Annotated in this window: 94 protein-coding genes, 2 tRNA genes, 1 other RNA gene and 2 pseudogenes (1 of these 99 only partly in view); 68 read left to right on the forward strand and 31 right to left on the reverse strand. The window is 69.2% G+C overall.

Annotated elements, in window-relative coordinates; all coding sequences use genetic code 11:
- Window positions 1–74: the start of a hypothetical protein gene (locus QQG74_RS05200; protein ID WP_341721144.1), read on the reverse strand. Its footprint begins 1,078 nt before the window's first position; only the first 74 of its 1,152 coding nucleotides appear in the window; its start codon is at window positions 72–74; its stop codon lies beyond the left edge, outside the window.
- 302 nt (window positions 75–376) lie between these two features.
- Between QQG74_RS05200 and pruA the strand changes: the two genes are divergently transcribed.
- The 8 genes from pruA (at window position 377) to QQG74_RS05240 (ending at window position 8,114) form a co-directional block, all read left to right on the forward strand.
- Window positions 377–2,005: an L-glutamate gamma-semialdehyde dehydrogenase gene (pruA, locus tag QQG74_RS05205; RefSeq protein ID WP_341719148.1), complete on the forward strand. Its 1,629-nt coding sequence runs from the start codon at window positions 377–379 to the stop codon at window positions 2,003–2,005.
- Window positions 2,006–2,216: 211 nt separating this feature from the next.
- On the forward strand, window positions 2,217–2,732 hold the full coding sequence (locus QQG74_RS05210; RefSeq protein ID WP_341719149.1) for a PadR family transcriptional regulator: 516 nt from the start codon (window positions 2,217–2,219) through the stop codon (window positions 2,730–2,732).
- A 166-nt stretch (window positions 2,733–2,898) separates the two neighbouring features.
- On the forward strand, window positions 2,899–4,020 hold the full coding sequence (gene prfB, locus QQG74_RS05215; RefSeq protein WP_341719150.1) for a peptide chain release factor 2: 1,122 nt from the start codon (window positions 2,899–2,901) through the stop codon (window positions 4,018–4,020).
- A 118-nt stretch (window positions 4,021–4,138) separates the two neighbouring features.
- Window positions 4,139–4,819: a cell division ATP-binding protein FtsE gene (ftsE, locus tag QQG74_RS05220; protein ID WP_013731749.1), complete on the forward strand. Its 681-nt coding sequence runs from the start codon at window positions 4,139–4,141 to the stop codon at window positions 4,817–4,819.
- Window positions 4,820–4,887: 68 nt separating this feature from the next.
- On the forward strand, window positions 4,888–5,763 hold the full coding sequence (gene ftsX / locus QQG74_RS05225) for a permease-like cell division protein FtsX (RefSeq protein ID WP_341719151.1): 876 nt from the start codon (window positions 4,888–4,890) through the stop codon (window positions 5,761–5,763).
- A 193-nt stretch (window positions 5,764–5,956) separates the two neighbouring features.
- Window positions 5,957–6,436 (forward strand): SsrA-binding protein SmpB, encoded by a 480-nt coding sequence (smpB, locus tag QQG74_RS05230; protein ID WP_341719152.1) that lies wholly within the window; start codon window positions 5,957–5,959, stop codon window positions 6,434–6,436.
- A gap of 129 nt (window positions 6,437–6,565) precedes the next feature.
- Window positions 6,566–6,941: a transfer-messenger RNA gene (ssrA, locus tag QQG74_RS05235) on the forward strand.
- Between the two features lie 222 nt (window positions 6,942–7,163).
- The gene (locus QQG74_RS05240; protein WP_341719153.1) at window positions 7,164–8,114 is read left to right on the forward strand and encodes a hypothetical protein; all 951 of its coding nucleotides are present in this window, start codon (window positions 7,164–7,166) and stop codon (window positions 8,112–8,114) included.
- A gap of 184 nt (window positions 8,115–8,298) precedes the next feature.
- On the opposite strand, the gene mdlC is transcribed toward QQG74_RS05240, so the two are convergent.
- Entirely contained in the window at window positions 8,299–9,894 is a 1,596-nt protein-coding gene (gene mdlC, locus QQG74_RS05245) for a benzoylformate decarboxylase (RefSeq protein WP_341719154.1), read from the reverse strand.
- A 284-nt stretch (window positions 9,895–10,178) separates the two neighbouring features.
- On the opposite strand from mdlC, the gene QQG74_RS05250 reads away from it, so the two are divergent.
- A complete protein-coding gene (locus QQG74_RS05250; RefSeq protein WP_341721145.1) occupies window positions 10,179–10,769 on the forward strand; it encodes a YqgE/AlgH family protein in 591 nt (196 codons plus the stop codon).
- Between the two features lie 93 nt (window positions 10,770–10,862).
- Window positions 10,863–10,935 (forward strand) — tRNA-Ala (locus QQG74_RS05255).
- A 374-nt stretch (window positions 10,936–11,309) separates the two neighbouring features.
- Here QQG74_RS05255 and QQG74_RS05260 read toward each other — a convergent pair.
- From QQG74_RS05260 to QQG74_RS05275, 4 genes are read right to left on the reverse strand one after another with little or no spacing between them, the layout of a single operon-like run.
- Window positions 11,310–12,086 (reverse strand): ATP-binding cassette domain-containing protein, encoded by a 777-nt coding sequence (locus QQG74_RS05260; protein WP_341719155.1) that lies wholly within the window; start codon window positions 12,084–12,086, stop codon window positions 11,310–11,312.
- A gap of 3 nt (window positions 12,087–12,089) precedes the next feature.
- Window positions 12,090–14,054 (reverse strand): dipeptide/oligopeptide/nickel ABC transporter permease/ATP-binding protein, encoded by a 1,965-nt coding sequence (locus QQG74_RS05265; protein ID WP_341719156.1) that lies wholly within the window; start codon window positions 14,052–14,054, stop codon window positions 12,090–12,092.
- A complete protein-coding gene (locus QQG74_RS05270; protein WP_341719157.1) occupies window positions 14,051–15,103 on the reverse strand; it encodes an ABC transporter permease in 1,053 nt (350 codons plus the stop codon). The genes QQG74_RS05265 and QQG74_RS05270 overlap by 4 nt, the downstream gene beginning before the upstream one ends.
- Window positions 15,100–16,656 carry an ABC transporter substrate-binding protein gene (locus QQG74_RS05275; protein ID WP_341719158.1) on the reverse strand — a complete coding sequence of 519 codons (1,557 nt, stop codon included), beginning with the start codon at window positions 16,654–16,656 and terminating at the stop codon, window positions 15,100–15,102. The genes QQG74_RS05270 and QQG74_RS05275 overlap by 4 nt, the downstream gene beginning before the upstream one ends.
- Window positions 16,657–16,945: 289 nt before the next feature.
- On the opposite strand from QQG74_RS05275, the gene QQG74_RS05280 reads away from it, so the two are divergent.
- Window positions 16,946–18,199, forward strand: coding sequence for an MFS transporter (locus QQG74_RS05280; RefSeq protein ID WP_341719159.1), 1,254 nt, complete (start codon window positions 16,946–16,948; stop codon window positions 18,197–18,199).
- Between the two features lie 207 nt (window positions 18,200–18,406).
- Here the strand turns inward: QQG74_RS05280 and QQG74_RS05285 are convergent.
- Window positions 18,407–19,264 (reverse strand): annotated as a pseudogene (locus tag QQG74_RS05285) (pyridoxal-phosphate dependent enzyme); the annotation flags it as partial.
- 316 nt (window positions 19,265–19,580) lie between these two features.
- Between QQG74_RS05285 and QQG74_RS05290 the strand changes: the two are divergent.
- On the forward strand, window positions 19,581–20,804 hold the full coding sequence (locus tag QQG74_RS05290) for an ATP-grasp domain-containing protein (protein WP_341719160.1): 1,224 nt from the start codon (window positions 19,581–19,583) through the stop codon (window positions 20,802–20,804).
- Here the strand turns inward: QQG74_RS05290 and QQG74_RS05295 are convergent.
- Window positions 20,801–21,538 (reverse strand): methyltransferase domain-containing protein, encoded by a 738-nt coding sequence (locus QQG74_RS05295; protein WP_341719161.1) that lies wholly within the window; start codon window positions 21,536–21,538, stop codon window positions 20,801–20,803. The genes QQG74_RS05290 and QQG74_RS05295 overlap by 4 nt on opposite strands.
- Before the next feature lie 98 nt (window positions 21,539–21,636).
- Between QQG74_RS05295 and QQG74_RS05300 the strand changes: the two genes are divergently transcribed.
- The 4 genes from QQG74_RS05300 (at window position 21,637) to QQG74_RS05315 (ending at window position 25,769) form a co-directional block, all read left to right on the forward strand.
- Window positions 21,637–22,647: an enolase C-terminal domain-like protein gene (locus QQG74_RS05300; RefSeq protein ID WP_341719162.1), complete on the forward strand. Its 1,011-nt coding sequence runs from the start codon at window positions 21,637–21,639 to the stop codon at window positions 22,645–22,647.
- A gap of 67 nt (window positions 22,648–22,714) precedes the next feature.
- The gene (locus tag QQG74_RS05305) at window positions 22,715–23,437 is read left to right on the forward strand and encodes a methyltransferase domain-containing protein (protein ID WP_341719163.1); all 723 of its coding nucleotides are present in this window, start codon (window positions 22,715–22,717) and stop codon (window positions 23,435–23,437) included.
- Window positions 23,434–24,615 (forward strand): MFS transporter, encoded by a 1,182-nt coding sequence (locus tag QQG74_RS05310; protein ID WP_341719164.1) that lies wholly within the window; start codon window positions 23,434–23,436, stop codon window positions 24,613–24,615. Before QQG74_RS05305 ends, QQG74_RS05310 begins: the two co-directional genes overlap by 4 nt.
- Complete coding sequence (locus tag QQG74_RS05315; protein WP_341719165.1) at window positions 24,612–25,769, forward strand: acyl-CoA dehydrogenase family protein; 1,158 nt, start codon at window positions 24,612–24,614, stop codon at window positions 25,767–25,769. The genes QQG74_RS05310 and QQG74_RS05315 overlap by 4 nt, the downstream gene beginning before the upstream one ends.
- An 83-nt stretch (window positions 25,770–25,852) precedes the next feature.
- On the opposite strand, the gene QQG74_RS05320 is transcribed toward QQG74_RS05315, so the two are convergent.
- Both QQG74_RS05320 and QQG74_RS05325 read right to left on the reverse strand, forming a co-directional pair.
- Window positions 25,853–26,113 carry a superoxide dismutase gene (locus QQG74_RS05320; RefSeq protein WP_341719166.1) on the reverse strand — a complete coding sequence of 87 codons (261 nt, stop codon included), beginning with the start codon at window positions 26,111–26,113 and terminating at the stop codon, window positions 25,853–25,855.
- A 5-nt stretch (window positions 26,114–26,118) separates the two neighbouring features.
- The gene (locus tag QQG74_RS05325; RefSeq protein ID WP_341719167.1) at window positions 26,119–26,733 is read right to left on the reverse strand and encodes a superoxide dismutase; all 615 of its coding nucleotides are present in this window, start codon (window positions 26,731–26,733) and stop codon (window positions 26,119–26,121) included.
- 56 nt (window positions 26,734–26,789) lie between these two features.
- On the opposite strand from QQG74_RS05325, the pseudogene tsaD reads away from it, so the two are divergent.
- The 9 genes and pseudogenes from tsaD to QQG74_RS05370 all read left to right on the forward strand — a co-directional run.
- Window positions 26,790–27,791, forward strand: a pseudogene (gene tsaD, locus QQG74_RS05330) (tRNA (adenosine(37)-N6)-threonylcarbamoyltransferase complex transferase subunit TsaD); the annotation flags it as partial.
- 314 nt (window positions 27,792–28,105) lie between these two features.
- Window positions 28,106–28,678, forward strand: a complete 573-nt coding sequence (locus QQG74_RS05335; RefSeq protein ID WP_341719168.1) for a type IV toxin-antitoxin system AbiEi family antitoxin domain-containing protein — start codon at window positions 28,106–28,108, stop codon at window positions 28,676–28,678.
- Window positions 28,679–28,797: 119 nt separating this feature from the next.
- Window positions 28,798–29,637, forward strand: a complete 840-nt coding sequence (locus QQG74_RS05340) for a nucleotidyl transferase AbiEii/AbiGii toxin family protein (RefSeq protein WP_341719169.1) — start codon at window positions 28,798–28,800, stop codon at window positions 29,635–29,637.
- A 57-nt stretch (window positions 29,638–29,694) separates the two neighbouring features.
- Entirely contained in the window at window positions 29,695–31,152 is a 1,458-nt protein-coding gene (locus tag QQG74_RS05345; protein ID WP_341719170.1) for a DUF3375 domain-containing protein, read from the forward strand.
- Between the two features lie 58 nt (window positions 31,153–31,210).
- Window positions 31,211–31,765: a DUF4194 domain-containing protein gene (locus QQG74_RS05350; RefSeq protein WP_341719171.1), complete on the forward strand. Its 555-nt coding sequence runs from the start codon at window positions 31,211–31,213 to the stop codon at window positions 31,763–31,765.
- Window positions 31,762–35,148: an SbcC/MukB-like Walker B domain-containing protein gene (locus QQG74_RS05355; RefSeq protein WP_341719172.1), complete on the forward strand. Its 3,387-nt coding sequence runs from the start codon at window positions 31,762–31,764 to the stop codon at window positions 35,146–35,148. The genes QQG74_RS05350 and QQG74_RS05355 overlap by 4 nt, the downstream gene beginning before the upstream one ends.
- A 1-nt stretch (window position 35,149) precedes the next feature.
- Window positions 35,150–36,358 (forward strand): Wadjet anti-phage system protein JetD domain-containing protein, encoded by a 1,209-nt coding sequence (locus tag QQG74_RS05360; protein ID WP_341719173.1) that lies wholly within the window; start codon window positions 35,150–35,152, stop codon window positions 36,356–36,358.
- A gap of 232 nt (window positions 36,359–36,590) precedes the next feature.
- Window positions 36,591–36,719 (forward strand) — tRNA-Ala (locus QQG74_RS05365).
- 344 nt (window positions 36,720–37,063) lie between these two features.
- Window positions 37,064–37,855: a hypothetical protein gene (locus tag QQG74_RS05370; protein ID WP_341719174.1), complete on the forward strand. Its 792-nt coding sequence runs from the start codon at window positions 37,064–37,066 to the stop codon at window positions 37,853–37,855.
- Here QQG74_RS05370 and QQG74_RS05375 read toward each other — a convergent pair.
- The 3 genes from QQG74_RS05375 to QQG74_RS05385 form a co-directional block, all read right to left on the reverse strand.
- A complete protein-coding gene (locus QQG74_RS05375) occupies window positions 37,818–38,408 on the reverse strand; it encodes an adenine phosphoribosyltransferase (RefSeq protein ID WP_341719175.1) in 591 nt (196 codons plus the stop codon). The genes QQG74_RS05370 and QQG74_RS05375 overlap by 38 nt on opposite strands.
- 91 nt (window positions 38,409–38,499) lie before the next feature.
- Entirely contained in the window at window positions 38,500–39,348 is an 849-nt protein-coding gene (locus tag QQG74_RS05380; protein WP_341719176.1) for a cyclase family protein, read from the reverse strand.
- On the reverse strand, window positions 39,345–40,130 hold the full coding sequence (locus tag QQG74_RS05385) for a YmdB family metallophosphoesterase (RefSeq protein ID WP_341719177.1): 786 nt from the start codon (window positions 40,128–40,130) through the stop codon (window positions 39,345–39,347). The genes QQG74_RS05380 and QQG74_RS05385 overlap by 4 nt, the downstream gene beginning before the upstream one ends.
- 301 nt (window positions 40,131–40,431) lie before the next feature.
- Between QQG74_RS05385 and QQG74_RS05390 the strand changes: the two genes are divergently transcribed.
- The 3 genes from QQG74_RS05390 to ilvD all read left to right on the forward strand — a co-directional run bounded on the left by QQG74_RS05390 (window position 40,432) and on the right by ilvD (window position 44,524).
- A complete protein-coding gene (locus tag QQG74_RS05390; RefSeq protein ID WP_341719178.1) occupies window positions 40,432–41,295 on the forward strand; it encodes an adenosyl-fluoride synthase in 864 nt (287 codons plus the stop codon).
- A 76-nt stretch (window positions 41,296–41,371) separates the two neighbouring features.
- The gene (locus QQG74_RS05395; protein ID WP_341719179.1) at window positions 41,372–42,766 is read left to right on the forward strand and encodes a cation:proton antiporter; all 1,395 of its coding nucleotides are present in this window, start codon (window positions 41,372–41,374) and stop codon (window positions 42,764–42,766) included.
- Between the two features lie 57 nt (window positions 42,767–42,823).
- On the forward strand, window positions 42,824–44,524 hold the full coding sequence (gene ilvD, locus QQG74_RS05400) for a dihydroxy-acid dehydratase (protein WP_341719180.1): 1,701 nt from the start codon (window positions 42,824–42,826) through the stop codon (window positions 44,522–44,524).
- A gap of 106 nt (window positions 44,525–44,630) precedes the next feature.
- Here ilvD and QQG74_RS05405 read toward each other — a convergent pair whose 3' ends face one another.
- Window positions 44,631–45,614 (reverse strand): carbohydrate kinase family protein, encoded by a 984-nt coding sequence (locus QQG74_RS05405; protein WP_341719181.1) that lies wholly within the window; start codon window positions 45,612–45,614, stop codon window positions 44,631–44,633.
- Between the two features lie 16 nt (window positions 45,615–45,630).
- Window positions 45,631–46,824 (reverse strand): methionine adenosyltransferase, encoded by a 1,194-nt coding sequence (gene metK / locus QQG74_RS05410; RefSeq protein WP_341719182.1) that lies wholly within the window; start codon window positions 46,822–46,824, stop codon window positions 45,631–45,633.
- 334 nt (window positions 46,825–47,158) lie between these two features.
- Between metK and QQG74_RS05415 the strand changes: the two genes are divergently transcribed.
- Genes QQG74_RS05415 through QQG74_RS05430 form a run of 4 tightly spaced genes read left to right on the forward strand, consistent with a single transcriptional unit; the run spans window position 47,159 to window position 50,388 of the window.
- Window positions 47,159–48,181: a class I SAM-dependent methyltransferase gene (locus tag QQG74_RS05415; protein ID WP_341719183.1), complete on the forward strand. Its 1,023-nt coding sequence runs from the start codon at window positions 47,159–47,161 to the stop codon at window positions 48,179–48,181.
- The gene (locus QQG74_RS05420) at window positions 48,178–48,741 is read left to right on the forward strand and encodes a hypothetical protein (RefSeq protein ID WP_341719184.1); all 564 of its coding nucleotides are present in this window, start codon (window positions 48,178–48,180) and stop codon (window positions 48,739–48,741) included. The genes QQG74_RS05415 and QQG74_RS05420 overlap by 4 nt, the downstream gene beginning before the upstream one ends.
- The gene (locus tag QQG74_RS05425; protein ID WP_341719185.1) at window positions 48,738–49,586 is read left to right on the forward strand and encodes a fumarylacetoacetate hydrolase family protein; all 849 of its coding nucleotides are present in this window, start codon (window positions 48,738–48,740) and stop codon (window positions 49,584–49,586) included. The genes QQG74_RS05420 and QQG74_RS05425 overlap by 4 nt, the downstream gene beginning before the upstream one ends.
- Before the next feature lie 25 nt (window positions 49,587–49,611).
- Complete coding sequence (locus QQG74_RS05430) at window positions 49,612–50,388, forward strand: SDR family NAD(P)-dependent oxidoreductase (protein ID WP_341719186.1); 777 nt, start codon at window positions 49,612–49,614, stop codon at window positions 50,386–50,388.
- 55 nt (window positions 50,389–50,443) lie between these two features.
- Here QQG74_RS05430 and QQG74_RS05435 read toward each other — a convergent pair whose 3' ends face one another.
- On the reverse strand, window positions 50,444–51,313 hold the full coding sequence (locus QQG74_RS05435) for an aldolase/citrate lyase family protein (protein WP_341719187.1): 870 nt from the start codon (window positions 51,311–51,313) through the stop codon (window positions 50,444–50,446).
- A gap of 80 nt (window positions 51,314–51,393) precedes the next feature.
- On the reverse strand, window positions 51,394–52,833 hold the full coding sequence (gene ahcY / locus QQG74_RS05440; RefSeq protein WP_341719188.1) for an adenosylhomocysteinase: 1,440 nt from the start codon (window positions 52,831–52,833) through the stop codon (window positions 51,394–51,396).
- 246 nt (window positions 52,834–53,079) lie between these two features.
- Here ahcY and mtnP point away from each other — a divergent pair, with 246 nt between their 5' ends.
- The 7 genes from mtnP (at window position 53,080) to QQG74_RS05475 (ending at window position 61,746) form a co-directional block, all read left to right on the forward strand.
- Window positions 53,080–53,973, forward strand: coding sequence for an S-methyl-5'-thioadenosine phosphorylase (mtnP, locus tag QQG74_RS05445; protein ID WP_341719189.1), 894 nt, complete (start codon window positions 53,080–53,082; stop codon window positions 53,971–53,973).
- A 141-nt stretch (window positions 53,974–54,114) separates the two neighbouring features.
- Window positions 54,115–55,110 carry a DMT family transporter gene (locus tag QQG74_RS05450; protein ID WP_341719190.1) on the forward strand — a complete coding sequence of 332 codons (996 nt, stop codon included), beginning with the start codon at window positions 54,115–54,117 and terminating at the stop codon, window positions 55,108–55,110.
- Window positions 55,013–58,372: an isoleucine--tRNA ligase gene (gene ileS, locus QQG74_RS05455; protein ID WP_341719191.1), complete on the forward strand. Its 3,360-nt coding sequence runs from the start codon at window positions 55,013–55,015 to the stop codon at window positions 58,370–58,372. Before QQG74_RS05450 ends, ileS begins: the two co-directional genes overlap by 98 nt.
- Window positions 58,373–58,464: 92 nt before the next feature.
- A complete protein-coding gene (locus QQG74_RS05460; protein WP_341719192.1) occupies window positions 58,465–58,782 on the forward strand; it encodes a cupin domain-containing protein in 318 nt (105 codons plus the stop codon).
- Entirely contained in the window at window positions 58,779–59,744 is a 966-nt protein-coding gene (locus QQG74_RS05465) for a zinc-binding dehydrogenase (RefSeq protein ID WP_341719193.1), read from the forward strand. The genes QQG74_RS05460 and QQG74_RS05465 overlap by 4 nt, the downstream gene beginning before the upstream one ends.
- Entirely contained in the window at window positions 59,737–60,882 is a 1,146-nt protein-coding gene (locus QQG74_RS05470; protein ID WP_341719194.1) for an acyl-CoA dehydrogenase family protein, read from the forward strand. The genes QQG74_RS05465 and QQG74_RS05470 overlap by 8 nt, the downstream gene beginning before the upstream one ends.
- 42 nt (window positions 60,883–60,924) lie before the next feature.
- The gene (locus tag QQG74_RS05475) at window positions 60,925–61,746 is read left to right on the forward strand and encodes an AraC family transcriptional regulator (protein WP_341719195.1); all 822 of its coding nucleotides are present in this window, start codon (window positions 60,925–60,927) and stop codon (window positions 61,744–61,746) included.
- Window positions 61,747–61,849: 103 nt separating this feature from the next.
- On the opposite strand, the gene QQG74_RS05480 is transcribed toward QQG74_RS05475, so the two are convergent.
- Window positions 61,850–62,212 (reverse strand): thioesterase family protein, encoded by a 363-nt coding sequence (locus QQG74_RS05480; protein WP_341719196.1) that lies wholly within the window; start codon window positions 62,210–62,212, stop codon window positions 61,850–61,852.
- 174 nt (window positions 62,213–62,386) lie between these two features.
- On the opposite strand from QQG74_RS05480, the gene QQG74_RS05485 reads away from it, so the two are divergent.
- Window positions 62,387–62,992, forward strand: coding sequence for a TetR/AcrR family transcriptional regulator (locus tag QQG74_RS05485; RefSeq protein WP_341719197.1), 606 nt, complete (start codon window positions 62,387–62,389; stop codon window positions 62,990–62,992).
- 41 nt (window positions 62,993–63,033) lie between these two features.
- Here the strand turns inward: QQG74_RS05485 and QQG74_RS05490 are convergent, their stop codons facing one another.
- From QQG74_RS05490 to QQG74_RS05510, 5 genes are all read right to left on the reverse strand, one after another.
- The gene (locus QQG74_RS05490; RefSeq protein ID WP_341719198.1) at window positions 63,034–64,371 is read right to left on the reverse strand and encodes a M20/M25/M40 family metallo-hydrolase; all 1,338 of its coding nucleotides are present in this window, start codon (window positions 64,369–64,371) and stop codon (window positions 63,034–63,036) included.
- Between the two features lie 73 nt (window positions 64,372–64,444).
- On the reverse strand, window positions 64,445–65,482 hold the full coding sequence (locus tag QQG74_RS05495) for an ABC transporter substrate-binding protein (RefSeq protein WP_341719199.1): 1,038 nt from the start codon (window positions 65,480–65,482) through the stop codon (window positions 64,445–64,447).
- Between the two features lie 139 nt (window positions 65,483–65,621).
- Window positions 65,622–66,425, reverse strand: coding sequence for an ATP-binding cassette domain-containing protein (locus QQG74_RS05500; protein ID WP_341719200.1), 804 nt, complete (start codon window positions 66,423–66,425; stop codon window positions 65,622–65,624).
- Complete coding sequence (locus QQG74_RS05505; RefSeq protein ID WP_341719201.1) at window positions 66,409–67,368, reverse strand: hypothetical protein; 960 nt, start codon at window positions 67,366–67,368, stop codon at window positions 66,409–66,411. Before QQG74_RS05505 ends, QQG74_RS05500 begins: the two co-directional genes overlap by 17 nt.
- A 137-nt stretch (window positions 67,369–67,505) precedes the next feature.
- On the reverse strand, window positions 67,506–68,519 hold the full coding sequence (locus QQG74_RS05510) for a LysR family transcriptional regulator (protein ID WP_341719202.1): 1,014 nt from the start codon (window positions 68,517–68,519) through the stop codon (window positions 67,506–67,508).
- 110 nt (window positions 68,520–68,629) lie between these two features.
- On the opposite strand from QQG74_RS05510, the gene QQG74_RS05515 reads away from it, so the two are divergent.
- The 5 genes from QQG74_RS05515 to QQG74_RS05535 are packed head-to-tail and all read left to right on the forward strand — an operon-like array spanning window position 68,630 to window position 76,107.
- Window positions 68,630–72,208, forward strand: coding sequence for an amino acid adenylation domain-containing protein (locus tag QQG74_RS05515; protein ID WP_341719203.1), 3,579 nt, complete (start codon window positions 68,630–68,632; stop codon window positions 72,206–72,208).
- A gap of 41 nt (window positions 72,209–72,249) precedes the next feature.
- A complete protein-coding gene (locus tag QQG74_RS05520) occupies window positions 72,250–73,638 on the forward strand; it encodes a condensation domain-containing protein (RefSeq protein WP_341719204.1) in 1,389 nt (462 codons plus the stop codon).
- On the forward strand, window positions 73,635–75,116 hold the full coding sequence (locus QQG74_RS05525; RefSeq protein ID WP_341719205.1) for an MFS transporter: 1,482 nt from the start codon (window positions 73,635–73,637) through the stop codon (window positions 75,114–75,116). Before QQG74_RS05520 ends, QQG74_RS05525 begins: the two co-directional genes overlap by 4 nt.
- Window positions 75,113–75,298 (forward strand): MbtH family NRPS accessory protein, encoded by a 186-nt coding sequence (locus tag QQG74_RS05530; RefSeq protein ID WP_341719206.1) that lies wholly within the window; start codon window positions 75,113–75,115, stop codon window positions 75,296–75,298. The genes QQG74_RS05525 and QQG74_RS05530 overlap by 4 nt, the downstream gene beginning before the upstream one ends.
- Window positions 75,299–75,318: 20 nt before the next feature.
- Complete coding sequence (locus tag QQG74_RS05535) at window positions 75,319–76,107, forward strand: alpha/beta fold hydrolase (protein ID WP_341719207.1); 789 nt, start codon at window positions 75,319–75,321, stop codon at window positions 76,105–76,107.
- A gap of 69 nt (window positions 76,108–76,176) precedes the next feature.
- Here QQG74_RS05535 and QQG74_RS05540 read toward each other — a convergent pair whose 3' ends face one another.
- From QQG74_RS05540 to QQG74_RS05550, 3 genes are all read right to left on the reverse strand, one after another.
- Entirely contained in the window at window positions 76,177–76,524 is a 348-nt protein-coding gene (locus tag QQG74_RS05540; protein WP_341719208.1) for a nuclear transport factor 2 family protein, read from the reverse strand.
- A 60-nt stretch (window positions 76,525–76,584) separates the two neighbouring features.
- Window positions 76,585–77,292, reverse strand: coding sequence for a response regulator transcription factor (locus QQG74_RS05545; RefSeq protein WP_341719209.1), 708 nt, complete (start codon window positions 77,290–77,292; stop codon window positions 76,585–76,587).
- A 1,411-nt stretch (window positions 77,293–78,703) separates the two neighbouring features.
- Window positions 78,704–79,705 (reverse strand): 2-hydroxyacid dehydrogenase, encoded by a 1,002-nt coding sequence (locus QQG74_RS05550; protein WP_341719210.1) that lies wholly within the window; start codon window positions 79,703–79,705, stop codon window positions 78,704–78,706.
- 147 nt (window positions 79,706–79,852) lie between these two features.
- Between QQG74_RS05550 and QQG74_RS05555 the strand changes: the two genes are divergently transcribed.
- From QQG74_RS05555 to QQG74_RS05575, 5 genes are all read left to right on the forward strand, one after another.
- Window positions 79,853–80,812, forward strand: a complete 960-nt coding sequence (locus QQG74_RS05555) for a lytic polysaccharide monooxygenase (protein ID WP_341719211.1) — start codon at window positions 79,853–79,855, stop codon at window positions 80,810–80,812.
- A gap of 48 nt (window positions 80,813–80,860) precedes the next feature.
- Complete coding sequence (locus QQG74_RS05560; RefSeq protein WP_341719212.1) at window positions 80,861–81,829, forward strand: aldo/keto reductase; 969 nt, start codon at window positions 80,861–80,863, stop codon at window positions 81,827–81,829.
- Window positions 81,830–82,079: 250 nt separating this feature from the next.
- On the forward strand, window positions 82,080–82,250 hold the full coding sequence (gene fxsA / locus QQG74_RS05565; protein WP_341719213.1) for an FxSxx-COOH cyclophane-containing RiPP peptide: 171 nt from the start codon (window positions 82,080–82,082) through the stop codon (window positions 82,248–82,250).
- On the forward strand, window positions 82,232–83,419 hold the full coding sequence (locus QQG74_RS05570; protein ID WP_341719214.1) for an FxsB family cyclophane-forming radical SAM/SPASM peptide maturase: 1,188 nt from the start codon (window positions 82,232–82,234) through the stop codon (window positions 83,417–83,419). Before fxsA ends, QQG74_RS05570 begins: the two co-directional genes overlap by 19 nt.
- Window positions 83,416–85,473 (forward strand): HEXXH motif-containing putative peptide modification protein, encoded by a 2,058-nt coding sequence (locus QQG74_RS05575; protein ID WP_341719215.1) that lies wholly within the window; start codon window positions 83,416–83,418, stop codon window positions 85,471–85,473. Before QQG74_RS05570 ends, QQG74_RS05575 begins: the two co-directional genes overlap by 4 nt.
- Here the strand turns inward: QQG74_RS05575 and fxsT are convergent.
- Window positions 85,466–89,524, reverse strand: coding sequence for an FxSxx-COOH system tetratricopeptide repeat protein (fxsT, locus tag QQG74_RS05580; RefSeq protein WP_341719216.1), 4,059 nt, complete (start codon window positions 89,522–89,524; stop codon window positions 85,466–85,468). The two genes, QQG74_RS05575 and fxsT, sit on opposite strands and share 8 nt — an antisense overlap.
- Window positions 89,521–90,798: a TIR-like protein FxsC gene (locus QQG74_RS05585; protein ID WP_341719217.1), complete on the reverse strand. Its 1,278-nt coding sequence runs from the start codon at window positions 90,796–90,798 to the stop codon at window positions 89,521–89,523. Before QQG74_RS05585 ends, fxsT begins: the two co-directional genes overlap by 4 nt.
- Window positions 90,799–91,019: 221 nt before the next feature.
- On the opposite strand from QQG74_RS05585, the gene QQG74_RS05590 reads away from it, so the two are divergent.
- Both QQG74_RS05590 and QQG74_RS05595 read left to right on the forward strand, forming a co-directional pair.
- Window positions 91,020–92,261, forward strand: a complete 1,242-nt coding sequence (locus QQG74_RS05590; RefSeq protein WP_341719218.1) for a histidine kinase — start codon at window positions 91,020–91,022, stop codon at window positions 92,259–92,261.
- A complete protein-coding gene (locus tag QQG74_RS05595; RefSeq protein ID WP_341719219.1) occupies window positions 92,258–92,908 on the forward strand; it encodes a response regulator transcription factor in 651 nt (216 codons plus the stop codon). The genes QQG74_RS05590 and QQG74_RS05595 overlap by 4 nt, the downstream gene beginning before the upstream one ends.
- Before the next feature lie 221 nt (window positions 92,909–93,129).
- Here QQG74_RS05595 and QQG74_RS05600 read toward each other — a convergent pair whose 3' ends face one another.
- Window positions 93,130–93,585: a GNAT family N-acetyltransferase gene (locus tag QQG74_RS05600; protein WP_341719220.1), complete on the reverse strand. Its 456-nt coding sequence runs from the start codon at window positions 93,583–93,585 to the stop codon at window positions 93,130–93,132.
- 75 nt (window positions 93,586–93,660) lie between these two features.
- Here QQG74_RS05600 and QQG74_RS05605 point away from each other — a divergent pair, with 75 nt between their 5' ends.
- From QQG74_RS05605 to QQG74_RS05620, 4 genes are read left to right on the forward strand one after another with little or no spacing between them, the layout of a single operon-like run.
- Window positions 93,661–94,275, forward strand: a complete 615-nt coding sequence (locus tag QQG74_RS05605; protein ID WP_341719221.1) for a TetR/AcrR family transcriptional regulator — start codon at window positions 93,661–93,663, stop codon at window positions 94,273–94,275.
- Window positions 94,276–94,290: 15 nt separating this feature from the next.
- Window positions 94,291–95,715: a sigma 54-interacting transcriptional regulator gene (locus QQG74_RS05610; protein WP_341719222.1), complete on the forward strand. Its 1,425-nt coding sequence runs from the start codon at window positions 94,291–94,293 to the stop codon at window positions 95,713–95,715.
- A 2-nt stretch (window positions 95,716–95,717) separates the two neighbouring features.
- The gene (locus tag QQG74_RS05615; RefSeq protein WP_341719223.1) at window positions 95,718–97,670 is read left to right on the forward strand and encodes a VWA domain-containing protein; all 1,953 of its coding nucleotides are present in this window, start codon (window positions 95,718–95,720) and stop codon (window positions 97,668–97,670) included.
- Between the two features lie 9 nt (window positions 97,671–97,679).
- Complete coding sequence (locus QQG74_RS05620) at window positions 97,680–98,144, forward strand: hypothetical protein (RefSeq protein ID WP_341719224.1); 465 nt, start codon at window positions 97,680–97,682, stop codon at window positions 98,142–98,144.
- A gap of 65 nt (window positions 98,145–98,209) precedes the next feature.
- On the opposite strand, the gene QQG74_RS05625 is transcribed toward QQG74_RS05620, so the two are convergent.
- Window positions 98,210–99,184, reverse strand: a complete 975-nt coding sequence (locus tag QQG74_RS05625) for a DJ-1/PfpI family protein (protein WP_341719225.1) — start codon at window positions 99,182–99,184, stop codon at window positions 98,210–98,212.
- Between the two features lie 71 nt (window positions 99,185–99,255).
- Between QQG74_RS05625 and QQG74_RS05630 the strand changes: the two genes are divergently transcribed.
- Window positions 99,256–100,557: an MFS transporter gene (locus QQG74_RS05630; protein ID WP_341719226.1), complete on the forward strand. Its 1,302-nt coding sequence runs from the start codon at window positions 99,256–99,258 to the stop codon at window positions 100,555–100,557.
- A 73-nt stretch (window positions 100,558–100,630) separates the two neighbouring features.
- On the opposite strand, the gene QQG74_RS05635 is transcribed toward QQG74_RS05630, so the two are convergent.
- A complete protein-coding gene (locus QQG74_RS05635; protein ID WP_341719227.1) occupies window positions 100,631–101,326 on the reverse strand; it encodes an RICIN domain-containing protein in 696 nt (231 codons plus the stop codon).
- Window positions 101,327–101,453: 127 nt separating this feature from the next.
- Here QQG74_RS05635 and QQG74_RS05640 point away from each other — a divergent pair, with 127 nt between their 5' ends.
- The 11 genes from QQG74_RS05640 to QQG74_RS05690 all read left to right on the forward strand — a co-directional run bounded on the left by QQG74_RS05640 (window position 101,454) and on the right by QQG74_RS05690 (window position 115,242).
- Window positions 101,454–102,836, forward strand: a complete 1,383-nt coding sequence (locus QQG74_RS05640) for an FAD-binding oxidoreductase (protein WP_341719228.1) — start codon at window positions 101,454–101,456, stop codon at window positions 102,834–102,836.
- Window positions 102,833–104,173: a class I SAM-dependent methyltransferase gene (locus tag QQG74_RS05645; protein ID WP_341719229.1), complete on the forward strand. Its 1,341-nt coding sequence runs from the start codon at window positions 102,833–102,835 to the stop codon at window positions 104,171–104,173. Before QQG74_RS05640 ends, QQG74_RS05645 begins: the two co-directional genes overlap by 4 nt.
- Window positions 104,174–104,269: 96 nt before the next feature.
- A complete protein-coding gene (locus tag QQG74_RS05650) occupies window positions 104,270–104,827 on the forward strand; it encodes a helix-turn-helix domain-containing protein (protein WP_341719230.1) in 558 nt (185 codons plus the stop codon).
- Window positions 104,820–105,674, forward strand: a complete 855-nt coding sequence (locus QQG74_RS05655; RefSeq protein ID WP_341719231.1) for an SRPBCC family protein — start codon at window positions 104,820–104,822, stop codon at window positions 105,672–105,674. Before QQG74_RS05650 ends, QQG74_RS05655 begins: the two co-directional genes overlap by 8 nt.
- A gap of 388 nt (window positions 105,675–106,062) precedes the next feature.
- Window positions 106,063–107,436 carry an MFS transporter gene (locus tag QQG74_RS05660; protein ID WP_341719232.1) on the forward strand — a complete coding sequence of 458 codons (1,374 nt, stop codon included), beginning with the start codon at window positions 106,063–106,065 and terminating at the stop codon, window positions 107,434–107,436.
- Complete coding sequence (locus QQG74_RS05665) at window positions 107,433–108,566, forward strand: hypothetical protein (protein ID WP_341719233.1); 1,134 nt, start codon at window positions 107,433–107,435, stop codon at window positions 108,564–108,566. The genes QQG74_RS05660 and QQG74_RS05665 overlap by 4 nt, the downstream gene beginning before the upstream one ends.
- A 67-nt stretch (window positions 108,567–108,633) precedes the next feature.
- Window positions 108,634–110,151, forward strand: coding sequence for a hypothetical protein (locus QQG74_RS05670; RefSeq protein WP_341719234.1), 1,518 nt, complete (start codon window positions 108,634–108,636; stop codon window positions 110,149–110,151).
- Window positions 110,152–110,315: 164 nt separating this feature from the next.
- On the forward strand, window positions 110,316–112,643 hold the full coding sequence (locus QQG74_RS05675; protein ID WP_341719235.1) for an EAL domain-containing protein: 2,328 nt from the start codon (window positions 110,316–110,318) through the stop codon (window positions 112,641–112,643).
- Between the two features lie 38 nt (window positions 112,644–112,681).
- Window positions 112,682–113,440, forward strand: a complete 759-nt coding sequence (locus QQG74_RS05680) for a MerR family transcriptional regulator (RefSeq protein ID WP_341719236.1) — start codon at window positions 112,682–112,684, stop codon at window positions 113,438–113,440.
- A gap of 116 nt (window positions 113,441–113,556) precedes the next feature.
- Complete coding sequence (locus QQG74_RS05685; protein WP_341719237.1) at window positions 113,557–113,841, forward strand: antibiotic biosynthesis monooxygenase family protein; 285 nt, start codon at window positions 113,557–113,559, stop codon at window positions 113,839–113,841.
- A gap of 204 nt (window positions 113,842–114,045) precedes the next feature.
- On the forward strand, window positions 114,046–115,242 hold the full coding sequence (locus QQG74_RS05690) for a hypothetical protein (protein ID WP_341719238.1): 1,197 nt from the start codon (window positions 114,046–114,048) through the stop codon (window positions 115,240–115,242).
- The last annotated feature ends 101 nt before the right edge of the window (window positions 115,243–115,343 follow it).

Consider the following 115,343-nt stretch of genomic DNA (forward strand, 5'->3'; position numbering starts at 1 on the left):
CGATCGCCCGCCGGGTCGACGGGCTGCGGCCGGTCGGGCTGCGCGGCGGTCGGTCCGCCGGGCTGGTTGCTCATCGTCTGCCTTTCGCCGCCGGGCGCGACGGCCTGGCTCGGGTACCTCACCGGCAACCCAGCGTACGCGCTTCGCCTGGGTGGGGGTCCGATGCCCGTGCGGCGCGCGGTGGCCCTGCCTTTCTTCGGCGTTTGTCGCCTTCTCGGAGAAGAATCAACGATGACTTTGGCCGACAACTTCGTGATCGACGGTGACTGTGCGCCCGGGGTGGTGATCGACCACGCTTGGCGTGGGAGGATTGACCGGGTCCCGTCACCCGTGGGACCGGTTTCGCCACCGTCGTCGAGATCAGCCAGGAGCCCTGATGGACGCCGTGTTCTCCGTACCCGATCCGCGTAACGAGCCGGTACGCGCCTACGAGCCGGGCAGCGCCGACGCCGAACGGCTTCAGCGGCGGCTCGCCGAGTTGGCGGCCGAGCGGATCGACCTGCCGATGACCATCGCGGGCGAGCAGCGGATGGCCGGCGGCGAGCCGATTCGGGTGGTGCAGCCGCACCGGCACGCGCACGTGCTCGGGGTCACCGGGCACGCCACCCACGACGACGCACGCGCTGCGGTCAAGGCCGCCAAGGACGCCGCGCCGGGCTGGCGGGCCCTGCCCTTCGAGGAGCGGGCGGCGATCTTCCTGCGCGCCGCCGAGCTGCTCGCCGGCCCCTGGCGGGACACCCTCAACGCGGCCACCATGCTCGGCCAGTCGAAGACCGCCGTGCAGGCCGAGATCGACTCCGCCTGCGAGTTCATCGACTTCCTCCGGTTCAACGTGTACTTCGCCCGCAAGCTCCTCGCCGAGCAGCCGATGTCGTCGCCCGGGGTGTGGAACCGGTTCGACCACCGGCCACTGGAGGGCTTCGTCTACGCGATCACCCCGTTCAACTTCACCGCGATCGCCGGCAACCTGCCCTCGGCCCCGGCGCTGCTGGGCAACACCGTGGTCTGGAAGCCGGGCCCGACCCAGCAGTTCGCGGCGCACTTCACCATGCGGCTGTTCGAGGCGGCCGGCCTGCCGCCCGGCGTGATCAACATGGTCACCGGTCGGGGTGAGCAGGTCTCCGACGTGGTACTGGCCGACCCCGACCTGGCCGGCATCCACTTCACCGGCTCCACCAAGGTCTTCCAGCACCTGTGGCGCACGGTGGGGGAGAACATCGCCAGCTACCGGGGCTACCCCCGGCTGGTCGGCGAGACCGGCGGCAAGGACTTCGTGGTCGCCCACGCCAGCGCCGATGTCGACGCCCTGCACACCGCCCTGATCCGGGGTGCCTTCGAATACCAGGGCCAGAAGTGCTCGGCGGCGTCCCGGGCGTACGTTCCGCGGTCGATCTGGGACGGCGGCCTGCGCGACCGGCTGGCCGCCACCGCCGACGGGCTGACCTACGGCGACGTCACCGACTTCCGTAACTTCGGCGGCGCGGTCATCGACGACAAGGCGTTCTCCCGGCACACCGCGGCGCTGGAGCTGATCTCCGCCGACGACAGCTGCCGGATCATCGCCGGCGGCACCGCCGACGACTCGGTCGGCTGGTTCGTCCGGCCGACGATCTTCGAGTGCGGCGACCCGGCGCACGAGACCTTCACCACCGAGTACTTCGGTCCGATCCTCGGCGTATACGTCTTCGACGACGCCCGCTTCGACGAGGTGGTCGCCCAGGCCGAGTCGATCGCTCCGTACGCGCTGACCGGCTCGATCTTCGCCACCGACCGCCGGGTGGTCGACGCGGTGGCCGAGCAGATGCGGTACGCCGCCGGAAACTTCTACATCAACGACAAGCCCACCGGGGCGGTGGTCGGTCAGCAGCCGTTCGGCGGTGCCCGGGCCAGCGGCACCAACGACAAGGCGGGCTCCTGGCACAACCTGGTCCGCTGGATGTCGCCACGGACGATCAAGGAAACCTTCGTCCCGCCCACCGACCACACCTACCCCCACATGGGGTGAGAAGTAAGGAGGGGGCCCTTGTTAACGCCTCGTGTATAGGAAGGGCCCCTTGTTAACAACGCGCACCCGCCGGGGAGCCGGCGCGGTGGTTCGGTGGGCGCGGGCGCGGAGGCCGACCGTCGCGCGCCGACAGTGCACATAGGAAACCCCAATGGGTGGCGAAACCGTGAAATCCTGGACGCCAGCCCAGCAAAGTGGCAGCGTGAGGGGCATGGCGGAATCCGGAGTCAACCCCACCGCGGCGGCCCTGCTCGGGCTGCTGCACGAGGGCCCCATGACAGGTGGCCAGTTGATGGCCGCCGCCGAGCGCCGACTGGCGCCGTACTGGTCGATGACCCGCAGTCAGGTCTACCGGGAGTTGCCGGTGCTTGCCGAGCGTGGTTTCGTCCGGCTGGGTAAGCCCGGGCCGCGGATGAGTCAGCCGTACGCGATCACGGCCGCCGGGAAACGGACATTCTCCCGCTGGCTGGCCGAGGACCCGGGGCGCGACACCATCCGCAACCCGATCGCCCTGCGCTTCGCCTTCGGGCAGCTGCACTCCCCGAACCAGCTGAAGAACCTTCAGGCCGCAGCCAACGAGTACCACACCGAAGCCCTGGCCCGGGTCCGTGAGCAGGTCAAGAACGCCAAGAAGGAAGGCGACACGTACGACGCGAGCGCGCTGGAGTTCGCCGTGGCGTACCACAAGGCCGCCCTGTCCTGGCTGAAGAGCGCCCCGGTCGGCTGACCGCCGCCGGTGCTTCTCCGTCGCGCGGACCCGTGCCCGCGCGGCCCCGCCATGTCGGTTTCCGCCGTCGCCCGTACCGGGCTGAGGCGGCCGATCCCTGGCGTTTTCGCCGCCGAACGCGGGGCTGGCAAGCCCACTGCGCATCCGAGCAGTACGCTTGTCTGTCGTGACCGCTGCCGACTACGCCGAACAGCTCAAAGAACTCGACGCCACCCTGCGCAACATCGAGGCGGTGCTCGATGTTGACCGCCTGCGCGAGGAGAAGGCCCGGCTGGAGCAGGAGGCGTCCGCCCCGGATCTCTGGGACGACCAGGCCCGCGCCCAGCAGGTCACCTCGCAGCTGTCGTACGTCAATGGCGAGATCGACAAGCTCGGCAGCCTGCGCTCGCGGCTCGATGACGCGCATGTGCTGCTGGAACTGGCCGAGGCGGAGGCCGATTCCGGGGTGCTCACCGAGGTCGAGTCGGAGATCACCGGGCTGACCAAGGCCATCCAGGAGATGGAGGTCCGCACCCTGCTCTCCGGCGAGTACGACTCCCGGGAGGCGCTGGTGGCCATCCGGGCCGGCGCGGGTGGTGTGGACGCGGCCGACTTCGCGGAGATGCTGCTGCGGATGTACCTGCGCTGGGCCGAGCGGCACGGCTACCCGACCGAGGTCTACGAGACCTCGTACGCCGAGGAGGCGGGCCTGAAGTCGGCCACCTTCACGGTCAAGGTCCCGTACGCCTACGGCACGCTGAGCGTGGAGTCCGGCACCCACCGGCTGGTCCGGATCAGCCCCTTCGACAACCAGGGACGGCGGCAGACGAGCTTCGCCGGCGTCGAGGTGCTGCCGGTGGTGGAGCAGACCGATCACATCGACATCCCCGAGAACGAGATGCGGGTGGACGTCTACCGCTCCTCGGGGCCGGGCGGGCAGAGCGTCAACACCACCGACTCGGCGGTGCGGATCACGCACATTCCGACCGGCATCGTGGTGACCTGCCAGAACGAGAAGTCGCAGCTCCAGAACAAGGCCTCCGCGCTGCGCGTGCTCCAGGCCCGGCTGCTGGAGCGCAAGCGCCAGGAGGAACAGGCCAAGCTTCAGGGCCTCAAGACCGACGCGGCAGGCTCGTGGGGCGACCAGATGCGGTCGTACGTCCTCCATCCTTATCAGATGGTGAAGGATTTGCGTACGGAGCAGGAGACTGGTAATCCGACCTCGGTCTTCGACGGTGACCTGGACGCTTTCATCGAGGCGGGCATCCGCTGGCGTAAGCAGCAGCAACTCGCTGGCGACCGTGCGTGACCGATCGTGGGCGGAGTGCGTCATCGATCTCTACGTGACGTGCTGATTCGATGACTTGGCCCGCATCGGCGGGGCGTAGGACTTGGCACGGCAGTTACACGGCGTAGACTCTCCACCCGTGATTCAGCTTGAGCAAGTGACGAAGACGTACCCGAAGGCGTCGCGGCCTTCGCTCGACAACGTGTCCGTGTCGATCGACAAGGGCGAGTTCGTCTTCTTCATCGGTCCATCCGGCTCCGGCAAGTCCACGATCATCAAGATGCTGTTGCACGAGGTGACCCCGAACAAGGGTCGGGTCGTCGTGAACGGCAAGGACGTGACCTCGATGCGATCCTGGAAGCGCCCGCACTTCCGCCGGTCGATCGGCTGCGTCTTCCAGGACTTCCGGCTGCTGCCCAACCGCACCGCCTACGAGAACGTCGCCTTCGCTCTCGAGGTGATCGGCAAGACCAAGGCGGTGGCCCGCCGGGTCGTACCGGAGGTGCTGGAGCTGGTCGGTCTCGGTGGCAAGGAGCATCGCTACCCGCACGAGCTCTCCGGTGGTGAGCAGCAGCGAGTGGCGGTGGCCCGGGCGTTCGTGAACCGTCCGCTGATCCTGCTGGCCGACGAGCCGACCGGAAACCTGGACCCGGACACCTCCATCGAGATCATGCGCCTGCTGGACCGGATCAACCGCACCGGCACGACCGTCGTGATGGTCACGCACGACTCCAACATCGTGAACCAGATGCGGCGCCGGGTCATCGAGATCGAGAGCGGCCGCATCGTTCGCGACCAGGCCCGCGGCGTCTACGGGTGACGAGGGCGGACCACCCCACCCCGATCTGACGACAACACCTCACGCCGGAGAGCCGGAGGAAAATCCCGATGCGGATGAAATACGTCCTGTCCGAGGTACTGGTCGGACTGTGGCGCAACGTGACCATGACCATCGCGATGATCATCACGATGGGCGTCTCGCTGACCATGCTCGGTGCCAGCGGCCTGATCTACACCAAGGTCGCCGACATGAAGGAGCTGTACTTCGAGAACATCGAGGTATCGGTCTTCCTGACCACCGACGTCACCGAAGAGCAGCGCACCGACCTCGCCAACCGGCTGGAGGCCGACCCGCTCGTCTCGGAGGTCACCTACGTCAACAAGGAGGAGGCGTTCCAGCGCTTCCAGGAGATGTTCCGGGACTCGCCGGACCTGCTGAGCGCGGTCAAGGCCGACCAGCTGCCCGAGTCGTACCGGCTCAAGCTGGTGAACCCGGAGGAGTACAAGGTCATCTCCGACCAGTACGCCTCGGTCGCGGGGGTCGACCAGGTGGTCGACCAGAGTCAGGTACTCGACAAGATCTTCAACCTCTTCACCGCCGGCCAGAACGTCGCGCTTGCCGCTGCGGTCGCGATGGCCATCGCCGCACTGCTGCTGGTCGCCAACACGATCCAGGTCGCCGCGTACAGCAAGCGGCGTGAGGTCGCGGTCATGAAACTGGTCGGTGCGTCGAACTGGTTCATCCAGGCACCGTTCGTGCTGGAAGCGGTGGTCGCCGGCCTGATCGGTTCGGTACTCGGCCTCGGTGCCCTGGTCGCGCTGAAGAAGTTCCTCTTCGACGACGCGCTCAGTGCGCTACAGGGGCTGTTCGCCCCGGTGAGCTGGGGCGAGGTGTTCCTGACCTTCCCGGTGATGGCCGGCGTCGGTGGTCTGATCAGCGCGGTCACCGCCTGGGTCACGCTCCGTTTCTACCTGCGGGTCTAGCTTCGGTACCCGGCTGAGTCGTCGCTTGCGCTGCGGCAGGGCCCTTCCACGCCGGAATAATCGGCGCGGAAGGGCCCTTGTCGTTCGGGTAGCATGATCTCCGCTCTTCGGCCGGTCACCGCCGGTCGAGGGCGCTCACGTTCCGGCCGGTGGCTGCCGGTGCGGAGCATTGACGGAAGGGGGTGGCGCGGCGATGCCACGGGAAAAGGGGCGCAAGGTCGTCGCCTCCAACAAGAAGGCCCGTCACGACTACGCCATCCTCGACACGTACGAGGCTGGCATGGCGTTGACCGGCACCGAGGTGAAGTCGCTGCGGGCGGGACGGGCGTCGCTTGTCGATGCGTTCGCTCAGGAACGCAACGGTGAGCTGTACCTGCACGGCATGCACATCCCGGAGTACACCCAGGGCACCTGGACCAACCATGAGCCCCGGCGTACCCGCAAGCTGTTGCTCAAGCGGCTGGAGATCGATCGGCTGATCGGCAAGACCCGGGAGGGTGGGCTGACCCTGGTGCCGTTGCAGGTCTACTTCTCCGACGGCTGGGCCAAGGTGGAGCTCGGTCTGGCCAAGGGCAAGAAGGCGTACGACAAGCGCCAGGATCTTGCCAAACGGGACGCCGACCGGGAAATCGCCCGGGTGGTGGGCCGGCGCGGCAAGGGTATGCGCGAGTAATTCGCGCGTTTTGTCCGGTTGTTGGTCGGCGGTCGGGTCGCGGCTCGGGTACCGGCCCAGGCTCGGGATGAATCCGGTTGCGGCAGGCGTTAGGCTTGTCGGTGCCGTCGAGATCCGGCGGCCTGTCGAGGGGGTGACTGGTTTCGACTTCGTACGTTGCGGCAGGGGAAGCGAGCCGAGGAAGCCGACGTCGTCTCGAGAATCGTTCGTCGGAAACCAATAAGCGCCAAGCACAATCGCGCTGACTTCGCTCTCGCCGCCTGAGGCGAGTAGCAAGTCTGTCGGCCTGGGAGCGCCTTCGACCCAGTTAGCCGGCATCAGCTAGAAGGCTGGCCAATCGGACCCGGTCGCGGGGTCCGTGCGGCGAGATCAATCAGCGACTGGGCCCGTCACACCGACTCGCTCGCGTGATCGGAGGGGCCGAGTAGAGGCACAGCGAGCTGCGCTCGGAGAAGCCCTGACAAGGCGGCGAAGGACCCGGGTTCGATTCCCGGCACCTCCACCACCTGGACTGCGCGCCCCGGTCAACCCGACCGGGGCGCGCAGTCGTCTCTGCGACCGGCCCGGCCCCGGCTTCCCGTCCGGCGGGAACCCGATACGGAACGCCCCTACCCGTCCGGCCGAAACCCGATACGGAACGCCCCTACCCGTCCGGCCGGAACCCGTTGCGGAACGCCCCTTTCCGCCTGGCGGGAACCTGATGACCTGCCGGCCCGTCAGAATCAGCATGCGCCGTACCGCCCTGCTGGGCCTGTTCCTGATGATGGTCGTGGCTGGTTGCGCCCCGGCGGCCCCGGACCCGACCCCCGGCGCGCCGAGCGACGCACGCGAGGGTTTCGACCAGCGGGCGACCGCGGTGGCCGAGTCGTGGCGGCCCGGTCCAGAGTGGAGCAGCGGCTATCTGCCGTTGCAGGCGCCGACGGTGCTCATCGGCGAGGCCGACTTCACCCCGGCGGCCAAGACCGCATTTCTCGCCGGTTGGTACCGGGACCAGGTCGACCTGCCCACCGCTCGACCGGCGGACGGCACGATCCGCTTCCCGGACGGAGAGCTGCGCGTGCCGCTGATCAGCGCCGTCGAGGCGTACCGTCAATTGAGCCAGGGCAACCCGGCACCCCCGTGCCAGGTGGGGCCGAAGGTCCCCGCCACGCCGCCGCCGGCGGCCCCGGGCGGTGGTGGGCCGGACGAGCCGGTGATCGGCCGGCCACAGGGCGAGTGCGTCGTGCTCACCGTCACCGAGGTCGAACTGGGTACCGCGCCGGTACGCACCAGCCGAGGCGAGGCCCAGGTGCCGGCCTGGCTCTTCACCGTCGAGCAGATCGGCGCCGTGGTGGCCCAGGTCGCGGTCGCGCCGGGTGCGGTCGGCGACGTGCCCACACCGGTGGCGCCGTCCGGGCCCGTGCCCGACAACCTGGTCAGCGCCCAGGACATCGAGGCCGTCGATGGCACGAACCTGACCTACCGGCTCGGCGTGGGCAGCTGCGACACGGCTGTCACCGCGCTGGTGCAGGAGCATGACCACGTGGTGGTCGTCGGCGGCACGGTGATCCGGCCCACCGGCGTGTGCGACGAGGCGCTCAGACTCCAGCCGGTCGAGGTGACGCTGTCGGCGCCGCTGGGCGCCCGCCCGGTCCTCGACGCGCTCACCGGCGCGCCGCTACACCTCACCTCCGGCTGATCCGTCCCGCGCCGAGCCGGCGGGCGCATGCCGCAGCCGCGTCGGCGGGGCGCTGACCGGCGGGGCGTTGATCGGCGAGGCGCGTTGATCGGCGGGGCGCGTTGATCGGCGGGGCGCGTTGATCGGCGGGGCGTTAATAAGGGGCCCTTCCTATACACCAGGCGTTAACAGGGGGCCCTTCCTTTCACAGGATTGGGGGGATGTCGGGGCGGATGGGGACGGGGAGCACGGTGGGACGGTCGGCGTGCAGCGCGGCGGCGAGGGCCGCGCCGAGCTGGTCGGGCGTGTCGACGACGGTGGCGGCGCAGCCGTAGCCGCGGGCGATCGCGGTGATGTCGAGGCCGGGCAGGTCCAGGCCGGGTACGCCGGGCGTCTGCTTCAGCTCGGCGAACGCCTTGAGGATCGCGTACTGCCGGTTGACCGGGACCACGACGGGCAGCGGCAGTCGCAACTGGGCGGCGGTCCAGAGGGCCTGCACGGAGTAGTGGAAGGAGCCGTCGCCGATCACCGCCACCACCGGCCGATGCTGGCCGGTGTCGCGTTGGGCAAGTGCGACGCCGACGGCCGCCGGCAGGCCGTAGCCGAGCCCGCCGCTGGCCATGGTGAAGTACGACCCGGGCCGGGTGAATCGCAGGTGACGGCGGAGCGCGGAGAGGTTTGACGGTGACTCCTGCACCAGCACCCCGTCCTCGGGCCAGTGCCGGCCCAGCGCGGCGAAGAGCGCGTCGGCGCTGAGCGGGACGGAATCCTCCACGGGTGCCGGACCGGGGCGGGGCGGTGGTGGTGGCCGGTCCGCCGGTGGCACCAGGTCGGCCAGTGCGGCGAGGGCCAGTCCGGCGTCACCGAGCAGGCTGTCGCCGACCGGGGCGCGAGCCGCCTCGTCGGGGTCGTCGGTCACGTGCAGCAGCCGCGCGCCGTCGGGAAGGGTGTCGCCCGGCACGTGCGGGTAGTAGCGGAACACCGGGGCGCCGATCACCAGCACCGTGTCGTGTCCCCGCAGCCGTTCGGCAAGCGGGCCGCGTGCGAAGGGCAGTACGCCCTGGAAGTGTGGATGGTCCTCGGGGAAGGTGGTGCGTTCGGGCGCGGGTGCTGACCAGACCGGCGCGACGAGTCGTTCGGCCAGGGCGACCGCTGCCGCCCAGGCGCCGGCGCGGTCCACTGCGGCACCGAGCACCAGGACCGGTGCCCGGCTGGCCGCCAGCGTGGCGGCGAACTGGCGCAGCCGCTCCGGATCGGGCGCGAACCGGGTGGCCACCGTGCGGGCTGATGGTGGCGGATCGGCGGGCTGCGCCCAGTCGTCCAGGGGCAGGGAGAGGAAGACCGGCCCGGCCGGTGGTTGCACCGCGGTGGCGTACGCCCGCATCAGCGCCGCCGGGACGTCCTGCGCCCGGACCGGTTCGTACGCCCACTTGACGTACGGCTGGGGCAGTTCGGTGGGCTGGCGGGCGGTGAGCCGGGGTTCCAGCAGCAGCATCTCGCGGGTCTGCTGGCCGGCGGTGACGATCAGCGGGGTGCGGTTGTGCCAGGCGGTGACGATGTTGCCCATGGCGTTGCCGGTGCCCGGCGCGGTGTGCAGGTTGACATGTGCGGGCCGCCCGGTGGCCTGGGCGTACCCGTCGGCGATGCCGACCGCCGATGCCTCGTGCAGCGCGAGCACATACGAGAAATCGTCGGGGAACGCATGCAGGAACGGCTCCTCGGTCGAACCGGGGTTGCCGAACACGGTGGTCATGCCCAGGGAGCGGAGCAGGTCGTAGGTAATGTCGCGGACCGTTGCCATCGCCCCTGAATCTAACCGGGCGAGTCGGGTCTATAGGGCTTTTCAGCTTTGCTCGCTTTCCCGGCTCGCGGAATCGCTCCCACCGCCCGCATCCGCCTGGTCGCCGGGTGACCTGCGCCTCCGGCCGCGGCTGCCGATCACCGGTGGTCAGGCCATCGCCAGGGCCGTGGACGCAGGCTATGGTGCCAGACATGGCAATGACAGCGCGGATGGCACCGGCGCGGCGGGCCGTCCCGGGGCGTGGCCGGTTCCGCCTTCCGGTGCATGACTGACGGGCGCGCGTGATGCAGGGAGAGGGGCAGGCGATCGGCGGGCGGGCAACCGAGTCGATGACCGGGAAGTTGTTGGTGGCGACACCGGCGCTGAAAGACCCGAACTTCGACCGTACGGTCGTGCTGTTGGTCGCGCACGAACCGGGTGGCGCGCTCGGCGTGGTGCTCAACCGGGCCACCGAGGTACCGGTAGCGGACGTGCTGCGCGACTGGGGCGATCTGGCCCGGCACCCGGCGGTGCTCTTCGAGGGCGGCCCGGTGCAGCCCGACTCGGCGATCTGCCTGGCCCGGATGCGTCAGCCGGTCCGCCGCCTCAAGGGTTTCCACCAGGTCTCCGGCGCGGTCGGCACGCTGGACCTGTCCGTCGATCCGCACCGGCTGCGCGAGAACGTCCAGAGCATCCGGGTCTTCGCCGGGTACGCGGGCTGGGGAGCGGGGCAGTTGGAGCAGGAGATCGAGGACGGCTCCTGGTTCGTGCTGGACGCGCTGCCCGGTGACGCCTTCGTCGACCGGCCCGACGACCTGTGGCCGATGGTGCTGCGTCGGCAGGGCGGCATGATGGCCGCGGTGGCGCACTTTCCGCCGGACGTGGCGCTGAACTGACCCGGCCGCGCCGGGCGGGGACCCGCGAGATGACCATGCCGGCGGGCGTGTGTATAGTTCTCCCAGTGCCCGGGCGACCGGGTGCGACAGCAAGGGGCCGTGGCGCAGCTGGTAGCGCACCACACTGGCAGTGTGGGGGTCAGGGGTTCGAGTCCCCTCGGCTCCACCTTGTGTTTGTGCAGGTCAATCGACGTCAGTTATCAACTGACGTCGATTGCTTGTGATCTTGTGGTCACCGCCGTGGTCACACAGCGCCCCACACTTCGCCTCGGCGACCAGTGTTGAAACTCCCGAAGAAGTCGCCTCTGACCAGGGATTATTACGGGGCCCCGGCTGTTCACGCATACCTGGCCGAAATGTGGGGCGCAAAACCGTGTAGTACGGCGGTGCCGGCCCGTGTCGCTACGTTCAATTTCGTGTTTCCGATCGACGGGGGTTCCGTGCCAAACGGCGCTCGGCGCTCGCCTGCGAGGATTCAGCCGCCGGGCCGCGGTCGAGCGGCTCCGGAAGGACTGAGGCCGTGTCCGTCCAGTCGCAGCCTCAGGGGACTTGGAGATCGATCGTGGGGGTCGCTGCGAGTAGGGCCTGCGTGTATGGGTGGCAAGGGATGGTGGTGATCTCCAGGGTCGGGCCCTGCTCGATGATTCGGCCGTCGCGCATGACCGCGATCCGGTCGGCGAGTTGTCGGACGACGGCGAGGTCGTGGGAGATGAACAAGCAGGCCAGGCCGAGCTGGTCTCGTAGATCGAGTAGTAGGTTGAGGATCTTCGCCTGGACTGACACATCGAGTGCGGTGACTGGTTCGTCGCAGACGAGCAGTCGTGGTCCGAGAGCCAGGGCGCGGGCTATCGCGACGCGCTGCTGTTGTCCGCCGGACAACTGGCGGGGCCGGCGCGTGCCGACCTGACGGTCGAGGCCGACGAGGTCGAGCAGTTCGTCGATCCGCGTGGACTGTGCTCGAGAGTCGCCGATCCGGTGGATGCGCAGCGGCTCGACGAGGGCTTGTCGTACCGTCTGGCGCGGGCTGAGGGTGAGGTACGGGTCCTGGAACACCATCTGGACGTGCCGCCGGTGTGCCCGCAGTGCTCGGCCGCGCAGGCTGTGGACGTCGACGCCGGAGAATCGGACCACGCCGGTGCTGGGCCGGTGGAGTCCGGTGACAACGCGGGCGAGGGTGGTCTTGCCGCAGCCGGACTCGCCGACGAGCCCGACGATCTCGCCCGGCTCGACGCGCAGGGTGACGTTCTCGATCACGTTCGCCCGGCCGCGGTCGTGGTGGTGGGGGTAGCCGGCGGTGACCTGCGCGATGTCCAGCACCGGTCAGGCCCTGTCCCGCTCGAGGGTAGCCCCGCCCACCAGAGTGTCCTCGCCGGACTGCTGGGGGCAGGTCGCATGGTGTGCCGGGCCGAGCGTCAGCAGCGCCGGCTGGTCATGGGTGCACGCGGTGACGGCGATGGGGCAGCGGGGGGCGAACGCGCAACCGTCGGTTTCGTCCGGGCCGGCGCCGGAGTGTCCGGGCATGGTGCGGAACCGCGTGCCGGGTGGCGCGCCGGGATGCGGTACGGCGTCGAGCAGGCCGCGGGTGTAGGGGTGGGCCGGGTTCGCGAGCACGGTGGCGAGCGGTCCGGATTCTACGATCCGGCCGGCGTACATGACGGCGACCGTGTCCGCGAGCCGGGTGACCACTGCCAGGTCGTGGCTGACGATGATCATGGCCATGCCCAGTTCGTCGCGGAGCCGGGCCAGCAGGTCGAGCAGTTGCGCCTGGACGGTGACGTCGAGGGCGGAGGTCGGTTCGTCGGCGACCAGCAGTTCCGGCTTGCCGGCGAGGGCGATGGCGATCTGTACCCGCTGCCGCATCCCGCCGGAGATCTGGTGGGGGAACTTGCCGGCGATACCGGCCGGGTCGGGCAGCTCGACAAGGTGTAGCAGCTCTTCGGTGGCCCGGCGGGTGGCGGCGCGCCGGCCGCCGCGTCCGGTGTTGCGGACGGCCTCGTCGACGTGCGCGCCGATGGTCCGCAACGGGTTGAGCGTGGCGAGGCTGTCCTGGAAGACTACGCCCACACGGCGGCCATTGATCTGGCGTCGCTCCCGCTGTGGAAGGTCGACGAGTTGGCGTGCCTGGGTGCCGGCTGCCAGGGTTGCCGACCCGGTGACGACCGCGCTGGGGTCGAGTAGCCCGAACGGCGCCATCGCGGAGGTGGTCTTGCCGCTGCCGGTCTCGCCGACGATGGCCAGGACGTGTCCCCGGGGTACCTGGTAGGCGACGTCGGCGACGACCTGGCGGCGCCGGCCGTCGTGCGGATAGCTGACCGAGAGGTCCCGTACCCGCAGCAGGGTGCCGTTCTCGTCGGACATGGCCGGGGCGACGGTCGGAAGGGCCGCTGCCAGTGGCACGGTGGTGGCCCGGCGGGCGGACGGGGCGCGAAGACGCGTCGGGAGTACCCAGCGCAGGATCGAGGGCCGTTCGTCGCCTGTGGCGAGACGCTCGCCGAGGAGGTTGCTGGCGAACACGACGGCGGTGATCGCGATGCCGGGCGGGTAGGCAAGCCACCAGGCGGAGGCGAGGTGGGGGCGGCCCTCGATGAGCATCTGGCCCCACTCGGCGTGCGGTGGGGGGATGCCGAGGCCGAGGAAGCTGAGCGTGGCGACGCCGAGCACGATCGCGCCGACGTCGGTGCTGGCGTAGACCAGGCACGGGGCGAGGGCCGGTGGGAGCAGGTGCCGGCCGACGATGCGGGCGGGTCCGGCGCCGAGCAGCCGTAGGGCGTCCAGGTGCGGACTGCCGCGCAGGCCGGCGACGCGGGCGCGGGCGATGCGGGCGTACGGGGCCCAGGCCCACAGCGACATCGCGAGGATGAGGTTCTCCGCACCGGGACCGCGTACGCCGATGACGGCCAGGGCGACGAGCATGCCGGGTAGGGAGACGGCCATGTCGATGATCCGGGAGATGATCCGGTCGACCGGGCCGCCGAGGTAGCCGGCGACGGTGCCGGTGACGCCGCCGACGGTCAGCGAGATCGTCAGGACCGCTGCCGTGACCGCGAGGGAGATCTGGGCGCCGTGCAGGATTCGGCTGAGCTGGTCGCGGCCGAGTTGGTCGGTGCCGAGGGGGTGTTCCGCCGACGGCGGCAGCAGGCTGGCCGCCAGGTCGGTGGCGGTCGGGTCGGCCGGGGCGAGCAGCGGCGCCAGCAGCCCCACGATCGCGAACGCGAGCAGCGGCAGGGCGACCAGCGTGGTGCGCACGGACGGTGGGATGGCTCGGCGGCGGTGTCGGACGTTCATGTCGTCTCCGTCCGAGGGCGTGCCGTGGTCTCGCCGGTGCCACTGCGCACCGGTTGGCGCCATCGCTGGCGGGGCGGGCGGTGGTGTGTTTCGGCGTCGCGGCGGGATCGGGGGTCGATGAGGGCCTGTGCGACGTCGGCGAGGCGGTTGGCGAGGATGAATCCGCCGCCGAGGACGAGCGCGCTGGCCTGTAGCGCTGGCACGTCCCGGGCTGCGGCGGCCTTGACGAAGTAGGCGCCGAGGCCGGGCCAGCCGAAGATCTGCTCCACGACGATGGTTCCCACCAGCAGGGTGCCGACGGTGAATCCGGCGACGGACAGGATCGGCCCGGCGGCGTTGGGCAGGCCGTCGCGGAGCACGATCGACGTCGGTCGGCTGCCACGGGCCAGGGCGGCGAGCACGTACGGCCGGTCGAGCGCCTCGCGCAGCGTCACGGCCACCACCCGGCTCAGCGCACCGGCAGCCGGCAGCCCGAGCACCGCCAACGGCATCACCCAGGTCGTGGACCCCGCCATCCCCGAGGTCGGCACCAGTCTCAGCCGCAACGCCAGCACCAGCACCAGCAGATAGCTCAGCCAGAACGCCGGCACCGACGTGGCCAGCAGCGCTGCGGTGCGCAGGGCTCCGCGCGCCAGGCCGCGTTCGAACACCGCCCCGGCGACGCCGACTGCCACGCCGACCACGAGGGCCAGCACGGCGGAGCCGGCGACCAGCCCCAGCGTCACGCCCATCCGGTCGGCGATCTCCGGGCCGATGGGTGTGTTCGTCCGCAGCGACACCCCGAAATCGCCGGTTACCGCGTCGGCGAACCACCGCAGGTACCGCAGCGGGGCGGGGGCGTCCAGACCGAGTTCGGCGCGGACGGCCTCGACCTGCTCGGGCGTGGCGGGCCGGCCGGCCCGGGTCGCGGCCAGCATCGCCGCCGGATCACCGCGCGCGAGCAGCACGAGCGCGAAGGTGCCGGCGGACAACGCCACGAGTACGCCGACGGTGTCGACGAGCCACCGCGCGAGGTAGCGTCCGGCGGACCGCAGCCGTCGTGTCCTCACCCGACGGTGACCGCGGTCAGTTTGAGGTCGACGTCGCTGGGCGAGACCGCGAAGCCGTTCACCCCGTCACGGACCGCCCACATTCGGGGCCGGTAGACCAACGGCACGAACCCGGCGTCGGCGGCGACGGCGTCGTAGAGATTCTGGTAGGCCACCGTCCGGGCGGTCGGGTCGGCGGCGAACAGCGCCTTGTCGACGAGACCCTCGATGGCCGGCGTCGCCCACAGCGGCGCCCGCGCCTCGTCGGTGAACAGGGAAACGATCGAGCTGGACGGGTCGTACGGCGCGCCGAGGGTTTCGAAGAACGTGATGTCGTATCTGCCCTCGGCGCGCTCGTCGTAGTAGACGGCGGCGTCGACCGGGACGATCTCGACCCCGATACCCACCTCCTTCAGCGCAGCGGCGATCGCCGAGGCCGTGGTGCGCGGGTCGAGTTGTCCCTCCGCCGGGGTCGCCGGAATCAGCAGCCGCAGCGAGAGTCGCTTTCCGTCCTTGACCCGGGTGTCGCCGTCGCGCACGTAGCCGGCCGCGTCCAGCACGCTGCCGGCGGCGGCCTTGTCGAAGCCGACCGGCAAATCGGCGCCGGAGTCCGGCACTCCCGGCGGGAACACTCGCCGGGCCGGTTCGGCGTAGTCCAGGAACAGCGCCTTCGCCATTGCGGCGGTGTCGATCGCTTTGCCGACAGCCTGACGTACGGCCTTGTCGCCGGCCGGGCCGTCGGGGTTGAACCCGAGCATGATCGAGACGTCCGGGGCGCCGGTGAGCAGCTTGACGTCGTCGCGGCCGTCCAGGGACTTCGCCTCGACCGGGGTTATCGGGGCCAGGTAGGGGCCGCCGATCAGGTCGATCTCGCCATTGGTGAGGGCGTCGACGCGGGCCTGGGAGTCCGGGATGACCTTGAATTCGAGACGTTCCAGGCGCGGTTTCTCCCCCCAGTAGTCGCCGTTGCGTTCCAGGGTGGCGCCGGTCGCCGTGTTGGAGACCAGCTTCCACGCGCCGGTGCCGACCGGGTTCTGAAACGTCCCGTCAGCGGCGGCCGACTTCGGGCTGAGTAGCCGGACCGGGCGCACGATCGACAACTCCTGCAGCAACGGTTCGTACGGCTCGGACAGGGTGAGCCGGACAGTGTCTGGATCCGGGGCCTCGACGGCGGAGATGACCTGCGACGCCCGGAAGAACGAGAAGCGTTTGTTGCCGACCCACCGGTCGAAGTTCCACTTGACGGCGGCAGCGTCCAGCGGTGTCCCGTCGGTGAAGCGTACGCCGTCGCGCAGGTCGAGGGTCACCTGTTTGCCGCCCTCGGCGACGGTCCACGACTCGGCGAGGCCCGGCTCCAGCCGCCCGTCCTCGCCGTAGCTGACCAGCGGCTCGTAGATCGCGTCGAGCAGCAGGAAGTTGCCGGTGAACGCGTGCGGGTCCAGCGGACCCGACTCCGCGCTCATCCCGATGCGCAGGACGGTGGTTGAGCCGGCATCACCGGAGTCGGAGCTACACGCGCTGACGAGCGCGACCGACACGGCGAGGGCGGTGACGAGGGAACGTGATCGCGGCACGGACTCTCCTGGTGGGGTTGGCAGGTCAGGGCACGGCGGATGGCCGGGGGACGTTCCCGCATCAGTAGTCGGCTTCATCACGCGGCTGGTTCCCGAAAACTTGCCGTGACAGACGGTCCGTTCCGAAGACGGGTAGGGTCCGGCCTGGTCGCCAACACGACGACAGCAGGCAGATCGGGCGGTCTCGGGTGCGGGATCGGGCCGGGAGGTCACGGGTGAGCTGGTACGCGGCACGGAGCCGTCGTTTCGGCGAAGCGTCCCTGGCTGCGGCGCGGGCGCCGGTCGGCTGATGGCGGCCCCGACATCGTCCCGGACCGGGTCGGTCGCGCGTAACCGTCTGCTGTCGTTGCGGGATCACCCCTTCACGGGCGCCCAAATCGCGTTGCTGCTGGGTGGTCTCCTGGTCAACGTCGGCTCGTTCTCGGTCTATCCGTACCTGGCGGTTCTGCTGCGCGACCGGACGGGGCTCGGGATGGCGCAGGTCGGGGTCGTGCTCGGGGCCGCCACGCTGGTGCAGTTCGCCAGCGCCCCGCTCAGCGCGGCGCTGGCCGAGCGGATCGGGCTGCAGCGCTCGCTGCGCGGTGCCATGGTCCTCTACAGCCTCGGCGGCGGCGCCTTCCTTCTCGGAGCGACAGGCCCGGTGTCCACCGTCGTGGGACTGTTCCTCATTTCCAGCGGAGGTTCGCTGTATTCACCGGCGTACCGCAGCTACCTGGTACACGGAGCCGACCCGCAGCAGCGGCCCCGGCTGGTCTCTGCCGGCAACGCCGCCAGCAACCTGGGCGTCGCCCTCGGGCCGGTGCTGGGCGCCCTGCTCATCCAGCGTCCGAGCAGCATGTTCGCGGTCGTCACGGTGGTCTACGCCATTCTCGGGGTCTGGCACTTCTTCCTGCCCAGGGAGCGGATGGTCCCCGACGCCCCGCCGGTCGAGCCGTATCACCGGATGTTGCACGGCATCGTGGTGCTGCCCTTCGTCGTCACCGCCCTGTCGGTCTACCTCTACATGCAGTTCTACCAGTACCTCTCCAGCTACGCGGAGGGCCGAGTAGCCGCGCTGTTCTACGGCGTGGCGATGATGGGTTACTCCCTCGGGCTGGTCCTCGTGCAGCCCCTCGTGGCGCACCGGGTCGAGCGGATGAGCCATCCGTCGGCGATGGCGATCGGTTTCGGCTTCCTGGCGACGGGGATGGTCGCGTTCGCCGGTGGAAACATGTTCACGATCGGGGCCGGAGTCGCGGCGATCAGCGTCGGCAACGCGGTGCTCTTCCTCAAGAACGACCTTATGGCGTTGGCGGGCTCGAAGCGGTCAGCGACGGCCGTCTTCGGTCAGCAGCGGCTGGCCGTAGGGGTCGGTTCCTTCCTCAGCGGTGTCGTCGGCGGCAGCGTGTACGGACTCTTCGAGCGGGCGGGTCAGCTGTCGGGGTTCTGGCTGGTCGTGGCCGCCCAGTGCATCCTGCTTCCGCCGCTGGTGGTGGCGGTGGTTCGGCGCCTGCGTCGGCTCGTCCCCAGAACCGAGGAGGTTCGGAGCGCCCGATCGGGTTGATAGGCGGCGCCGGTGCCCGATGTGTTCCTGGACGGGGGGATAGGGCCGCTGATCCCAGTCCATCGTCGACCACGGCGGTGTCAGATCTCTGAGGGTATCGATCTCGGTGGGCTTCAGCGCGGCTCGGTCCAGCGCATCCCGGTGCCGGGTAAAGACCTTGTCCACGTACCGGTGCCCCGTGTCCGCGCCGATGACGAGATGCTCGCGTCCGGGGTGACGCTGTGCCTCCCACGCCGCTACCAGGAAGGCCGCTCCGGTGGACAGGCCGGCGAAGACGGCGTGCGTACGCATCAGGTCGATCGTGCCGGCCATGGCGTAGTGGAAGGTCAGCCAGTGCACTTGGTCGTAGAGGTCGGGGCGGACGTTGTCGAAGGGGATGGCGCTGCCGATACCGGCGATGATTGCCTCGGGGTCCTGGAAGCGTTCGCTGCCGAAGCTGACGCTGCCGAACGGCTGGACCCCGACCAGTCTGGCCGCCGGATCGTGCCGGCGTAGCGGCTGGATCAGGCCGGCGCTCGACGCGCCGGTGCCGACGCTGGCCACCACAGTCAGGGGCCTGTCGGGCAGCGCGACGTGCACCAGGCCGGCCAGCTCGGCGTACCCGAGGTAGTGGATGGGGTCGTGGTACTGACGCATCCAGTGCATGCCGGGGTTGGCGCGCAGCAGCTGACGGATCCGCGCGACCCTGCGGTCCTGATCGAGGCGCAGGTCGGACTCGGCCGGCATCTGGTCCACCGTCGCGCCGAGGATCTCCAGCTGTGACCGGATCGTCGGTGTCACGGTGGTCGAGGCGACGATGTGGCAGCGGAGATCGTAGCGGTGACAGACCATGGCCAGAGCCAGTGCGTAGATGCCGCTCGAACTGTCGATGACGGTGTCTCCGGGCCGTACGGTGCCGTCGGCGAGCAGTGCCCGGACGGCGCCGAGAGCGGCGTAGATCTTTAGCGTCTCGAACCGGACGAGCACCATGTTCTCCGACAGGCGGATGAGGCTGGGCGCTCTGACGGCATCGGTGACATGACCGTGGACGGTCGCGGAGACATCGGGCGGGACCATGAACGGCATGGGCGGTCGTCCCTCGTGTCGTGCCGCCGGGGCAGGGCGGCAGGGCGGCAAGTGTGCGAGACCAGTTATCTCCGTCGATTTTCTGGTCCCCCCGGGTAGGTCGCGCGCACGACTGCGTTAGTTCCGGCGCCGGGGGTCGTCGCCGAGGACGAATCAACCGAATGTTGCGGGAACCAGGCGCGGTATGCGGCCGACCAGCTCAGCGGGCGAAGGTGCCCGGCGTGCTCCGCGACCTGCGGACTGGATCACGGTGACTTGCCCACAATGGACGGCAGTCGATCGGAACTCTTTGGTCTGCCCGCCCGACATATTCAACGTGACCATTGCGTGCCTCGAGATGCTCTCCTTCGGCCTTGCCCATCTCGCCAGGGCCGCCCACTCTTCGGGCGAACGGCTGGCGCTGCTGACCGGTGTCGAGTCGCTCTACCTCCACGAGCTGGCCACGCTGCCGCCCGGCACGATCGACGTCGTACCGGTCGACACGCACGACCGCCAGGCGGTCACCGAATCCCTGCACGCGATCGGTGACCTGCGGGGCCTGATCAGCTCGACGGACACCTGGGGAGTGATCGGCGCCGAGCTCGCCGCCGAGTTCGGCCTGCCCGGCATCGATCCGGCGGTGATCCGGCTGGTGCGCGACAAGGCCCGCGTCCGCGATCTGCTGAACCAGAAGAGCCTGAGCCCGGTGGCGCCCTTCGGGGTGGACGATCCGGCCACGGTGAGCCTCGACCGGCTCGCGTCGGCCGTCGGGCTGCCCGCCGTCGTCAAGGACACGGCCGGCACGAGCAGCGCGAACGTGTGGCTTGTCCGGGACGCCGACGACCTCGCCCGGCTCCGCCGCGAGGCCGCGGACGCAGCGCTGTTCGGGAGCCTGTTCGCCGAGCCGTTCCTGGCCGGGCCCGTCTACAGCGCCGAGACCCTGACCTGGGCCGGGCAGACCCGGCTGCTGGGGCTGTCGAGCCGCCTCATGTCGGCCCAGCCCTGGTTCCGGGAGGACGTGACGGCATTCCCCGTGGCGCTGCCACCCGCCGAACTCCGCGAAATCGAGGTGTGGCTCGGGGAGGTGCTGGCGGTCCTCGGGTACACCGACCGGTTCGCCCACATCGAAATCGCCATGACCACCCACGGACCCCAGCTGATCGAGGTGAACCCCCGCATCGGCGGTGCGCTTGTCGGCGAGTCGATGTGCCGCGCACTCGGGGTCAACGTCTACGCCGCCCTCGTCGACCTCGCGCTCGGCCACCGCCCCCGCCTGCTCGACGCGGCCCTGCCCGGCGGCCCGGCGGTGGCGTTCGTCCTGGCCTACCCGGATCAGGCCGGTGAACTCGTTGCCGTGAACGGAATCGACGACCTCGACCGCTATCCGGGGCAGCCGCGATGGTATCCGACCAAGGCGATCGGCACACAGGTCGCGCACGTCACCGACGGGCGCGGCTACGCGGGCATCGTGCTCGCCGAGGGCCCGACCGCAGAGATCGCCACGCACCGTGCCGTCGCCGCGGCGGGCGCCGTCCACGTCCGCACCCGGCCGTCGTGCTAGACACGTCGGCCGCGCACAATCAGCCGCCGGGCATGGTTGTCGAACGGCTCCGCATCGAAGCCGCCGAAGCAGTCGACCTCGGCGAAACCCGCCGCGCGAAGCATCGCCTTGAGCTCAGCGGCGCTGTAGAGGGCATGCTCGACGACGGCCGTACGCGTCTGGCCCTCCCGGACCAGGAGGAAGTCGTCCCGGAACCGGGTCCAGTCGTCCAGGACCGTGCCGCGCACGAGCAGCGTTCCGCCGTCGACGTCGATGATCTTCGGTTCGTGGCCGTCGCGGGCCGCGATCTCCTTGCCGTACATGTCGACGAGCATCCGACCGCCAGGCTTGAGACTGGCCAGCACATTGCGCAGAACACGCATGTTCTGCGCGTGGTCGGCGAACAACCCGAACGACGTGTACATGCTGATCGCGAGGTCATACCGGTCCGGCTCGACGAACTCACGCATGTCCGCCCGGACGAGCCGGACGTCGACACCGGAGGCGGACGCGGCCGTCGCGGCCCGGTCGAGCAGCGCCGCGCTGAGGTCCACGCCGGTGACCGTGGCGCCCCGGCGGGCCAGCGGAATCGTGTACGTCCCCGGCCCGCACCCCAGATCCAATACGGCGGCCCCGGCCGGCAGGCGCAGCAACGGAGACGCGGCCACCCGCGCCTCGGCTTCGGCGGCACGCTCGGCGGAGAACATCACCTCGGTGAACCCGGTCCACAGCGCCTCATCCTCGAACCACTCCATTCACTGCTCCATCCGCCGCCGTTGATGTCCGTCGTGTCTAACAGTCGCGGCCGGGCCCGGTCTGGTTCCGGCAGGCCGCACATCGGGAGGATCCGCCCATGGAACTGTCCGTCCGTCGCGAGACGCTGCGGCTCGTCGAGGTGGTGCGAAGCTCGCGTGGCGAAATCGACTCCGTCGCAACCTGCATGGTCACCCTGACGCACGACGGGATCACCGCCTACGGCGAAGGCACACCGACCGGGTACGACGGCGTCACCGCGGACGACGTCGTGGCGGCGATCGACGTCGGAGGAGCGGCGGCGCTCGGACGGGATCTGCGGGACCCGGCGGCCGTCCTCGACCGGATCAGTCGGTGGGACGCACCGGCGGGCGCCCGGATGGCACTCGACGGCGCCGTGCACGACTGGATCGGCAAGGCCGCCGGGCAGCCGACCTGGAAGCTGTCCGGGGCGGCCCGGACGCTCGGGCCGACCGTCTACACGATCTCGATGGCCGGACCTGAGGAGGCGGCGAGCGCGGTCCGGAACGCACCGGGAGTGGGCGCCTTCAAGGTGAAGGTCGGCGGCCCCGGCGACATCGAGACCCTCGAAGCGATCCGGGCGGTGACCACGCTGCCGGTCCGGATCGACGCCAACGAGGCGTGGGACCTTGCGACCGCCCGCGCACTCACTCCTCGGCTACGGCGGCTCGGCATCCAGTTGATCGAGCAGCCGTTCCCGGTGACCGCGATCGACGACTACCACCGCTACCGGGAGGTGCCCGACCGGCTGCCGGTCTTCCTCGACGAGGGCTGCACCGACGAGGCGAGCGTGCTGGCCGCCCGGTCGTACGCCGACGGCTTCGTCGTGAAGCTGTGCAAGGCCGGCGGGATCCGCAGCGCACGGCGGGTCATGGAGGCCGGTCGACGGGCCGGCCTCGGAACCATGATCAGCTGTATGTGCGAATCGGAACTCGCCATCAGCCAGGCCGCGCAGCTCGCACCGCTGGCCGACCACATCGACCTCGACGGCCACCTGTACCTGCGGGAGCCGCCGTTCCAGGGCCTCGGTCTCCAGGACGGCCGGATCGTCCTCGGCGACGCACCCGGTCTGGGCGTCGTGCCGTCCTGAGGAACTTTCCCGGTCATCGATGCGACATGTTGACAGGACGCGGGACACCGCAGGACGGGAGGTCACGGTGAGCTGGTACGAGGATCTGTCCCTGTGGTCCGGCTTCTCGGACGTGCTCTTCTCCGCCGAGCGGGCGCGACAGGCCGCCGACCTGGTGGCCACCTCGCCGCTGCTGGCATTCCCGCCGAGAAGCCGCGTACTCGACCAGTGCTGCGGTGTCGGCTTCTTCTCGGCACCGCTGGCCCGCCAGGGCTACCGAGTGACCGGCGTCGACATCCATCGTGAGCTATTCGAACGAGCCGAGGCCGAGGCCGAGGCGTCGTTCGTGCGCGCGGACGTGCGTGAGTACGTGTCACCGGACGCGTTCGACGTCGTGGTGAACATGTACACGTCGTTCGGGTATTTCGACGAGCACGACGACAACGTCCAGGTCTTGCGCAACGCGTACCGCTCCCTGGTGTCCGGTGGGGTGTTGATCGTGGATCTGTTGAGCAAGGAGATCTACGCCTCCTGGGTCGGGCCACCGAAGATCGTCGACGTGCCCGGCGGCATGGTGGTCATGCGCGACACGATCCTCGACGACTGGACCCGCTATCGCACCGACTGGACGCTGGTCCGCGGGAACAACGCCGAGCACACCTCGCTCACCTGCTGGGTCTACAGCGCCGCCGAACTGAAAGACATGTTCATCCAGGCCGGGTTCGAGAAGGTCCAGTGCTTCGGCAACTTCGACGGCGGACCGTACGACGGCGCAGCCACCCGACTGATCGTCCGGGGAACCAAGGCGTGACAGGCATTCGCTGGTTCACCCGGGTGCAACTCGCGCTGCTCGGAAGCGGGTTTTTCGTCAACCTGATCAACTTTTCGGTGTACCCGTACCTGGCGGTTCTGCTCCGCGACCGGATGAGTCTGGGCATGGACCAGGTGGGTCTCATCCTGGGGCTCGCGACGTTCCTTCAGTTCGCCGGCGGGCTGCCGGGCGCGGCCCTCGCCGAGCGACTCGGCCTGCAACGGTGCCTGCTGGTCGCGATGGTGCTGCAAACACTCGGCTCGCTGGGCTTTCTCGTCGGCGGCGCCTGGCCAGCGCTGACGATCGCCGCGCTGTTCCTGCGATCGGCGGCCTCGGCGGTCTACTCGCCCAGCGTTCGAGGCTATACGGTGCTCGGCGCGACCCCGGACGAGCGGCCACGGCTGGTGTCGGCGAGCTACGCCACGGGCAACGTCGGCATCGCGCTCGGGCCGGTGGCGGGCGCGCTGTTCATCCACGACCCGGCCGCGATGTTCGCCGTCGCCACCGCGCTGCACGTGGCAATGACGATCGGGCACGCCTACCTGCCCACGGAGCGGGGCGACAAGCAGGAGGCGGTCGAGCCGCTGCGCCGAGCGTTGAACGGCACGGCGGTGCTGCCGTTCGCCGTGACCGCCCTGACCCTCTACCTGCACATGCACTTCTACCAGTACCTGTCGTCGTACGCGCAGGGCCGGGTGCCGGCCGTGTTCTACGGGTCGGCCATGATGGCCTATTCGCTGATCCTGGCCGTGATCCAGCCGCTGATCTCCACATGGGTCGAGCGGATGCGATACCCGCACGCGATGGCCCTCGGCTTCGGCGGCCAGGCCGTCGGCATGCTCGCCTTCACCGTCGGGAACGAGATCGCGATCGCCGCCGGAATCCTCGCTATCGGCGCGGGCAACTCGGTGATCTTCCTCAAGAACGTCCTTGAAGCGCTCGCCCGTACGCAGCGATCTCCCACGGTCGTCTTCGGCCAGCAGCGGCTCGCCGAAGGCGCCGGCGCGTTCCTCAGCGGTCTCGCGGGCGGTGGCCTCTACCACCTGTTCGAGTCCATTGGAAACCTTCCCGGATTCTGGCTGGCCATCGCCGCGCAATGCCTGCTCCTGCCGCCGATCGTGCTCCTCGCAGACCGCATGCTCCGTCGCCCCACACTCGAACCGGCAGGTGTGTCATGAACCCGGCAGACGCGATCACCACCGCCCATGCTATCGCCGAGAGGCTCCGCGCGGACGCCGTGGAGCGGGACCACGCCAACCGACCGCCGCAGGCCGAGATCGAGCTGCTCCGCGACAGCGGCCTGCTCGCCCTCGACCCCGACGACCACCCGACCACCCACGCCGTCACCCGGATCGTGGCGGCGACCGACGCCTCGATCGGTCACCTCCTCGGCTATCACTACCTCCATCTGTGGCGAGCCTCGCTCTACGACAACGCCGAGCTGGCGACCTCGCTGCGCCAGGAGGCCGCCACCGGCCGGGTATTCGTGGCCGCCGTCAGCAACCAGCGCGACACCATCACGGCCGCCCTGACCGGCGACGCGGTCACCGTGTCCGGTCGGGGCGCGTTCGCCACCGGCTGCGCGGTCGCGGACCGCCTGCTCGTCAGCGCGATCCGCGACGACCACACGGCACGCCTGGTCGTCGTCACGCCTGGTACCGGCGGCGGAATCTCGCACCCACCAGACTGGGACAACCTGGGCCAACGCTCGACGGCGAGCGGAAGCATCGCCTTCGACAACGTCCGGGTCACCCGAGGCGACGTGCTGGGCACGTTCCCGGCCGACGAAGAGGCATCCAACCCGGGCCGCCTACGCCTGTCCCTCGTATCGCTGGCCTTCCAGGCGGTACTCACGCAGGTCCTCGTCGGCGTCGCGAACGGCGCGCTCGACGAGGCCGCCAGGTACACGCGGACGCATTCGCGCCCCTGGCCCGCGAGCGGGCTGGAGCGGGCCGTCGACGACCCGCACGTGCTCGCAGGTTACGGGGAACTCGCCGCGACACTGGACGCGGCCCGCCTTCTGGCCGACGACGCGACCCGCGCCCTCGCCGAGGCCGACACCCGGGGTCTCGCCCTGACCCCGACCGAACGTGGCCGGGCGGCGCTGACCGTCTCTGCCGCGAAGGTCGTGTCCAGCCGGCTGGCGACCGAGGCGACCAGCCGGATCTTCGAGTTCACCGGCGCCCGTGCAACGGCCCGTACGACCGGCCTCGACCGGTTCTGGCGCGACGCCCGCACGCTCACCCTGCACGACCCCGTCGCATACAAGGCCCGGGAACTCGGCACCTTCCTCCTCACCGGCCGGTACCCACCCATGACGGCATACAGCTGACTGGGGTCTGGGGGCTCGTGTTCCGGTCGGTGCCGCCGGCATGTCTGCTGGTGCCGACGGCACCGACCGGATGACCACCGCCGTCAGCTGTCGGGCGGTGTGGCGGTGGCGGCGACGAGTAGGGACAGTTCCCGTACGAGGTCGTCCATGGACTGGCCGCTCTGCGCGCGGAGCAGTCCGAGGCTCAGGTCGGCCAGGAGGTAGAAGCCGAGGGTCTTGGCCTGTTCGGAGCCGAACGCGGCGAGGAGTTCCTCGGCGCCGCAGAGGTCACCGCGATGCTTGGCCGCGATGACCCCGGCGGCGCGTTGGACCAGTTCCGCCCCTGCCGGGGTGGGTCCGGTCACGCCGATCAGATCTTTGGCGTGGCGGCGCGGGCGGCGTCGAAGCGGCCGATCACGTCCGACCAGTTGACCAGGTTCCACAGCTTGTCGACGTAGTCCGGCCGGACGTTCTTGTACTGCAGGTAGTAGGCGTGCTCCCAGGCGTCGAAGACCAGCAGCGGGGTGGAGCCCTGCCCCACGTTGCCGTGGTGGTCGTACACCTGCTCCACGATCAGCCGCTGCCCCAGCGGCTCCCAGGCCAGCACGCCCCAGCCGGAGCCCTGCACGCCCTTGGTCGCGGCGGAGAGTTGCCCGGCGAACGCGTCGAACGAGCCGAAGTGCTCGTCGATCGCGGCGGCCAGCTCGCCATCGGGACGGTCACCACCGTCCGGGGATAGGTTGCCCCAGAAGATCGTGTGCAGCACGTGACCGGAGAGGTTGAACGCGTACGTCTTCTCCAGGCCGACCAGGGTCGAGAAATCACCCTTGGCGCGGGCCTCGGCGAGCTGCTCCAGACCATCGTTGGCGCCCTTGACGTACGCGGCGTGGTGCTTGCTGTGATGCAACTCCAGAATCTGGCCGGACATCACCGGCTCCAGAGCGCCGTAGTCGTAGGGCATGTCGGGCAGGGTGTAGACCGCCATCAGAACTCCTCAGGGTGTTGCTGCCATGTTGATGCTCTTGCCACTATCTTGCAACAGAAACTGTCGACGGCATCGTCGCCGACGGTGTCCTGCTCGGCGACGCCCTCGCCACCAGCATGGACGAACACGCCCGCTTCGGCGGCGTCGTCCCCGAGATCGCGGCCCGCGCCCACCTACACGCCATCACCCCCATGGTCCGCCACGCCCTCGACCGCGCCGGAATCGGCTTCGCCGACATCGAGGCCGTCGCCACCACCGCCGGGCCCGGCCTCGCCACCGCAGTCCAGGTCGGCCTCGCCGCCGGCAAGGCCTACGCCCTCAGCCTCGGCGTACCCCTCTACGGCGTGCACCACCTCGCCGGCCACGCCGCCGTCAACACCCTCGAACACGGCCCACTCCCTGACCGCTGCGTCGCCCTCATCGTCTCCGGCGGACACACCTCACTCCTCCTCATCGGCGACCTCGCCCGAGACCCCGTCGTCCACCTCGGCGACACCGTCGACGACGCCGCCGGAGAAGCCTTCGACAAAGTCGCCCGCCTCCTCGGCCTGCCCTACCCCGGCGGACCCGCGATCGACCACATCGCCGGTGACGGCAACCCCACCGCCATCGCCTTTCCTCGACCGATGACCGGCCCCCACGACCCGCCCTACCAGTCCTCCTTCTCCGGCCTCAAAACCGCCGTCGCCCGCTGGATCGAGAAACACGGAGACCAGGCCGTGTCGGTGGCCGATGTTGCCGCGTCGTTCCAGGAGGCGGTGGCGGACACCGTCACCCGCAAGGCGCTGGCGGCGTGCCGCGACCACCAGGCCGACACCCTGCTGCTCGTCGGCGGCGTCGCCGCAAACAGCCGGGTACGGCACCTCGCCGAACGTCGCTGTGCCGCCGCCGGAGTGCGGCTGCGCGTACCGTCACCACACCTCTGCACCGACAACGGCGCCATGATCGCCGCCACCGGCGACCTCCTCATCCGCGCCGACATCACACCCGACCGACTCGACCTCGGCGCCGACCCCTCCGCCGTTCTGCACGGCGCGTTGCTGCACGGCCCACGCTGACGCCCAGATGGGTGAGGATCTCGGCGGTGGCCGATTCGGATCAGACATCCCATAGCGGGACGAAGCGCTACGCGTCCGCGGAATTGGCTGGTCTGCTGCTGTCGGGCCCAGTCTCAGGAGCGCCATGGGCTCCATCGCGGGCTAGGTGTGGCGGGACTGGTTCTACTCGACGTGATCGCTCAGAGCGCTGCGGGTGGGCCGGTGTCCGGTCGCGTCGCTCTGTGCACAGAAGCGTGCCTCATGGGTACGATTCTGCGCATGAACATGACCAGAGCCTGTGCGCACTAGCGTACCGCTGCGGTACGCTAGTGCGCATGACTCGCTCGCTGCTGGAAGAGCTCGTCGACGTGGCTGTCGATCAGCATGGTTACGTGCGCACACGGGACGCCACCGCGCGGGGCATCGATGGCGCCAACCTGCGCAAGATGGCCGCCCGGGGGCGCTTGGAGAAAGTTGGCCGAGGGTTGTACCGCGTCCCGTTCCTTCCTCGGGACGAGCATGACGAGTACGCCGAAGCGGTCCTGTGGGCCGAGGGGCGCGGGATCATTTCGCATGGCTCCGCGCTGGCTCTGCATCAGCTGTGTGATATCAACCCATCGCGGCTGCACCTCACTGTTCCCCCGACGTACACGCCCCGGCGAACCGGTGGCGAGTTGTACCGAGTGTGGCGACGTAAGCTCGATCCGGGCGAGGTGACCGCGGTTGACGGCATTCCCGTCGTCACTGCCGAGCGGGCCGTTGGTGACGGCATTGCCTCCGGGATCGATCCTCAGATGCTGACCCAGGCAATCGCCACCGCACGCCGAGAAGGGCTGCTTACTGTGGCGCAGGCAAGGCAGCTTCGACGCCAGTTGGCCGCAAAGCTGCACCGAGGAAACGGCCGGTGAAAAGTCATACCCCTGTTGGCAGCCCGGTCCCCGCAGCTCGTCGTGCCGCATCACCACCGACCAACCTGCGCTCCCTGCAAGACCGACTACGCAACTTTGCCCGGAGTCAGGGAACGCTTGTGGGGCGGGTTCAGCGACAGCTCAGCGCCCTGGTTGTCACCGAAATGCTCTCTCGGGTCGAGCAGCCGATCAGCGGCCCACCACTGCTGGTCAAAGGTGGAACTGCGCTCGAGTTTCGTCTCGGGCTGTCCGCGTCGCGTACCTCCAAGGATCTTGATGCAGTCGTGCGCGGTGACCTCGATGACTTCATGTCCCTCGCGGACGAGGCCGTCAAGATCCCATGGGCTGGCTTCACCGGTCGTGTCACCCGCCGTGCCGAGGTGGACATCCCCGGCCTGACCGTCAAGCCCCGCCGTTTCGAGGTCAAGCTCAGCTTCCGCGGCAAAGCATTCGCCACCGTCCCCGTCGAAATCAGCGCCGCTGAAGCAGGCGCGGCGGCCGAGTACGAAGAAGTTAGTGCGCCGCCGCTTGACGGCCTCGGGTTCGAGCCCGCCGCACCGGTTCCCTGCCTGTCAATCCGCTTCCAGATCGCCCAGAAGATCCACGCTTGCACCGATCCGTTAACACCCGGTGTGGTAAACACGCGCGCCCGTGACCTGGTGGATCTACTGCTGATGGAACCACTCGTCGACGATGAACAACTCCCCGCAGTAAGGGAAGCGTGCGCGCAGATATTCGCGGCACGCGCACGTCATTCGTGGCCGCCGGTGCTGCAGGTGCCCGCGGTCTGGGTGGAGCTATACCCGGCGGCAGCCGAGGGCCTCGAAGACTACGTACCAGCCGATGTGCACCGGGCCGCCGCGGCGGTCCAGCTGCTCATCAACCGCATCGCGCAGCACAGTCCTGACGACGGCCAACCGGAGATCGATCTGGCGTGGTCGGTGGATAGCACTCGGTAACAGAATTCCGTAACATCTGGGCGGTCACTGGGCGCGGAGTGGGCAGGGGCGGGCAGAGTGGATTTCGACGGCCTTGACTGGCTTCGTCGAAACAGTCCCGCTTGGCGCCTGCTCCGGGCAGACCACGCCGCCCTGGTGTTGTCGTTCCTGGGGCGGGTTTTCGTCGAGGAGAACATCCGCTCGATCTCCGCATTCGAGTTGGCCGGGCGGTTGGAGGACGAGCTCTTCGCGCTCAACGAGCGGTTCGGGGAGGGTACGTATCCGCGTACGGCAAAGGCGTACCTGGACGAGTGGGCACAGCCCGACGTGGGCTGGCTGCGCAAGTACTACCCGCCCGGATCGGACCAGGTGCACTTCGACGCTACGCCAGCGGTGGAGCGCGCGCTTGCTTGGGTGCAGTCGCTGCGCGCTCGCTCCTTCGTAGGCACCGAATCGCGGCTGAACATCGCGCTGGAGTTGCTGCGGCAGATGGCGTTCGGTGCCGAGACCGATCCGGAGGTCCGGCTGGCGGAGCTGCGGCAACGACGCGCGGAGTTGGACGCCGAGATCGCCCGGGTCTCCGCTGGCGAGGTCGACCTGCTCGATCCGTCGGCGCAACGCGACCGGTACCAGCAGTTCGTGGCGACCGCCCGAGGGCTGCTTGGCGACTTCCGGGAGGTGGAGGCGAACTTTCGCACCCTCGATCGGGAACTGCGGGAGCGGATCGCCACCTGGGACGGGTCGAAGGGTGAGCTCCTGGACGAGGTGGTGGGGAACCGTAACGACATCGCGGAGTCCGACCAGGGCCGAAGTTTCCACGCCTTCTACGATTTCCTCCTGTCACCCCGGCGTCAGCAGGAGTTCAGCGACCTGTTGGCTCGGGTGCAGTCGTTGGCGGCGATCGGTGAACCGGACCCGCGGATGCGGGGCATCCACTACGACTGGCTGGACGCGGCGGAGCGTACCCAGGCCACCGTCCGGCTGCTCTCCGAACAGCTACGACGGTTTCTCGACGACCAGGTCTGGCTGGAGAACCGACGGGTGATGGACATCCTGCGTAGCGTGGAGATTCATGCCCTTGCGCTGCGCGACCACACGACGGGTGACCTGCGGTACGAGATCGACGGCGTGGCTCCCCATGTCGTCCTGCCGATGGAGCGACCGCTGTACCAGATCAGGGCGAAGCAGGTGCTGGACAGCGGTTCCGACGCCGACGCGGCCCCGCCGGAGGTCGATGTCTCGGCCCTTTTCGAGCAGGTACACGTCGATCCAACGCGGCTGCGGGAGGCCGTCCGGGCAGCGCTCAGCGGCGGCACGCAGGTTTCGTTGCCCGAGCTGCTGGCCGAGCATCCCCTGGAGCAGGGGCTGGCGGAACTTGTCACCTATCTGTCGCTGGACAAGGACCTGACGTTCGAGTTGGTCTTCGATGAGCGGCGGCAGGAGCACGTACGCTGGCACGACGCAGACGGCCGGCAGCGGGAAGCGATCCTGCCTGCGGTGGCTTTCGTGCGCAGATCCCTCCCCGGAGGCGAATAAAGTGTCTCGAACGTCCCGGCCTGCCGAGCCCAACCTCTCGATCGCCGTCACGCACCTGATGAAGGGCGTTGTCTACCGGGACGCCCACCCGGTTCCGTGGCTGCACCTGACGCAGCTGCAGACACAGGTACGCGACTACGTCGCGGTGATGGGGCTGACCGTGGCGATCGATGAGGCTGAGGGATATGCCTTTTTGCGCTCTCGACCGGACGATTCCGACCTGGACGGGCCCGCCGTGCCCCGGCTGATCCCGCGTCGGTCGCTGTCGTTCCACGTCAGCCTGCTGCTGGCGCTCCTGCGCAAGAAACTCGCCGAGTTCGACGCGAACAACAGTGACACCCGGCTGGTGCTTACCCGCCAGCAGGTGATCGACCTGCTCACGACCTTCATGCCGACGACGATCGGCGAAGCCCGGCTGGTCGACCAGATCGACACCCATCTCCACAAGGTGGTCGAGCTGGGGTTCCTCCGCCGGCTCGACGACGGGGAAGCGAGCTACGAGGTGCGGCGGATCATCAAGGCCTTCGTCGACGGGCAATGGTTGGCTGACTTGGACACCCGGCTCGCCGAGTATGCAGCCGAGCTGTCCGGAACCACGGCGGGGCCACAGTGACCGATCATGGCCAGACCGGTGCCGTCGCGACAGCGCCGGGATTCCGGCTGCTGCGGCTGGAACTTCGCAACTGGGGTACCTTCGACGGCCGGGTCTGGACCTTTCGGCTGGACGGCGCCACCGCGCTACTGACCGGCGACATAGGTTCCGGAAAGTCGACAGTGGTTGATGCCATCACCACGCTGCTGCTCCCAGCCCACAAAATCTCTTACAACCGGGCTGCCGGTGCCGAAACTCGGGAACGGTCGCTGCGCTCATACGTGCTGGGTTACTACAAGTCGGAGCGGAACGAGGCGACCGGGACGTCCAGGCCGGTCGGGTTGCGTGGCGGCAGCAGCTACTCGGTGCTGCTCGGGGTTTTCGGCAACGCGGCGACCGGCGCCACCGTCACGCTCGGACAGGTCTTTTGGACCCGGGACGGCAACTCCGGGCAGCCGGAGCGGTTCTTCGTGACCGCCGGCGAGGAGCTCACGGTCGGCACCGACTTCGTCGATTTCGGCAGTGAGGTCGCCCAGCTCAGGAAGCGGCTGAGACAGTCCGGTGCCAAGATCTACGACCACTTCCCGGAGTACGGCAAGGACTTCCGGCGGCGTCTCGGTATCGCCTCGGACCAGGCGATGGACCTGTTCCACCAGACGGTGTCGATAAAGGCGGTCGGCGATCTCAACGACTTCGTCCGTAACCACATGCTGGAGCCGTTCGACGCTGCGGACTGGATTCGCCGGCTGGTCGCGCACTTCGACGACCTGACCCGTGCACACGAGGCTGTGGTGAAGGCCCGCGAGCAGCTCGCTGAGCTGCAACCCCTCCTGGATGCGTGCGACGCGTACGACGGCCATGCGGCCCAGATCGCGTCCTTGGACGCCCAGCGCTCGGCTTTGCCGTACTTCTGCGCGCGGGGTAAGGCGGAACTGTTTCGGGCCGAGGTCACCACACACAGCTCGGCGTTGGCGGCAGAGCAGGCCGCGTTGGCGGGCGTGAAAGGGCGGATTGCTGAGCTGGGGCAGCGACGGGACCGGCTGACATTGGAGCGCGCGGGGCATGGCGGTGACCGGGTCGCCGAGTTGGAGCGACAGGTCAGCGAGACCGAGACAGCGCGGGAGGAGCGGCGGCGGCGTTTTGATCGGTACGCTGGGTTGCTCGCCGAGGCGGGACTGGCACCCGTCGAGGCGCTGCCGCAGTTCACCGACCGCCGGGGGGAAGTCGCCGACGAGCTGGCCCGATGCGGCCAGGACCGCGCCGACCGGCAGAACGAGCTGACCGAGGCCGCAGTCGCGGTGCGGGAGCTCGCGGGTCAGGAGCAGGAGATCAATGCCGAGCTGCGCAGCCTGCGGGAACGGCGGAGCAACATCCCCCGTCGCAGTCTCGAACTCCGGGCCCGGATCTGCGCCGAGCTGAACCTGCCCGAGGTCACGCTGCCGTTCGCCGGTGAGTTGATCCAGGTACGTCCCGAGGAATCTGACTGGGAGGGAGCCGCCGAACGGGTACTGCGTGGATTTGCGCTGTCCCTGCTGGTGCCAGACGCGCACTACTCGGCCGTCGCGGACTGGGTGGACCGGCGGCACCTCGGCGGACGGCTGGTCTACTACCGGGTGCCCGCGACCCTGCCCCGCCAGCCCGAACCCAGCTACGACGAGCGACAGACCCTCTTCGCCAAACTGGAGCTGCATCCTGAGTCACCGCTGCGGCCCTGGCTGGAACGGGAATTACGCCGACGTGCCCGCTACCAGTGCGTAGACTCGCTCGCCGAATTCCGCCGGGTCGACCGGGCGCTGACCCGGACTGGCCAGGTCAAGGATGTCGGTGGCCGGCACGAGAAAGATGACCGGTCCCGCATCGACGACCGCAGCGGCTACGTGCTCGGCTGGAGCGTCGAACAGAAGATCGACGCTCTGCTGGCAAAGGCACAGCTACTTGCCGAACGGCAGATTCGGGCCACCGCTGACCGGGATGGGCTCATCAAACAGCTGAATCGGCTGACCGGACGCCACGGCACGCTGAGCAAACTTGTCGAGTTCACCGACTTCACCGAGCTGGACTGGGCAGCGGCAGTGCAACGCATCGAACGGCTGCGCTCGGAGAAGCGGCAGCTGGAGGCGTCCTCGGGGGAACTCGCCCGGCTCACCGCCGAGCTGGAACGGGTCACTGTGGAGCTCACTGAACTCGGCGACGAGCGGGACACCAGGCAGAGCCGGATCGGCCAGGTGCGGGGACAGGTCGACCGGGCCGAGCAGGGGTTGCGGGACACGCGGCGGCTGCTGGACGAGCCTGGGTACGGCGCGGCGCTGGAGTGTTTTGACACGTTGGGCAAGCGCGCAGGTGACACGGTGCCTGCGGAGCCGGCCGGCTACGACCGGCTCCGCGACGAGATCGAGGCCCAACTCCGGTTGGAGCGGGACGAGGCTGCCCGCCGGCAGGCCGCGGCGAGTAACCGAGCGGTCGGCCGGATGGCGGACTTTCGGCGCCGTTACCCGTTGGAGGCCGCCGAGCTGGACAACTCCATCCAGTCCGCGGGGGAGTACCGGGTGATGCGGGACCGACTGATCCGCGATGACCTGCCCCGGTTCGAGGCGGAGTTCAAGAACTACCTGAACACGAACACGATCCGGGACATCGCGAGCTTCCACTCGCAGCTGAACAAGCAGACGGCGCTGATCCGAGAGCGGATCGCGACGATCAACCAGTCGCTGGTCGGCATCGACTACAACCCGGGCCGGTACATTCGGCTGGACGGCAATCCGTCGCCGAACGTGGAGATTCGAGACTTCATCGGCGACCTACGGGCCTGCACCGACAACTCACTCGGCGGCGACGATTCGGACCAGTACTCGGAACAGAAGTTTCTCCAGGTCAAGCGGATCATCGAGCGGTTCCAGGGCCGGGAAGGCTTCACCGACGTCGACCGGACCTGGGCACGGCGGGTCACCGACGTGCGTAACTGGTTCGTCTTCTCCGCTTCCGAGCGGTGGCGGGAGGACGACGCCGAACACGAGACGTACACCGACTCGGGCGGCAAGTCCGGCGGGCAGAAAGAGAAGCTGGCCTACACCATCCTGGCCGCGTCACTGGCCTACCAGTTCAAGCTCGACTCTCTGGCCAGTGACGCGAACACGTTCCGGTTCGTGGTGATCGACGAGGCGTTCGGGCGCGGCTCCGAGACGTCGACCCGATTCGCGCTCGCCCTGTTCCAGCGCATCGGCCTGCAACTGCTGATCGTGACCCCGCTGCAGAAGATCCACGTCATCGAGCCGTACGTGGCGGCAGTCGGATTCGTGGACAACCCGAACGGCAACTACTCGCGGCTGCAGAGCCTGACCATCGAGGAGTACCACGAGCGGCGGCAGGCACACGAATCGAACGCGTCGCCCGCGTCGGAGGTCTGACATGGGCACTGCCGGGCGGATTCCACGGTGGACCGGGCCCGACGATCTGGTCGAGCGGCTGCGTCGTCGGTGGGAGGCGGGGGAGTTTCTCACCGCGCTGGGACGGGGCACGCCGTGGGAGCCGATCGTGGTGCCGCTGCGCGCTCCGACCGCAGCCGAAATCGCGGGCCAGTTCGGTCCGGCTCAGGACTGGATCGGGCAATGGAAAGAGGCCAACGGGGATCTCGTACGGCTTGAGTACCGTACGGTCGGCGGCCGAGTGATCGGGACCAACCGTGTGCCCGCCCGAGCGGTGATCGACACTGCACCGCAACTCTGGGCACTGCTGCGCGTCGGTGCACAGGTGGCGACGTATGAACGACTGCTGGAGGTCACTCAGGCGAGCGCACCGGCATTACTGAACTGGGTGGTGGCCCATCCCATGCAGGTGCTCGGGCAGGCGGAGCGCTGGAGCAGGCTGGTCGACACAGTGCTCTGGATCTACCGCCACGGGCAGCCGGAGACGTATCTGCGTCACATCGATGTGCCGGGCGTCGACACCAAGTTCATCGAGCAGCACCGTGGAGTGCTCGCCGGACTGCTCGACTGTCAGCTTGAGCCGAGCCGGATCGACCAGGCACACACGCCGAGCCGGTTCGCGCAGCGATACCGCTTCCGAACGAAGCCGATGTACGTCCGGCTGCGGGCGCTGGGACGAAGGCCGCCGACGCCCGGGCCGTACCGGGAGGTGACGGTACGGGTGGAGGAGCTGGCGGCGACTCCGGCCGAGGCGTCGCGGGTCATCGTGGTGGAAAATGAGATCACCTATCTGGCGCTGCCACAGGTGGACGATGCCGTCGCGGTCCTTGGCGGCGGGTACGCGCTGTCCGGGCTAGCGCCGCTGAACTGGCTAAAATCCCGTGAGCTTATCTACTGGGGCGACATGGACACGCACGGCTTCGCCATCCTGGACCGGCTCCGCCAGAACTTTCCGCACGCCCGGTCGATCCTGATGGACCGGGCGACGCTGCTCGCCCATCGCGACCACTGGGGCCGGGAGCCGAGTCCGATCCGGGCTGAGCTGCCCCATCTACACCCGGACGAGGCCGATCTCTACGCCGACCTGCTTACCGGACGGTACGCCCCGGCGCTACGTCTGGAGCAGGAACGCATCCGGTTCGGCATGGTCGAGCGGGCACTCCGTCGAGGAGATTGCCAGGTCGATAGTTGAACTTAGTTCTGCGGCGGTCACGCCGGTCCTGCTGAGCCAGCTGGTCGGATCGCCGTAACTGGCGAGCGCGGTGAACTGCTCGCTGCCGTTGGCAATCGCGAAGCCGGTCTATTGCCAACGGCCGTTCGGCAACGGCCTGGATGGGGCAGCACGGAGCCTCCCACACTGATCGTGGTCACATCGGTGGTCACCGTCCAAGATTAAATGACCATCATCGCCATATCCAGCGGCAGGAGACGTCAGTTACCTGGGAGGGGTATTTCCTGCTCAAGGCACCTGTCGGCATCCTGCGGCATGGCGTGACGGAATTGTTACCATACTGGCAGTGTGGGGGTCAGGGGTTCGAGTCCCCTCGGCTCCACTTGCGTTTCTGCAAGTAAGCCCACACCAGTCGTAGACTGGTGTGGGCTTACTGTCATTGCCCATCCGGCGCGGGTGCCAGCAGTTGCTCCACCCGGCGGTGACCTCGCCCGAACCTGGCACGGCGCTCGGCGAGCCCGGCGAGCGCGTCGGTCACGCGGGGGCGGGCAGCTCCGGTGGAGGACGCCGGTTTCCGCGATGATATTTCTCGTTGGCTGGGTGGCGATTCTTTATCTGAAATCGTCGTTTGCCTATTTTCTAACCGTGGTGGACACCTCACTGGGGGCGACATACAGTGGGTGAAGAGGCGAAGTGTCGACCCGCAGCATGAATTGAGGTGCTACTATGGCCGGCACCGTTTACCATGTTCCGGTACTGATGCGCGGAAGTAATATCCATCCGGCCAAGGGTGGATGTCTTGTCGAACTCTCCACCACTCTGCCCGGCGGCATGTGGACGGCCTATCCGGCACACGTGGATCAGGCCCTGGTCGCCCTGGCCCGGATGGTCAACGACGCGACCAGCGACGAGCGCCGGCTGAATCTGATCGGGCTCGTGCCGTGGCTGGTCGGACTGCGACTCGAAAACTGCGATCGAACCGGTCCGCTCATTGCGATTCTCGCCGCGCGGGAAAGCTTGCGGCATGCGGATCGTGCCACCGGCGAGCGCCTCAAGAATGCTGTGGCCACGATCTCTGAGATCGGCGACGGCGACGTCGGTCGTTGGCGAAGGTTGCGGCAGACGCATCTTGTCCACCGCACCATCAGGCTGGCTGTCGCCGCCTGCACCGGATCTCCGGAGTCGGACGAAACACTACGGGGCCTGTTGGTCGACGCGATCAATCTCGTTCGAGACTTGGACGGGCTGCCCGATCTGACCGACGTGCCGGTGGTCGCCGCCGGTTATCCGCTGACCCTCCCGGTCCACGTCACGCTGCACGTGGCCGGGGAGGACACCCACTACCGGTGCGTCGCGCTGCGGGGCGAGTGGCCCGAGCCGCTCAACGAGGCTTGGCAGGCGCGGATGCGCGAGCTCTCTCGACGCCGGGTGGCTGGGCACGGCAACCAGGTCGGAGACGCCGCGCGCCCGGCAACGCAGGTCAGGCGTCGACGGCCGGAGCCACCGTCCCCAAGGTGAGGCCGCTCACCAGGCGTTTCGGCGCCAGTCGTGACCGTCCGCCGAGCATCGCCAGTTCGAGCACGACCGCAAAGCCAGCGACCTGGGCACCGACGTGCTCCACCAGGGAGGCCGCCGCGGTCAGGGTGCCCCCGGTGGCCAGGACGTCGTCGACGATCAGGATGCGCTGACCTCGCGCGAGCGCGCCACGCTGGATCTGCAACGTGGCGAGGCCGTACTCCAGCTGATAGTCGGCCTCGTGGGTCGGACCCGGTAGCTTCCCCGCCTTGCGTGCCAGCAGCAGGGGACGGTCGGCGGCCAGCGCCACCGCGGTTCCCACGACAAAACCGCGGGCCTCGACCGCGAGAATCGCGTCAACCTCCCCGGCGAAGGCCCCGGCCAAAGCTGCGCCGGTGGCCCGCATCAGCTGTGGGTCGGCGTACACCCCGGCGAGATCCTGAAACAGCACGCCGGCACTGGGAAAGTCGGGAAATACCCGGATCACCCCCGCCAACTGCTCAGCGAGTGAGGTACCGGGGACCTCCGACGACTCGACCTGCGCGTGTGATGTCATGACAACCTCCGATGTCGGACGCGGTGATTCAGTGGACAGATGGCGGTCCGAGCGGGCGACGGACCTGGTGCCGGCGGGCCGATGACGCGGGTCAGTTCGCTGGTGGCAGGAAACCCACCGCCCGCCCGGGGGCACCGGTGCCGCCCTCGATGTTCAGCGGCAGGAAACAGAACCAGGCACCGCGGGCCGGCAACTTCGACAGGCCGGTGAGGCACTCCACGAACACCGCACCGGTACGCAAGGCGGCCACGTGGGTCGGTCGTCCGTCGTGGGCCGGACCCATCGACGGGGCGTCGGTGCCGACGCAGCGGATACCCCGCTCCAGGAGCAGCTCAATTGCGGCGACCGAGGGCGCTGGCCAGCCCGGCTGCCGGCCGGTGACGACCACGTCGTGCACATAGCGCTTTCCCTCTTCGCCGCGGACGTAGTGCCGGTCCCAGCCGGTGTGCAGCAGGACGATCTCCCCGGGGCGTAACCGGCCGTGCCGGCCCTCCCACTCCTCGATCACCTCGGGCATGATCAGAGGACTCGTACCCGCCCGGGTGCCGTCCGTTTCCGACGCGGTTACCCCGGCCTCGATCACCGCACATCCGCCCATGAGCTGACGTAGCGCGACTTGTTCGACAGAGATCGATCCCGCCGGACCGGCGTCGGGCAACCCTGATCCCTCAGGCGGGATGAAGTGGCACGGTGCGTCCAGGTGGGTGCCGGTGTGTTCGTCGATGGCCATCCAGCGGGTCGCGTACGGTCCGTTTCGCGACAGCGCCGTCGCGGCCGGATGCCGGTGGTCGGTGAACCAGTTCCAGGTCTTCACCTGGAACGGTTGATGGGTCGCCCAGTGGCACGGCAGATCCTCGGCGATCGGCAGGGTCAGATCCACGACGGCCCAGTTCTGTAGGCCGATCGGTGCGAGTGGGGCCCGCTGCGGCAGCGTGCTCACGACAGCCTTGCCAGCTTGCGGGTGCGGCCATTCTCGATCTCCAGCACCACGCCAGCCAACGCGATCGGCTGACCGGACAGCGGCGACGGCAGGGGCAGTGCCATCGGGTTCCCGGCGGTCTTGAGCCCGGTCACGAAGCTGTCATAGGCGAAGCCCTGAACGCCGCCCTCCGGTCCGTTCATGCCGACGTCGGTGACGAGCGCGGTGCCGCCGGGCAGGATGTGCAGGGGCAGGGTCGGCTCGTGCGTGTGGGTGCCCAGTACCGCGGCGGCTTCGCCGTCGACGGCGCGAGCGAAGATTTTCTTCTCGATCACGTGGTCGCCGTGATAGTCCACGATGACCGTTCCGATCCGTGGCGCCTTCAGCCAACCCCCGTGGTACGCGGGCTCGAACTGGCCGGCAGTGGCGGCCACCGATCGCATGGCGCAATGGTCGGCGAGGTTGAGCACGGTCACCTCCTCGCCGGCCACCTTCAGATGGATGACCCCCCGGCCGGGCACCGCGGTGCCGACGTTGAAGGGGCGGATGACCCTCGGGTGTTCGAGCAGGTCGACCGACTCGTCGCTGTCCCAGGAGTGATTGCCGCCGGTGACGACGTCGACGCCGCTGGCGAACAGCAACTCCACCTGCTTGGTGGCCATCCCGAGGCCGTTGGGTGCGCAGTTCTCCGCGTTGGCGATCACTAGGTCGGCGCGGTGTTCGGCGCGCAGCTCGGGCAGTCGTTTCGCCAGGTGGGCGTTCGCTTCCTCGCCCACGATGTCGCCAAAGAAGAGCACGATCATCAGTTCAGCCTCCGTCGTGTGTAGGCGCGTGACCTAGGCGGCCCTCCGTGGTTCATTGTCGGTATTCTCCGGCAATCTGAAATCGGCTTACGGGGGTAGTGATAATGCGCCGATGGTGGTGTCACCGCTACACCCTTTTGCGATGCCGCGAACAGCGCCCGATATACGCCCTTGTTTGCTGAAGCACGTCGTGGTTAGCCTCGTTCCACGGTCGCCGGAATGGCCGCACCCGAATCCTGGGATTAACGCAACGGAAGGAATCAGGTCCATGTCCACAAACGGTAGGCCAATTATCGCTTTTATGAGCGACCTCGGCACGACCGACGATTCTGTCGCACAGTGCAAGGGGCTCATGCTGAGCATCTGCCCGAGCGTGACCGTCGTCGACGTGTGTCACTCGATGACTCCGTGGGATGTCGAAGAAGGCGCCCGCTACATCGTCGACCTGCCGCGCTTCTTCCCTGAGGGCACCGTCTTCGCCACGACGACGTACCCGGCCACCGGTACCACCACCCGGTCGGTGGCGATCCGCATCAAGCAGGCAGCCCGGGGCGGCGCGCGGGGCCAGTGGGCCGGGTCGGGCGAGGGCTTCGTCCGGGCCGAGGGCTCCTACATCTACATCGCGCCCAACAACGGCCTGCTCACCACCGTGATCGACGAGCACGGGTACCTCGAGGCGTACGAGGTAAGCAACACCAAGGTCATTCCCGCCAACCCGGAGCCGACCTTCTACAGCCGCGAGATGGTGGCGATTCCGGCGGCGCACCTGGCCGCTGGGTTCCCGCTCAACGAGGTTGGTCGGCCGTTGGCTGACCACGAGATCGTCCGATTCTCCCGGCCGCGCCCGAGCACCGAGTCGGATGGTGTGCTCAGTGGCGAGGTGACCGCGATCGACCACCCGTTCGGAAACGTCTGGACCAACATCCACCGTACCGACCTGGAGAAGGCCGGCATCCGTTACTCGACCCAGCTCAAGGTGCTGCTGGACAACACGCTCACCTTCGACCTGCCGCTCTCGCCGACCTTCGCCGACGCCGGTTCGGTGGGCGACCCGGTCATCTACATCAACAGCCGGGGTTACCTCTCGTTGGCGCGCAACGCCGCGTCGCTGGCGTACCCCTACAACTTCAAGGCCGGCATGGCGGTCTCCGTGCGGAAGGCCTGAGCAGGTCCGGCGAATTCACCGGGCGTGGTCGTCGGCGCGACGCTGGCGACCACGCCCCGCACCCTGAGGGGGGCAGATGACGCTCACCACGTTCGAAGTCGCGATGCTGATGGCGACCATCGCGATCGTCGTCTTCACCGCGCAGGCTGTCGGCAACCTCTTCGCCCGGTTCCGGCAGCCGGCGGTCATCGGCGAGATCCTTGCCGGACTGGTGTGCGGTCCCACCGTTCTCGGTCTGCTGGCACCTGAGGTGAAGCAGGCGCTGTTCCCGCAGAGCGGCGCCGTCGCGGCGATCCTTGCCGGCCTGGGGCAGCTCGGCCTGCTGCTGTTGATGTTCGTGACCGGCAGCGAGATCCGGGTCCACTCCAGACCGCGGGACCGGCGTACGATCGGTCTGGTTTCGACAAGCGGGCTGGTGCTGCCCTTCGTCTTCGGGCTGGCCATCGTCATGGCCATCGACCACCAGGACCTCACCGGCCCGGCCGGCTCGCGGCTGACGACGGCCCTGGTTTTCGCCATCGCCGTCGCGGTCACCAGCATTCCGGTGATTTCCCGCATCATGCTCGATCTGGGCCTGCTGCGGGAGTCCTTCGCCCGGATCGTGCTGAGTGTCGCGGCGATCGAGGACGTCGTGCTGTACATCGTGCTCGCGGTGGTGCTCAGTCTGGCGAATTCGCCCTCCAGCGAGTTCGGGCTCTGGGCGCTGACCGGCATCGAGGACACCGCCTGGTCGGTCGGGTACCACGTCACGGTCACGGTCCTCTTCCTCAGCGCATTTCTGATGTGGGGAACGCCGCTGTTCCGCTGGCTGCTCCATGGTCCGATCGGCATCGTGTCGCGTCGCGGCTCGGCGGCCTATCGGCTGGTGTTGTTGCTGGTCGCGGTCCTGGCCTGCATCTTGTTGGGTATCAACGCGATCTTCGGCGCGCTGCTGACCGGGTTGTGCGCGCGTCGAGCCGACGAGCAGGCGTTGGCGCGGTCGGCCGAGGGCGCCGCGGGTGAGCTGCCGGCCGCGGTCCGGCAGCGGATCGACGATGGTCGCCGGTCCTGGGATGTGCTCCGCCAGTTCTCGACAGCCTTCTTCATTCCGATCTACTTCTTCACGGTCGGGCTCAACCTGGACCTTGCCCGGAACCTCGACCTGATTTTCTTCACCTGGTTCTTCCTGGTGTGCTGCCTGTTGAAGGCCGTCAGCGTGCTCGTCGGTGCCCTGCTGGCCGGGCAGCCGATGGGGCGCTCCATTGACCTTTCGGTGGCGCTCAACGCCCGTGGTGGTCCAGGGATCGTGCTGGCCACGGTGACCCTGAGCGCCGGGGTGGTCAACGAGTCCTTCTTCACCTCGATGGTGTTGCTCTCGGTGCTGACCTCCCTGATGGCCGGCTTCTGGCTGGAACGCCGGTTGTCGGCCCTCCGCGACGAGGAGCGGGACCTGAAGCCAGCCGACGCGCCGAGTGTGCACCTGGCCAGGTGATCCGGCGGCGGCCACCGGTCGATCGGCGTACCGACACTCTCACCATGGAGGTCAACCATGTCGAACCGTCCACCCGCGTACTCCCTGTTCGAGGGGCGCGACCGCGCGCCCATGCGGGCCTTCGCCAGGTCGATCGGCTACACCGAAGATGATCTCCGTCGGCCGATGGTCGCGGTGGTGCACTCGTGGATCGGCACCATGCCGTGCAACTTCACCCACCGCGAGCTGGCCGGGCACGTCATGCGTGGGGTGCGCGCCGCCGGGGGTACGCCGGTCGAGGTGAACACGATCGCGATCTCCGACGTGATCACGATGGGTACGGAGGGGATGAAGACCTCGCTGGTCAGCCGCGAGGTCATCGCCGACTCGATCGAACTGGTCGCCCGTGGTCACATGTTCGACGCGATCGTCTCGATCGTCGGGTGCGACAAGACCATCCCGGCCGCGGCCATGGCGCACGCTCGACTTGACATACCCAGTGTGATCGTCTACTCGGGGTCCATTCAACCGGGGCGGTTCCGTGGCACGCCGGTGACCATCGCGGACGTCTTCGAGGCGGTCGGTGCGGCAGCCTCCGGCCGCATGAGCGACGCCGACCTGGCCGAGTTGGAGTCCGTCGCCTGCCCCGGCGCGGGCTCGTGCGGGGGGCAGTACACGGCCAACACGATGGCCATGATGATGGAGTTCCTCGGATTGTCGCCGCTGGGCTCTGCCGGGCCGCCGGCGCTGAGTGACCGGCGGGCGGAGGTCTGCTACGACGCCGGAAAACTCGTCCTGCGGGCCCTGTCGGACGGGCTGACGCCGAGCCGAATCCTGACGCCGGCTGCCTTCGCCAACGCGATCGTGGTCGGCGCCGCCACTGCCGGTTCCACCAATCTCGTCCTGCACCTGCTGGCGATAGCTCGAGAAGCGGGCGTGCCGCTGAGTCTCGCCGATTTCGACCGGATCAGCGGGCAGGTTCCGGTGATCACCGACCTGAAGCCGTACGGGCGATACACGGCAGTGGATCTCGATGCGGCCGGCGGCAGCAGGCTGGTGGCCGACCGGTTGCTGCGGGCCGGCCTGCTTGACGGCGACGCGCTGACCGCCACCGGTCGTCGTCTCGGCGACGAGGCCGGACTCGCCGAGGAGACACCCGGACAGGTAGTCGTGACGACGGTGACGGAACCGCTGCAACCGACGGGCGGACTCGTGGTCCTGTACGGCAACCTCGCCCCCGACGGTTGCGTGGTCAAGGTCACCGGTCACCAGGCCGCGGAACACACCGGCCCGGCCCGGGTCTTCGAGACCGAGGAGCAGGCGATGGCGGCCGTGCAGCAGGGTGAGGTGGTGGCGGGTGACGTGGTGGTGATCAGGTACGAGGGACCGCGCGGTGGGCCGGGGATGCGTGAGATGTTGGGGGTCACCGCCGCGCTCGTCGGCCGCGACCTCGGTGCGAGCGTTGCGTTGGTGACCGACGGTCGGTTCTCCGGTGCGACCCGTGGATTGATGGCTGGGCATGTGGCACCTGAGGCTGCGGTCGGCGGTCCCATCGCGGCCGTTCGCGACGGCGATCTGGTGACGCTCGACGTGCCTGCCCGCACCATCACCCTGCACGTCGACGACGCGGAGTTGACCGCCCGGTTGGCCGGGTGGAAGGAGCCCGCGGCTCGCTACCCGAACGGAGTGCTGGCGAAGTACCGAGCACTGGTCTCGTCCGCGACGCATGGCGCGGTCACGGGCACCATGTCGGCCCTGGGCCCGGACGGGTCGAGCTGAGACCACTCCCCGGGGAGGATGCCGCGTCGTCCGGCGTCACCTCTGCACACACACGTCGGGTGCCGTCCTTTTCGACGGCACCCGACGTCGGTCGTGCGTCAGTGGGTCACCTGGCCCACGGCAACCGCTCCCCGATTTCGGCGGCCGCGGTCCGACCGTAGGTGCTGGCGAGGCCGTTAGCGAATGCCGTCGGATGGATGTCGTACTCCTGCGGACCGACCGTCCGCAGCACCAGTGCGGCCAGCGCGCAGCCGAGCTGGGCGGCCCTGGCATCCGGCAGGCCCCAGCTCACGCCGGCGAGGAAACCGGCCCGGAACGCGTCGCCCACGCCGGTCGGGTCAATCTCGGCGTCGACCGCCACGGCGGAGACCTCTTCCGTGGGGTGGTTCAGGCTCTCGATCCGAGCTCCCTTGGCGGCGAGGGTGGTCACCCAGGTGTCGACGCGGGTGAGCACCTCCCGTTCGGTCCACCCCGTCTTTTGCAGCACCAGAGCGTGTTCGTACTCGTTTGTGAACAAATAGCGGGCCCCGTCGATGAGGCGACGGATGTCCGTCGGGCGCATGAAGGCCAGCTGCTGGGAGGGGTCGGCGGCGAACGGGTAGTCGTTGGCCCGGCACTCGTCGGTGTGCCGCAGCATCGCCGTTGGATCGTTTGGGCTGATGACCACCAACTCCGTGCCGCCAAGTTGCTCGACGGCGGGGCGCAGCTCCAGCTTCTGCGCCTCGGACATCGCACCCGGATAGAACGACGCGATCTGATTGCCGTCCTGGTCGGTGGTGCAGAGAAAGCGGGCGGTGTGCAGCTCGTCCGACACGGCGATGAACGACACGTCCAGGCCATTGCGTTCCAGCCACGACCGGTAGTCGGCGAAGTCGACGCCGGCGGCGGCGACGATCACCGGCCGTAGGCCCAGTCGCGCCAGGCCGAGGCCGATGTTGGCCGCTACCCCACCCCGGCGTACGTCGAGCGAATCGACCAGGAACGACAGCGACACCCGGTCGAGGGAGTCCGGTACGAACTGGTCGACGAAGCGGCCTCGGAAGGAGGTGAGGTGGTCGACGGCGATCGACCCGGTGACGATGATGGTCACGACAACTCCCTATCGTTCACAGGTTGGCCGCAGCCCGTAGCGCCGGTACCCGGTCGGTCCGCTCCCACGTGAAGGTGTCCTCGGTACGACCGAAATGGCCGTACGCGGCCGTGTGTACGTAGATCGGTCGTAGTAGTTCGAGATCGCGGATGATCGCTGCGGGGCGCAGGTCGAAGACGCTGGTCAGCGCGGCGTGGATACGGTCGACGGGGATCTTTTCGGTGCCGAAGCACTCCACGAACAGACCCACCGGCTCCGCCTTACCGATGGCGTACGCAACCTGGATCTCGCAGTGTGTCGCCATTTCGGCGGCGACCACGTGCTTGGCGAGCCAACGCATGGCATATGCCGCGGAGCGGTCCACCTTCGACGGGTCCTTGCCGGAGAACGCCCCTCCGCCATGCCGCGCGATGCCACCGTACGTGTCGATGATGATCTTGCGTCCGGTCAGACCCGTGTCGCCCATCGGCCCCCCGATCTCGAACCGACCGGTGGGGTTGACCAGTAGCTGGTACTCGTCCGTGCGCAGTGCCAGCTCGGCGAGGATCGGCTCCACCACGTGCTTGCGGATGTCCTCGGTCAGCAGCCGCTCGACGTCGATGTCGGCCGCGTGCTGGCTGGAGACGACGATGGTCTCCACCGCGACCGGGCGTACCCCGTCGTAGGCGATGGTGACCTGGGTTTTGCCGTCCGGACGGAGATAAGGCATGGCACCCTCGCGCCGCACGGTGGACAGGCGGCGGGCGAGGCGGTGCGCCAGTGTGATCGGCAGCGGCATCAACTCGGGGGTGTCGGTGCACGCGTATCCGAACATCATGCCCTGGTCACCGGCGCCCTGCTGGGCCACGCCGGCGGGATCATCGCCGCTGCGGGACTCGTACGCCCGGGCCACGCCTTGGGCGATGTCCGGCGACTGCCGTCCGATCGCGACGTTGACACCGCAGGTACGGGCGTCAAAGCCCTTTGTCGACGAGTCGTACCCGATTCGCAGAACCTGTGCCCGCGCCACCTCCGCGGCATTGACAGCGGCGTGTGAGGCGACCTCGCCCGCGATGTGGATCTGCCCGGTCGTGATCAGTGTCTCCACGGCCACGCGGCTGTGCGGATCACCGAGGAGAAAGGCGTCGAGAAGCGCATCGCTGATCTGGTCGGCGATTTTGTCCGGGTGCCCTTCTGTAACCGATTCCGAGGTAAACAGACGGTAAGGCACAATAGACCTCCACGAAATGTCACAGAGGCGCCGCGGCGATGCCGGTATCGCGCTGGGGCGCTGCCCGTCACGGACGGGATCTCGGATGCGAGACCTGTCGACAAGGTTCCTCTTCGCCTCGATTCGGAGCATCGGAGGGAAGTAGCAGACGCGGTGACACGTTCCTCGTATCGGACTGTTTCCTTTGGAGGTTCACCGGGCCGACGGCATTGCCGCAAAATTGGGCGGGACCGGGCCGCCGGACCGCAGGCGCCGTGTCACTGACGACGATGCTCAGCCGTCACCATTCAGCTGGCTGGGCACGACCCGGATTCGGACATTCCTGGAGGAGACCGTGTCGACGCAGCATGTACCCGCGCCATCCGCGTCACCGTTGACCCATCGGCGACCGGCCTTCGACCTGTTCGAGGGTTACGCGCTCAGCAGCGTGCTCGCCGGGCTGGAGATCGGCGGTCTGCTCGGCACCCTGGAGCGGGACGGCCTCTCCGAGGAGATGGTGCTTGATCGTCCGCCCGAGGCCGCCAACCTGCTGGGCGCCAGCCTGCGGTACCTGGTGGACCGGGGCGTGGTGCGGGTAGGTGCGAGCGGGTACTCCCTCACCGAGTACGGCCGGGAGATCTGCGCGGACAAGGGTTACCTGGTGTGGTTGGTCGGCGGCTACGGCGGACCACTGTCCAAGCTCGACAAGTTCGTCACCGGTGCCGCCCGGTACGGCATCGACTACACCCGCAACGGCGAGTGGGTGGCCGGTGGTGCCGCCATGCTCGGCCGAGCTGATGTCGTGCCCTACGCGGTGGACCTGCTCAAGGGGATCAACTTCACCCGGATGGTGGACATCGGCTGCGGTAACGCCCGGTTCCTGCTGCTCGCCTGCCAGCAGTTCGGTGCCTCCGGGGTCGGTGTCGATCTGAGCCCTGAGGCTTGCCAACTCGCCGAGGAGGCGGTGGACCGGGCCGGGATGCGGGAGCGGGTGCAGATCGTCCTGGGCGACGCCGAGGATCTCGATCGCATCCCGGGACTCGACGAGACCGACCTGGTCGTCACGTTCTTCCTGCTGCACGAGGTCCTCGGCAAGGGCCGCGAGGCGTTGGTCGGGTACCTGCGTGAGCTGTCCGACCGGCTTCCCCCTGGCGCGCACCTACTCGTCGCCGAGGTCGAGCCGCCGGACGGTGGCGTTTCGTCCCGGCAGTGGTTCACCCCCGAATTCGCCTACGTGCACGCCGTCATGTCCCAGATTCTCTACCCGGCGCAGCAGTGGAGCGAGGCGTTGACCGACGGAGGGTTCGAGGTGGCCGAGGTGTTGCGTGACGGGATGCCGGGTGGCCTGATCATCCTTGGCCGGAAGCCGGCATCGTGAAGTCCGCCGGTCTCGCGGTCGAACCACGATCATCCCTCGGCTACCAGATGATCGCCGGCAGACCGGCCGGCGCGGCGAAACCGATCGGCTTCCGGTCGATCCGTCGCGCCGACCATCTGGTGGGTCCGCTCGCGGTGGCCCCCCTGCACGGGCGGTATCTGCGGCCCCAACTCGCCGCGGTGCTGGCTGACGATATTCGGCCCGGTGCCGGTCCCGGTGCCGTTGCCCTCGCGATCGCCGGCCGCTGCGTCGCCATCGTGGTGGTGAACGATCGGGACGCTGCCACCGGTGTACTGCTCGGCGATCGGCTGCTGGAACCGGAGGCCGAGGACCCCGTGTCACTGTGGTACGGCACCTCACGATCGATCCTGCTTCCCGCGCAACACGCCGACCTGATCGTTCAGCTGCAGTGGCTCGCCGCGACGGCCGGTGGACTGCACGCCGGACAGCTCCTCTTCCCAGTTCCCCGCGAATCCGGCGACCGCCTTCCGGCCGCACCCGGCATGTGGACGGCAGCGGGCCCCGACGCGGCGACCCTGATCGTGAGGATCACCCCATGAGCGAACTGGCCCCGGGTGCCGTCACTCTCGGCACCGACGACGCCCTCGACGGCGTCGTGCCGCTCGACATCGACGCGGTCGCGCGTCGGTTGGATCAGGCGTGGCTCAGCGGCACCACGATCGCACCGCTGAGCGAGAGCGAGGGACTCACCTCGGCAGAGACCGCGTACGCGATCCAGGCCCGGTGGAGTGAGCTGCGGGTCGAGCAGGGCGACCAGATCATCGGTCGCAAGATCGGTCTGACCAGCCGGGCGATGCAGGAGCAGATGGGGGTCTCCGAGCCCGACTACGGCAGCGTCTGGTCATCGCGGTTCTACCCGGCGCGCAATGGCCGGGCCGAGATGCCAGCGGACGTGTTCATCCAACCATTGGCCGAGGCTGAACTGGCATTCCTGATCGGCCGCCCGCTCTCTGGTACTGAGGTGACGCCGATCGAGGTGCTCGCCGCCACCGAGGCCGTGGCGGTCTCAGTCGAGATCATCGACAGCCGGATCACGGACTGGAAGATCAAGCTGGCGGACACCATCACCGACAACGCCTCGTACGGAGGCATGACGGTGGGACCGTGGCAGCGCGCCCTGCGCCATGCCGACCTCGGCACGCTCGGCATGGTCGTCCACCACAACGGAGAACCAACGATCGAGGCGGTGGGCGCCGCGGCCCTCGGGCATCCGGCCCGATCCGTGGCGTGGTTGGTGAACAAGCTCGGCTCCTACGGCGTGGGGCTGGCCGCGGGGGACATCGTGTTGTCCGGTTCGCTGGGCCGATCGCTGCGGGTCAGGGCCGGTGACGTCTTCCAAGTCGAGTCCTTCGGCCAGCCAGGGCTGGCCGTGACCCTCTGCTGACAGCAATGGGACGGAGCTGATGGTGGTGTCTGGAAAACGTTCTGCGGCGGGCCGGTTCGCCGGCCAGTCAGTGCTGGTCACCGGCGCGGCGAAGGGTATCGGTCGCGCCGCTGTGGCGGGGTTCGCCCGGGAGGGTGCCCGGATCGTCGCGGGTGACATCGACGGTGCGGCACTGCGGCAACTGCCCGCTGCGGTGCCGGCGGCGGAGATCGAACTGGTCACCGCCGACGTGTCCGACCCGGATGGTGCCCGGTCCATGGTCGAGGCGGCGGTACGCAGGTACGGCGGACTCGATGTGGTGATCGCGAACGCCGGGATCATCCCGTTGGCGGGAATCCTGGACACCTCGGTCAAGGATTGGGACGACGTGATGGCGGTCGACGGCAGGGGAATGTTCCTGACCTGCAAGTACGCCATCGAACAGATGAGCGGTGCCGGCGGAGGCACCATCGTCTGCGTGTCGTCGATCTCGGGACTGGCCGGTCAGAAGGGCCAGGCGGCGTACGGCCCGGCGAAGTTCGTCGCCACTGGTCTGGTCATGCATCTGGCAGTGGAATGGGCCGCCGCTGGCATCCGGGTCAACGGAGTCGCTCCGGGTACGATCCGCACCGACCGGGTTCAGGCGTTGGCCGACGAGCCGGGCGGACCGGAGTACCTGGAGTCCATCGCGCAGATGCACCCGATGGGTCGCTTCGGTGAACCCGACGAGGTGGCCGACGCGATGCTCTTCCTGGCCTCCGACGAGGCCGCCTTCATCACCGGCACGGTGCTGCCGGTGGACGGCGGATATCTCGCGCAGTAGTGCCGGACCGCCGAGCGGTGCCGGCGGCCCCTCCCGCAGCGCGACGTCGCGTGCCTCAGGGGTGTGCTGCGCGTCGTACCTCGCTCAGCCCGTCCAGGATCATCCTGCTGTCGACCGCGCAGGCGACCAACCCCAGACCTCGGTTCCACCAGTCGCGGGCCCGCGGTGGCGCTGGTGCGAACACCGCGGTGGCCATCCCCACGGATCTGGCGGTGGCCGCTACGGCGGTCAGTGTCTCCAGGACCAGGGGATGGTCCGGCTGGCCAGGAAGGCCGAGCGCGTGTGAGGTGTCGACCGGGCCGAGGAAGATGGCGTCCAGTCCGTCGACGACCATGATGTCGTCGATGCTGCGGATGGCCTCGACTCCTTCGACCATCACCATGACCAGGGTCTCCTCGTTGCTGCGGGCGAGCCACTCGGGATCGCCCGTGAACCGTGCGGCGCGAACCCACGGGTTGCTGCCGCGGCTACCATGCGGCGCGAACCGCGCCGCCGCGACCACCGCTCTGGTGGTCGCGGCGGAGCCCACCTGCGGCACCAGTACGCCGTCCGCGCCCAGGTCGAGTACCGATCCGATGGCTACGGCGCTGTTGTCGGGGACGCGGACGACGGCCGGGAGTTGGTGTGCGGCGGCGGCCAGCAGCGCTTGGTGCACCAGGTCCAGCGTGTAGGGCCCGTGCTCCATGTCCAGAATGACGAAGTCGAAACCAGCGAGAGCGATGAGCTCAACGACCTCGGTGGAGGGAATCACACTGAACGTGCCAAGGAGCTTTTCGCCGGCCCGCACCCGGTGGCGCAGCCCGCGACGACCGGCCGGCACAGTGTCGGCGGTCCGGTCGTCGCGGGCTGCGCCGCTTCGTTCGGCGGTGGGTCCGGGCACCTCTGCGGCGGGATCGCGATCCCGTGCCGGTTCCGCGCCCGTCATGTTGTCCCTCCGGTCGAGCGCCAGCTGTAGGGCGTGGCGAAATGGTGGCTGGTTGGACATCCGTGTCTCCGCCCGCTGGATCAGTAGCGGTAGTGCTCCGGCTTGTACGGCCCCTCCTGCGGCACCCCGAGATACTCGGCCTGCGCCTTGGTCAACGTGGTCAGGTGGATGCCGAGAGCGTCCAGGTGCAGCCGGGCCACCTTCTCGTCCAGCTGCTTGGACAGGCGGTAGACATCGACCGGGTACTGCTCGGTCTTGGTGAACAGTTCGATCTGCGCGATCACCTGGTTCGTGAAGGAGTTGGACATCACGAAGGACGGGTGGCCGGTGGCGTTGCCGAGATTGAGCAGGCGACCCTCGGACAGCACGATGATCGAGTGCCCGTCGGGGAAGACCCACTCGTCAACCTGCGGTTTGATGTTGATCCGCTGAATTCCGGGCACCTTGGCCAGACCGGCCATGTCGATCTCGTTGTCGAAGTGGCCGATGTTGCCCACGATGGCCTGATGCTTCATCCGCGCCATCTGGGCGGCGGTGATGACCCCCAGGCAGCCGGTCGCGGTGACGAAGATGTCGGCGATCTCGACGACCTCGTCGAGGGTGCTGACCTGGTAGCCGTCCATCGCAGCCTGGAGGGCACAGATCGGGTCGACCTCGGTGACGATCACCCGAGCGCCCTGACCCCGTAGTGACTCCGCACAGCCCTTGCCCACGTCGCCGTACCCGTTGACGACGGCGACCTTGCCGCCGATCAGGACATCGGTCGCCCGGTTGATGCCGTCGATCAGCGAGTGGCGACAGCCGTACTTGTTGTCGAACTTGCTCTTCGTCACCGAGTCGTTGACGTTGATCGCGGGGAACAGCAGCGAACCACGTTGCTGCATCTCGTACAGCCGGTGCACACCGGTGGTGGTCTCCTCGGTGACACCGCGGATTCCACTGCTGATCCGGCTCCACCGCTGCGGCTCACTGGCCAACGACGCGCGGAGCAGGTCGAGAATGACCGCCTCCTCCTCGCTGTCCAGTTCGGTGGTGACGGGCACGGCGCCGGCCCGTTCGAACTCCGCGCCGCGATGCACCAGCAGCGTCGCGTCCCCGCCGTCGTCGAGGATCATGTTGGGCCCTTCGCCATCGGGCCAGACGAGCGCACGCTCGGTGCACTGCCAGTATTCCGGCAGGGTCTCGCCCTTCCAGGCGAACACCGGCACGCCCTTCGGGTCCTCGACGGTACCGTCCGGGCCGACGGCGATCGCCGCAGCCGCGTGGTCCTGAGTCGAGAAGACATTGCAACTCGCCCAGCGGACCTGGGCGCCCAGCGCGGTCAGCGTCTCGATGAGTACTGCGGTCTGCACCGTCATGTGTAGTGAACCGGTGATTCGCGCCCCCCGTAGCGGAGCGGCGTCGGCGAACTCGGATCGAAGCGCCATCAGACCGGGCATCTCGTGTTCGGCGAGGCGGATCTCCTTGCGGCCGAACTCGGCCAGGGAGATGTCGGCAACCTTGAAGTCATCGAATGGCATCGGCTCTCCCGAAAAACTCGGCAGCAACGAACAGTTGGGGGCAACCACACGTTAGGCGATGTGGCGTGGCGCGGCCTAGGAGAATCACTCGGTGAAGCGAATTATGCGACCCACATCGTAGTGCCCGTGGCCGGAAGGTGTAGCGCCGGATACCCGCTTCGATTATCGGTTCAGACGTGCGGAGAGGTTAGTGTTTCGGGATATTGCGTTCGCGTCGGTATCTTCCTCCAAGAATGGAGAATAAGCGTGGCCGCGTCACAGAATCCAACGGCGGAGATCGGCATTATCGGAGGAAGTGGCCTCTACCAACTGGACATGCTCGACGATCCGGAGCTGACCATGCCGACTACTCCCTTCGGAGAGCCGAGTGGTCCGATCACGGTCGGCGTCCTGGCGGGGCGCCGGGTCGCGTTCCTGCCTCGCCACGGCGTCGGTCACCGGCTGATGCCGTCGGAAATTCCGGTACTGGCCAACCTGTACGCGCTGCGTGCGCTCGGAGTGCGGCAGGTCTTCGCGGTGAGCGCGGTCGGCAGCCTGTCGGAGAAGTACGCGCCCGGTGATCTCGTCGTGCCCGACCAGATCGTCGACCGTACTCGGGGAAAGCGTCCGACCTCGTTCTTCGGCTCCGGCCTGGTGGCGCACGTGGCGATGGCCGATCCGTTCTGCGCCCGGCTGCGGGGTGACCTGCTGGCCGCCGCGACGGTGGTGGGTCGGGTGAATGTCGCCGACGGCGGCACCTACTGCTGCATCGAAGGACCGCGCTTCTCCACCCGTGCAGAGTCGGAACTGTACCGCTCGTGGGGCATGGGCATCATCGGCATGACTGCGGTTCCCGAGGCTGGCCTGGCCCGTGAGGCGTCGCTCTGCTACGCCAACCTCTGCCTGGTCACCGACTACGACTGCTGGCACGACAGTGCCGACAGCGTCACCGCCGAACTGGTGGCCGACACCATGCGACGCAACGTGGAGGCCGCCGGCCGGGTGCTGCGCGAGGCGCTGGCGATCGTCGATGTGGCCGCCGACTGCGACTGCCGGCACGCCCTGACCGGTGCCGTGCTCACCGACCCGGCACAGGTGACGCCGGAGACCCGAGCGCGTCTCGGACTGCTGCTGGGTGACCACTCGGAACTGGGGTCGTAGCCCGGGTCGCCACCGCTGAGATTCGGAATCAGGACAAGAAAGTTCAAGCGGGCCCGAAGCCGGGCGCCATACGCTCGTCCCGGCCGATTCCGGTGAGGGGGCTCCTTCTCGGCGCGGCCTATCGGGGGATGGGGGCGCAGCATGGTTGTCCTGCTCTATGTTGCGGTGGTCGTCATCTGGGGGAGTACCTGGGTTGCCATCGCGTACCAGGTGGGTGACGTGCCCATCGCCGCGTCCGTCTGCTACCGGTCGGCCGCGGCGGCCCTGCTGCTGTTCGGCTACCTGCTCGTGCGCAGAACGCCCCTGCGGTTCGGGTTCCGGCAGCATGTGCAGATGGCGCTGATCGGGACGCTCATGTTCTCGGGGAACTATCTCTTCCTCTACACGGCCGAGGAGAAGATCGCTTCGGGTCTGGTGGCGCTCCTGTTCTCCATGACGTTGCCGCTCAATGTCATAAACTCCTCCATCTTCCTGCGAAAACGGATCAGCCCGATCGTTCTGGTCGCCACCTTGCTGGGTATCGCTGGTGCCGCGATCATGTTCTGGGACGATCTTGTAGGCATGCGCGCCAATGCGGAAAGCCTCTTGGGTGTGGGTATGGCGTTGGCCGGTACGATGTGTTTCTCACTGGGTAACATGGTCTCGGTGAGCAGCCAGGAAGCGGGTGTTCCAGTGGTGCAGAGCGAGGCCTTCGGGTTGCTCTACGGCGCGCTGATTCTGGTTCCTGTCGTCCTGGTCACCGGCGGTTTTCGGGTCTCCCTCGAACCCTCGTACATCATCTCGCTGGCCTATCTCGTGATCTTCGGTTCGATTATCGGCTTTGCTTTCTACCTCACTCTCCTCGGCCGCGGGGGCGCGGCCCGGGCCGGTTACATCACCGTCCTGTTCCCGATCGTCGCCCTCGTCTGGTCCACGCTGCTGGAGAACTACGTCTGGACGCTACAGGCCCTGTGCGGAGGCGCACTGATCCTGCTCGGCAGCGCAATCGCGATCACCCCACCGGATCGGTTGCGCCGCTTGACCCGGCCGGTATTCCGCAGTGCCCCGCACGAACCCGCCCGCTCCGCCACGGCGGCCCGGCCACCGATGCTCGACGACCGGCCGGACGAAGAATCACGAACGGCAGTCTCACGCTAAATGGAGGAAGAACACTGTGCAGTACGACGCCGTGGACAAGCAACCGGACTTCCCCGCGTTGGAGCGTCGCATCATCGAGCGCTGGCGGGAACGTGACGTCGTCCGCGCCTCGATGCGGGAGAAGCCGGGTGCGCCACTGCTGAGTTGCTACGACGGGCCACCCACCGCGAACGGCCGGCCGGGTGTGCACCACGTCGAGGCCCGCGTCTTCAAGGACGTCATGCCGCGGTACTTCACCATGAAGGGCTACCACGTGCCGCGCCGGGCGGGATGGGACTGCCATGGCATCCCGGTCGAGCTTGAGGTGGAGAAGCAGCTTGGCTTCACCGGCAAACCCCAGATCGAGCAGTACGGCGTCGCTGAGTTCAACGCCAGGTGCCGGGAATCGGTCACCCGCTACGTGGAGGACTGGAAAAAGCTGACCGAGCGCATCGCCTACTGGTGCGACATGGAGGACGCGTACTGGACGATGTCATCGTCCTATGTGGAGAGCGTCTGGTGGTCGATCAAGAATATGTACGACCGCGGTCTGCTCTACGAGGACTTCCGCGTGGTGCCGTACTGCCCGCGCTGCGGCACCACGCTCTCCGATCACGAGGTGGCACAGGGCTACGCACAGACTGAGGATCTCAGCATCTACTTCGTGCTGCCCCTGCTGACCGGGCCACTAGCACCAGGCGGCTCCGGCGTGGGCGGCGACCCGGCGGGCGCCTCGCTGCTGGCCTGGACCACGCTGCCGTGGACCGTCGTGTTCAGCACACTCGCGGTGATCGGCAACGACATCCGGTACGTGCTCGCCCGCGGCGGCCGGGCCGGCGACCGCCTGGTCGTGCTCGCCGCCGACCTGGTGGAGGCGGTGCTGGGAGCAGACGCGGAGGTGGTGCGCGAGGTCGACAACGACGAGCTGCTCGGCGCCCGCTACCGCGCCCCGTTCGAGTACGTCGGACCCGGGTCGCCGGACGATCCCGACGGCGATCCGGCCTCGACACGGTTCGTGGTGGCCGGTGACTTCGTCACCACGGGCCAGGGCACCGGGATTGTGAGCACGGCTCCCGCGTACGGCGAGGACGACATGCGGGTCGCCAAGGAGAACCACCTGCCGGTGGTCAACTACGTCGACACCGCCGGCTGCTTCGACCAGCGGGTCGGGCCTTACGCCGGCATGTACGTGCGGGATGTAAACGTCCAGGTGGTCCAGGACATGGAGGCGGCCGGCTATCTGCTCTTCAGTGAGCTCTACTCGCACACGTTCCCGTTCTGCTGGCGCTGCTCCACGCCTCTGCTCTACTACGCCAAGCCGTCCTGGTACATCGCCACCACCCGGTACCGCGACCGGCTGCTGGAAGAGAATGCCACCGTCGACTGGCGCCCCGAGCACATCCGCTCAGGCCGCTACGGTGACTGGCTCGTCAACAACGTCGACTGGGCGCTGTCCAGGGAACGATACTGGGGCACGCCGTTGCCGCTCTGGCGCTGCCAGACCTGCCGGCACACCAAGGCGGTCGGCTCCCTGGCCGAGCTTGGTGAGCTGACCAGCAGTGACATGTCGGTCATGGACCCGCATCGGCCGTTCGTCGATGACGTCACCTTCGCCTGTGCCGCCTGCCCGGACGGCGAGATGCGCCGCGTACCGGAGGTGATCGATGCCTGGTACGACTCGGGCGCGATGCCGTTCGCGCAGTTCGGATATCCGCACAAGCCCGGAAGCCGCGAGAGTTTCGAGCGGCTCTTCCCGGGTGACTACACGGCCGAGGCCATCGACCAGACGCGCGGCTGGTGGTACTCGCTGCACGCGATCTCGACCATCCTGTTCGACCAGAACAGTTACCGGCGTGCCCTGTGTCTTGGCCATATCGTCGACGTCAATGGACGCAAGATGTCCAAATCGTTGGGAAACGTGCTTGATCCGTGGAGTCTGATCGACAGCCACGGTGCCGACGGCCTGCGTTGGTTGATGCTGGTGGAGGGTAACCCGTGGCAGCCCCGCCGGGTCGGTGACGAGAGCGTCCGGCAGGTAACCCGCAAGCTGTTGCTGACCATCTGGAACACCTACTACTTCTTCGTGACCCACGCGGAGCTTGCTGGCTGGAACCCCCGGACGGCTCGGCCGGTCACCGGGCCGGTGCCGGTGATGGACCGCTATGGGCTCGCCGAGGTCGCCGACGCGGTGACCGAGGTCGACCGGGCTTTCGCCGAGTACGACATCACCCGAGCCGGGCGTCGGGTGGCCAGCTTCGTCGATGATCTGTCGAACTGGTACCTGCGCCGTAACCGGGACCGGTTCTGGGACGCCAGCGAATCGGAGCTTTCCGATGACGCCAACTCGGCCTTCTCCACGCTCTACACGTGCCTGACTTCACTGGCCGGAATGCTGGCACCGCTGACACCCTTCCTCGCCGACGAGCTGTACGAGAACCTGGTACGTCGATTCGACCCCGAGGCGCCGGATTCGATCCACCTGAGCCGGTTCCCGCAGGCGCAGCCCGGTACCGCAGACCCGGAGCTGCGTAGGGCGATGGCACTGACCCGGCGGATGGTCGCGCTGGGCCGCGATGCCCGGGTGGGGGTCGGGGTGCCGGTGCGCTGTCCGTTGCAGCGGGCCGTGGTGACGGTGCCGGCCGACGAACGTGACCGACTGGAACCGATGCGGGACATCATCGCCGCCGAACTGAACCTCAAACAGGTGACGCTCGCGACGAGCGAGTCCGCCGAGATGGTGAAGTACACGATCAAACCGAACTTCCGGGTTCTGGGACCGCTGTTCGGTGCGCGTACCCCTGCGGTGGTCGCAGCGATCCAACAGGCCGACGTCGACACCGCGGTGGCCAACCTGCGTGCGCACGGACGATTCGACGTACACGTCAACGATGAGGTGGTCTCCGTCGCCGCCGAGGCTGTGCAGGTTCTCGAGGAGCCGGTGACCGGTTGGCAGATCTCGACCGAGGGTGGATACAGCATCGCGATCGACCGGGCGATCACCACGGAGCTGAGGCTGGAATGGCTCGCTCGGGATCTGGTGCGGATGCTCAACGAGCTGCGCAAACGACGTGATCTGCACATCACTGACCGGGTGCGACTCGCACTGCGTATCGAGGATGACCCGCACAAGGAAATCGACTCGGCGTTGCGCGCCCATGAGGCGGCGCTGCGCCGGGACGTCCTGATAGCTCAGATTGACCGGACCGAGACGCCGCCGGAGACCGGCGAGCGGATCCGTCTGGGCGACGGTGCCCTCGTGGTCGATCTGAAGGTACTCCGATGACCTGTGTGACGACCACGAGAGGGAGGAATCCAATGCCCGACCTGTACGCGTCAGGCGCGCTAACTCCGATGCAGGCATGGGACGGAGTTACCGTGCGCTTTCTCTCCGGGGAACGCATGACAATGGCGATCGCGGAACTCGGACCGAACGTCCATGTGCCCAGGCATCGGCACGACAACGAGCAGATCGGTGCGGTGATCCAGGGATCGGCCCGATTCGTGACCGACACGGAGTCGTACGAGTTACACGTCGGAGGCACCTACCGGCTGCCGGGTGGAACCCCGCACGAAGTCACGGCGGGGGTGGACGGTGCGGTCTTCGTGGAGTGTTTCAGCCCGCCGCGTGACGACTGGGACTCGTTGCCGGAGGCGCCCAGCGGATCGTTCCGCTGGCCCATCACCCAGCGATGACCGGGCCGACTATGAAAGCGCTTGTGTGTGTCGGCCCACCAAACCTGGTGGAGTTGCGTGAGGTACGGCCCCCCTTCGCCGAACAGGGCGACGCGATCGTGCGGGTCGAGGCGGTCTCGGTCAACCGGGGGGAACTGCACCGGCTGATGTCGTCGTCCCACTTTGGCTGGCAGCCGGGGTGGGATTTCGCCGGCGTCGTGGTGCGTGCGCCTGGAGGCACGGTGCCGGCGGGCAGCCGAGTCTGCGGGTTGGTCGTCGAGGGGAGTTGGGCGGAACAGTTGACGGTGCCCACCGGGCAGATCGCCCGGATCCCGGACAACGTGAGCACTGAGGCGGCGGCGGCCCTGCCCGTGGCGGGGCTGACCGCTCTCCGGGTGCTGCGCCTCCGTGGCGACCTGGCCGGGCAATCGGTGCTGGTGCACGGGGCGGCGGGCGGCGTCGGGCGATTCGCGGTGCAGCTCGCGCGGCGTGCCGGTGCCCACGTGAGCGCCGTGGTGGGCAGCCCCGAACGCGCCCGTGGTGTCCAGCAACTCGGGGCTCACGAGGTGGTGCACGGCCTTCAAGGGCTGCGCCGGAGGTACGACCTGATCCTCGAATCGGTCGGCGGCAGCATCCTGTGCCAGAGCATCGATCTGCTGGCCCCCGGTGGCCTGATGGTCTGTTTCGGCAGCTCCTCCCAGGCGGAGACCACCCTGTCGATCGCCGACTTCTATTCCAAACAGGCAATCATCCGGGGCTTCTACCTGCTGTACGACATCGTGCGGGAAGCCCCGGCCGCTGACCTGGAGTATCTGCTCAAGCTCAGCGCCGACGGCGAACTGGTGACGGATGTGGCCGCCGTCGCCGACTGGACCGACGCGGCGTCCATCCTCAGCCGCCTGCGGGCCCGTCAGATCGCGGGTAAGGCCGTGCTGCGTACCTGCCCGCCCAGTCCACGGGCACCGGTGGGGACCGATGAGTGAAGGAACCTGGTCGGCACTCCTGCCGGCCCATGAGCAGGTTCGTGCAGAGGTCCGGACGATCGTGGACGAGGTGGTCGCACCGCAGGCCGCGGAGCTGGACCGCAGTGGCGAGTACCCCTGGGCGGCCCATCGGGCGCTTGTGGATGCCGGGCTCTATGCCCCACATCTTCCCGCCGCCTACGGCGGCCGTGACGCCGACGCGCTCACCTCGTGCCTGATCATCGAGGAGGTGGCGCGGGCGTGTGCCTCGTCGTCGCTGACCCCCAACGTGACCCGGCTGGTCAGCCTGGTGCTGCTGGCAGCGGGCAACGAACAGGTCCGGGAGCGTTACCTGCCAGCGGTGACCCGGGACGGTGCGATCCTCTCGTTCGCTCTCTCCGAGGCTGATGCCGGCAGCGACGTCTCGGCGATCTCGACGCGCGCCGTCCGTGACGGCGACTCCTACGTGCTGAACGGTGCCAAGCGTTGGATCACGAACGGCAACGTGGCCGATTTCCACCTCGTGGTGGCGGCCACGGACCCCGGACCAGCTTCGTGCTTCATGGTGCATGCGGATGATCCGGGGGTGCGGGTCGGTGCGGCCGAGGACAAGCTCGGCGTGCGCGCGTCACCGACCTGCCCGTTGTACTTCGAAGACACACGAATTCCGGCAGACCGGTTGGTCGGCCGCGAAGGGGAGGGGCTGCGGTTGGCCCTGGCCGCATTGGACCACAGCCGGATCACGATCGGTGCGCAGGCGGTCGGTGTCGCGCAGGGGGCGCTGGACTATGCGGTCCGGTACATCGAGGGACGGCGGCAGTTCGGTCGGGCCATCGCCGAGTTCCAGGGAGTCAAGTTCACCATCGCCAACATGGCGATGAAGCTGGCGGCGGCCCGTGAACTCACCTACGCGGCGGCGGCCAGGTGCGCGGCAGGTGCCGAGGACCTGCGCTTCTACGCGGCGGCGGCGAAGTGTTTCGCCTCGGACGTCGCGATGGAGGTCACCATCAGCGCCGTGCAGCTTCTCGGCGGCAACGGGTACACGCGAGCGCACCCCGTCGAGCGGATGATGCGCGACGCGAAGGTGACTCAGATATATGAGGGCTCGAATGAGATCCAGCGGCTCGTCATGGCTCGGACCCTGTTGGCCGACGCGTGATGTCGGGCCTCCCCCGGCGTTGATCAGGGATATGATGGCCGGATGCGGTCTGTGACGCGCTTGGTCAACTGCGGCGAATTCAGTGTGGACGATGTTCGGATCCGTGCCGATCATAAGGCATGGTTTCCGCCCGAGGTGCACACGGAGTATCGGCTGGTATTCATCCGTAGCGGTCTGTTCCGGCTGCGTGTGGGCGACTGGGACCTCGTGGCCGATCCCATGCTGGCTTACCTCGCGCGCCCCGGCGACCAGCAGCAGATAGCGCACCGGGTCGATGCCACCGACACGTGCACCAGCATCACCTTCTCCGCACCGTTGCTCCGCGATGTCGTCGGCACGGATGGGCTGGGTACCACTCGGCCGATGGTCACCACCGGCCGTATCGACCTGCTGCACCGGCTGCTGGTCGCCGCGGCGCGGGCAGGCACGGACGAGTTCGAGCTGCACGAGCGGGTGTCTCAGTTGCTTTACGCGATGCTGGATTCGTCCCGGGAGTCGAGTTCGCCAGCGACGGTGCCGAGTACGCTCACCGCCCGTCGGCTGGCGGACGGCGCACGGGAACTGTTGACCGATGACCCGGTCTCGCTCAGCCTGCGGGAGCTGGCGCGTGAGCTGAACTCGTCTCCGCCCTATCTGAGCAGGGTGTTCCACCGCAACGTGGGTATGTCACTCACCCGTTTCCGGAACCGCATCCGGGTCTGTCGCCTGCTCGATCGGATCGAAGCCGGCGAGCAGGGGCTGGCCAGGATCGCGGTCGAGCTCGGCTTCGCTGATCACGCCCACATGACCCGGACCGTCCGCGCCGAGTGCGGGCATCCGCCCGCCGCCCTCCGCCGAATGCTGACGACGCCAGCAGCGCGCTGAGTCGGTCATGCTTGCGGCCTTGAGGGGTGGTGCCGCGACATGTACCAGGATCGCCCCTGCGCGTCGGAGGTGGCCCGGGGTGGATCTGGTGTCGCGCCAAGAGTCAGCTTGATCCGGCCTGGCCCGACGCTGCTGCCTTCGTTGTGACCCGGTCGTTGAACTTCGCCAGGTCAATGACGTGGCGCTCGTGATGGCCGCGACAGATCAGATCGGTGTCGTCGTGGCAGGTGACTCGGAAGCGTAGCCGCCTACCGGTGACCTCGATGAGCTCAACCTCGGCCGAGACGGTCATACCGACCGGCGTGGCGGCGACATGGCTCAGGTCGACGTGGGTGCCAACGCTGTGCTGGCCGGCCGAAAGGGCGGGTGCGATCGTCTCGATGCAGGTCGCCTCGACAAACGCGACCAGATATGCCGTCGCGAACACCCGGGGCATGTCGGCGAACGCGTCGAGCGCACGGTGCACGGAGGGCACGGTGAGGCCGTCGACGATCTTCAGCTGTCCAGTCCCGGCGAGGCCGGGGCGAAGTGCCGTTCCCATGAACTTCCTCTCGCGCCGGGCGGGTCACTGCCGGCGACCACGGGCGGTGCGTCCTGCGCCGTGGACTATCTTAGCGGCGGCGGGTGGCAAACTGACATTGTGGATTCGGGTATCGAAGGCAGCGACTGGGGCGTGACTCCGGGCGCCGACAACGAGCGGCGCGAAGAACTCATCATCCGGGTCCTGGAATACTCGGCGACCCACGGGTTGTCCGACATGTCGCTACGGCCGCTGGCCACGGCCGTGGGTTCGAGCCCACGAGTCCTTCTTTACTATTTCGGATCCAAGGAGGGCCTGATTCGTGAGGTTCTGGCCCGATCCCGGGCCCGGCAGCTCGAGATTGTCGAGCAGGCCGCCAACTCCGGCGGCAATCCGATCGAGACGCTGTGGCGCTGGCTGACGGATCCTGGGCAAATAGAGATCGAGAAGCTGTTTTTTGAAGGGTGTGTCCGCTCGCTGCACGACCAGGACGGCGCCTGGCGTGACTTCGGCTCGGCGAGCGTCCAGGAGTGGCTGGCGCCGATGCGCCAGCTGGTGACTCGCACCGGAGCTGCCGGCAACACTCCCTACGCGCCGACGCTGGTGCTGGCCGCGATCCGGGGCCTCCTGCTCGATCTGTTGGCCACCCGCGACCAGGAACGGATCGAGGGAGCTTTTGAGAGCCTGATCCGACTGCTCCGGACCGAGCCGGAGGAGCCGGCCTGATCCTCTTCCTGTCTCCGGTCAGGCCAACCGCGGAGATCAGGTCAGTAGGCGTCGAGAAAGGCTCTCAGCACACGTGCGCCGAACCGCAGCGCATCGACCGGCACCCGTTCGTCGTCGGCGTGGAACTGTGCGCTGAAGTCGAAGTCCGGGGGCAGCCGCAGGGGTGTGAAGCCGTAGCAGGCCATGCCCAGCTTGGCGAAGGACTTGGCATCGCTGCCCGCAGAGAGGGTGTACGGCGCGGCCACAGCCGTGGAATCCTCGGTGCGCAACGCCCGCTCGATCGCGGTGAACACGGGATCGGTGTGCGGTAGATCGGCATTCGTCGTGGCCACTGCCGGCAGCCATCGCTCAAATTCCCACTGGACGCCACTGCCGTCGAGTAGCCGTTCCACCTCCTGCCGGAAGTCCTGCTCCAAGCCGGGTAGGAAGCGTGCGTCGATCAGTGCATCGGCGGTGGAGGGTACGACGTTCTCCTTGTAGCCGGCGTTGACGATTGTGGCGTTGTAGGTGTGCCGCAGCGAGGCGTGCAGCATTCGGGACACCGGCCCGAGAGAATCCAGCAGCTGGCGCACGGCCTCGGCGTCGCGGATGTCGGTGGGAGTTTCCCGGGCCTCGGCGATCATGTGCAGGAAGCGTTCCGTGCCGGTGGTCAGCTGGAACCGGCCGCCATCCTCGAGCCTGCGGATCGCGTGGGCGATCCGCGTGATCGGATTGTCCCCATGGATCATGCTGGCGTGCCCGCCCGCGCCGGCTGCGGTCAGCCGAATCCATGCCACCCCCTTTTCCGCCGTCTCCACCAGGTAGATCCGGCGATCGTCGCCGACCCGGACGCTGAAACCGCCCACCTCACCGATGGCGACCCGGCAGCCGCCGATGATCGACGGGTGTGACCGCACCAGGTGGCCGGCGCCGAGATTGCCGCCCGTCTCCTCGTCGGCCAGGAACGCCATGACCACGTCCCGGGCCGGGGAGTCCCCGGTGCGGCCGTAATACCGGGCGGAGGCCACCATCATCGCGGCCATGTCCTTCATGTCGACCGCACCGCGACCCCAGAGGCAGCCGTCGCGCTCCTCGCCGCCGAACGGGTCAACTGTCCATCGCCGCTCGTCCACCGGAACCACGTCGAGGTGGCAGTGCACCAGCAGCGGGTCGAGCTCGGGCCGCCGACCTGGGATGCGTACCACCACGTTTGTGCGTCCCGTCTCCGCCGCGATCACGGTCACCGGCCAACCGACCTCGGTAAGCAGGTCGGCCACGTACTCGGCGGCTGGACGCTCCACCCGGCCCGGATTGGAGGTGTCCATTCGTAGTAGGTTTCGACAGATCCCGATGACCTCGTCGAGACCGGTTGCGTCGAGCACCGGGCGACCCTCCGGCATGGCCTGTCCTGACATCACTTCCTCCGCACATTGCTGATGGCACCCACGATGACGTTGGCCGGGCCGGGACCGGCTACCGAGAGGAACTCGGGGTCGGCTCGGCGGATCCGGCCGGTGTGCCGCTCTGCTGCTCGAAGGCGACGGACGGCAGGGTGATGGAGAGCGCCGACAGGGTGGTCTGGTTCACCTCCCACGTTGCGCCGGTGGGGCGGACGAAGGGGATCGTTGCCGGGTCCTCACCCCGTACGGCGCGGGCCGCGGTTCCGGCGGCGAGGCGACCGAGTTGCGCGTAGTCGGGTCCGACAGAGGCCAGCACACCGGCCGTGGACGCATCACCGGCGGTAATGATCAGCGGCACCTTCGCGGGCATCGCGGTGCCACCGACTGCGGGCATACCGGCGATCACCGTGGTGTCGGGCGGGATGATCCACAGGTCGCTTCGCCCCACCAACGAACGAGCCGCCGCTGTGATGTCGCCGGATGAGGCGATCGTGGCCTCTACCAGGGTGATGTCGGGCCTGCTGCTAAGCGCTTGCCGGAAGCTCTCCGTCCAGATTCGAGAAGCCTCGTTGCTGGGATCGTAGATCGTCCCGATCCGGCGTGGCATCGGAGTGATCTGAACCAGTTGCGCGAGGATCTCGGGTGGTTCGATGAAGCCCAGGCTGCCGGTGACATTGCTCTGCGAGGCATCGAGACTCTTGGCGACCTTGGCCTTGACCGGATCGGTCATGGCCAGGCCAATGATCGGTTTTCTCGTCTCCATCTGGGCCAGTGCGATGATGCCCGGGGTGCCGGCAACCGCGAACAGGTCGTTGTCGGAGGATGCGAACTGCTGGGCGATGCTCTGGACGAGGCCGTGGTCGCCCTGCGCGTTCTTGAGATCGAAAACGATCTCCCGGGGGGCGAGTTCGTCCGTCAACTGGGTCTTGAACCCATCAATGATCTCATCGAGCAGTTCGGCCTGACTGAGCTGGAACAGGCCGACCTTGAGGGGCGGCTGGCCCTGGCCGTCTGTCGAATCGGCGTCGGAGGCACAGCCGGCCACCGTCAGCAGTACGACGACGGCAACGACGGTTGATATGCGGAGGCGGGGGCTACGGCGTCTGTGCATGACGAGACTCCTTCAGCGGGTGGTTCAGCGACGTTCATGGTCGAGTGGCTTCGGGTTGGCGGGCCGGTCCCAGCGGTCTGCCGGCGTGGCTCGCGGTACGGACGCAACAGGCCGGTCCGGCCGCCGGACGGTCGGCGGCTCAGCCCTGCTCCCGGACGGCGAGCGTCGATCGATCGGAGAGCACCGCCCCCTTGGCGGCGATGTCCGCGATCAGGGACTGCACGGTGAGGTCGGCCTTGGCGGAGCCCGCGTAATCGCAGACGATGCGCCCACCCGACATGACGATCAGCCGGTCACCGAGGGAGATGGCGTGCGCCATGTTGTGCGTCACCATGATGGATGTGCATCCCATCGTCGCGATGAGTTGCACCGTCAGTTGGAGCACTCGTTCCTGGGTCACCGGGTCGAGGGCCGAGAGGTGCTCGTCCAGCAGGAGGATCTGTGGATCGCAGAGGCTGGCCATCACCAGGGTCAGGCTCTGTCGCTGGCCGGCGGAGAGCAGCCCCACCGGGTCACGCAACCGGTTCTCAAGCCCGAGTTGTACCTGTGCCAACCGATCACGCATCGTGACCCGACGCCGGTTCGTCACGGCCCACTGGAGGCTTCGGCGCCGGCCCCGGTCCATAGCCAACGCCATGTTGTCCTCGATGCTCAGTTCCGCCATGGTGCCGGCGTGCGGGTTGTCGAAGACCCGTGCTATCCGACCGCTACGCCGGTAGTCCGGCAACCCGGTGACGTCCACACCATCGATGAGGACGCGACCTCCGGTCGGGCGGATCTCCCCGGATACCACACCGACCAGCGAGCTCTTACCCGCACCGTTCGAGCCGACCACGGTGATGAACTGCCCGTCCGGCATGCGCAGCGACAGATCGTCGAGGGCGGTCGTCTCGCTCGCCGTGCCCCGGTTGTACGACAGTGAGACGTCAATGAGTTCCAGCACGGGCTGTCTCCTTGGTCCGACTGCGTCGGGTGAGTCCGCTCCAGTGGCGGATGGACGAGGTCGATCCCGGGGGCAGCACCGTGCGCAGGCCACGCTCGGCCGCGAGAGCGGCAACCAGGATGATCGCTGTGACGCCCTTCAGATCGGTGGCTGGCACACCGAGCTGGAGCGCCAGAATCAGGATGAAACGGTAGGTCAGCGCGCCGACCAGCACGGCGATCACGACGCGCAGGACCTTGGATCCGGCCGGTCGCACGATTAGATCGCCAAGCAGCACCGCGCCGATCCCCGCGATCAGGGTGCCAGCACCCATGTTGACGTCTGCGAAGTTCTGACCTTGGACCACCAGGGCGCCGCTGAGGCCGGCAAGCGCATTGGCGAGGAACAATGACAGGGCGAGCATCGCGCGGTCGTTGACTCCGCAACTGCGGGCCATTCGGGCATTAACCCCGGTGGCTCGTAGTGCGAGCCCGATCCGGGTGCGGAGCAGGAGGCCGACGGCGGCCAGCACGAACAGGACGACAGTGCCTAAGATGGCGACCTTGATGAGATCGCTTGTCACCGGATCCGCGACGTCGGACGCAGCGAGGATGTTCGGCGCACCGACCAGGCTGACCGATGGTCGTTCCAGGCCGCGTAGTGCCACGCTGTAAAAGCCGATCGACATGATCAGGCCGGCCAGAATGACCGGTATTCGTAGTGCCAGGTGTAGCGCGGTGGTGATCAGGCCGAGGCAGCCTGCCGTCATCGTGGCGACCAGCAGGCCCACCGGAGCCGAGAGATCTCGCAGCACGAGACCGGTAAGCACGGTGGCGCCAATGGTGAAACTCACGTCGATCGTCAAATCGAAATCTGCCCGCAGCCGGAACACAAGGTAAATGCCCAGCACTGCGGGGACGAGGGGAAGTCCAGTGACCAAGGTGCCGAACATGAGATCGGACATCTAGCTCCTCGGGTTGGCGGCGAACGCCGAGGTCTGGTCGATTAATGATCTCGTTGAAACGACTGTTTCAACAGGAACATAGCGGCGGTGGGAGATCAATGTCAAGAATGTTCGTGCGGAGTCCGGCGGTCAGTCAATCAGATGACTGCCGGCAGGTCATGCTGAAGTCTCTGGTCGGCAACCTTGATCAGATCTGCGCAGACGATCCGGAGAATCTCGATCATTGCCAGCGCTGCCGGCGAGCGGTACCCGGCCGCCGGTATCGCCGCTCGTACCCGACGGAACAACCCGGAGGCATCCAGTGGTCGTACGGCGATGCCACGTCGTACCGCCGGTAGCGTGAGTCGTGGTACGAGGGCCACCCCCACGCCGGCGGCGACCAGGCCCTCGAGCGTCATCCGATCGTCGGTGCGCAGCACGACGGCGGGTTCGAAGCCGGCCAGCCGGCACGCCCGGGGTAGGACGTCAAGTGTCGCGCCATGCCACACGCCCTGGATCCACCGTGCCTCAGCGAGGTCGGCCAGGCGCACCCGGGGGTGCTTGGCCAGCGGGTGGCTCTCTGGTAGGCCGATGTGGAGCGGATCGTCGATGAGGTCGACCTGGTGCAGGTCATGGCGTTCGGGCTGGTTTGGCTCGAACTCGTAGACCAGGGCCAGCTCGATCTCCCGGGTGAGCAGCTTGGGGATGCACTCGTCCGGGTCGCCCTGGAAAAGCTCCAGTCGAACCCCCGGATGGCGTCGCCGGAACTCGGCGATCGCCTGCGGCACGAGATACGCCCCGGCGGTGGCGAACCAGCCGATCCGCAGCAGGCCGGAGTCGAGCGCGGCCAATGACTCCAGTGCCGCCTCGGCGATCGCCATCCGGGTCAGGATCTCCTCCGACTCCCGAACCAGCAGTCGGCCCGGCTCGGTCAGGGTGGCGCCCCGCGCTCCTCGCTCCACCAGCGTCGTATTCACCTCGCGTTCGAGTATGGCGACCTGCTGGGAGACCGCCGAAGGGGTGTAGGCCAGCGCACGTGCGGCGCCGGTAAAAGATCCGTGGCGGGCGACTTCGCAAAGAATCCTCAAACGACGGACGTCGAGCATGAAGCGATCCTTAAAGCTGCTTTTAGCGAGTGGAGCTTGTCTAAATGCTAGCGAGGTGGCTAGCATCGGGCGAGCCGCCCTGGTAACGGACTTTTTGTCCCTGGCGCGTATCCATAAGGGCTGCGGATGGCCGGGGCGTTGACGTCGGTGCTCCACGCCCGCCCATGGGGGATTTGATGATCAGCAACTCCGTGTCGTCATCACGACAGCCTCCGATCCCGCCGCATGTTGCGGACGTACCCGTGCCCGCCACGTCCGCGCAGGAGCAGCTCTGGCTGTTGCAGCAACTGGCACCAGATGCCACGGTGAACCATCTCTCCCTGGCGGTGGACATTGCCGGCCCACTCGAGATCGACGCGTTGCGCCGAGCATTGCAGGCGGTGGTCACGCGGCATGATGCGCTCCGGGCCGTTTTCCGACGGTCCGAGGGAACTCTCGTTCAGGAGATCCTGGCTGACAATCCGCACTTCACGATCTGTGACCTGGAGTCGGTCAGCCCCGACGAGCAGGATCGGCGGCTGGCGAATGTCCGAGCCGATCACCTGCGTAGGCCATTCGACCTGGCGGATGGGCCGCTGATTCGATTCGTCCTGGTTATCTTGGATCTGGACAGGTACCAGCTGTTCCTGGTGGTGCACCGGATCGTCATGGACGAGGCATCGCTCGGCATCTTCACCCGCGATCTGTTCGATTGTTACCGGAGCTTCGCGAAGCGCCGCCGGCCCGAACTTCCCGCGTTACCGTTCCGTTTCATCGATCTCGCTCACCAGGTGGCCGGGCGTGGCCCGGGCGCGGATCTCGCTTACTGGCGTCAGGTGCTGGCCGACCTGCCTGATCCGCTGGAGTTGCCGTTCACCCAGGCCCGCGGCACCGAGCTCCGTTTCGACGCGGAGGCGCTGCCGTTCCGGACGAGCGATCGGGTCATGGGCGGCGTGCGGCAACTCGCCGACCAGGAGAACACCACTCCGTACGTGGTCATGCTTACCGCGTTCGTGGTGCTCCTGCACCGGTACACCCAGAGCCGGGACATCGTCCTGGGCACGGTGCGGCTGGGTCGTTCGGTTCCGGGTGCGACGGAAGTGATCGGTGCGTTCGCCGATCTCGCAGTTCTGCGGATCGGCCTGCCGCCGGACCCGACCTGGCGCGAAGCGGTGCGGCGGGTCCGCGACGAACTGGCGGCGGTGGAGGCGCATCCGGACGTGACCTTCCAGCAGTTGGTGCAGGCGGTCCGTCCGGAGCGTCACCTCAACCTGCACCCGGTGTTCCAGATCATGGTCGCCCCGGCCCCCGCTGCCGGCCGGCATTGCGTCGATGAGGTGATCTTCGACATCGATGCCGACCACGGCGAGCAGATGCCCTACGACATCGAACTACGTATCGACACCGAGGGCGGTTTGCTCAAGGTGTCGCGCGAACTGTTCCGCCGTGCGGATGCTGAGCAGATTCTGCACCATTACACGGGGCAGTTGAAACAGTTGACCGAGGAGCCGGACACCCACCTGTCGAACCTGTCTCTGCTGACCAGCGAGGAACGGGCGGTGATCGTCCAGGACTGGAACCAGACTCGGACCGAATTCCCTTCCGACAGCACTATCCAGTCACTTTTCGATGCCTGGGCGGAGCGGACGCCGGACGCGCCCGCCCTGCACTGGCCGAACGTCGACCTGACCTACGCCGAACTGGAGATCCGCGCGAACCAACTGGCGCACCACCTGCGCGGCCTGGGGGTTGGGGTGGAAACCCGGGTGGGTCTCTACTTCGGGCACACCGCGTCCTGGGTGATCGGCGCGCTGGCCACGCTGAAGGCCGGCGGCCTCTACGTACCCCTCGATCCGACATACCCGAGCGACCGGCTCACCGCGATGTGCGAGGACGCGGACGTCAAGGTGCTTCTGCTGCACAGTGACGAGCAGGACGGGCTGGACTTCCCGGCGGCGAAGCGGGTCTTCCTGGACACTGCCGAGGCCGTGGTGGCAGGCGAACCCAGCCGTCCACCGAAGGTCGAGGTGAGCCCGGACAATCTCGCCTACATCATGTTCACGTCCGGATCGACCGGTCGCGCCAAGGCGATCGGGGTCACCCACCGCAATGTCGTTCGAACCGTATGTGAAACACCGTACGTGGATTTCCGGCCGACCGACACGGTGGGGCAGGCCTCCAACATCTCCTTCGACGCGGCCACCTTCGAGGTGTGGGGCGCGCTGCTCAACGGCGCGCGTCTGGTCGGCCTGCGCAAGGAGGACGTGCTGGATCCGGACCGCCTCAAGGCGCAGTTGCTGGCGCACCAGATCACGATCTTCTTCCTGCCCGCCGCGCTGATGAAGCACATCGTCAGCGAGAAGCCGGACACCTTCGGTTCGCTGCGATACTTCTTCTCCGGTGGCGAGCAGGCGGATCTGCACACGATTCGCCGGATGCTGCGGCACGGTCCGCCGGAGAACTTGATCAACCCGTACGGACCAACCGAGACCACCGTCTTCGCCATCGTCTACCGGTGCAACGACATGCCCGACACCGAGACGTACGTGCCCATCGGCTACCCGATTGGTAACACCACAAGTTACGTGCTCGACGAGTACCTCCAGCCGGTGCCCGTCGGCGTCGTGGGAGAACTGTTCGTCGGTGGTGACGGCGTAGCTCGCGGGTATATCGGCCAGAGCGATCTCACCGCCGACAAGTTCATCGCCGACCCGTTCAGCGATCAACCAGGTGCCCGCCTCTACCGCACCGGCGACCTGGCGCGTTACCGCGACAACGGGATGATCGACTTTCTCGGTCGGATGGACCGCCAAGTCAAGATCCGCGGTTTCCGGGTCGAGCCTGCCGAGATCGAAAACTGTCTGCTCGGCACCGGCCTGGTGCGCGAGACGTCGGTCCAGGTCGGCGTCGACCGCAGTGGTGACGAGGTGCTCGTGGCGTACGTGACGCCCATGGGCACCGAGGTCGACACCGAGCAACTACGGGAACAGGTCCGCGCCCGGCTTCCGATCTACATGGTTCCGGGTGCGTTCGTCACGCTCCCTGCGTTTCCGCTCAACGCGAACGGCAAGTTGGACATCGCGGCGCTGAAGCGTATCCAGCTCAACGAGGCGACGGGTGGCACGGCCGAGACACCGACGCCCACCGAAGCGCGCTTGCTGAAGCTGTGGCAACAGGTGCAGGGAGAGCCGATCGCGGTCTCCGCCGACATGTTCGCGGCGGGGGGCGATTCACTTGCCCTGGCCCGGTTCATCGAACGGGTCAGGGCCGAGTTCGTCATCGAGCTGCCCTACCGGGCAGTCTTCGATCATCGGACCGTGGCTGCCCTGGCCGCCGAGATCGATCGGATGCTGCCCGCAGGGCCTCCGCCGGAGGCAACGCACGACCCATCGACGCCGCCGTCGGACGAGGTCACGGGAAACGATCGGCAGCAGTTGCTGGACATCTGGCGCGAGGTACTTGAGGTACCCACCCTCGGGCCGGACGACAACTTTTTCAACAACGGCGGGCACTCGCTGAAGGTCACCCGGGTGGTGTCTCGGGTACGGACGGTCTTCGGCCGGGACGTGCCGGTCAGCCTGCTGTTCGAGAATCCGACCGTGAACACCTTCGCCGCGGCCTTGGCGGTAGTGCTGGCCGAAGGGCCGGAGTCGACCGCATCGACGGCGATCAGTCCTACGGCCACCGGTTCAGAGGACACCATCGACTCCCTGCTCAACGAGATCGAGCGGCTCTCCGAGGGCGACGTGGATCGCCTGCTCAATCCTGGAAGCTGAGCGGTCAGCCGATGCGGGACTTCGTCAAGCGGATCGACGCGATGACGCCGGAGCAGCGCCGCGCGTTACGCACCACGCTGGACACGCGAGGAGAGCAGCTCAATGTCTTCCCACTCTCCTCGGCGCAGCAACGGATGTGGTTTCTCCACCAGGTCTATCGTGACCTGCCGCTCTACACCGTGCCGTACGCGTTCTGGATCGTGGGGCGGCTAGACATCGGTGCCCTCAGCGAGGCGCTGCTCGGGTTGGTCCGGCGGCATGACGCCCTACGCACAGCGTTCTTCGACGTCGACGGGGTGCCTTACCAGACGGTGCTTCCGGACAGCGAATTCCGCCTGGCGGTGCGGCACTGGCGGCCGCAGGACGCGGCCCGGCGCGACCTGGTGGAGCGCCTCCTCGACGCCGAGGCAAGGCGCACCTTCGACCTCACCCGCGGCTCGCTGCTTTCCGCCACGATACTGACAAGCGGTGACCAGGGCGACCGGCACCTGTTGCTGCTGACCATGCATCACATCATCTGTGACGGCTGGAGCATGGGCATCATCTTCCGCGAGATCGAGGAGGGTTACACCGCCGCGATTGAGGGGAGAGAACCGGATCTCGATCCGCTGCCCGTCCGGTACGTCGACTTCGCCCGTTGGCAGGCCACCGATGCCGCTGGCGAGAGATATCAGCGACACTTGCAGTACTGGCAGGGCGAGTTGGCCGATCCGCCGGCAGCGCTGACGTTTCCGGACCGGCCGCCACCGTCGGCGACGGGCCCGTCCGTTGGTGAGCTGGAGTTGGCGTTCTGGCCTGCTTCTCTTGCCAGATCGGTGGAGGCCGTCAGCCGGGCCGAGGGCGTGACACCGTTTATCACGATGCTGGCAGTATTTGCCGATCTGCTACGTCGGCGGACCGGGGCCGACGATTTCATCGTGGGCACACCGGTGGCAAACCGGACCAGGCTTGAGGTCGAAGGGCTTGTCGGTTTCTTCGTCAACACGCTCCCGCTGCGGCTACGGCCATCCGGCGGGGAGAGTCTGCGCGAGTCGCTGCGGAAAGTGCGGTCGGTGACGCTGCGCGCTCAGACACATCAGGAAGTCCCGTTCGAGACCATCGTCGAGTCGCTCGGGGTGCCGCGTACGAGCGGCCGCAATCCCCTGTTCGAGGTCTCCTTCATCGTCCAGGACCGGGAGACGGAACTCCTTCGCCTCCCCGGGCTGGAGGTGTCGATCACCCACGGGCACAGTGGCACGGCCAAGTTCGATCTGGCTGTGGGCTTTGTGTTCCTGGCGGACGAGCTCAAGTGTTCCATCGAGTACCGGCGGTCGGTGTTTGATCGGGAGTACGTCCGTGGGCTGCTTGACGAGATGCGAGAGCATCTGGAGGCCGCGCTCGCCAACCCTGATCGACCGATGCAATTGTTGAAGGGTCGGGTGCCCCGATGATCAGGGTCGAGCGGCCAAGGGGAATGAGGGCGTTCGTCGTCATCTGGCTGGGTCAGCTGTTGTCGGCCGCCGGCACGAGAATGATCAACTTTGCGCTGGCCATCTGGGTCTGGCAACAGACCGGACGCGCCTCCGACCTCGCCGTGCTCACGCTGATGGCGTTCGCTGCCACCGTGTTGGTCAGCCCGATGGTGGGCAGCCTGGTCGACCGCGTCGGCCAGCGGACGTCAATCATCGTGAGCGACGTGGGCTCGGTGCTCACGACCGTGGTGGCGCTGGCTCTGTTCGCGACCGACACCGCCTCGTTCTGGCCGCTCGTCGCGGTAAACACGATCAGCGGAGGGTTCCTGGCATTCCAGTACCCCGCCTACTCCAAGCTCATCACGCTGCTGCTGGCCAAGGAGCAGTACACCCGCGCCAACGGGATGCTCTCGCTTGTGCGTTCGGTTCCCGCGATCTTCGCTCCCGGCATCGCCGGGCTGCTCATTGCATACTCCGGCATCTGGAGCGTGTTGTTGGTGGCCCTGGTGTCCTTCGGGGTCGCGATCCTGACGGTCCTGCTGATCGCGCTGCCGAAGCGTCCAAAGAGCGACGCTGATCCGGGCCGGGCCAGGTTCTGGGCGGATTCGATGCTCGGCTTCCGCTACCTGTACCGCCGCGCTGGCTTCCTCGGTATGCAAGCGGTCCTTTTCGTGGTGGGCCTGGTGTCCGCGATGGGTTTCATCGTGTTGACACCTCTGGTCCTCATCAAAACGGACAACAACGAGGCACTTCTCGGTGCCATCAATTCGGTCGGCGCGGTGGGCGGTGCGTTGGGTGCGTTACTGGTCAGCGTACTCAAGTCACCGTCACGCAAGATCTGGTGGATCCTGGGTGCGAGCATCGTCTTCAGCCTGTTCGGCAGGGTGCTCATGGGGTTCGGCGACGGCCTCGTGCTCTGGGCGATCGCCTGGTTCGTGTCCTGGCTGAGCGTGCCGTTCATCGAGGCGTACTCGCTCACGATCTGGCAGCAGAAGATTCCGCCCGCGGTTCAGGGGCGGGTCTTCGCGGCCATGCAATTCATCAGCCAACTCGCGTTGCTCATCGGCTTCTCGGTGACCGGCGCGTTGATCGACCGCATCTTCGAACCGCAGGCTCGGGAGGGGCGCGGGCTCGCCGAGCTGTTCGAGCCGGTGGTGGGCGCGGGCCCCGGGGCGGGAATGAAGCTGGTATTCCTGCTGTCCGGGCTACTCGGCATCGCCGCAGCTCTCTACGGCATCTTCGCGCGGAGTGTTCGCGATCTGGAGATTCTCGTGCCCGACCACAACGTTGCCGCCCCTGGCGCCCCGGACGGGGGCGCCGCCGCCTCGGAGCCCGGCACCGGGGAGACGGTCAGCCCGACCGTGGATACGGCCGGGGCCGAGCGTGAGGCGGCGAGCTTGACTGGCGTGCCGTCGACCGTTTCCACAGCAGATGATGAAAGGCGCAATGAGCGATGAGCATCGATGAGCCGTACTACCGCATCGTCGTCAACGACGAGGAGCAGCTCTCGCTCTGGCCACTCCACAAGGAACCAGCGGTCGGCTGGCGGGACATTGGAACGGCCGGCAGCCGTGGCGAGTGTCTGGCGGAGATCAGACGGATCTGGACCGATCTCCGTCCGAAGAGCCTGCGCGTTTAGTCGTGGTGAGAGCGGGAGGCATGTACGGACACTCGCTGAACGGGATCGGTGGCCTGCACGTCCTGCGATCCGGCGGCTCACCTCATCTGCACCTGGTGCACCCGGGTGGCGGTGGCATCGTTGCCTATCAGGGCTTGGCCGCTGCACTACCACAGGGGTGGACCGTCACGGCCTCCGACGACACGGGCCAGGGCGATTCGGTCGAGTGGTTGGCCGGCACCTACCTCCGCGAGCTACTTGGCCGCTCGTACCTGCCTGACCTCCTCGGCGGATGGTCACTTGGCGGCCTGGTCGCGTTTCAGGTAGCACGACTCCTGGCCGCCGCCCGCCGCCCGCCGCCACCGTTGGTGCTGTTGGACACCCCACCGCCCGGCACCAGCGGCACGATGCCCGACCGGGCGCGCATGAATCTCGAGTTCGTCGGGATGCTGTGGTCTTCCCTCGGACTGCCGGTCGATCGCGCTCCGCAGCGGCTCGATGGCGATGACGAGGCGGCGATGCGGGTGTTGGCGGAGGCGTTGCGAAGCGCTGGCGAGGCGTTGGAGAAGGAATTTCTGCTGAGCCGGCTCAACACCTATCGGCGCCACCGGCGGGCCTTGGTCAGCTACGCTCCGGCGACGCCGATCGCCACGCCCAGTCTTATCATCCGTGGCGCTCTGCGCGAGGATGTGGTGCTCGGCTGGCGTAGGTTGTTGGAAGTGGACCCGACCGTGGTGGCGATTCCCGGCGGACACTACAACCTCCTCGCGCCCGCCAACCTCCCTATGGTCGCCAGCCTGATCTGTGAACTGTCGGCCCGCGAACGCTGATCCAGGAGACCTGTCCACAGGCGATCTTGTAGACGTGCAACCCGATGTCGCGTACCGCCTTTGTGGAACTCAGACCGCAGGCGTGAAGAAATATGAGCGGCGAACCGCGACTAGCCCGTCGGTGAAGCGGTAGATCTCGGCGAACTGGAGGTCGAACGCGACTCCAGTGACGAGCCTACCGACCACCTGACCCCACGCCGCGCCGCTTTCCGCTACCCGCAGAACCTCGTCGAGTGTGTGGTGGGACTCAACGATGGCGCGTTCGTCACGGTAGAACCGCATGAGCCGGTCCAGGCCGACCAATGGCTCATAACCCGGCCGTTCGTAGATCACCTCCGGATGGAAGCACGTGGCCAGTTCCGTCCAGTCGGCTTGGTCGATCTGGTGGAACATCCGCGATATCAGCGTATCTGCCATGCGTATCCTGCACCTCGTTCTGTCAACTCGGATCGACGAGCTCAGTGGTGGCCCCGGATGTCAGGCGAGGCCGGCCTTGGCGGCGCGGCGGACCGCATCCGTGCGCGAGGTGGCACCCAACTTGGCGTATATGTTGGTCAAATGGCGCTTGACGGTGCCCTCGGCGATGAACAGCTTGCTGGCTATCTCCGAGTTGCGTAATCCGTCGGAGACGAGGGTCAGGACTTCGATCTCGCGGTCAGAGAGCATCGGATCGCTGCCTGCCCTCAAACGGTTCATGGTTTGCCGTGAAACTGACAGGACAATTCTGTCGCGATTTCGGTCTATCACTCTTATTGTGGTCACCAGTTCCTCTAGGGTGGTGCTTTTGAGTATGTAGGCGTCCGCGCCCGATGATAATAGGTGCTTGACTCGGCGAGGATCGTCGCGGGTGGCGAGTATGACTATTTTCGACAACGGCGCGGCGTTGAGGAGAGCGCGGAGATCCTCGACGGCGGTCGGACTCGCCGCGTCGGTGCCCACGAGGAGCACGTCGGGTCTGTAGTGCCGCACTATTCCCACGGCCTCATTTCCCACGGCCGCCTTGGCGAGCACCCGTATGTCGGGCTCTGTCTCCAGCAGGTTGGCCAGTCCTTCCCGAAACAGCCCCTGCTCGTCCACGATCACCACGGTTATCGGTGCACCTGTGCTTGAACGTACTTCGGTCGGGTCCGGCTTGATGGTCATCTCATGGTCGGATGGGATCGTCTTTGTGCCTTTCTGGATCACAGGTTCTCCGTCCCCGTGTAGATCAACATGCGGAGCGGCTTCCCGCTCCCTTCTGGCTGCGCAGGTGCAGGACGAGTCACACATACCGGGAGGTCAGTACGCTGGCCCGGCCAACCTGAGAGGCGGATGCGCTGAATGGGTGCGCCGGTACCGACCGTCGGCAGTCACGATCAATCCTGTCAATGAATCCGCCACGCGATCTCCAAAAGGGTCGACGGGGGTGGCCCGCAGGCGGGCGCGAAATCGCGAGCCTCGCCTCCAAAGTCATAATGCGGTGAGCGCAACGGGAAGTAAAGTCTCTTCCCAGGGGTTGCCGGCGGGGCTATGGGTAACTGCGCAGAAGGTCGTAGACGGCCGTCTACGGTGGTTCCAGAATTAGACTTCTGATCATTGTGTCGGTGCTGCTATCATCCGGATCCGGCGATGCCGAGTCTGGCGTACACCTGACCGCCCAGCCGGGACGTCTCCCGCGCCCTGGGCTGCCGATGATCGGCGGGCCGACCCTGTTCGCCCGCGGATTGAGGCACGTCAACTTCCGGGGTGCAGAAGGGCACGAGCACCCTGGCTGGCGGCGAGCACGACGGTGCGGTGCCGCAGTGGTCGTGCGCCCTACCTGCTGACCCTGGTCGCTGGCGAGTGGCGAACGGTTCGGCTGCTCGGCCGGGGCCAATCACCGGTGTCGCGCTGCTGCGTCGACCTGGTGTTCGGTACGCCTGCGGCATTCCATCATTGTCGACTGTCACCTCGGCGCGTTGGCCATGCGGACGGTGATCTTCGTTCAGTTGCGTCGCGAGATCCAGGCCGCAGTGCGTGAGCGGATACTGAACCGGGGTCAGCGCCGCATGGCCCGACACTGTCAATCGTCGCAGGATGAGTCACCGAGCAAGGTCTTGTCGCAACTCCATTCTCCGGAGCGCACCCGCTTGCCTTCGGGATATCCGGCCCACGAATTGTTGGTCGCAGGGTTGATGGTGAACGGGTGTTGGTGCCCTGGTCTCCATGGGTGACCGAACTGGGCGTCGCTTGGCGACGAAATCGGGCGGCGCGAAGTCGGCTACCCCATCCTGGGTCATTTGGTCGAATCTCCGGAGCGGTCTGAGATTCATATCGATTTGGTCCGCGCGGCGGCTGAGAAGCCATCGGTACCGGCCCCGAACTGGTGCACTCTGCGGACCAGTCCCTTTCGGAAAGGGAAGCGATGAATCGTCACCTGACCGCAGCGACCCGCCTGGTCGCCGGGCCGCTGGCCGCCCTGGCCGACACGATCCTGAGCGCGGTCGCCGCCCCGGCGCCGGCCCGGGTCGACAAGTCGACCGCCGCCGGTACGCCGGGTGCGGCCGGACGACCGGTGAATCCCGTGGTCCGGCGGGACCAGCGAACCCCAGGATCCTCGGCTGGGCTCAGGGGCTGGTCAGCAGACCCGGTTCGGGCCGGTGACGCCGTCGGGGCCGGCCCGCTCGACGGCGGCCAGGTTGGCGACCGTGGTGGTGGCGATGCTGTGCAGCCCGTCCGAGGTGAAGAACGCCTGATGCCCGGTGATCAGCACGTTGGGGAACGTGGTGAGTCGGGCGAACTCGTCGTCACCGAGGACCCGGTCGGACAGGTCCTCGAAGAACAGGTCGGTCTCCTCCTCGTACACGTCGAGGCCGAGGTAGCCGATCTGGCCGCTCTTCAGCCCGTCGATCACGGCCCGGGTGTCCACAAGCGAACCCCGGCCGGTGTTGATCAGCATCACGCCCTCGCGGAGCAGTTTGATCCGGTCGTTGTCGATCAGGTGGCGGGTGTCCGGAGTGAGCGGGCAGTGCAGGGTGACGATGTCCGACTCGGCGAGCAGGCGCTCCAGTGGGACGTACTCGGCCCCGGCCGCGGTCGCCGCGTCGTTGTGCTGCGGGTCGCTGGCGAGCACCCGGCAACCGAAGCCGCGCATGATCTGGGCGACGCAGACGCCGATCCGCCCGGTGCCGACGATGCCGACGGTCCGGCCGTGCAGGTCGAAACCGAGCAGGCCGGTCAGGGCGAAGTTGTGTTCGCGTACCCGGTTGTAGGCGCGGTGGATCCGGCGATTGAGGGCGAGGATCAAGCCGACGGTGTGTTCGGCGACGGCGTGCGGCGAATACTCCGGCACGCGTACCACGGTCAGGTTGAGCCGCCGGGCAGCGGCCACGTCGACGTTGTTGAAGCCGGCGGCGCGCAGTGCGACCACCTTGACGCCGACCTCGGCGAGCTGGTCGAGCACCGGTGCGCTCAGATCGTCGTTGACGAAGGCGCAGACCGCGTCGCTTCCCTCCGCCAGTCGCGCGGTCTGCGGCGTGAGCCGGGGCTCCAGGAAGACCAGATCATGCTCGCCCGACTCGTTGGCAGCAGTGAGGAAGCTCCGGTCGTACGGCTTGGTGCTGAACACTGACACGCGCATCGTGCACCTCCACTGTCACCGTACGAATGATTCGGTGGACCCGGCCAGGGTCCATCGGCCCGTCACCCGATGGCTGGCGACTCGACCCCCCACATCGAACTGTTTGCCGTTGTCGTCCGTACTGCTGCGCGGGAGGTCGCCACAATCATGACCGTACGTCGAGTCCTTCTCGTCCTGCTGGCCGCTGCCGGCGCGACGACGACCGGCGCGCTGCCCGCCTTCGCGCACGGTGCACCCACGTACCCCGTCAGCCGGTCGGCGGCCTGTGCGCCGGATGGCGAGCACGTGGACACGCCGGCCTGCCGGGCCGCGCTCAGCGCGGGTGCCGCGCTGCGCGAGTGGGACAACATCCGGGTGTACGGGGTCAACGGCCGGGATCGGGAGCGGATCCCGGACGACGAGCTGTGCAGCGGTGGCCTCTCCGCGTACCGGGGGCTGGATCTGCCGCGTACCGACTGGCCCACCACGCGGCTGACGGCGGGTGCCGAGTTGGCGGTCCGCTACCGGACCACGATCCCGCACAAGGGCACCTTCCGGCTCTACGTCACTCGCGCCGGCTACACCCCGAACAGCAAACTGACCTGGGCGGACCTGGAGACCGTGCCGTTCCTGCGGGTCACCGACCCACCGATCCGTGACGGGGCGTACCAGATGTCCGGGCGGTTGCCGGCCGACCGGACCGGCCGGCACGTCATCTACACGATCTGGCAGACCTCCGACAGCGCCGACACCTACTATTCCTGCTCCGACGTGAACGTGCTCTCCCCGGGCGAGACGATCGAGGAACCGGCCGACGTGGCGCCGCCGGCCAGTCAGCCCGAGGACGACCAGGTAGCACCGGGCGGCGAGGCATCGGGGGGCGGCGAGGCAGCGGCGGGCGGTGACGCGGCGACCGGCGTCGAGGTGGCGGCAGGGGTGGCGAGCAACGTGCCGGTGGCCTCGGTGACCGCCCTGGACGGCCGGCGCTGGCCGCTGTACGCCGGCGGCGCACTCGGCGTACTGCTGATGATGCTGGTCGGCAGGTGGCTACGCGGGTCCCGCAGCGGGCCACCGCCCGGCCGACCCTGCACGGTACGCAACCACCGGGCCAACCCCCGTACCTGGTAACGGGCGACAGCGCAGCGGTCGAGCGCGGCGAGAGGTAGCGTCGGTGTCATGCGTTACGTGCGGCTCGACACTCCGAAGCCAATGTCCAAGATCGGCCTCGGCACCTGGCAGTTCGGCTCGCGCGAGTGGGGTTACGGCCAGGATTACGAACGGTTGGCGACGGACATCGTCCGGCGCGCCGTCGAGCTGGGCGTCACCGTGTTCGACACCGCCGAGATCTACGGCCTCGGCCGCAGCGAGCGGATCCTGGGCGCCGCGCTGGCACCGCACCGGGACAAGGTGGTCGTCGCCACGAAGATCCTTCCGGTGCTGCCGGTCGCGGCGGTGGTGCAGCAGCGGGCGGTCGCCTCGGCGGCCCGGCTCGGCGTCACCAGCATCGACCTCTATCAGCTGCACCAGCACAATCCGCTTGTCGCCGACAGCACCACGATGCGCGGGATGCGCGTGTTGCAGGACATCGGCCTGGTCGGTGAGGTCGGGGTCAGCAACTACAGCCTGCGTCGCTGGCAGGTCGCCGAGGCTGCGCTGGGCCGGCGGGTGCTGAGCAACCAGGTCCGCTACAGCCTGCTCGACCGTAAGCCGGAGGAGGACCTGCTGCCGTACGCGGAGCAGGCTGGCCGGTTGGTCATCGCGTACAGCCCGCTGGCCCAGGGCTTCCTCTCCGGGCGGTACGACGCGCACCACCCGCCGACGGGCGCGATCCGCCGGGCCAACCCGTACTTCCTGCCGGAGAACCTGGCCCGGGGCGCCGCACTGATCGAGACGCTGCGCCAGGTGGCCGCCGCACACGATGCCACGCCGAGCCAGATCGCCCTGGCGTACGTGCTGCACCACCCGAACGTGGTGGCCATTCCGGGTGCGTCAAGCGTTGAGCAGATGGAGCGGAACGCCGCCGCCGCAGAGATCGACCTGACCGAGGACGAGTACGCCGCGCTGGTGAACGCGGCGCGGGCGGTCCGCCCGGTCACCGGGCTGGCCGCGGTGCCGAAGCTGATCCGGGCCCGCACCGGGCGATGACCTCGCGGGCCGGACCGACTCGGCCGGACGCCGGATTGCCGGTGTCGGAGAGGCGACGGACGATGTCCACGGCGGCGCCGGAAGCGTTGAACCGGATGACCTCCCGGGTTCCCGCGCGGGGGCGTTATGCCGATACGATGGCCCGGTTCGTCGGTGGGCTCGGCGGTAGGGGCGGGCCCCGGTCCGGCGGCTCTCGCACAAGTCATTTCTCATTCGGGCGCGAGTTTTCCTCGCGGGTGGACGGATCACTATGGATACGACCGAAGACGGCTCACTGGGGGTTCTCGCGGACCTCAGCGACGTGAGCCTGGCCGATCTGCCGGAGCTTGACCAGTCGGCATTTGCCTTCTCGCTGCGCCGGGTTCTTGAGGAGATCGACCGCCCGCAGGACGCGGTCGCCGGGTGGAACTCGGCGATGTGACCGTGCCGGGCGACGGGCGTGGGCAGGCGGTGGCGCACCGACCGGCCCCGGCGCGGCCGGTGCCCTTCTCCGAGTTCATCCTCAAGGTGCACAGCAGGTGCAACCTGTCCTGCGACTACTGCTACATGTACGAACTGGCCGACCGCAGTGCCCGCACCGACCCGCCGCTGATGTCGCCCGACATCTTCGACCACGTCTGTCGCCGCCTGGCCGAGCACGTCCACGGGCACGATTTGGCTGCCGTACGGATCGTGCTGCACGGTGGTGAACCGTTGCTGGCCGGTGCGCCGGCACTGGCCCGGATGGCCAAGCGGCTGCGGGCCGCCGTCAGTCCCACCGCAGCCCGGATCAGCGTCCAGACCAACGGCACCCTGCTGACCGAGCGTGCCCTGACCGTACTGGCCGAGGCGGGCGTGCTGATCGGGGTCAGCCTGGACGGCGACCGGAGCACCAACGACCGGCACCGGAAGTACGCCTCCGGGCGCGGCAGCTTCGACGCCGTCGACCGGGCGCTGCGGCTGCTGGCCGGGCGACCCGAGGCGTACGCGGGCATCCTCTGTGTGGTCGACGTCGACGCCGATCCGCGGCGGACGTACCAGGCACTGTTGGCGCACCGCCCACCGATTGTGGATTTCCTGCTTCCGCACGCGAACTGGGACACGCCACCGCGCCGGGGCGGGTACGGCAGGTGGCTCTCCGACGCCTTCGATGCGTGGTACGACGCGCCCGTGCGGGCGACCCGGGTCCGCCTCTTCGAGGAAGTGCTCAACCTGTTGCTCGGCGGGCAGAGCCGGACCGAGTCGGTGGGGTTGAGCCCGGTCGCCGCCGTGGTGGTCAACACCGACGGCGGCTACGAACAGGTCGACACCCTACGCTCCAGCTATCCGGGCGCGGTCGACACCGACCTGACGGTCTTCGCGCACTCCTTCGACGACGTGCTGCGCCACCCGGCCGTGGCCGTCCGGCAGGCCGGCGTGGCGGCGCTGGCCCCGAGTTGCCGGGCCTGCCCGGTGCACCGGGTCTGCGGGGGCGGCAACTATCCGCACCGCTATCGGGCCGGCAGCTTCCGCAATCCGTCCGTCTACTGTCCCGACCTTCGGCTGCTCATCGAGCATGTGGCGGGCCGTCTCCGGGCCGATCTGGTCGGGCTGCGGAGCGGCGGGCGGTGAGCCGCTACCACCGACTGAGCCCGGCCGAGGTCGACCTGCTCGCCGCCGGAGCGGGGGGTGCCGGACTCGTCCGGACACTGCGCGCCGGGCAGCTCAGCAAGCGGATGCTCCAGCTACGGGCCGTGCTGGACCTGACCGATCCGGCCGAGACCGGCCCGTGCTTCGCGCTGCTCACCGCAGCGGTGCGGCGAGCTCCGGCGATCGGTCCGGCGATGCTGGCCCTGCCGCACACCGGCGCCTGGCTGACCGTCACGCTGCGCCGGCTGCGGCAGGCCACGCCAGCCGAAGGCACCACGGCGCACCAGGTGCCCGCACCGGCCGCCCCGTCGGAGAGCACCACGGCGGGTCCGGAGCGCGGATCGGCCGCACCATCGGAAAGGACCACTGCTGGTCCGGAGCCCGGACCGGCCGGAGCATCCGGCCGGACCACGGCGGGCCTGGCGGGGCGGTCCGCAGCGGTCATGGCCGATCCGGGTTACCTCGGCGCGCTGGCCGCGGCGGCAGCGATCCGCGCCGGCCTGGAGTTCGAGCTGACCGTGCCGGCGCACGACGGCGAGGTCTTCCTGCCCTCGCTCGGTCGGGCCCGGGTCGGCGGGCCCGGCCCGGTCACGGTGTCCCGCTCCGGGGACCGGACCCGAGTGGGTCAGGTCGAGCTGCCGCCCATCGCCTCGGCGGTGCCGCCGATCGGCGGCGAGTTGGCCGGCGTGGCAGGTGAGTCGCCGGGCTGGGTCGGGCTGCACCGGCTGCGCAGCCGGGCCGAGGGCCTCACCCTCCGGCTCTGCCTCGACGACCTCGACCCGTACCGGGACTGTCATCGGCTCTGCGCCACCGGCCGGCTGGACCCGGCACAGGTCGGTCGGTGGCAACGGATGCTCGACGAGGCATGGCCGATCCTGGTACGCCACCACCGGCGGCATGCCGAGGCGATCGCCGAAGGGCTGCGGACGATCGTGCCGCTCCAGGCCGACTCGGCAAGCGCCGGAGTGAACGTGACAAGCATGGACGCCTTCGGTGCGGTCTCGATGACCCCACCGGCGGACGGCCAGGCGCTCGCCCTCGGCCTGCTGCACGAGTTCCAGCACGCGAAGCTCGGCGCCGCCATCGACATCGAGCCCTTCTACCACCCCGACGACAAGCGCTACTACTACGCGCCCTGGCGGGACGACCCCCGGCCGCTCGGCGCCGCCCTGCAAGGGGTGTACGCCTTCATCGCGGTGACCGAGTTCTGGCGTACCCGGCGGACGGCGGTCGCGGCCGGCCGGGCCCGACTCGCCGAGGTGGAATTCGCCCGCTGGCGGGACCGGGTCGGACGAACCTGCGCCGACGTCGAGTCACACGGACGGCTCACCCCGGCCGGTCGGCGGTTCGTCGCGGGGCTGCGGACGGTGATCGACGGCTGGCGCGGTGACCCGGTGCCGCCGGAGGCAGCAGCGCTTGCCCGCGAGGCCGCCGAGGACCACTGGACGGTGTGGCGGTTGCGCAACCGGCGGCCGGAACCACGGCTGGTGACCCGGCTCGTCGAGGCATGGCGCGCCGGTGCCAGCTGTCCGGCGATCAGCGTTCCGGTGCGGGTACGGCCGGCCGACGGGCGGTGGCTGAGTCGCAGTCCCCGGCTGGACCTGGTCCGGCTGCGGCTGGCCGACCCGGAGCGGTTCGACCGGCTGCGTACCGGCGCCGAACGTCTCGCCGACGTGCTTCCGGCGGCCTCCGCCGGTGATCTGGCCCTGGCCGCCGGTGACAACCTGGCCGCCCGGTCCTGGTACCAGCGGCGGCTGCGGCATGAACCGGACCAGGTGGCGGCCTGGGTCGGGCTGGCCCTCGCCGACGGGCGGCTGCCGACCGCCGAGGCGGCGGTGCGGGCCGATCCGGAGTTGTGCCGAGCGGTCCTGCGGGCGCTGGCCGAGGCCGGCGCGGCGGCGGATCCGCTCGACCTGTCCCGCTGGCTGGCCCCGGTCACCTGCGTCTGCGTCGACGGGCCGGACCCCGGCCAGCCGCAGGCGGCACCTGGGCGGGCGGATCCGGAGGTGACGGTCCGGCCGGCGGGGATCAGGTAGGTGGCGGTTCCAGATCGCAGTTGAGCCGGTTCGCCTCGACGAGGGCGATGGTGTTCGGATGCTCCTCACCGAGCACCCGACGGAACAGCGGCATGACCTGGTCCCGTAGCGCGCGGGCACCCCGGTGGTCCCCGGTGACGCTGAGGCTGGTGGCCAGGTTGTTCGCCACCGCCAGGGTGTCCGGGTGAGCCGGCCCGAGGATGCGTCGGCTGCGCTCGTACGCCTCCTGGTCGCTGGTCAGGGCGGCGGCGAACTCGCCGCGGCCGAACCAGCAGTTCGCCAGGTTGATGTTGGCCGCCAGGGTGTACGGATGGTCCGCGCCGACCCGCTCGGTGAACCGGGCGACCACCTGGTCGGAGAGCTCGAAGGCGGCCTCCGTCTTGCCCACCTTGCGCAGGAAGATCGCCACGTTGTTGGCGTAGGCGAGGGTGAACAGGTGGTCCTCGCCCATGTGGTCCCGGTACCACTGGTAAACCGGCCGGGCCCGACGCAGCGCCGCCGCGTCGTCACCGAGGGCCGACTCGTCGCAGGCCAGGTTCATCGCGCTGGCCTGCACGTCGGGATGATCCTGGCCGTACCGTCGGCGGGAGCGCAACAGCACGTCCGTGCTCAACGTGTGCGCCCGCTCCAACTCGCCGAGCTTGCGCAGGGTCACCGCGTAGTTCTTCAGCGCCCGAAGGGTTTCGCCGTCCTCCTCGCCGAGCACCCGCCGATGCGCATCCACCGCCGTCTCCAGCACCTGGCGCGACTTGACGAGATCGCCGGTGTCGCGCAGGTCGCGACCGTACTCGCCGGCGGAGAAGAGGGTGAAGGGATGCATCGGCCCGAGTGTCTCCCGGCGCCGGTCCAGGGTGCGCGCGTCGCGGAGCAGCGCACCCCGCAGGTCGCCGACCAGGCGTAGCGAGATGGCCAGGTTGTGCGTCGCGATCAGGGCCCGGGGATGGTCCTCGCCGAAGACGTCCCGGGCCAGCGCCTCGGTCCGGGTGTCCAACTCCCGGGCACGCTCGAAGAACCCGAGCGCACGCAGGTCGGCGGCGAGGCTGCCGGCCACGATCACGGTGTACTCGTGGTCGTGCCCGAGGGTGCGGGCGAGCCGGTCGTAGACGTCCCGGTCGATGTCGTGCGCGGCCTGGTAGCGGGCCTCCAGCCGCAGCGCGTTCGCCAGGTGGAAGCGCATCATCAGCGCCTGCGGGTCGTCCGGGCCGTGCCGCATCTGCCACAGCTCGATGGCCTGCTCGGCCAGCTCGGCGCAGGTGGCGTAGTCGACCCGGATCCACATGTAGCGGGCCACGTCGAGCAGCAGTTGCCGTACCTCGGGCTGGTCGGAGTTGAGGGTCCGCGACGGCAGCAGATGCGGCCACAGTTCCGCGTAGACCGGCCAGTTCTCGGGCTGGTCGGGATCCTTTGGATTGGCCCCCGCCAGAATGGCGTGCACGTGCCGGCGGTTCTCGTCTTTCTCCTCGTCGGAAAGCGACTCCCGGATCAGCTCCTGCACCAGCGGGTGCATCCGCAGGCTGGTCTGGCCGGCCTCGTCGGAGCGTTCCGGCCCCCGCCCCCGGCCCCGGCCGCCACCCCGGACGCTGTCGATGCGGGCCAGCGCGTACCGGCCGACGTCGCGCAGTGCCCGCCCCATCAGCAGCGGGTCGCGCAGCGACGGGTCGTAGGGGAGCAGGGCGTTGATGAACCGGTCCCCGTTGATCAGCGACATCGGGATCGGTTCGCTGGCGAAGAAGGCGCAGACCTCCAGCAGCTTCGCCGCCGCCGGGTTGCGCTCACGCAGACTGTCCAACGAGACCAGCCAGGACTCGGCACCGGTCTGCTGGTAGTCGGCGGGAAGCTCCTCGGCCAGCATCTCCGGCAGGTACCGCCGGACCCGGGTGAGGTACTGCTCGGGCGACTCGCCGGTGGTGGCCAGCCAGGTGCCCGCCTGTTCGATGGCGAGCGGCAGGTCACCCAGCCGGCGGGCGATCAGTTCGGCGTCCTCGTCGGCCAGATGCCGGGCCCGGCGGCCGAGCAGGGCGAGGCTCTCCGCGCGTTGGAAGGCGGCCACCTCGAACGTGCGGGCGTACCGCGTCCAGGCGTGGTTGCGGGTGGTGATCAGCACGTGCCCGGGCCCCTGCGGGAGCAGCTCCGTCAGCTCCGTCGGCTCGTCGGCGTTGTCGAGAATGAGCAGCCAGCGCCGGTACGGTACGCCGCGGCGCAGCACGTCGAGCACCCACTGGACCCGATCGCTGACGCTGCCGCTCAGTGGCGCGTCCAGTTCCGCCGCCAGCCGGTCGGCGAGCGCGCCCAGGGCCAGGCGCAGGACGCTCGGTTGCTGCGCCGAGATCCACCAGACGATGTCGTACTCGGGGCGGAACCGGTAGGCGTACTCCAGCGCGATCTGGCTCTTGCCGACGCCGCCGAGGCCGTGCAGCGCCAGCGGCCCGTGCCCCGCCTCGGCGCTGGAGAGCCAGTCGCGCATCTCCTCCAGCAACTGACTGCGCCCGACGAACTGGATGTTGCGCGGCAGCGGCACCCGCCAGAGCGGCGGCTCGTTGCCCGGGAACCGGCGGCGTCGGTGCCGGTCCGGTAGCTCGGTCGCCGGCCGGGCGGGGTGCCCCAGGGCCTCCAGCAGCCGGTCCGTCGCCTCCTGCTCGTTGACTCCCGCCAGATCGACCGGGATGCGTTCCAGGAACAGGCCGGGGGCGCGGGAGTGGTCCAGCCGGACCGGCACCAGGTAGCTGGTGCCGGTGCTGGGGTCGTGGGTGGTGGCCTGGGTCCACAACTCGACCGCGTTCGGCGACTGCATGTACTCCTGGGAGAGCAGCACGATGAGCCGGGCGGCGTCCTTGAAACCGACGGTGGCCGGGTCGCTGGCGGCCGGGTGAGCGGGAAAGTCCACCTCCCGCATGATCGTCTGAAGCCCGATCGCGTCCAGTTCCTCGCAGATCCACTCCGCCCAGACGCGGTCCAGCGCCGCGTAACTGACGAAGACGTCCGGCGCGCTGTCGGCGAGCCGCTGCCGTTCGAACTTGGCCTGCCACTTGCGGCGGAGCCGATCGTCCATCGGTGGCAGTTCCTCGACGGCGCCGTCGGTGATGGCGCGGGTCAGCCGCTCGTACGCGGCCAGCAGCGTGGCCTCCTGGTGGGCTCGCTCGCCGAAGGTGGCGAGGATCTCCTCGTAGGCGTAGTAGGCCTGGTAGGGGATCTCGATCTCGCCCCAGTACCGGTCGCTCTCCTCGGCAGAGAGCCGGGGCAGCAGTGGGGTGAACCGGCGCCGCGCCTGGTCCCGCCCGGCCTCCAGCTTGCGCTGCTCGGCGTTGTCGATCCGCATCGGGACCGGCAGGATCCGCACCGGCCGGTCGCCGCGCTGCCGGACGATCGACCGGGCCACCGCAGCGGCGCCGTCGATGCTCTGCTCGTTGAGGGTGAAGGAGGTGACGACCGTGTCGGGCAGCCGTACCGTGCAGATGCCGGCGCCGTCGCTGACCCCGGTACGGCTGTCGATCAGCACGTAGTCGTAGTTGTCCCGCATGCTGGCGGCAAGCGCGTCCAGGAAGCTGTTGCCGCCGAGCTTCTCGAAGAACGCCTGCCAGTCGAAGGTGCTCACCGCCTTCGTGTACGCCGGGTCCTGGCGACCGGCCGGCAGCAGGTCCAGATAGCCGGGCCGCAGCGGCCGGGCGCCACCGGTCACGTCCCGGGTGGGCAGCGGGAAGCGCCACTCCAGTGAGACCGCATGTCGCAGCACGTCTGCGGCGGTGGCGATCCAGTCCGGGTCCTCGGTCTGGTCGACCGGGCGTACCGCCGCCTCGGCGAAGTCCCGGGCCATGTCGATCACCCCGCGCGAGGTGCGCAGGTCCTTGTCGAGCAGGAACGGGTGAAAGTACTTGTGCAGGCCCGGGGATTCCAGGTCCCAGTCCACGGCGAGCACCCGGTAACCGTTCGCGGCGAGGATCCAGGCCACGTTCGCCAGCGCCATGGTGCGCCCGGTCCCGCCCTTGTACGAGTAGAACGTGATGATCCGGCCCTGGCCGCCGGTGTTCGCCTCGCGCAGGTCAGTGATCGTCACGGCGGTCCTTCCGATGCGGGCTCGTCGCCTACGCCGGCCCACGGGCCGTCGAGCCGGGGTGGTGCGGTGTCGGTCCACCGGTCGGGCGGGCGGCGTACCGTCCCTCGGCTGAACACCCGGTTCCGGGCCACCTCCAACACCTCCGGCAGCATCTCCTCGAAGGCGCGGTGGGTGATGATGTTTGATCGGTACAGCTCGTCGTCCGAGGCGAAATCGTCGAAGATCTCCCGGCAGCCCCGGGAGAGCGACTGCCAGTGCTCCCGGGTCTCCGGGTCGTCCCGGCTGCTGGGGATCAGGACCGCGGTGGCGGCGCGCTGGTTGCCAAGCGCCGCCGAGGCGTGCTCGATCAGGGCCTGCCGGCGGTCCGGCAGGCGGGTGAGCCAGGCGTCGACGATCAACACCAGGATCTGGTTGTAGCGGGCGGCCAGGTCGACGCCGTGCTCCAGGCGGTCCACATCGAGCACGGTGGAGCGGTAGCTGTGATCGGCGGCGATTTCCCGGGCGTAGTCGACAAGCGGTTCGGGCATCGGGGGCCGGTACGGCGCCCACTGCAAGGGGTCGTCGCCGTAGACCGTGACGTCCTGCCGGATGCCGCGCATCTCCTCCCGGTTGGTGGCCGCCACGATGAAGTGGACAAGCATCGCGCTTGTGGCGCCGGTGGCCTGGTCCGGTGTGCCGGGAGTCGGTGCCGGAGCATCCTCGAAGGCGTTCCGCACGGCCTGGAGGTCGATCTGGCGACGCTCCTCCGGCAGCGAATGGGTCTCCACGCTCGCCACGATCTGGTTTGCCAGTTCGAACACGAAGGTGCGGTAGTCGTCGCTGTGGCGTTGCAGGCGCATCAGCTGCCGGATGCCGAGGCGCTGGTACAGCTCGCCCATGCTGTCCGAGGTGTACTGCAAAGGTTGAGCCACCGGGTGAATCCGGCCGGGCTGGGCCGGAATCCACATCAGCGGCTTGAGCAGTGAGGCGTCCACCCGGCGCTGCTGCTCGAAGCGGGCGGTGCGATCGGCGAAGAGTTGCCACTCCTGGCCGCACACCCTGCTCTGGAAGTAGCGGGGGGTCATCAGGGCGAGAAAGGACCGGCAGCTGCCCAGCGCGTCGACCAGCCGTTGTGGCCACCGCTCGCCGACAAGCATCGTCCGGTCCACGAAACCCACCTGCTTGTCGCGGGGCAGCCCGGCGATCAGGCGTACGTCTGCGCTGAGATCTTCGTAGAAGCGTTGGACGAGGGCATCCTCGTCGCCCCTCGCATAGCTGAGGAAGAAGTACAGCACCGCACCTCCGCGCCTGGGACTCTGGCCATGGGATGGCTGGGGTCGTGGCAGTCGCCGGGGCGGGCCGGATGGCGCTGGCCGTGACGGCGGGAGCTTCACCGCGAGTATAGGTGTGGGAACAAGGCGTGGCAGCCCGCTGAACTGTCGCATCCGGACAGTTCCCCGGATTCTCCCCACTGCGGGGGAGTCGCCGGCGGCTGCGGCGGCGGCATCATATGGCGATGGACCCTCGCTGGGCGCTGCGGCCGTTGACCGCCGGCACCACCTGGCGGCGAGGAGTGTTCCTGCTGCTCGGTGGGGTGCTCGCGCTGCCGTACGCGCTGCTCGTGGTGGCCTTCGCCCGGCTGTTCGGCAATCCCGGTACGCCCTGGCCCCTGGTGCTCGTGCTGATCGTGCTGGCTGTGGTCATCGCGGTCGTGCCGATCTTCCTGGGCGGCAGCCGGTCGTTGCAGATCGCGGCCGTCCGGGGGCTGCTCGGGGTGGACCTGCCGGAGCCGGTACCGGGTCACCGACTCGACCGGGAGACCCGGTTGCGGGCCGGCCTCTGGATCGGGATGCATCTGGTCAGCGGCGCGTTCGTGGTGGCCGCCCTGTTCACCGCGCTGCCGATGGCGTTGGCGTTCATCGTCGCCCAGGCCGGCGTATACACCGCGGTCAGCGGCATGGACGGGTTCGGCCCGTTCGACGGCGGGGACACCGGCTGGCTGACGCTCGGTGGCCTGCTCGTCCTGGTGGGACTCGGCTACGCCGTCGCCGGGCTGGGCGCGCTGGCCGCGTCGATGGCGCCGGCGTTGCTCGGCCCTGCGCCGGCCGAGCGGATCGCGATGCTGGAGCGGCGGGCCACCCGGCTGGCGGAACGCAACCGGTTGGCCCGGGAACTGCACGACTCGGTCGGTCACGCGCTGACCGTGGCCACCCTTCAGGCCGGTGCCGCCCGGGAGATGCTCGACCGCGATCCGGCGTTCGTGCGTCGGGCGCTTATCGCCATCGAGGAGACCAGCCGGCGTGCGATCGACGACCTCGACCACGTGCTCGGGCTGTTGCGCGAGACCGGTGCGGCCGGCGTCGCGCCCCAGCGGACCCTTGCCGACCTGTCCCGGCTTGTCGACGACACCCGGGCGGCCGGTCAGCCGGTCCGGAGCACGGTGCGCGGGACGCTGGCGAGCGTGCCACCTGTGGTCTCGCGGGAGGGCTACCGCATCGTCCAGGAGGCGTTGACAAACGCCGCCCGGCACGGTCGCGGACCGGTGACGCTGCGGGTCGACGTACCGGCCGGCGAACTGGAGATCGAGTTGGTGAACGCGCTGCCCGAGCCGGGCGCCGGTACGGCGGAACCGGGCGGCGGGCGGGGGCTGGTCGGCATGCGGGAGCGGGTGCTGCTGCTCGGTGGCGAGATGACCGCCGCACCGGAGGGGAAGCGGTGGCGGGTGCGGGTGCGCCTGCCGATCGGAGCGGCCGGATGAGCATCGAGGTGTTGATCGTCGACGACGACGAACTCGTCCGGATCGGGCTGCGGGCGATCATCGACGCGCAGCCGGATCTACGGGTGGTCGCCGAGGCGGCCGACGGCGTCGAGGTGCCGTCGTTGGTCGCCCGGCACCGGCCACAGGTGGTGCTGATGGACGTGCGGATGCCCGGCATCGACGGCATCCAGGCCACCCGGCTTCTGCTGGCCGCCGCCGACCCGCCCCGGGTGCTTGTCGTCACCACCTTCGCCAACGACGAGTACGTATACGACGCGCTGCGTGCCGGCGCCACCGGCTTCCTGCTCAAGCGGGCCCGACCGGCCGAGGTGGTGACGGCGGTACGGGTGGTGGCCGGGGGCGAGTCGCTGCTCTTCCCGACCGCGATCCGCCAGCTCGTCGGGGCGTACGGGCGGCGGAACACCGACGGGTTGCGGGCCGCCCGGCTCACCGACCGGGAGGCGGAGGTGCTCCGGCTGATGGCCGCCGGACTGTCCAATCCGGAGATCGCCGCCCAGTTGGTGGTGGGCGTGGAGACGGTGAAGACACATGTGGGGAACGTGCTGACCAAGCTCGGGGTGCGTGACCGTACCCAGGCGGTCATCGCCGCGTACGAGTCGGGGTTCGTGATTCCCGCCGGTCGGTGAGGGTTCCCCCGCGTGGGGGAGGGGGTTCCCCGTCCGGCGGGAGGTTTCCGGCCCGGCGCCGGTCGAGGCTGAAGGGCAGGACGCCCTGCGACGCTGTTCCTCAGGTGCGGGGCGGCCACTGGTGGGCCCGGCCCGGATCGGATCGATCGGGGGCGGGTCGGGCGGCCAGCTTCGTCGGACCGGCGGTCGGCCCTCGGGTCGCCGCCGGTTCCACTTGCGGATCAGGGCAGCTGGCGGGCGTAGCAGACGGAGAGGGCCTCGCCCCGGTACGGGCCGAAGTTGTCGATGCGGTGGTAGCCCTCGCGTTCGTAGAAGCGGATCGCCTCGGGTTGGGCGGTGCCGGTCTCCAGCAGCAGGGTGCGCACACCGGCGTCGCGGGCGGCGTGCTCCAGGGCGCGCAGGATGGTGGTCGCCACGCCGGTGCCGCGGGCGGACGGGATGACGTACATCCGTTTGATCTCGGCGGAATCGGGGCCGAGCAGGCGCAGGCCGCCGCAGCCCACGGCGGTGCCGGTGCCGTCCCGGGCGATCAGGAAGACGGTCACCGACTCGGCGGTGGGCGGCGACCCCGGTTCGTGGTCGTCGCTGCCGTAACGGGCATCGAGTTCGGTGCGTTGCGCGGCGCGTAGCCGGACACCGTCGGTCGACTCCCATGGTTCCTGCCGGACGGAGAGCATCCCATCACCCTTTCCGTAACAAGCGTTACCGTAACGTACGCTACGGTTCAGGTCGGCGGTCGGGAAGGGGCGCGGATGGCCAGACGACGTGATCTCGCCGACCAGCAGCGACGGCTCTCCGCAGCCACCTGGTCGGTGCTTGCGGAACGCGGCCTGCCCGGGCTCACCCTGCGCGCGGTCGCCGAACGGGCCGGCTGCACCACCGGCATGGTGCTGCACACCTTCGCCGACAAGCAGGCCCTGCTGGTGCACGCCCGTGAGCTGCTGCATCGGCGTACCGGTAAGCGCGCCGACGCCGCCCAGGCCGAAGCCGACACGCCCCGCGCGGCGCTGCGGGCCGTGCTGCTCCAGGCCGCCTCGCCGACCGACACGAAGCGTGAGGAGGCCCGGGTGTGGGTCGGCTTTCTCGCCGCCGCGCTTGCCGACCCCGTCCTGGCCGAGCAGCACCGCGCCTACAACCGGCGGTTCGTCGACCGGGTCCGGGGCCTGGTCGCCGCCGCCCGTCCGGACTGGTCCCCGGCCCACTGTGCGGCCAGCGCGATAAGCCTGGTCGCCCTGGTCGAAGGACTCAACGCGCTCGCCGCCGTCGATCCCACCACGTACCCCGCCGAGGCCCAACAGGTCGCCATCGACGCCGCCCTCGCCCGGATCGGCGAGGACGGCGAGTCCGGTGGCCGTACGAAAGGGTGAGCTAGCGTTGGGCAGGTGACAGACTTTCCGGTTCCGCCGAGCGACCTGCCCGACACACTCGGGGCGCTGCGTGCCGCCGGGCACCGGTACCGCACCGTCAAGCAGGAACTGCGCGACAACCTGCTGGCCAGGCTGCGCGCCGGCGAGCCGCGCTTCACCGGCATCGTCGGGTACGACGACACCGTACTGCCCGAGGTGGAGCGGGCGTTGCTCGCCGGACACGACATGGTTCTGCTCGGCGAGCGTGGCCAGGGCAAGACCCGGCTGATCCGGGCCCTGGCGACGTTGCTGGACGAGTGGACGCCGGTGATCGACGGTTCGGTGCTCAACGAACACCCGATGCGCCCGGTCACCCCGGCGTCCCAGGCGCTGGTCGCCGAGGCCGGCGACCGTCTTCCGATCGGCTGGCTGCACCGGTCGATGCGCTACGGCGAGAAGCTGGCCACCCCGGACACCAGCGTCGGCGACCTGATCGGCGACGTCGACCCGGTCCGGCTGGCGCAGGGCCGTACGCTCGGCGACCCGGAGACGATCCACTTCGGGTTGGTGCCGCGTACCAACCGGGGCATCTTCGCGGTGAACGAACTGCCGGACCTGGCCGAGCGGATCCAGGTGGCGCTGCTCAACGTGCTTGAGGAGCGGGACATCCAGGTACGCGGCTACCAGCTGCGACTGCCGCTGGACCTGCTCCTGGTGGCCAGCGCCAACCCGGAGGACTACACCAACCGGGGCCGGATCATCACCCCGCTCAAGGACCGGTTCGGTGCCGAGATCCGCACCCACTACCCGATCGGGCTGGAGCTGGAACTGGCGTTGATCCGGCAGGAGGCCGAGTTGGTCGCCGAGGTGCCGGAACACGTACTGGAGGTGCTGGCCCGGTTCGCCCGCGCGGTGCGCGACTCGCCCTCGGTGGACCAACGCTCCGGGGTCTCCGCCCGGTTCGCCATCGCCGCCGCCGAGACGGTCGCCGCCGCCGCGCTGCGCCGGGACAGCCTGCTCGCCGCCGAGCCCGCCGAGCCCGCCGTGGCGCGCATCGGCGACGCGGTCTCGGTCACCTCGACGTTGCGCGGCAAGGTGGAGTTCGAGAGCGGCGAGGAGGGGCGGGAGATCGAGGTCCTCGGTCACCTGCTGCGTACCGCCACCGCCGAGACGTTCCGGGCCCGGCTGGCCGGGCTGGACCTCTCCGGTTTCACCGCGCTTGTGCAGGACGACCGGACGATCGACACCGGGGAACTGGTCTCGGCGACCGAGCTGCTGCGCCAGGTGGGCACGGTGCCGGGGCTGGCCAAGGTGCTCGACCGGCTCGGCATCGGCGACGCGCCCAGCCCCGGGCAGGCCGCGGCGGCCGTCGAGTTCGTGCTGGAAGGGCTGCACCTGAGCCGCCGGCTGGGCAAGGACATCACCGACTCGGGACGCACCCGCTACGGCAGCCGGGACTGAGCATGGCCGGCAACCGCTTCCGGTACGGCCAGTGGCGCGGCGGCCCCGACCCACTGGCCCCGCCGTACGACGTGCAGGCCGCCGTAGACCAGGTCGGCACCGAGGTGCTGGCCGGCGGCAGCCTGCGCCAGGCGCTGCGGGACCTGCTGCGCCGGGGCCCGCAGGGACGCGGCGGGCTGGACGAGCTGACCGCCCGGGCCCGCCGACTGCGCCGGGAGGCGCTGCGCCGGGGCGACCTGGACGGCGCGGTGACCCGGGCCCGCGCCCTGCTGGACCAGGCCCTCGCGGCCGAGCGGGACGAGTTGGCCGGCCGCCCGGACGAGGCGGCCCGGTTCGCCGAGGCGGTGCTGGACAACCTGCCCCGATCCACCGCCCAGGCGGTGCGGGAACTCTCCGGCTACCGGTGGGCCAGCGACGAGGCCCGGCAGACCTACCAGCAGATCCTCGACGGGCTGCGCAACGACGTACTCGGCCAGCGCTTCGCCGGGCTGCGCGAATCGGCCCAACTCGCCGCCGACCCGGCGATGCAGGATCGGCTGGCCGAGATGATGCGGGACCTGAACGCCCTGCTGGCCCGGCACGCCCGCGCGGAGGACACCACCGACGCCTTCGCCGAGTTCATGCGCCGGCACGGCGACTTCTTCCCGGAGCAGCCGGCCGACGTCGACGAACTGGTGGACGTGCTGGCCCGCCGCTCGGCGGCCGGGCGGCGGCTGATGAACTCGCTCTCCCAGCGGCAACGCGAGGAGTTGGCCGGCCTGATGCGCCAGTCGCTCGGCGACCGGCTCGCCGGTGAACTCTCCGCGTTGGAGAGCAACCTGCGCGCACTCCGCCCCGACCTGCGTTGGGGCCGGGGCGAGCGGACGCAGGGCGGCCAGTCGCTCGGCTACGGCGAGGCGACCGGGGTGCTCGACGAGGTGGCCGAACTGGACGACCTGCTCGACCAACTCGGTCAGGCGCATCCCGGGGCCACGCTTGACGACATCGACGTCGACGCGGTGGCCCGGACGCTTGGCCGCGACGCCGCCGACGACGTACGCCGGCTGCGGGAGCTGGAGCGGGAACTGCGCCGGCAGGGCTGGGTGACCCGCGACGCGGAGGGGCTGACGCTGAGCCCGAAGGCGCTGCGCCGGCTCGGCGGCACCGCGCTGCGGCGGGTCTTCGCCGAGTTGACGGCCGGACCACGCGGTCAGCACGACCTGCGTTCGGCGGGCGCGGCCGGCGAGGTGAGCGGGGCGTCCCGGCCCTGGGAGTACGGCGACGAGCAGCCCCTGGACGTGGTGCGTACGCTCACCCGGGCGATCCGCCGGGCCGGCCCGGGAGTGCCGGTACGACTCGCCGTCGCCGACTTCGAGGTGGTCGAGACCGAGCGGCGGGCCTCGGCGGCGGTGGCGCTCTGCGTCGACCTGTCGTACTCGATGATCTCGCAGGACCGCTGGGGGCCGATGAAGCAGACGGCGCTGGCCCTGGCCCACCTGATGGCGACCCGGTTCCCGCAGGACGCCCTCCAGATCATCGGCTTCGGCCGGACGGCGGCGACGTTGAGTCAGCAGGAACTGGCCGCCGTCGAGCCGGACATGACGCAGGGCACCAACCTGCAACACGCGCTGCGGCTGGCCGGGCGGCACCTGCGCCGCCATCCGGACGCCGAGCCGGTGGTGCTGGTGGTGACCGACGGGGAGCCGACCGCACACCTGGATCCCGACGACGGCGAGGCGCTGTTCAGCTGGCCGCCGCTGCCGGCGACGATCGAGGCGACGATCCGCGAGGTGGACCGGCTCAGGCGGTACGGGGCGACCCTGAACCTGTTCATGCTCGGCGAGGACCCCGGGTTGCGCCGGTTCGTCGACGCGGTGGCCCGCCGCAGCCGGGGCCGGGTCTTCACGCCGGACACCGAAGACCTCGGCGAGTACGTGGTGAGCGACTACCTGCGGGCGCGCCGGGGCCGCCGATAGGCTCGGCCGGTGGAGGTCGACGGGCTGCGACGGGCGTACGACGCGGTGCTTGCCGAGGTCGACGCGGGCGGTTTCGGGCCGCCGCCACCGCAGCGGTACAGCGCCGAACAGATCGTGGCGCACCTGATCGCTGGCGACGAGCTGATGAGCGAGGCCACCGAGGCGGTGCTCGCCGGATCGCCGTACGCCTTCTACGACCTGGCCGAGGTTCATCGGCCGGAGCTGGACGAACTGGTCGCCGCCAGCGGCGGGCTGGCCGGGCTGGCCGACCGGCTGCGGGCCAGCAGCGGCCGGCTGATCGCCCTGGTGGCGCGGCTCGGGCCGGCGGCCGACACCCCGGTCGAGACGCATCTGCGCGAAGGCTTCGAGCTGCTGGTCGACGAGCCGCTGCCCTGGGGGCGCACCATCGATCTGCACACTCGCGTGCATCTGCCCCGCCACCACGCTGAACTACGGGCACTACGCCGCGCGTGAGGGTCGCGGCGCGGGCGTGAGCGGGGTGTGAGTGTTAATAAGGGGCCCTTCCTCTACCGCAGGCGTTAATAAGGGGCCCTTCCTTTGAAGGTCCGTCGGTAGGCGGAGGGTGCCACGCCGACGCGCTGATGCAGTTGCTGCCGGAGCGCCGCGGCGCCACCGAAGCCGCTGCGGCGGGCGATCTGGTCGATGCTCAGCTCGGTGCTCTCCAGCAGCAGGCGGGCATGTTCGGTGCGCTCGCGCAGCAGCCACTGGGCCGGGCTGAGCCCGGTCTCGGCACGGAACCGCCTGGTGAACGTGCGGACGCTCATCCGCGCCTGTCCGGCGAGGTCACGCAGGCTGACCGGCTCGTGCAGCCGTTGGCGGGCCCACTCCCGGGCGACGGCGGTGCTGGTGTCGGGCGCCTGCGGCACCGGCCGTTCGATGTACTGGGCCTGACCACCGTCCCGCCACGGCGGCATCACGCACCGGCGGGCGGCCTGGTTGGCGATCTGGCTGCCGTGGTCGGTGCGGACCACGTGCAGGCACAGGTCGATCCCGGCGGCGACCCCGGCGGAGGTGAGCAGTTGGCCGTCGGCGACGAAGAGCACCTCAGGGTCGAGATCGACGTCCGGATACAACCGGCGGAAGCGGTCCGTGTACGCCCAGTGGGTGGTGGCCCGGCGGCCGTCCAGCAGCCCGGCGGCGGCCAGCACGAACGCCCCGGTGCAGATGGACATGATCCGCACACCCCGGTGGTACGCGGCACGCAGCGCCTCGATCACGTCGGGCTCGATTGCGTCGTGGCGCTGTGTCGCCGCGCCGTTCACCCCGGGAACGATGATCGTGTCCGCCCCGACCAGCAGCTCCAGCCCGTGATCGGGCAGCACCTGGAAGCCGGCGGTGCTGCGTACCGGTCGGCCGCCGGGGGTGCAGGTGTCGACGGTGTAGAAGTGCCGGTCGTCGGCGTCCCGGGCGGTGCGGAAGACCTGGGACGGGGTGCCCAGATCGAGGCCGACCACCTGATCGACGGCGAGGACGGCGACGCGGTGCGGAGTCATGGCCCGATTATTGCGAACGATGGCCTCCGGGCCACTCGCCGTACCCGGTTGGTCGGTCCCAGACTCATCTGGTGAACAGAGTTGTCCGCTGGCACCCGGCGTGGATCGTCGCCGTGGTCGCGTTCGTTGCGCTGGTCGGCGCCGCCGGTTTCCGGGCCACCCCTGCGGTGCTGCTGCACCCGCTGCACGCCGAGTTTCGCTGGCCGCTGGCCACCATCTCCGCGGCCGTATCGGTGAACCTGCTGCTCTACGGGTTGACCGCACCGTTCGCCGCGGCACTGATGGACCGGTTCGGCATTCGCCGGGTGGTCGGTGCCGCCCTGCTGCTGGTCGCCGCCGGCAGCGGGCTGACCGTGTTCATGACGGCGAGCTGGCAACTCATCGCCTGCTGGGGCGTGCTGGTCGGGCTGGGCACCGGCTCGATGGCGCTGGCCTTCGTGGCGACGGTGACCGGGCGCTGGTTCGTCCGGCGCCGGGGGCTGGTCACCGGCGTGCTGACCGCCGGTGGGGCGGCCGGCCAACTGGTCTTCCTGCCGCTGCTGGCGATGCTTGTCGGCGCGTACGGCTGGCGGGCGGCGGCACTTGTCGTCGCCGGAGCGGCACTGCTGGTCGTACCCCTGGTGCTGCGGCTGTTGCGCGAGTACCCGGCGGATCTCGGGCTGCCCCCGTACGGCGGGGACGAGATCCTCGTACCGTCGAAGCCGGCCGGCGGGGCCGCCACCCGGGCGGTGCGGTCGCTGACCGCCGCCGCCCGCACCCGGCCGTTCTGGCTGCTCGCCGCCGGCTTCGCGATCTGCGGCGCGACCACGAACGGCCTGGTCGGCACGCACTTCGTGCCGGCCGCGCACGACCACGGGATGCCGCAGACCACGGCGGCCAGCCTGCTCGCGCTGGTCGGCCTCTTCGACATCGTCGGCACCATCGCCTCGGGCTGGCTCACCGACCGGTTCGACCCCCGACTGCTGCTCGGCGCGTACTACGCGCTGCGCGGCGGATCGCTGTTGCTGCTGCCCGGTCTCTTCGCGGCCAGCACCGAGCCGAGCATGCTGGTTTTCGTCATCTTCTACGGCCTGGACTGGGTGGCCACCGTGCCGCCGACGGTGGCGCTGTGCCGGGAGTACTTCGGCACCTCTGGCGCGGTGGTCTTCGGCTGGGTGTTCGCCGCGCACCAGTTCGGCGCGGCGGTGGCGGCGACCGGTGCGGGCCTGGTCCGCGACCAACTCGGCACCTACCACCTGGCTTGGTACGCGGCAGGGGCGCTGTCGGTGGGAGCGGCCGTGCTGTCGCTGATGCTGCTGCGACGGCGCGGCACCCGCTTCGTCGAGCCGGCACCGGTCGTCGCCGCACCGAGGGCCTGGAGCTACCGCGGCTGAGCACGCTTGTTCCTTGTTAAGAAGGGGCCCTTCCTCTACCCGAGGCGTTAATAGGGGGCCCTTCCTTACCTGCCTAGAGCTTCCAGCGTTGGGCGGGATTGCCGTCGCAGGGGGCTTGGACTATGTCGTCGCCGGGGCCGGTGCCGCCGTCGCGGACCTGCGCGCACTTGCCACTGTGTACGGCCACCAGCAGCATCGTGCCGTCGTCGACGGCCTGGAGGCGCCACTGCTGGTTGCCCTCGCCGTGGCAGCGGAACTGCTGCAACCGGGCGCCGTCGTCGGTGCTGATGCCCTCGACGTCGAGGCACTGGTTGTACGCGGAGTTGGTAAGGGTCACCGTGTCCGGGCCGAACGGGTTCACCACCCACTGTTGCTCTGGCCCGCCGTTGCAGGCGGCGAGTTCGGCGCCGGCCCCCTCGCCGCCGCCGTCGAGGCCGAGGCAGAGCCCCGAGCCGACTCCGTTGAGCACCTTGGGGCCGGTCAGCGGGTCGGGGGTGGGGCTGGGGGTCGGGGACGGTTCGGGCTCCGACGTGGTGGGCAGGGGCTCGTCCGCGGTCGGGCTCGGCTCGACCGGTGACGGGCTGCCGGCCGCCGCGCTCGGGGTCGGTGTCGACGCGGGATCGCCGCCGCTCAGTACGCCGGTGGCGAAGAGTCCGCCGGCCAGGATGCCGATCAGCCCGACCGCCAGTGCTCCCCGCAGCAGCGGGTCCCGGGGCAGCCCGCGACGGCGGGTGCCGTAGACGGTGCCTGACCCATCGGTTTCCGACATGCCCGCATCCTGGCTCATCGCGGCTGGCCTCGGCCAGCCGCCCCCTGGTGAGGGGACCGGAGACGAAACGCGAAAGGTCTTCGTTGGGTGTCCCACAATGGTCGGCGGTGGCGCGTAAAGTGAGCGCATGCGCGCCCTGCGTGATCATGAGCTGGCAGTTTCTCAGCTGCGACGGTCGTACGCGGCGGTGCCGTCGGACCAGCCGGTGCGGTTGGCCAAGCGCACCTCCAACCTGTTCCGCCCGCGCAGCGCGCCGCGTGCCCCCGGGCTCGACGTGAGTGGGCTCGGTGAGGTGCTCGCCGTCGACCCGGTCGCCCGCACCGCCGACGTCCAGGGCATGTGCACCTACGAACGGCTGGTGGACGCGACCCTCACGCACGGCCTGATGCCGCTGGTGGTGCCGCAGCTGCGCACCATCACCCTCGGCGGGGCGGTGACCGGGTTGGGCATCGAGTCGACCTCGTTCCGCAACGGCCTGCCCCACGAGTCGGTGGTCGAGTTGGACGTGCTCACCGGTGCCGGTGAGGTGGTCACCGCCCGCCCCGAGGGTGAGCACGCAGACCTCTTCGCCGCCTTTCCGAATTCGCTCGGCAGCCTCGGCTACGCCACCCGGCTGCGCATCGAGTTGCAACCGGTCCGGCGGCACGTGGCGCTGCGCAACGTGCGGTTCAGCAGCCTGACCGAGTTGACCGCCGCGATCGGCGAGATCACCGCCACCCGGTCCTGGGCCGGGCAGGTCGTCGACGCGATGGACGGGGTGATGTTCAGCCCCGACGAGGCGTACCTCGTGCTCGGGACCTTCACCGACGACGCGGATGCGGTCTCCGACTACACCGGCCAGGACATCTACTACCGCTCGCTGCGCCGCCGAGGGCAGGACGCGCTGCGGACGTACGACTACCTGTGGCGCTGGGACACCGACTGGTTCTGGTGTTCGGCCGCGTTCGGCGTACAGCACCCGGTGGTGCGGCGGTTGTGGCCGGCGCGGTGGCGGCGCAGCGACGTCTACCACCGGATCGTGCGGTTGGAGCACCGGCACCAGGTGGCGGCCCGGATCGACAGGTGGCGCGGCCAGCCGGCCCGGGAGCGGGTCGTGCAGGACGTGGAGGTCCCGCTGGAGCGCACGGCGGATTTCCTGCACTGGTTCGCCCGGCGGGTGGGGATGACGCCGGTGTGGTTGTGCCCGCTGCGGCTGCGCGAGCCGGCGGGCGAGGGATCGGCCCGGTCCTGGCCGCTGTACCCGCTCCGGCCGGGGCAGGACTACGTCAACATCGGGTTCTGGGGGAGCGTGCCGATCGCCGAGGGCGCCGCCGACGGCGACGTCAACCGGGCGATCGAGCACGCGGTGTCGGAGGCGGGCGGGCACAAGTCGCTCTACTCCGACGCGTACTACGACCGGGAATCGTTCGACCGGCTCTACGGCGGCGAGACATGGCGCGCCGTGCGGGACCGGTACGACCCGGAGCATCGGCTCACCGGACTGTACGAGAAGGCGGTAGCGCGCGCATGAGCCTGACCGATCGAAACCAGGGAGCGGCCGGTGCTCCCGCCACGCCACCGCCGGGGGGCCGGCGGCGTGGACCGACCGTGGCGGACGTCGTCCGGGCGGTCACCTCGGGTCCCCTGCCGGTACGCGTCACCGGGTACGACGGCAGCAGCATCGGCCCGGCCGACGCCGCGATCGGCCTGGTCATCCGTTCCGAGCGAGGACTGTCGTACCTGCTCACCGCCTTGGGTGACCTGGGCATGGCGCGGGCGTACGTCAGCGGGGACCTGGCCCTGGAGGGTGTGCACCCGGGCGACCCGTACGAGGCGCTGCGGGTGCTCAGCGGGTTACGGGTCCGCCCACCGGCGCTGGCCGAGGGGCTGGCGCTGGTGCGTGGGCTGGGCTGGGAGCGGCTGCTCCCGCCACCGGCCCCGCCGCAGGAGGCACTGCCCCGTTGGAAGCGGGTAATGGGTGGGTTGCGGCACTCGCGGTTGCGCGACAGCAGCGCCATCTCGCACCACTACGACGTGTCGAACGCCTTCTACGAGAAGGTGCTCGGGCCGTCGATGACGTACACCTGCGCGCTGTTCCGCAGCCCGGACGACACCCTGGAGCAGGCCCAGGCGGCCAAGTACGAGCTGGTCGCCGGCAAGCTCGCGCTGCGGCCGGGGATGCGGCTGCTCGACGTGGGCTGTGGTTGGGGCGGCATGGTCCGGCATGCGGCCCGCGAGTACGGCGTCAAGGCGCTCGGGGTGACGCTGTCCCGGTCGCAGGCGCAGTGGGCGCAGGCGGCGATCGAGCGCGAGGGGCTGACCGGGCTGGCCGAGGTGCGGCACATGGACTACCGCGACGCGCCCCGGGATCAGTTCGACGCGGTCTCCTCGATCGGGCTGACCGAGCACATCGGAGTGCGCAACTACCCGGCCTACTTCGGCTTCCTGCGGGACCGGCTGCGCCCCGAGGGGCGGCTGCTCAACCACTGCATCACCCGGGCGGACAACCGGGCACCGCACCGCTCCGGGGCGTTCATCGACCGCTACGTCTTCCCGGACGGGGAACTGGCCGGGCCGGGGCGGGTGGTCAGCGAGATCCACGATGCCGGGCTGGAGGTGCACCACGAGGAGAACCTGCGCCAGCACTACGCGCTGACGCTGGCCGGCTGGTGCCGCAATCTCGTGCGGCACTGGGACTTCTGCGTCTCGGAGGTGGGCACCGGCACCGCCCGGGTGTGGGGGCTCTACATGGCCGGTTCGCGGCTGGCGTTCGAGCGTAACGGCATCCAGCTGCACCAGGTTCTGGCGACCCGCAACGGTCCGCAAGGGGTGAGTGGTTACCCGCTGCGCCCGGACTGGCTGCCCTGACCTGCTGAGCTGACCTGGGCCGCGCCGGGTTCGCCGGCGCGGCCTTCGTCGTCCCCATTGACAAATAATTTTTGTACGTACAAACTTGTTTTTGCCATGAGAGACGTCCTGTACCTGGAGCAGATCGAGCAGGCCGAGGTGCTGCTCAAGCCGCAGCGCGTGGAGATTCTTCGCCAGCTGGCCGAGCCGCGAACCTGCACCGAGGTGGCCACCCGTCTGGAGCAGACGCCGCAGCGCGTCTACTACCACGTCAAGCAACTCGTCGCGGCCGGGCTGGTCGAGCAGGTCGACAAGCGCAAGGTCCGTGGCATCACCGAGGGGATCTACCAGGCCGCCGCCCGGTCGTACTGGCTCTCGCCCCGCCTGGTCGGGCGGATCGGCCTGCGCCGGGCCCGCGACGAGCTGAGCCTGGGCTACCTGTTGGACCTGATGGAGGAGGTCCAGGCCGATGTCGCCGCCCTGGACCGCACCGCACCGGAGCTGCCCTCGATCGGCGTCTCCGGCGAGATCCGCGTGCCGGCCGAGCGTCGCCAGGAATTCCTGCACGACCTTCAGTCCGCGCTACAGGAGCTGTTCACCCGCTACGGCGGTGCCGAAGGTGACGCCTTCAAGCTCGCCGTGGCCTGCTACCCGAAAGGGATCAACCGTGCCTGAGCCCATGATCATCCTGACCCGCCTCGCCGCGCCGGTCGCGCGGGTGCGCCAGGCCCTGACCGATCCGGCCGAGCTGCGCATCTGGCTGGCCGAACACGTCGAGGTCGACCTGCCGAAACGGTACGAGTTCTGGGGTCGCTACACGCCCGAGGGCGACGCGCCACATCAGCGGCTGCTGCGCGCCGACGACAACGGGCTGAGCTTCGCCTGGCTGCTGGACGGCGTGCAGACCACCACCGAGTTCACCCTGCACGCTGACGGGCCGGACGCCACCGTGTTGCGGCTGTCGCAGACCCACTTCGACTTCAACGACGTGGTGAACGGCACCAGCATCCGGGGTGTCCTCCAGACCTACTGGTACCTGACCACCGCCAACCTGGAAGCGCATCTGGCCGGCAAGCCGCTGCTGCCGAAGGTGGACTTCACCAGCACCGACCTGCGGGGCGAGCTGGAGATCGCCACCCCGGCCGACAAGGTCTGGGCGTCCCTCACCGACTCCGAGCAGGCCAGCGCCTGGTTCGGCCACCCGGTCGGGATCGAGCCCTGGGTCGGCGGCCGGTACGCGATGGGCGACTTCGAGAGCGGCTACGTCGCCCAGGTGGTCGACCTGGACCCCGGTCGCAGGATCTCCGTCGACTGGGGGCCGCCCGGAGTCGTCAGCTGGGAGCTGGCCGAGTCGCAGGGGAGGACCAGGCTGACCTTCGTGCAGAGCGGCTTCGACGAGCAGAACCCGCCGTACGCGGCCTGGGGCGGGTGGCTCTCCGGGCTGGCCGAGCTGCGCCGCTTCCACGAGGTCCCGGACTGGCAGCCGATCTGGCTGCCGGCGGAGACGCCCGCGGCCAGCTGAGCCCTACCCGATGGCGGGTCGGGGTGCGGTCACCCGATGACCGTGCTCCGGTCCCGCCGTCGTGGTTCAACCGGATGTCCGCGGGGTAATGGCGGGCGATGCTTCTCCTCTGCGGGCCGGCGACGTCTCGGGTCGGGCTTCCCTGATGGCCGAATTCATCCGCTGGTTGATCGGCCGCCAGCCGACGCCGCCGGTGCACAGCGTGCCCCGGCCGCCGTGCACGCCCGGGCGACGCCGGCAGCGCCGACGCCGCAGACCGGCCGCCGGTAGCGCGCTGCCCCGCGCGCCCTGGAACCGCTCCGGCCGGCGCTGATCCGAGCACTGACCTGGGCTGGCGGCGTCAGCAGCGCACACTACGCTGGGACGGCTGTCGGAACGGGGAGATTTCTTGCGCAACCACCCGGCGATCGTGCTGGTCGCCGTCCTGCTGTCCACTCTTGCCCTGCCGGTGTCGCTGACCGGCGCGGCGGTCGCCCTACCGGACATCGGCCGGGAACTCGACGCCGGGCTGGCCGCCGTGCAGTGGGTGATCAACGGCTACAACGCCACCTTCGCCAGTTTCATGCTCGCGGCCGGCGCGCTTGCCGATCTGTTCGGCCGACGTCGGGTCTTCGCCATCGGCCTGGCCATCTTCGCCGGGGGCGGTCTGTTCGCCGTGGTCGCCGACGACATCCTGCTGTTCAACGCGCTCCGCGCGGTTGCCGGTGTCGGTGCCGCCGCCGCGGCGACCAGCGCCGCTGCGATCCTCGCCGGAACCTTCCACGGCGCGGCGCGCACCCGCGCGTTCAGTGCCTTCGGTACGACGATCGGCGCCGGTCTGGCCTTCGGTCCGTCGATCTCGGGGCTGCTGATCGAGCTGTTCGACTGGCGGGCGGTGTTCGCCGTGCCGGCGATCGCCGCGCTGCTGGTGCTGGCCCTGGTGCCGTTGCTGCCCGAGTCCCGTCCGTCCGGCGCCGGACGGGTCGACTGGCCCGGCACCGTGTCGTTCACGGCCGCCCTGCTGCTGCTCATCTTCGGTTTCGTGCAGGGACCCGAGTTCGGCTGGGCCGACCCGCGGATCGTCGGCGCGTTCGTGGCCGTACCGGTGCTGCTGGTGATCTTCGTCCGGGTGCAGCGTCGCCGCGCCGACCCGATGTTCGACCTGAGCCTGCTGGCGAACCCCCAGTTCGTCGGCATCTGCCTGGCGGCAGCCACAATCGTCGCCGTGCTGGTGCCGTTGCTGGTCTACCTGCCGTCCTACCTCACCACGGTGCTCGGGCTGACGCCCGGCGCGGCCGGTGCCACGCTGCTGCTGCTCACCGCCCCCACCGTGGTGCTGCCGCTGCTCGGCGGCGCGCTGACCCGGGCGGTGCCGGCGACCCTGGTGATCGTCGTGTCGGTGGCGGTGGTGGCCGGCGGCGCCGCCTGGGCCACCGTGCTCGGTCCACAGGTCGGCACCGCCACGCTGGCCGGGCCGCTGCTGAGTATCGGCGTCGGGGTCGGGCTGTCGATCGGTCTGCTCGACGCCCTGGCCATCGGCAGTGTCGCGCCGCACCGGGCGGCCACCGGCGCCGGGATGATCAACACGTCCCGGCTGGCCAGCGAGACGATCGCCATCGCGGTGGTCGGGGCGGTGCTGGCCAGTACGACCGCCGGCCGGCTCGCCGATCCGGGGTTCACCGACGGGCTGCGTACCGTGCTGTGGTCGATGGCGGCAGTCGCCACCCTCGCCGTGGCGTCCACTGCCGTGCTGCTCCGGCGCGGCTATCGTGGCCAGTCGTGACGAGCAGCGAAGAGCGACTGGCCACGATCCGGGGCGGCGTACCGCCACGACGGCACAACGCCCGCACGATAGCGGCGCTGACCGGGAACCCGGGCTGCAACCGCCGGGCGATCCTGGACGGCGCCGGAGTGGACAAGCCACTGCTGGCCGAGCGGATCGGCTTCCCGGCCCGGTTCGGGCAGTCCCGGTTCGCCATCACCCGGGGCAACGCGTTCGAGGCGCAGGTGAAGGCCGACGGCGGGGCCGAGCTGCTGCGGCTGGTCGCCGAACGGCTCGGCGTACCGGTGCCGGCGACCGCGAGCTGGACGGACCTCGGCGGCGGCGAGGACATCGCCGGCCGGCAGCGGCGCTCGGCCACCCTGCTGGCCGCCGCCCTGGGCGCCGACGACACCGGGTCGGCGGTGCGCGCCGGCCGGGATCGGCAGCTCGATGCCGACGCGGCGCTCTTCGACCATCCGCTGCTCGGGCTGGACGTGGCCGGGCGACGGGTGTACCTCGAACCGGACCTGGTCGCGGCCCGGCTGGGCGGGCGGTTCCACGTGGTGGAGATCAAGTCGTTCGCCGTGGTCGACGGGCAGGCCGACCCGGCCAAGCTGGCCGCCGCGGCGGTGCAGTCCGCCGTCTACGTGCTGGCCCTGCGGGAACTGCTCGCGGCGCACGGTCGCGATCCCCGGCTGGTGTCGCACGAGGTGGTGCTGGTCTGTCCGGAGAACTTCACAAACCAACCGGTGGCGCACCTGCTCGACGTGCGCAAGCAACTGCTTGTGGTACGCCGACAGCTGGACCGGATGGACCGGGTCGACGCGCTGCTGGCCGCCGTGCCGGCCGACTTCACCGCGGCCCCGACGGTCGACGCGCCGACCCTTGTCGATTCGCTGAGCCGGGTGCCGGCCCGCTACACGCCGGACTGCCTGGCCAGCTGCGAGCTGGCGTACTTCTGCCGGCACGAGGCGCGGGGGCAGACCGGCACACTCGGCCGCCCGGTCCGCGAGGCGCTCGGCGGGATCGCCGAGGTCGACGAGGTCCTGGCGCTGGCCGGCGGGGAACGCGCGGCCGACCCGGAACGCGCGGAGGCCGCCGCGCTGCTCCGCACCGCCGCCCGCCTCCGCGCCGACGCCCTCAAGGCATGAGCGCGCGAATCATCCGGCTCGGTGTGCTGGTGCCGCAGGACGGCCCGCAGCGCAACCGGGTGCTGGCATGAGTACGCTGCGGGCGCTCGCCGCAGCGCAGGCGGTGGCCGCCGGGGTGGCCCAGCCGGTGGCCACCGTGCGGCACCTGCACCTGTCGACGCGACCGCTGGTGCTGGTGCCGTTGGCGCTGGCCGGCGAGGTGAACGCCCCACTGGCGGCGATTGTCGGTTCGGCACCGGGCGAGGGACGGCTGCTGATCGTGCCGCAGCCACGCAACCGGGACCAGCGGCTCGCATTCGTCGCCGAGCTGGCCGAGGTCGTGCTGCCGTACGTCCAGGGTCACCGCACCGCCACCGAGGCGGTTTCCGTGGACCGGGGACGGGACGTGCGGCTGCGTTACCTGGACGCACCACAGGTGCTGGTGCCGAATCCGGCCGGGGTGACGTTCCTGCGGCTGCTGGGTCGCGCCACCCGGTTCCGCCGGGTCGACGGGGAACACCCGGTGCCGCCGACGGTGCCGCTGCTGGGCCGGTGGCTGACCTTCCTCGCCGAGCGGGCCGAGCATCCCGGCTCCTCGACCCTGGTGGCGATGACGCAGGCGTTGACGCTGCACTGGGCGACCGGGCAGAGCGCGGTGGAGGACCTGCACCTGCCGGCGCTGCTCGGCTGGATCGCGCCGCCGGCCGGGCTGACCGGGGCCGAAGCCGCCGCCCGCGCCGAGGACCCGACGATCTGCCCGCCGGCCGGACCGGCCACCGATCCCGAGTTCGACAACCGGTTGCTCGCACCGGCGATCGAGGCGTACGCCGCCGCCGGGGACGACGCGGGGGCCCGGGTCGAGGCGTACGCGGAGTTGGAGCGGCTGCTGCGGGATCAGCTGACGCCCACCTGGGAGCTGATGTGGCGCGGCGTCGGGTTGCTGCGGGCCCTGCCGCCCGGTGCCCGGGTGGCCAGCCGCTGGGACGGTGACCGGGACGCCTTCACCGCGCACGCCGAGCACGTCGACGGCGGTGGCGCGCCGCAGCCCCGCCGCGACGGTGCGGTCGGCGCCGCCGCCCGGCTGCATCGCCTGGAACGGGCCGCAACGAGCTACGCCGTTCAGCGCGCCTACGACGATCCGCTGGTGATGGCGGAGTACCGGCTGACCGGTGAGGCGTTCGTCGGCGAGGTGGTGTTGGCCGATCCGACGCGCGTCGACGACAGCGGCCGGCGACCGGTGCTGCGCCCGCGCATCCAACTGCTGACCACCGATGCGGTGCTGGTGCCGGTGGGAGCGAGCCTGTTCAGCCCGGCCCGGCCGGGGCAGAAGGCGCGGGTGGTCTTCGTGACCCCGGCCGGGGACGGGAAGACCGAGGTGGTGCTGGAGCTCTCCGGCGGGATGGGCCGGGGCTTGACCGCCACCCCCGGCAGCGTGCCCGAGGTGGGGCAGCGGCTCTGCTACACCTCGCTGAGCGAGGCGTACGTGCCGGGTGGGACGTTCCCGGCGGTGGAGGAGACCCCGTGGACCCACGGCGGCCCTCCCGCAGCGGCATCCGCCGACCACACCTCCGGTCGCGACGAGCTGTCCGGCGAGGAGTGGGCGTAGCCGGACCGTCGATGCATGTGGATCGACGAATGGTCCGTCGGATTGTGGACTTGGACCGGACGGCCCTGGTAGAACGGGTGTACCCGTGGCTAGGCTTTCGAAGTTTGCCAGGACCGGGCCGCACCGTCGAGGATGCGGTACGAGAGAGAGCCGGAGCGATCGCGGTGTCGCGAGAGGACGTCGAGCAGGCTGCCGTGCGGTCGTCCGAGCCGAAACGGGCCGGTCGGGCGGGGCTGCTCGGGGCTGGCGCGGTCGTTGCCGGCGAGGCGCTCTGGCTGGCCTTGGACCTGCCCGAGCCGGCGCTGGTCAGCGACCTCAGCTCGGTCACGGTGGCGGCCTGGGCCGGGATGGCCTGTGTCGGGGCGTCCCGCCGGCATCCGGCACCGCTGCGCCGATTCTGGTGGCTGCTCGCGGCCACCCTGGTACTCGCGGCGGCCGGGCGAGCACTGTGGACGGTGCAGCGGCTGCTCGGCAACGACCTGCCGCACACGCTGCCGGTCGGGCTGCTCTTCGCGGCCAGCCTGGTCGCCGGCACCGCGGCCATCCTCTGCTCGGTCACCGCGCCGCGAACCGGGGTGGGGCGGGCCCGGACCCTGCTCGACGGGGTGATCGTCGGGCTGGCGCTGGTCCCGGTCGGCTGGGTGTTGATCTTCAGGACCGTCTCCCTGGCGGACCTTGACGAGCCGCTGCGTACCGCCGGGCTGCTCTACCCGATGTTCGACCTGATGCAGCTGACCATCCTGGTCGTGGTGATCGGTCCCGGTCGGCCGGTGTGGCACGGGTTGACGCTGCTGGCCGCGAGCCTCTCGATCCGGGCGGTGGCCGACACCATCTACGTCTCCTGGGTGGCCGCCGGCACCTACCAGCCCGGCACGCTTGTGGACGTGCTCTGGCCGGTGAGCTACCTGCTGATCGGCGTGGCGACCCGGCTGCCCGCACCGGCGCACTTCGACCGCCCGGACGAGTCCGGCGAGCTGCCGCTGCCGCCGTGGTGGCGGGTGGCGTTGCCGTACCTGCCGGTGGGCGGGGCGATCGTGGCGACCCTGTTGTCCCGTGAACCCGGCGGGCACACCCCGCTGCCGGTGTTCCTGACGATGATGACGCTGCTGGCGGCGCTGGCGTTGCGGCAGAGCCTGGCGGCCAACGAGAACCTGCGCCTGGTGGCCCGGCTGCGACAGCTCGCCTACGTCGACCAACTCACCGGACTGCCCAATCGGTTGGCGTTCACCCGTCGGCTGCGATCGGCCCTGCGCGGGGCGAAACCGGTCGCCGTGCTGCTGCTCGACCTGGACGGGTTCAAGCAGGTGAACGACCGTTTCGGGCACACCACCGGCGACACCCTGCTGACCGGGCTGTCCCGCCGGATGCGCCGGGCCGTGGCCGACGACGGCATGATCGCCCGGATCGGCGGCGACGAGTTCGCGGTACTTGTCACCGGCGATCGACCGGCGGTGCCGGAGCGGCTGGCGGAACGGCTGCTGGCGGCGCTGCACCCGTCGGCCGGCGAGGAGGTCGTCGGGGTGCATCCGTCGGCGAGCATCGGCATCGCCGAGTACGGGCCGCAGCACATCTCCTACACCGACCTGCTGCGCGACGCGGATATCGCGATGTACGCGGCGAAGGCGGCCGGCAAGTCGGCGTACCGACGGTGCACGCCGCTGCTGCGCGAGTCGGCGGTGGGCCGGGCGGAGCTGATCGCCGACCTGCGCCGAGCGGTCGACGAGGGGCAGTTGCACCTGGAGTTCCAGCCGATCGTGGACCTGGCCACCGGGGCGGTACGCAGCGCGGAGGCGCTGGTCCGCTGGCGGCATCCGCAGCTGGGCATGCTCAGCCCGGCCCGGTTCCTGCCGCTGGCCGAGGAGACCGGGCTGATCCTGCCGATCGACCGGTGGGTGATCCACGAGGCGTGCCGGGCGGCGGCCACCTGGCAGGACCGCATCCCGGCGGCGACGGTGGCGGTGAACATCGCCGCGTCGCACCTGCGTCGGCCGGATCTGATCGCCACGGTCACCGAGGCCACCGCCGGTGCGGGGCTGGCACCGCGGGCGTTGACCCTGGAGCTGACCGAGTCGGCGCTGATCGAGGGGAGCGACGCGGTGCTCGACCGGTTGAGCCAGCTGCGGGAGCTGGGCATCCGGATCGCCATCGACGACTTCGGCACCGGATACTCGTCGCTGAGCTACCTGCACCGGATCCCGGCGACCGAGCTGAAGATCGACCGGTCGTTCGTGGCCCGGATTCCCGAGGACACCCGGGCCTATGCCACGGTGGAGATGGTGACCCGGCTGGCCGGGGCGTTCGACCTGGCCGTGGTGGCCGAGGGGGTGGAGACCGACCGGCAGCACGAGGCGGTGGCCGCCATCGGGTGCGTGCAGGGGCAGGGCTACCGGTACGGGCGGCCCGCCGGGCTGGGTGAGTTGCGTACCGTACTGGCCAAACGCCGCCCGCCCGGGGTGACCGACGTCGCAGAATCGGGGTTGACCCTCACCTAACGGCAGGCGGGACCGTGGTTTCCGGAAGGGAGGGAACCATGGCGTACACGGTGGGTCAGGTGGCGCAGTTGGCCGGCGTGACGGTCCGGACGTTGCACCACTACGACGGGATCGGGCTGTTGTCACCGAGCGGGCGTACCGCCGCGGGCTACCGCCGCTACGACGAGGCGGACCTGGAGCGCTTGCAGCTGATCCGGTACTACCGGGAGCTGGGGTTCCCGTTGGAGCAGATCGCCGAGATCCTCGACGACCCGGCGAGTGACCAGGACGCGCACCTGCGCCGCCAGCACGAACTGCTGACGGTACGGATCAAGCGGTTGCAGGAGATGGTCACGGCGATCGAGTTCGCAATGGAGGCGAGAAAGGTGAACATCCGACTGACCCCGCAGGAGCGGTTCGAGGTCTTCGGTGACTTCGATCCGGAGGCGCACGCCGAGGAGGCGGAGCAGCGCTGGGGCGGCACCGACGCGTACCGGGAGTCGAACCGGCGCACGTCGAGCTACACCAAGCAGGACTGGCAGCGAATGAAGGACGAGACCGAGGACTGGGGGCGGCGGATCGTCGCCCTGATGGCCTCGGGCGAGCCGGCCGACGGTCCGGCGGCGATGGAACTGGCCGAGGAGCACCGGCAGCACATCAGCCGGTGGTTCTACGAGTGCTCGTACGAGATCCACACCGGGCTGGCCGACATGTACCTGGCCGACGAGCGGTTCCTGGCGCACTACGAGGCGTTGGCGCCGGGGCTGGGCAGGTACCTGCACGAGGCGATCCACGCCAACGCGATCAACCGGGCGTGACGACGGTACGGGGTGGCCCGAGCGGTCCACCCCGTACCGCAAATCACGGAATCGGGAATGTCGGAGCGGGAGAGTATGACTGGCGGGTACGCCTTACTGATCTCCGGAGGTCCGCTGTGTTGATCGTCGCCGGCACGCTCTACGTCGACCCCGCCGAGCGGGACGACTACCTGGCCACCTGCGCCGACATCGTCGGCCAGGCACGCGAGGCGCCCGGCTGCGTCGACTTCGCCATCAGCCCGGACCTGGTCGAACCGGGCCGGATCAACGTCTACGAGCGGTGGGAGTCCGAGGAGCAGTTGCTTGACTTCCGTGGCTCCGGTCCGGAGCCCGAGCAGCAGGTGGCGCTTGTCGGCGCCGAGGTGCACAAGTTCCGGATCAGCGCGGTCGAGTCGCCCTGAGCCAGCCGGCGCCGCCGCCTCCGGAACCGTCCGGGGTTTGCTCATCTCGTGCATGAGGCAAAACCACCATCTCGTCCTTTTTGGTCCACCGATCGGGTAATTCATCCCTAGTCGGCCGTGCCATCGCGGTGCTCGACGCCGTTAACACTGTGACACCCCATCTGGTGGCCTGCGGTTGGTGGCATGCGCGGCGAAGGAGTCGGCGTGGCAAGGACTGATTCGACGGGTTCGACATGGCGGTACCGGTGGGCGCGCCGGCAGAACGAGCGGCGGCTGCGGCTGTTCCGCAGCGACGAGGAAGCCTGGCGGCGACGCGACGAAGAACTACGCCGGTTGCGTACGCTCGCCGAGCGTTGTCACGGGTCGGTCGCCGCCGGAGCCGGTCTGCCGCTGGAACTGGCCCCCGACGAGAGCGTGCTGCGGGTGGTGCCGGCCGCCCAACTGGTCGAGGTACGGCACACCGCCGTGCTGCCCGCCCCCGATCTGACCGTGGGCCCGTCGAACAACCGGCTGCGGCACCGCCTACCCGACGGGGTCCGGGTCACCGACGCCGGGATGGCGGTGATCACCAACCGGCGGCTGGTCCTGCTCGGCGGCCGGGGGCGGCGGGACTGGGCGTACGGTCGGATGACCGGCCTGGCCCACGACCCGCAGACGCCGGTCACGCTGATCCAGGTGCTGGATCGGCGGCATACCTCGGGGGTGCTGCTGCCCATCGACGCGGCGTCCGAGTTCCGGTTCGTGCTCACGCTGGCCTTCGCCGACGCGATCGAGCAGCGGCACGTCGTCATCGCGCAGCTCGACGAGCTGGCCGCCGAGCACGCCGATGCCCGCCCGTCGCGGCCCGGCATCGCCACGCCCGGCCAGGCCCGGTTGTCGGCCCTGATTCCCGGTGGCCGGCGCACCGCGGTGGTCGCCGCCGGGCTGGCCGTGACGGTGCCGCTGGTGCTCGCCAACGTCGGTCCGGCGGACCCGACCGGCCGGGAGACCGCGGTCGCCGCCATCCCCCCGCCCGCCGCGACCACCGCCGCCAAGGCGCCGGCCACGAGCACGTCGAAGCAACCGGCGGAGCGCACCCCGACCCTGGGCAGCTCGAAGACATCGGCAGCGGGCAGGCCGGAGGCGCCCGGCGTCACCGGCGGGTCCACGCCGCAGCCGGTTGGCTCGAAAGCCGAACCCCACTGTGGCGCGCCCGCCAACCCGTTCGGCTACGGCTTCTGCGCGGGCGAGAAGATTCGTGAGCCGGCCCGCGAGGTGTGCGACCACTTCGACTGCGTACCCGGCTTCTGGGAGGGGCGGGGCTACCTGGTGGAGTGCGCGAACGGCAAGGTCAGCCTCGCCGGCGGCAGCCCCCGGGCCTGCGGCCAGCACGGCGGGGTACGCCGCACCCTACTGGCCTGACCGCCGGCAGACCTGGCCCGGGTCTCCCGGCTCGGCCACCCGGCTGCCCTCCCGGCTCGGCCACCCGGCTGCCCTCCCGGCTCGGCCACCCGGCTGCCCTC

The sequence above is a fragment of the Micromonospora sp. FIMYZ51 genome (genome assembly GCF_038246755.1).
Taxonomy (GTDB): Bacteria; Actinomycetota; Actinomycetes; order Mycobacteriales; family Micromonosporaceae; genus Micromonospora.

Bases quoted from the DNA above. Each gene is read 5' to 3' on its own strand.
- pruA (WP_341719148.1), top strand. From the start codon at position 377: ATGGACGCCGTGTTCTCCGTACCCGATCCGCGTAACGAGCCGGTACGC.
- QQG74_RS05210 (WP_341719149.1), top strand. From the start codon at position 2,217: ATGGCGGAATCCGGAGTCAACCCCACCGCGGCGGCCCTGCTCGGGCTG.
- ftsX (WP_341719151.1), top strand. From the start codon at position 4,888: ATGCGGATGAAATACGTCCTGTCCGAGGTACTGGTCGGACTGTGGCGC.
- smpB (WP_341719152.1), top strand. From the start codon at position 5,957: ATGCCACGGGAAAAGGGGCGCAAGGTCGTCGCCTCCAACAAGAAGGCC.
- QQG74_RS05240 (WP_341719153.1), top strand. From the start codon at position 7,164: ATGCGCCGTACCGCCCTGCTGGGCCTGTTCCTGATGATGGTCGTGGCT.
- mdlC (WP_341719154.1), bottom strand. From the start codon at position 9,894: ATGGCAACGGTCCGCGACATTACCTACGACCTGCTCCGCTCCCTGGGC.
- QQG74_RS05250 (WP_341721145.1), top strand. From the start codon at position 10,179: ATGCAGGGAGAGGGGCAGGCGATCGGCGGGCGGGCAACCGAGTCGATG.
- QQG74_RS05265 (WP_341719156.1), bottom strand. From the start codon at position 14,054: ATGAACGTCCGACACCGCCGCCGAGCCATCCCACCGTCCGTGCGCACC.
- QQG74_RS05280 (WP_341719159.1), top strand. From the start codon at position 16,946: ATGGCGGCCCCGACATCGTCCCGGACCGGGTCGGTCGCGCGTAACCGT.
- QQG74_RS05295 (WP_341719161.1), bottom strand. From the start codon at position 21,538: ATGGAGTGGTTCGAGGATGAGGCGCTGTGGACCGGGTTCACCGAGGTG.
- QQG74_RS05300 (WP_341719162.1), top strand. From the start codon at position 21,637: ATGGAACTGTCCGTCCGTCGCGAGACGCTGCGGCTCGTCGAGGTGGTG.
- QQG74_RS05315 (WP_341719165.1), top strand. From the start codon at position 24,612: ATGAACCCGGCAGACGCGATCACCACCGCCCATGCTATCGCCGAGAGG.
- QQG74_RS05325 (WP_341719167.1), bottom strand. From the start codon at position 26,733: ATGGCGGTCTACACCCTGCCCGACATGCCCTACGACTACGGCGCTCTG.
- QQG74_RS05335 (WP_341719168.1), top strand. From the start codon at position 28,106: ATGACTCGCTCGCTGCTGGAAGAGCTCGTCGACGTGGCTGTCGATCAG.
- QQG74_RS05350 (WP_341719171.1), top strand. From the start codon at position 31,211: ATGAAGGGCGTTGTCTACCGGGACGCCCACCCGGTTCCGTGGCTGCAC.
- QQG74_RS05360 (WP_341719173.1), top strand. From the start codon at position 35,150: ATGGGCACTGCCGGGCGGATTCCACGGTGGACCGGGCCCGACGATCTG.
- QQG74_RS05370 (WP_341719174.1), top strand. From the start codon at position 37,064: ATGGCCGGCACCGTTTACCATGTTCCGGTACTGATGCGCGGAAGTAAT.
- QQG74_RS05375 (WP_341719175.1), bottom strand. From the start codon at position 38,408: ATGACATCACACGCGCAGGTCGAGTCGTCGGAGGTCCCCGGTACCTCA.
- QQG74_RS05385 (WP_341719177.1), bottom strand. From the start codon at position 40,130: ATGATCGTGCTCTTCTTTGGCGACATCGTGGGCGAGGAAGCGAACGCC.
- QQG74_RS05390 (WP_341719178.1), top strand. From the start codon at position 40,432: ATGAGCGACCTCGGCACGACCGACGATTCTGTCGCACAGTGCAAGGGG.
- QQG74_RS05395 (WP_341719179.1), top strand. From the start codon at position 41,372: ATGACGCTCACCACGTTCGAAGTCGCGATGCTGATGGCGACCATCGCG.
- ilvD (WP_341719180.1), top strand. From the start codon at position 42,824: ATGTCGAACCGTCCACCCGCGTACTCCCTGTTCGAGGGGCGCGACCGC.
- QQG74_RS05425 (WP_341719185.1), top strand. From the start codon at position 48,738: ATGAGCGAACTGGCCCCGGGTGCCGTCACTCTCGGCACCGACGACGCC.
- QQG74_RS05435 (WP_341719187.1), bottom strand. From the start codon at position 51,313: ATGACGGGCGCGGAACCGGCACGGGATCGCGATCCCGCCGCAGAGGTG.
- ahcY (WP_341719188.1), bottom strand. From the start codon at position 52,833: ATGCCATTCGATGACTTCAAGGTTGCCGACATCTCCCTGGCCGAGTTC.
- QQG74_RS05450 (WP_341719190.1), top strand. From the start codon at position 54,115: ATGGTTGTCCTGCTCTATGTTGCGGTGGTCGTCATCTGGGGGAGTACC.
- QQG74_RS05465 (WP_341719193.1), top strand. From the start codon at position 58,779: ATGACCGGGCCGACTATGAAAGCGCTTGTGTGTGTCGGCCCACCAAAC.
- QQG74_RS05470 (WP_341719194.1), top strand. From the start codon at position 59,737: ATGAGTGAAGGAACCTGGTCGGCACTCCTGCCGGCCCATGAGCAGGTT.
- QQG74_RS05475 (WP_341719195.1), top strand. From the start codon at position 60,925: ATGCGGTCTGTGACGCGCTTGGTCAACTGCGGCGAATTCAGTGTGGAC.
- QQG74_RS05490 (WP_341719198.1), bottom strand. From the start codon at position 64,371: ATGCCGGAGGGTCGCCCGGTGCTCGACGCAACCGGTCTCGACGAGGTC.
- QQG74_RS05495 (WP_341719199.1), bottom strand. From the start codon at position 65,482: ATGCACAGACGCCGTAGCCCCCGCCTCCGCATATCAACCGTCGTTGCC.
- QQG74_RS05505 (WP_341719201.1), bottom strand. From the start codon at position 67,368: ATGTCCGATCTCATGTTCGGCACCTTGGTCACTGGACTTCCCCTCGTC.
- QQG74_RS05510 (WP_341719202.1), bottom strand. From the start codon at position 68,519: ATGCTAGCCACCTCGCTAGCATTTAGACAAGCTCCACTCGCTAAAAGC.
- QQG74_RS05515 (WP_341719203.1), top strand. From the start codon at position 68,630: ATGATCAGCAACTCCGTGTCGTCATCACGACAGCCTCCGATCCCGCCG.
- QQG74_RS05520 (WP_341719204.1), top strand. From the start codon at position 72,250: ATGACGCCGGAGCAGCGCCGCGCGTTACGCACCACGCTGGACACGCGA.
- QQG74_RS05525 (WP_341719205.1), top strand. From the start codon at position 73,635: ATGATCAGGGTCGAGCGGCCAAGGGGAATGAGGGCGTTCGTCGTCATC.
- QQG74_RS05530 (WP_341719206.1), top strand. From the start codon at position 75,113: ATGAGCATCGATGAGCCGTACTACCGCATCGTCGTCAACGACGAGGAG.
- QQG74_RS05535 (WP_341719207.1), top strand. From the start codon at position 75,319: ATGTACGGACACTCGCTGAACGGGATCGGTGGCCTGCACGTCCTGCGA.
- QQG74_RS05540 (WP_341719208.1), bottom strand. From the start codon at position 76,524: ATGGCAGATACGCTGATATCGCGGATGTTCCACCAGATCGACCAAGCC.
- QQG74_RS05550 (WP_341719210.1), bottom strand. From the start codon at position 79,705: ATGCGCGTGTCAGTGTTCAGCACCAAGCCGTACGACCGGAGCTTCCTC.
- QQG74_RS05555 (WP_341719211.1), top strand. From the start codon at position 79,853: ATGACCGTACGTCGAGTCCTTCTCGTCCTGCTGGCCGCTGCCGGCGCG.
- QQG74_RS05560 (WP_341719212.1), top strand. From the start codon at position 80,861: ATGCGTTACGTGCGGCTCGACACTCCGAAGCCAATGTCCAAGATCGGC.
- fxsA (WP_341719213.1), top strand. From the start codon at position 82,080: ATGGATACGACCGAAGACGGCTCACTGGGGGTTCTCGCGGACCTCAGC.
- QQG74_RS05590 (WP_341719218.1), top strand. From the start codon at position 91,020: ATGGACCCTCGCTGGGCGCTGCGGCCGTTGACCGCCGGCACCACCTGG.
- QQG74_RS05595 (WP_341719219.1), top strand. From the start codon at position 92,258: ATGAGCATCGAGGTGTTGATCGTCGACGACGACGAACTCGTCCGGATC.
- QQG74_RS05600 (WP_341719220.1), bottom strand. From the start codon at position 93,585: ATGCTCTCCGTCCGGCAGGAACCATGGGAGTCGACCGACGGTGTCCGG.
- QQG74_RS05605 (WP_341719221.1), top strand. From the start codon at position 93,661: ATGGCCAGACGACGTGATCTCGCCGACCAGCAGCGACGGCTCTCCGCA.
- QQG74_RS05615 (WP_341719223.1), top strand. From the start codon at position 95,718: ATGGCCGGCAACCGCTTCCGGTACGGCCAGTGGCGCGGCGGCCCCGAC.
- QQG74_RS05625 (WP_341719225.1), bottom strand. From the start codon at position 99,184: ATGACTCCGCACCGCGTCGCCGTCCTCGCCGTCGATCAGGTGGTCGGC.
- QQG74_RS05635 (WP_341719227.1), bottom strand. From the start codon at position 101,326: ATGTCGGAAACCGATGGGTCAGGCACCGTCTACGGCACCCGCCGTCGC.
- QQG74_RS05640 (WP_341719228.1), top strand. From the start codon at position 101,454: ATGCGCGCCCTGCGTGATCATGAGCTGGCAGTTTCTCAGCTGCGACGG.
- QQG74_RS05645 (WP_341719229.1), top strand. From the start codon at position 102,833: ATGAGCCTGACCGATCGAAACCAGGGAGCGGCCGGTGCTCCCGCCACG.
- QQG74_RS05650 (WP_341719230.1), top strand. From the start codon at position 104,270: ATGAGAGACGTCCTGTACCTGGAGCAGATCGAGCAGGCCGAGGTGCTG.
- QQG74_RS05670 (WP_341719234.1), top strand. From the start codon at position 108,634: ATGAGTACGCTGCGGGCGCTCGCCGCAGCGCAGGCGGTGGCCGCCGGG.
- QQG74_RS05680 (WP_341719236.1), top strand. From the start codon at position 112,682: ATGGCGTACACGGTGGGTCAGGTGGCGCAGTTGGCCGGCGTGACGGTC.